Here is a 112,484-nt window from a genome sequence, read left to right on the forward strand (position 1 = left end):
GGATCGAGGCATGGCGGAGCCATGGTGAGTGACGACAACGCCGCGAGGTGCGTGCCCCAGCCCCGCGACGCCGCCCCCCATTCGCCGGTCGGTCTAAGTCTCCTCGTAAAGGACTTCGGTCCCATCCTGCCGCGTGAGCACATCGAACGGCACTCCTCGCGACGCGGCGCCCGCGCTGAAGGGAAAGACCTGGACAGTGATGTGCGGAGATTCGGACGCGTCTACCAGGTGCTGAAGCTGTCCCCGCATGGCACTTGGGCCACCCACGCCGGACCAGAGAACCGCCTCGTGCAGGATCACCCACAGTGATGGCGGGTTCGGAATGTCGAACACCTCCCGCCGCCGCATCCGGTCTTCCACCAACTTCTTGGTCTCGACTGCCGAGTCGTGCGGGCGGGCGGATCGGAAGACGGCTTCTGCGTATTCCGGGGTTTGCAGTATGCCCATGACGCGGGTGGCGGAGTAGTCGCAGATGCTCACCGCCTCGCGCTCCAACTGGAGGTAGGGGATGAACCAGAGAGGGTTGCCCGCGTCAGCCGCTCGCTGCCGCATCCGGGCGTAAGTGCCAGGCGCGCCAAACACCTTGTCGCACTGCTCCGCGAACTGCGCCGACGGGAGTTGCCCGTTCTCCGTCTTGCTCGCATAGGGCTGTTTGCAGAACAGCTTGTCGGCCAACTCCGCCTGCGGCCATCCCCGAGCTTCCCGGGCGTACTTGATCTCTTTGCCGAACTGCACTGCCGGTGTCTCCGGCTCATCGTTCATGCGTTCAACTCCCCAGTATTCGCATCCCGCTTGGAATCGCTTTGCCTCTTTTGAGACTACGCACCGACGCCGAATCTGTAGTCGGGCAAGCACAATACGTAGGCGCTGGAGGCGCGGAACATGGATCACCGGACGGCCCCACCGACGGGCGAAGACGCGGACGAGCCGCACACCGTGACAGCGGCCAGTGGTCCTTGGCGACCGGCCCCGGTGCCTGGTTGCGACCTGTGCGACTGGTGGGACAGGCGTCGGGAGAACGCCCTTCGCGGGATCGACACGCTCACCACGGCGGAGTGCGCCCGTCAGATCGCGGCGCACCCGCACCCCCGGGCCGGTGACGCTGGATGATCCCCGAACCGCACGTTCCGCCCCGCTGCCCGCCGCGACGCCTGCCCGTACGTTCCGCGACGGAGCCTGGTCTGCCCGATCTGCGGGTCGGTATGGCGGTGTTCGACCGGAGAGTGGACATGCCGGGTGTCATCCGCTCCTTCGCCGGATCGGCGGTCTGTCTCGTCCGCCCCTCCGGACACACCTGGCAGGCCGCGCTGATCGCGGTCCGCCCGGCGACGGAACGGGAACGGACCCAACTCGCCGCCCTCGCGAAACTCCATCGGCAGCAGCGGCCCCCCGCCAGGCGGCGAGCGTGAGCACCACCCGGTTCTACAACGTGACCGTGGTCTGCGAGGGGCCGGTCAACGGCACGTGGGTACGGGTCGTCCTCGCCGCCCGGCAGGCGGTGTCGCCGGACTCCGCGCTGTCCTTCCTCCGCCAGCAGGCCCGACGTATCGCCGACGGCCTGGATCCCGCCCCGGGCGCCGGGTGGGTTCCGCCGGCCATACTCGTCCCCGTACCGGCCCCTGAGCCGGACGTACCCACCGCACTCCGGTCCTGGTGCCACGCCCCCCAGGCGCGGAAAGCGGCGCGGGACCGGCTCCTCGCGGGCGCGGAATTCGCCCTCGGCGCCGATGACTTCACCGGGCGGTACACCCTCAGGGCACTGCCCGTACCCGTACCCGCGTACGTACTACCGCGTCACGCGCCACGCCCCGCCCGCCGCAGGCACCGCAAGCCCCGATGGTTCGACCGGTTCCGCCTCCGGCTCCGGCTCCCGGGCTCGTTCCCGTTCCGGCGACGGGCCCGGCAACGACATGCGCGCCGGTGAAACGGCGACCCGCGCCGCGCGCCGGTGCCTGACCCCGATAGCTCGATACATTGATGACCATGTCACGCAGGGTTCGACGCATCACCATCAGCGGCTACAAGTCAATCGAACAGGTCGAGCTGGCCCTGAGTCCGGTCACCGTGCTCGTCGGCCCCAACGGCGCGGGCAAGACCAACTTCATCGAGGCCGTCGAGCTGCTCGGGCGCATCGCCGACGGTGAGCTGGGTATGGAGGTCGGGCTGCGCGGTGGAGCAGTGGCCATGCTGCACGACGTGGCCAAAGGATCCGCGGGGATCGGTCTGCGGGTGGAGGCCGACGGCAGCGGTCTCGTGAACGCCTACGAGGCAAGGTTGGTTCCCTCGCATCGAGGAGAGCTGGTCTTCGGCCGTGAGGTGGTGGAGTTCCACGACAGGTCACGTTATGAGCAGCCGCTGAAGCAGGAGATCGGCCGGGGCCATGGCGAGTCGAAACTCGCCGAGGTCGCGGAAATGGGACGGCTCGGAGCTAGCGGCGTGGCCCGTCACACGCTGGAGATACTGCGGGGGTGCCGCGTCTACCACTTCCATGACACGACCCCAGGTGCCCCGGTGAAGCAGCCGGGCTACGCCTCCGACACAGAGGTCCTGCACCCGGACGCGCGCAATCTCGCCGCGTTCCTGCGGCGCATGGGCGAGGAGCATCCCGCGGCGTACAAGCAGATCGTGCGGACGGTCCGTTCCGTCGCACCCTTCTTCCGTGAGTTCGTCCTCACCGAGGACGCGGCGGGGCGCGTGCTGCTCCGGTGGAAGCAGTCCGGGTCCGACACCGTGTTCCCGGCCGACGCACTGTCCGACGGCACGCTGCGCTTCATCTGCCTTGTCGTCCTCCTGCTCCAGCCGCGACCGCCCGCGCTGCTCGTGCTCGACGAACCTGAGCTGGGGCTGCACCCCTTCGCCCTCACCGTTCTGGCGGAGCTGTTCCGGTCGGCCTCTGGCCACAGCCAGATTCTCGCCGCCACCCAGTCCGTCACCCTGGTCGACCAGTTCGGGCTCGACGAACTCGTCGTCGCGGAGCGCGTGGACGGCTCGACGAAGCTGCATCGGCCCGATCCCGCGGCACTCGCAGCCTGGCTCGACAGCTACTCGCTCGGTGACCTGTGGCTGAAGAATCTGCTGGGTGGTCGGCCCCGGCCCGAGCGGGAACGGTGAGGTCGAGGGCAGTGCGTCAGGTTCACGTACTGGTGGAGGGTGCGACGGAGGAGCGCCTGGTGCAGCAGGTCCTTCAGCCGGAGCTGATCGTGCGGGACATCTGGGTCACCCCGGTCGCACTCAAGACCCGGCGGGCCGCAGGTCGGCCGCACGACAGAGGCGGGGTGAGCAGGTGGACCAAGATCGAGCACGACATCCGGGCACTGCTGCGGAACTCGGCCGTCGACACGGTGACCACGATGCTCGACCTGTACGGGTTGCCCTCCGACACGCCCGGGCTCTCCAGCGCCCCGGCCGGTGACGCGTACGCTCGCGTCGACCATGTCGAGGAGGCGATGGCACGGGTCATCGACGACCCGCGATTCCTGCCGTTCCTCGTCCTCCACGAGACGGAGGCATGGGTGCTCGCCGCCGCGAACGAGCTTGCCGAGTTGATCGAGTCACCTGGGCTGGCCGACGTACTGTGGTCCCATGTCGCTGCCGCGGGCGGCCCCGAACTGGTCAACGACGGTCCCGACACGGCACCGTCGAAGCGGATCCTGAGGGCTCACCCCGCCTACCGGAAGGTCGTCGACGGCCCGGACGCGATCGAGCTTCTCGGTGTGGACGCCTTGCGCACCGCCTGTCCTCACCTCGACGCCTGGATGAAGCGCCTGGAATCCGGATCCGCAGCCGAGACCGCTCCTCCTGACACAACAAACACCGACTGACCGCGCTTTCGCTCCGCTCCGGCAGGTGCTTCGGGCCTGGACCACCCGGGCCCGGACCGGTATGTCGCCCCGGATGGCGGCCAGATCCCGGCCTTGGACCTGGCCGCCGACGCGGCCGCCGACGCGGACGGCGACGCGGACGGCGACGGTGTACGTGCGTCGGTCAGGGCTGCCCGGCGACGATCATGTTTGCCCATGGACCTCCTCACGTCACAGGTGTTTCAAGGTCAATCTGTGCTCAGATATCGAGCCACTTCCAACCCGAGCTACTGGTAGGTGGGTTGGACCGCTGTACGACACGCAGAGGCTCCTGGTGGACGGGGGCTCGACCAAGATCCCCCGTGGCTGCCAGGAGCCTCGGTGCCTCTTCACCCGTCGTGGGTCGCACGGTCCGACCGCATCCCGCGGTGGGTGCGGCCGGGCAGCCGCACGGAAACGGGGCCCGGTCTCCTCGACCGGGCCCCGCTCCCGTATGCCGTACGTATGCCGCGTACGCCGCCGGTGCCCGCCCCTCAGGAGGGCGACGGTGTCACCGGAGGAGTCATCGGCCGCGTCATCGGCGGTGTCGTCGTCGGCGTGCCGGACGGCTGCGCCGCCCCCGACGTCGGCCGCACCATCTCCGGGGATTGCGGTGTCGACCCCGCGCCCTCGATGTCCTGCGGGCCGCCCTCCGCCGGCTCCCCGAGCGACTCCAGCGCCTCCAGCGCCCGCGGCGCCAGCAGCGGCGAGAAGTACGGGTTGATCCGGAGCGCCTCGTCGAGGTGGCGGCGGGCCGGGCCGTCCAACTCCAGCGACCGCTCGATCTCGCCCCGGTGGTACGAGAACAGCGCGCTCCGCCGCCCCTGCTCCGTCGCCTTCTTCGCGTACGTCAGCGCCTCCTGGCCCTTGCCCGCCCGGTACAGCGCCCACCCCAGCGCGTCCGCGACCTCCATGCTCCGGTGGTGGCGCGCCCACTCCGAGCGCAGCCGGGCCACCGCGGCCGCCGGGTCGCCGTGGTCGGCCTCGAAGCGGGCGAGGACCAGCTCCTCGTTGACTCCGTGGTCCTGCGCCCGCGCGGCCCGCGCGCGCAGTGTCGCGTACTGGGTGCGGGCGTCGCCGTCCAGGCCGTTCGCGTCGTACAGCTCGCCCAGTTCCAGCGCGTACTCCGGGGCGGGCAGCTTCGCCAGCGCCGCCTGGTAGGCGCGGTACGCCTCGTCCGTCCTGCTCAGCGCGGCCAGTACGCGGGCCCGGCCGGCCAGCGCCGCGGGGTGGTCGCGGGCCGCGGTGAGCGCCGCGTCGTAGAGGCCCATCGCCTCGGTCGGCTCGCCGCGCTCCCAGGCCAGCTCGCCCAGCGTGTACAGCGCCTCCGCCTTCTGCGTGGGGGAGTCGGCGCGGGCCGAGGCCTCGACCGCCTTCGCCTCCGCGTCCTCGCGCCAGCCGCGGTCGCGGTAGACCGACACCGCGCGCTCCAGCACGGCGGGGGTGCCGGGGCGCAGCTCCTTCAGCTTGTCGAGCGCCTTGCCCGCCGCCGCGTAGTCACCCAGACCGGTGTACGCGTCGATCAGCACCGGATACGCCGTCCACGCCCCGGGCCGGCGGGCGCGGAGCGTCTCGCCCCACTTCTTGGCGGTGGTGAAGTCGTGGCGGGCGTTGGCGAGTGAGCCGAGCCCGGCCAGGGCCCGGGTGCGGGCGGGCGCGCCGATCCCGCCCTGTTTGTTGTCGTCCGCCCCGTCCCCGTCGTCCGTACCGTCGCCGTCGCCGTCGCCGTTGCCTTCCGCGGCGGCGCGGGCTCCGTGGTCCTCCGGCCCCGCCGCCCCCACCGGCTGCCCCTTCAGCGAGCGCTGGAGCGCCTGGTCGGCTTTGGAGAAGTACGTCGAGTCGCCCCGCTGCTCCCCGCGCTCCACGTACGCCGCGCCCAGCACCGCCCACGCCGTGCTGTCCTCCGGATGCGTACGCAGCCACTTCTCCCGGTCCAGGATGAGCGCGTCCAGGTCGGGCAGCGAGGCGGGCGCGCCCGCGCTCACCGCCGCCAGGGCCCGCTCGACCGGGGTCGCCGGCCGTGACCCCTCCCCCCTGTCGGGTACGAACAGCAGGACGCCCCCGACCAGCGCCGCACCCACCCCGGCCGCCAGCGCCGCCCTTCTGACCTGCCAGACCTGCCTAACCTGCTCCTTCTTCATGGCGTTCATGCCGATTACTGTGCGTCAATATGAAGAGCACACACGGTCTTGAGTTGTGGATTGCACACGGGTTCACACCGATGGCCCCGGGTGCGAGCCTGAGGGCATGGACGATCTCCTCGTACGGCTCCGGACCGGCCTTCCCGCCGATGCCCTGATCACCGATCCCGACATCACGGTCTCCTACGCCAACGACATGGCCAGCTTCTGCCCGGCCGGAACGCCCGCCGTCGTGGTGCTGCCGCGCACCGTCGAACAGGTCCAGCACGTCATGCGCACGGCCACCGCGCTCCGTGTCCCCGTCGTCCCGCAGGGGGCCCGTACGGGGCTGTCGGGCGCCGCCAACGCCTCGGACGGGTGCATCGTCCTCTCCCTGATCAAAATGGACCGGATCCTGGAGATCAACCCGGTCGACCGGATCGCCGTCGTCGAGCCGGGCGTCATCAACGCCACGCTCTCCCGCGCCGTCGCCGAGGTGGGCCTCGCCTATCCGCCCGACCCGTCGAGCTGGGAGATGTGCACCATCGGCGGGAACATCGGCACCGCCTCCGGCGGGCTGTGCTGCGTCAAGTACGGGGTGACGGCGGAGTACGTCCTCGGCCTGGACGTCGTCCTCGCCGACGGCCGGCTCCTCACCACCGGACGCCGCACCGCCAAGGGCGTCGCCGGGTACGACCTGACCCGTCTCTTCGTCGGCTCCGAGGGCAGCCTCGGCATCATCGTCAAGGCTGTCCTCGCGCTGAAGCCCGAACCGCCCCAGCAGCTCGCCCTGGCCGCCGAGTTCGGCTCGGCCGCCGCCGCGTGCGACGCCGTCTGCCGGATCATGGAGGGCGGGCACACCCCGTCGCTGCTGGAGATCATGGACCGTACGACCGTCCGCGCCGTCAACGCGATGGCCAACATGGGGCTCCCCGAGTCCACCGAGGCGCTGCTGCTCGCCGCCTTCGACACCCCGGACCCGGCCGCCGACCTCGCCGCGGTCGGCGCGCTCTGCGCGGCGGCGGGCGCCACGGAGGTGGTCCCCGCCGAGAACGCCGCCGAGTCGGAGCTGCTGCTCCAGGCCCGCCGCCTCGCGCTCCCCGCGCTGGAGGCCGTCAGGACGGCCACGATGATCGACGACGTGTGCGTACCGCGCTCGCGGCTCGCCGCGCTGATCGACGGCACGGCCGCCATCGCGGAGAAGTACGACCTGACCATCGGCGTCTGCGCCCACGCGGGCGACGGCAACACGCACCCCGTCGTCTGCTTCGACCAGGCGGACCCGGACGAGTCCCGGCGGGCCCGGGAGTCCTTCGACGAGATCATGGGGCTCGGCCTGGAGCTGGGCGGCACGATCACGGGTGAGCACGGCGTCGGCGTACTGAAGAAGGAGTGGCTGTCGCGCGAGCTGGGACCGGTGGGGCTGGAGTTGCAGCGCGGGATCAAGCAGACTTTCGACCCGCTGGGCTTGCTCAACCCGGGCAAGCTGTTCTGAGGCCGAGGGTGCGGCGGTACGGGTGAGGTACGTGTGAGCAAGCTGACCGAGTACGACACGACGGCCGGCAGAGCAGGCCTGGGCGACCGGCGCTCCGTGCACCGGGTGTACCGCCGGCTGCCGTGGATCCAGATCCTGGCCGTCCCCGCGGGCATGGTCTCCGTGGTCGCCTACCTCACCCTCAAGTCCCCCTTCCTGTACGTCCCCGTGGTGGCCGGCCTCCTCTGCGCGGGCTTCGCCGGCCTGCGCCGCATCCCGCCCGCCGAGGGCGTGCGCGTGGCCGTCGTCTACGAGGGCGGCGTGCTGCTCGCGAGCCCGCGCGCCGCCCCGGTCACGTACGCCTGGCAGGACATCGACGCCACCGGCCACGACCTGGGCAGCAGCGAGATCGACGTCAGCCCCGGCGGCTTCCGCACCACGGAACGGGCGGCGGCCACCACGATCTGGCCCTGTGGCGGGCAGCCGGTCGTCCTCACACACGTCGTACGGCAGAACAAGCTGGCCGAGGCCCTGGAGGCGGGTATACGCCCCCGGCTGCTCGACCGGCTGCGCGCGGCCCTGGACACCGACGGCACGGTCCGCCTCGGCGACCTGGACGTCACCGACGAGGGCATCACCCTGCGGAGCGGGCTGCCGGGCGGGACCGCCGCGTCGGCCGGGCCGGCCGGGATCGACTGGTCGGAGCTGGCGGAGACGCGGACGTTCGGCCCCTCCGTGCTCCGCGTGCTGACCAGCACCGGGCGGTGCGACGTGCCCGTACGGAACGCGGCGGTCGTCCGCGAGTTCATCGAGGAGACCCGCGAACTGAACGTCTGACCCGGGCGTTCACGCGTCGTCCGCGGACCCGTCCGACGGCCAGGGGTCCCGCAGCCACAACTCGTCGGCCGCGGCCGGGGCGAGCAGTGCGGTCAGCGCGCCGTCGAGCCCGAGCCGCCCGGCCTCCGTACCGGGCGGCACCACCCGCAGCGTCCGCTCCACCCATGCCGACAGTGCCGCGGACGGCCCCTCCAGCAGCGCGTCCCCGTCGGGCGACGAGAGCGCGAGACACAGCACCTGACGCCCCTCGACCTTCGTCGGCCAGATCCTGACATCCCCGTGCCCGCACGGCCGGAAGATCCCTTCCACCAGCAGCTCCCGGGCGAAGGTCCAGTGCACGGGGGCGTCCGAACCGATGTGGAAGGCGATGTGCACGGCGTACGGATCGTCCGTCCGGTACGTCAGCCGGGCCGGTACGGGGATGCTGTGCTCGGGCGACAGCACCAGATTCAGTTCCAGCTCGCGTTCGACCACAGAGTGCATGGCGGGCACTTCCTTTCCTGGCAAGGGGCCCAGTTGCGGGGCCATACCGGGAGAGAGGCGCCACCTCTTGGTTTATGACGCGACTTTCGACAACAACTTCGTACGGGGGTTTCCGCCGCCCGCGTTCTGGGATGTGTTGATCCAGAGGGTCGCGGACGCGGTCGGCACTTCTTACTCCGGGGTGAACTCGTAGCGCAGTTCGTACAGATGACCCGCCTTGGCCATGACCGCGGCCTCGATGGGGCGTTCGTCGTCTCCGTACACCACGCGCAGTGTCCGCAGCACCGGGAGATCGCTGGGCAGCCGGAGGGCCTCGTACTGTTCCTGGGTGGGGACGCGCGCGGAGACATGATCGACGCTGATCCGGGCCGGGGCACGATCATCATCCGATCCTGATCTGGTGGCGCAGCCGTTGGCGGCGCGCGGGCATGGTCATGGTGTCGACCTGGAAGGGCCGGTCCTCGCCGTCGAACGTGACCCGCGTCAGGCGGATTACCGGCTCACCCGGTCCCATGGACAAGGCTTCGCGCTCGTCCTCGTCGGGCATCGCGGCGGTCACATCCTCCTGCACCCGTACGCCGACGTGTCCCAGCTCCGCGAGCAGGGTGACCGCCCCGGCGGGGATCTTCGCTGTCCCGGCGAGACGCGTGCCGCGCGCGATGGACACGGGGTAGGTAGGTGTCCGTGAGTTCACCGGGGCGGTCGTCCAGATACATCACCCGCCGTACGACGACGGTTTCGCCGGTGCCGACCCCGAGCAGCCCGGCCACTTCGGGCGGCGCCGCGACCTCGCCCGCGTCGGCGATCCAAGGTCGTATCAACTCAGCTGGGCCCATGCCTTCAGGACTACGAAGCAGGGGACTCAACTGCCGATTGTGTCGAGTTCCGCGACCGCGTCCGCCGGCAGCGTCAGGTCGGCGGCGGCGATGTTCTGGCGCAGGTGGGCGCGCGAGGAGGTGCCCGGAATGAGGGCGGTGGTGGCAGAGCGCTGCAGCAGCCAGGCCAGGGCGACCTGCTGCGGCGAGGCGTCCAGACGCGCGGCGACGTCGGTCAGGGTCTGCGACTGCAGCGGGGAGAAGCCGCCCAAGGGGAAGAACGGGGTGAAGGCGATGTTCTGTGCCGCGCACCGCTCCACGAGGGCGTCGTCCTGGCGGTTGGCCAGGTTGTAGAGGTTCTGCATCGTGACGACCGGGGCGATGGCCTGCGCCTCGGTGAGCTGGGCATCGGAGGCGGCACTGAGTCCGAGGTGGCGGATCAGACCTTCCTTCCGCAGCTCGGCCAGCGCGCCGAACATGTCGCCGATCGGCTCATCATCCGTCTGCCCCTCGTTGGTGCCCAAGCGCAGGTTCACCACGTCGAGCGCGTCCACGCCGAGGTGCTGGAGGTTCTCGTGGACCTGGGCTTTGAGGTCCTGGGGGTCCCGCGAGACTTTCCAGCTGCCGTCGTCGCCGCGACGGCTGCCGACCTTGGTCACGATGCGCAGATCCGCGGGGTAGGGGTGCAGGGCCTCCTTGATGATCTCGTTGACGACGGCGGGCCCGTAGTAGTCGCTGGTGTCGATGTGCGTGATGCCCCGCTCGACAGCCTCCCGCAGCACCGCGACGGCCTCGTCCCGGTCCTTGGGCGGCCCGAACACGTTGGGTCCCGCCAGCTGCATGGCTCCGTATCCCATGCGGCTGATGGTCAGGTCGTCGGCGAGGGTGAGAGTTCCGCCGGGGGTGGTGCCGGTCATGGTGCGCCCTTTCGTCGTGCGGCTATGGACAGCTTGTCCCGTATCGACTGTGCGCGCTTCCGGGCGGACGTGGCAGTGCCCCGCTGTTCCTGGGGGTGACAGGGACAGGCACCCGCGCCGGTACGGACCTAGGGTTGGGGCATGGACGGCACCAACGCGCTCGGCGAGTTTCTACGCGCCCGCCGGGCACTGGTCAGGCCCGAGGACGCCGGAATCCGCGGCGGCGGGCTCCGGCGCGTGCCGGGGCTGCGCCGCGAGGAGGTCGCGATGCTCGCCGGGATCAGCGCCGACTACTATCTGCGCCTGGAACAGGGCCGCGACCGCAATCCGTCGCTTCAGGTCCTCGAAGCCCTGGCCGAGGTCCTGAACCTGGACGCGGACGCCACCGCTCACCTCATCGGCCTGACCCAGACGCGTCCCTCCCGAGCCCACCGGGCACCCCGCTCCGCAGGCCGTGCACGGGCTGCACGCAAACCCGAGACCGTGCCGCCCGGCATCCTCCAGCTCATGGAGGGCTGGACCACCAATCCCGCCTACGTCGAGAACAAGTTCACCGACGTGCTCGCCGCCAACGCGCTGGCCACGGCCGTCTCCCCGAACTACTCCGCCGGCGTCAACCTCCTGCGCGCCGTCCTCCTCGACGACAGCGAACGCGAACTGCTGCGGGACTGGGAGGAACTGGCCGAGGCACTGATCGCCTCCCTGCGGGCCAACGTCGGGCCCGACGTCGACGACCCGCGCCTGACCGAGCTCGTGGGCGAACTGTCCGTGCGCAGCGAGTACTTCCGCCGTCTCTGGGGCCGCCACGACGTACACCCCAAGCGGCCACGGGTCAACCGACTGCACCACCCACAGGTCGGCGATCTCGAACTGCACGCCAGCAAGCTGGCCATCGTCGGCACCGACGGCCTCGTCCTCAAGGTCTTCCACGCCGAACCCGGCAGCCGCAGCGCCGAACTGCTCGCGATCCTGGGAAGCCTGGCGGCCTCCGGCAAGGGCCGGAACCCGACCGGCCCCGACCGCCACCAGGCCATCGACGAGCAATGAAGGACCGGATATCCCGCTTCGGGACCGGCCAGGCGTAGCCGCACCCAAATGCCGTCAGAAGGCGTAACGCGCCCGCTGCGCGAAGCCGTAACGAAACCAGCTCCGACCCCTCCGTGTTACGGATCCCGGACACCCCCTTCCGGGCCGCTGGCCGGCCGTCGCGCCGAGGACGCCGCATACGCGGCCTCCGACCGCGCCGGTCACCCGGACGACGAACCGGCCTGCGTGTACTGGCTCAGCCAGGCCGAGCTGCACAGCTGGGCCGCGAGCAACGCATCCGATCTCAACGACCCCCGCCGGGCGCTGACCCACTACGCCGCCGTCGCCACCTCTCACCACGACGAGACGTACGATGACGACGCCTGCCCCCGCTCGCGCGCCCTGCGCCTGAGCCGCGAAGCCGACGCCCACCTCTCACTTCGTGACGTGGACGCGGCGGTCAACACGGCCGACCAGGCCGTGGGCGGCGTCACTTCCGCGCGAGGCACGACTGTCCTCACCGATCTGCGGACCAAGCTCCGAGCCCACCAACAGCTCCCAGAAGTCCGCGAATTCCTCGACCGCACCGTTTGACCCGTCCATGGCCTGAGGCCGCTGTGCTCCGGCTTGTCCGGGTGGCGTCATGAAACAGGGCTGCTTACGACCGTGAGGACCCCGTGGTCAGGTAGGCCATCCGGCTGAACGCCGGGGTGGCGCGTCAGCTTCCGGGCCGTCCGTCCTTACCCGTCCGGGTGGTGGGCGCCCCGGGGGCGCGGTTCCCGTCCTCCGCCGGGTGGTCACGCGCTTCCGTTCGAACCGATGTGCTGAATTCGTGCAGGTCGGCGTACAGATCCCACCCCGCAGCTTTACGCTTCGGAGCAGCACTGCCGGGCGGCTGCCCGAACGCGGTCGTTTCTGGCGGGCACCATCTTCCGGGTCCCCGGTTCTTCGTTAATGTCTTCCTGGACGCGCGGGAGTACGAACCCGGCCGCCGATCCGGCGCCGGGCGACCCTGTCAGGTCAAATCATGGTGTGAGCGAACGGAGTTGGGGTCAGTGGCTACTCCTCCTGGTGACGGCGGGAACGTACCCCGGGAAGGCTTCTACCCGGACCCTTCCATTCCTGGATATGTCCGGTACTGGAACGGTGCCGCCTGGGTGCCCGGCACCTCGCGGCCCGCGCCCCGTGAGGGTGAGGGCGCGCCCGCCGCGCTGCCCGCCGCCGCGCCGCCCGCCGTCGACGAGACGGGGCCGGTCTTCCTCGACGAGGACCCGCCCGAGCGGCCCCGGCAGGAGCCCGCCTCCGTGTGGCAGGCCGACGCCTCCCGCCAGTCCGGCTTCGGGGGCGAGCGTGACGCCCGGGTCTCCTGGGGTGCGGGTGCGGGACAGGATCCCCGGGTTCCCGCCCCGGCCCCCTCGCCCGCACCGCCCGCCGACCCGACCGGGGGCGCGCTGCCCGGCGTACGGGCCCTGGGGCCCGGGGACGGGGACGGCGGCGGAAGCGGCATCGACGCGGACGAGAACGCGCCGGTCACCGACGGTACGGTCGCGATCCGCCCCCAGCGGCGCGGCGGCGCCGGTCCCGGACGCGCTCCGGGGCCCCGCGAGGGCGGCAAGCCGCCCGCCGACTCGACGATGACCATCCGCGCCCTGCGCGCCGCGCGCCGCGCGAAGGACGAGGAGGCCGCCGCCGGCCGCCCCGACCAGGGCACGATGGCGATCCGCGCGCTCGACGCCGGACCCAGGCCGCAGCTCCCCGCCCGGCAGCCGGCCCACCAGCAGCCACCGGCCCAGCCGTCCGCCCAGCCCCCTCAGTCCTACGCGCCCGCTCCCGCGTCCGAGCCCGAGCCCGACCCCGGGCCCATCAGCCCCGGCGACGGCGGCGGTGCCACCTCCTGGGCCCAGCAGGTGCACCGGCTCGCCCAGGGGGACGGGACGGACCAGCCCGTGGTGCCCTGGAAGCCGCCGGTCGAGGACCCGTTCCTCCAGGCCGCGCGCGCCCAGGCCGCCTCCCGCCCCGCCGGTCTCGGCAAGCGGGTCGTGGCCCGGCTGATCGACACGGTGGTGCTGGGGGCGGTCGTCACCGCCATCGCCGTACCGCTCATCACCCGGGCCCTGGCCCATATCGACGACAAGGTCGAGGCGGCCAGGCAGACAGGGGAGACCGTCACGGTCTGGCTGCTCGACGCCACCACGGCCGGCTACCTCGGTGGTGTCCTCGCCGCCCTGCTGGTCGTCGGCGTGCTCTACGAGGCCGTGCCGACCGCCAAGTGGGGGCGCACACTGGGCAAGAAGCTCTGCGGAATCGACGTTCGGGACATCGAGACCCACGAGGCCCCGGCCTTCGGCGCCGCGCTGCGCCGCTGGCTGGTCTACAGCGTGCTCGGCGTGCTCGTCGTGGGGCTCGGCAACGTGCTGTGGTGCCTGTTCGACCGGCCCTGGCGGCAGTGCTGGCACGACAAGATCGCCCACACTTTCGTCGCCCGCTGACGGGGCGTGAGGCGTCGGCGGGGCTGTTCGTCCGAACGGCGGGTCAGCCGTTGCGGGCCCCTCCGGGCCGGGGTGCACTGCCCCCATGAGCAATGACCAGCCGCCGTCCGGCCCACCCCCCGAGGACGACCCCTTCCTCAAGAAGCCGCAGGAGCCGCGGGAACCACAGGGGCCGCGGGAGTCGCAGGGGCCCCCTGGGCCACAGGAACCGCAGGAACCGCACGGGCCGCAGGGACCGCAAGAGCCGCCACCGGCCCATGAGCCTCCGCCGTCCTCCGGAGGATCCCCGTACGGCGCTCCCTACGGCGGCGAGCACGGTCCGCCCAAGGCCCCGCCGTACGATCCGAACGCCCCCGGTGGCGGTGCGTACGGCGGCTCTCCCTACGGGCAGGACCCCTACGGGCAGGACCCCTACGGGGGAAGCGGCTCGCCCTACGGCGGGGATCCGCTCGCCGGGATGCCGCCCCTCGCGCCGTTCGCCACGCGCCTCGCGGCCCGGGTCATCGACGCGCTGATCATCTTCATTCCGCTGGCGATCATCTCGCTGCTCGTCGGTGGCTGGCGCAACACGCCGAACAACACCGGAAGCTGGGACGAGGTCACCAACCAGGTCAACACCGGTACGCAGTGGGTCTGGTCGCTGATCTCGATCATCGCGTACGTCGGCTACGACACCCTGATGACGAAGAAGTACGGGCAGACCCTCGGCAAGCGGTGGCTCAAGCTGCGGGTCGCGATGCTCAACGACGGCTCCGTACCGGAGGGCAACGCCTCGCTGGTGCGTGCCGCCGTGCTCTGGGTGCCCGCGCTGCTCTGCTGCCTCTTCCTCTGGTGGCTCATCATCATCGTGACGATCCTGGCCAGCCGGCCGTACAAGCAGGGGCTGCACGACAAGGCGGCCAGGACCGTCGTGGTGACGGCGACTCAGTGACGGGCGGTCTCACCGACCGGCGACGTCGCTCGCGCCCCGGACACCTCACCGCGCGTCGCGGTGTCACTGGTGGTCCGGTGGCGGCGCGGGGTGGCCGCCCGCGTGGCCCGTGCCTTGCGGGGCAGCGGCACGGTCATGGCGACCAGCAGCCCCAGACCGAGCGCGGCGACGCCGATCACCGCGACGCCGATCCCCGTGCTCGTACCGGAGAGCAGGAGCATGGCGAGCGTCGAACAGACGATGGTGGCGGAGCCGTAGGCGAGCTGTGCGGCAGTCGGACGCGGCATGGCGGAATCCGTCCCTCGGGGGCATCTGTATCTGTGTGGTTCTGGGGGGCTTGGGGGACTCTCTGGTTCTGGGGATGTTTGGTGCGTCTCGCGTATCTCGTACAGAGGACAAGTGGTACCAGGGCGCCGCAAGGCGGTCGCACTCCATAGCGACTCTAGACGGTGGATGCCCGGACGGAACGGGTAGTAAGCGTGAGCTGTCATATGGCTCCGGTGCATGGGGGGCGCATCGAGTCACGCCCCCCTTCAACAGGCCTGATGTATGCGCCCGTTGGCCGGTTCACCACCCTGTTCGGATAGTGGGACCGGAAGGCCGCATAGTGCAATTGACGGGTTCAAGTCAAGATCTGTTTTTTCTTCCCCAACTCCGGTCCAATGTCGTCACTTATGACGCGCAGACGCGCGCGGATCCCACACTCCCGGTCCGCGGATCGCGTGCGCCGGGGAGGAACACCACCAAGTGATCAGAAACCGACGGGCGAGACGAGTCTCCGCCGTGGTCGTGGCTCTGGCCGCGACCGCCGCGACGGCCTCGGCCTTCACCACGGCTCAGGCCCAGGAGCAGCCCGCGTCCGCTTCCAGCGCCCCGTCCGGCGCGGAGCGCCGTGACCCGGCGCCCCAGAAGGGCCAGGTCGACCACGACCTCGACGGCCCGTTCAGCAAGCAGCAGTCCAAGCAGCGCGAGGCGGCGCTCCAGCAGGTCATATCCGGCGACGCCAAGGTCGAGAAGCGCGGCGGCTCCCAGGTCGTCAAGCTCGACAGCAAGAAGTACGTGGAGCTCGGCCGCGAGAAGACCGACAAGATCTTCACCATTCTCGTGGAGTTCGGCGACGACGTCGACAACACGACGATGTACGACCCGGACGGCGCCGACGGCCCCCTGCCGCCCGTCGTCAAGTACGGCGGCGACCCGGGCCCGCTGCACAACGAGATCGCCGAGCCCGACCGGAAGGTGGACAACTCCACCGCCTGGCAGGCCGACTACAGCCAGGAGCACTTCCAGGACCTGTACTTCGGCACCGGCAAGGACGCCAAGGGACAGCAGAAGGAGTCCCTGAAGACGTACTACGAGAAGACGTCCTCCGGGCGCTACTCGGTCGACGGCGCGGTCTCCGACTGGGTCAAGGTGCCGTGGAACGAGGCCCGTTACGGCTCCAACTACTGCGGCTCCACCAACTGCGCCAACGTCTGGGACCTGGTCCGCGACGGCCTCACCGCCTGGACCGCCGGCCAGAAGGCCCAGGGGAAGACCGACGCCGAGATCAAGGCCTACCTGTCCGAGTACGACCAGTGGGACCGGTACGACTTCGACAACGACGGCGACTTCAACGAGCCCGACGGCTACATCGACCACTTCCAGATCGTCCACGCGGGCGAGGACGAGTCGGCGGGCGGCGGCGTCCAGGGCACCGACGCCCTGTGGGCGCACCGCTGGTACGCGTACGGCACCAACGCGGGCTCCACGGGCCCCGCGGGCAACAAGGCCGGCGGCGCGCCCGTCGGTGACACCGGCATCTGGGTCGGCGACTACACCATGCAGCCGGAGAACGGCGGCCTCGGCGTCTTCGCCCACGAGTACGGCCACGACCTGGGCCTGCCCGACCTGTACGACACCGCGGGCGGCGAGAACTCCACCGCCTTCTGGACGCTGATGTCGTCCGGCTCGTGGCTCGGCACCGGCAAGGACGCGATCGGCGACCTGCCCGGGGACATGACCGCCTGGGACAAGCTCCAGCTCGGGTGGCTGAACTACGCCGAGGCCAAGGCGGCCACCAACTCCACCCACAAGCTGGGCGTCTCCGCGTACAACACGAAGAACCCGCAGGCGCTCGTCGTCGAACTCCCCATGAAGGAGAAGACGACGACGGTCGTGAAGCCCGCGGAAGGCTCCAAGCAGTGGTGGAGCGACATGGGTGACGACCTCAAGAACACCCTCACCCGTTCGGTGGATCTGACCGGCAAGTCCGCCGCGTCGCTCGACCTGACCGGCTGGTGGGACATCGAGGCCGACTACGACTACCTCTACACCGAGGTCTCCACGGACGGCGGCGCCAACTGGACGCCGCTGGAGGGCACGGCGGACGGCAAGTCCCTGCCCCGCGACGCCGCCGACAAGCCGGCCCTGACCGGTGTCTCGGGCACGGCGAAGAAGCTCAGCTTCCCGCTGGACGCCTACGCGGGCCAGAAGTTCGACCTGCGCTTCCGCTACCAGACGGACGGCGGCGTGGCCGGCAAGGGCTTCACCGCCGACGCCATCACCCTCACGGCCGACGGCGCGCCGCTCTTCACCGACAACGCCGAGGGCGACGACGCGGGCTGGACCGCGAAGGGCTTCTCGCGCATCGGCGAGTCCTTCACCCAGGAGTACGAGCAGTACTACATCGCGGAGAACCGCCAGTACGTCTCGTACGACAAGACCCTCAAGGTCGGCCCGTACAACTTCGGCTTCTCCGCGCCGAACGACGGCAAGGTCGAGCACTTCGCCTACCAGAACGGCCTGTTGATCTGGCTGTGGGACACCTCACAGAAGGACAACAACACCAGCCAGCACCCGGGTGAGGGCCTGATCCTGCCGATCGACGCCCACGCCAAGCCGCTGAAGTGGTCGGACGGCACGCTGATGCGCAACCGGATCCAGTCGTACGACTCCACCTTCAGCTGGTGGCCGACGAGCGGTCTGTCGCTCCACCGCGCCGACCGGCTGACGCGGATCTCCCCGTCCCTGGGCGCCCCGGTCTTCGACGACCGCAAGGGCACCTACTGGAGCGAGGAGAACAAGGGCGGAAGCGTGAAGGTTCCTGACACCAACACCAAGATCAGCATCATCAACCAGCCGCTCGACGGCTCGACGATGACGGTCAAGGTCGGCAAGTCTGGTAAGTAACCTGGAGTAACCGCAGGTCAAACGCATGATCGGCCGTCGCCCCCTAGCGGGCGGCGGCCGATCGTGTTTAGGTGCGTCCTACGGATTCCTTATTGACACGACGTCTCACGGGGGAGATGAAGACATGGCAAGCGGAGGCTTCAGCAAGCTCCCGAACGGCACCGTGGTGGTGGCACTGAACCTGCCGAGACCGGCGGCGGAGGGCGGCACCGTACGCGTCCTGGTGCACGCCGCGAACCGGGCCCGCGCCCTGACCAGGCTGCGGAACCTGGGGCTGCGAGCGGTCTACCTGCGGGGCAACGCGGAGCCGCCGACACCGGACGAGATCACGGCCGTACTGCACCACCCGGACGGCCTGCTCTGGCGTACGACACCGGACGCGCCGGGGACGGCCGACCAGCTGTGGCGGCCGATCCGGGCGCTGCTGAGACCCGCGGTCATGGGGTACTGACCCGGGCGCGCGCAGGACCCCTACGGGCTCCCTGTACGGACCGCCCCGCTCCCGGCCCTCCGGCGGTCAGCCGCGGGCCGCCACCACCGGCGTGCCCGTCAGCGCCACGCCCGCCTCCCGCAGCTCCGCCAGGGCCCGCTCCGTGGTCTCCTCGGCCACGCCCGCCGTCAGGTCCAGCAGCACATGCGCGGTGAGGCCCGCGCGGACCGCGTCCAGCGCGGTCGCCTTCACGCAGTGGTCCACGGCGATGCCGACCACGTCGACCTCGGTCACCTCGCGCGCCTTCAGCCAGTCCGCCAGCCGGACGCCGTTCTCGTCGAAGCCCTCGAAGCCGCTGTACGCGGCCGAGTACGCGCCCTTGTCGAAGACCGCGGCGATCGAGCCGGAGGCGACCGCCGGGGCGAAGTTCGGGTGGAAGCCCACGCCCTCCGTGCCGGCCACGCAGTGCGCCGGCCAGGTGGTGACGTAGTCCGGTACGGCCGGGGGCACCGCGAAGTGGTCGCCCGGGTCGATGTGGTGGTCGCGGGTGGCGACCACGTGCCGGTAACCGGCGGTCGCCTGGCCTATCAGTTCGGTGATGGCGGCGGCGACATCGGCGCCCCCGGCCACGGCGAGGCTGCCGCCCTCGCAGAAGTCGTTCTGTACGTCCACGACGATCAGTGCGCGGTGCATAGCGGGTCCTTCACTGAGGAAGCGGGAAAGCGATGAGCCTGCTGAGCTGAGGGGCTGACGAGCACGAGTGGGTGAGTGACGGTCGGCGGGTGACGGAGCCGTACGGGAAGCAGCGGGGCGCCGGCCGGGGGAGGGGCGGCCGGGTTGCGAGCGTAGAGACTCCGGCCGCCGCGCGGGAGGGGGCGCGCACCGCTCTCGTACGGCGCATCCGCTGTCCCTCCAGTCTCACCCGCACCCACGGCCCACGCACCCGGCGCGCGGCCGTCCGGCCCGCCCGCCGCGGGCCCGTCCGGCCCCGTCCCGTTACCGGGCCCGTACCGGCCCGAGCCCCGCTCGTACCTTCCCCGTACCCTCTCCGTACCCCGTTCGTCCCCGCGTGCCCCGGGACCCGGCCGCTCACGCGTACTCGGTCGGGATGACCGGCTCCCCCCGCGACAGCTGCGTCGCCGACATCGGCAGCGCCGCCAGCGCCGCCCGGTGCCGCTCGCGCGCCACGTCCAGCGGCTCGCGCGCCACGATCTCGCCGCCCTTGACCAGCTCCACCAGCAGCTGCCGGTCCAGCAGCTCCTGCGGCACCGCCCCGGTGCCGAGCACCTCGGCCTCGGCGTACCCCTGCGCGTCCGCCCGGCGCGCCGCCCACTTGCGCCCGCCGACCGAGGTCTTCCCGCCCAGCGACTTCTTCGCCACCGGCCGGAGCGGGGCCTTCGGGTCCGCCGACGCGGCCCGCGCGACGATCTTGTAGACCATGGAGCAGGTCGGGTGACCGCTGCCCGTGACGAGCTGCGTACCGACGCCGTACGCGTCCACCGGCGCCGCCGCCAGCGAGGCGATCGCGTACTCGTCCAGGTCCGAGGTGACGACGATCCTGGTGCCGGCCGCGCCCAGCTCGTCGAGCTGCTGCCGCACCCGGTGCGCGACCAGCAGCAGGTCGCCCGAGTCGATCCGTACGGCGCCCAGCTCGGGCCCCGCGATCTCCACGGCGGTCCGTACGGCCTCGGCCACGTCGTACGTGTCGACCAGCAGCGTGGTGGACCGGCCGAGCGAGTCGATCTGCGCCCGGAACGCGTCGCGCTCGCTGTCGTGCAGCAGGGTGAAGGCGTGCGCGCTCGTGCCGACCGTCGGAATGCCGTACCGGAACCCGGCGGCCAGGTCGGAGGTGGCGTCGAAGCCGCCCACGTACGCGGCGCGCGCGGCGGCCACCGCGGCCAGCTCGTGCGTGCGGCGCGCCCCCATCTCGATCAGCCGGCGCCCGCCCGCGGCCGTCGCCATCCGGGAGGCCGCGGCGGCGATCGCCGAGTCGTGGTTGAGGACCGAGAGGATCACGGTCTCCAGCAGCACGCACTCCGCGAAGGAGCCCTCGACCCGCAGGATCGGCGAGCCGGGGAAGTACACCTCGCCCTCCGGGTACCCCCAGATGTCGCCACGGAAGCGGTACGCGGCGAGCCAGGCGAGCGTCTGCTCGTCGACGACCTCGTTGTCGCGCAGGAAGCCCAGCAGAGCGGGGTCGAAGCGGAAGTTCTCCACGGCGTCCAGGACCCGGCCGGTACCCGCCACGACCCCGAACCTGCGGCCCTCGGGCAGCCGCCGGGTGAAGACCTCGAAGACGGAGCGCCGGTCGGCCGTACCGGCCCGCAGCGCCGCCTGGAGCATCGTCAGCTCGTACTGATCGGTGAAGAGCGCGGTCGACGGAATGTCCACCGGCAGCCCAAGGTCCGCAGTGTTCATAGGACGATGCTACCCCGAATACTCGTCACTCTGACGATTTCTCGGTGGCCGTTTGTGCGACACCGCTCACGTGGTGGCAGCATGGGACGCGTGAGGCCGCGGCATGCCGGCGCCCCCCGCAGAGAAGAAGGTCGTCCCGAACCGTGAGTGTTGCTCCGACTGAGATCGAACGCCCCGAATCGGCCGAGGAGACCTTCGCGGTCCCTGAGCCCGACGTGCCATGGGTGACGATCGTCCACAACGACCCGGTCAACCTCATGAGTTACGTGGCGTACGTCTTCCAGACCTATTTCGGCTATTCGAAGGACAAGGCGCACAAGCTGATGCTCGACGTCCACCACAAGGGCCGCGCGGTCGTCTCCAGCGGCAGCCGCGAGGAGATGGAGCGCGATGTGCAGGCGATGCACGGATTCGGGCTCTGGGCGACCCTCTCGCAGGACCGCACCTGATGGCCGGCCGCTTCGAGGCGATCCCGGGCGGCGGCGCGGCCGTCGCGCTCGACGAGGTCGAGATCTCGATCCTGCGCTCGCTGGCCGTGCAGCTGCTGGAGCTGATCGGCCCCGCCGACGAACCCGCCCAGGGGGAGGACCCGCTCGCCGCGCTCTTCACCCCGGGCCCCAGCGAACCCCCGGCCGACCCGGCGCTGGCCCGCCTCTTCCCGGACGCGTACGGCGACCCGGAGGGGCCGGACTCCGGCGCCGACGAGGAGGAGCTGAAGGAGTACTCCTCGGAGTTCCGGCGGTTCACCGAGAACGACCTGCGGGACCGCAAGCGCGAGGACGGCATGGCGCTCGTCCGGACGCTGGACTCGCTCACCGCCACGGGCGAGGGCGGCGCCGTACTGAAGCTGACGCCCGACGACTGCCGGCACTGGCTCGGCGCCCTCAACGACCTGCGCCTGACGATCGGTACGCGGCTGGAGGTCACCGATGAGGACGAGGGCGGTGAGCTGTACCGGCTGCCGGACTCCGACCCGCGCAAGCCGATGGTGATGGCGTACCTCTGGCTCGGCGCCCTCCAGGAGTCACTCGTCGAGACGCTGATGCCTTGAGGTCCCGCCGCCCGCGACGCATCCGCCATTCGCTCAAATGATGCTCAATTCGGCATAACGATCCCGTCACCACCGCGGCCTTCTTTGCGGTTCGCGGTGCGATTTGTCCCCTTTTTCCTGTGGGCTGTGCCACAGCCGCGGGCGCCGGCCGCCCGACCTCCCGTGATAGATCTGCCAGACCCCCCGGGGACGCCACCCCTGTCCCCGGGGGTGTTTTCCGACCGGCCGAACGCCGGCGGCACTCCATCCACTTCCGGGGGGGATCACGAACTGATCCGCGACCGAGCACGGTCTCGGATCCGCATGGAGAAAGGGCGCACGACCATGACCTCTGCGCAGGTCGACAAGGAGTACGGCGGCGAAGGGTCCGCCGGCGGTCCCGCCGGGCACGGCCCGGGCGAAGAGGGGTACGAGCGCGGACTCGGCAGTCGCCAGGTCCAGATGATCGCCATCGGCGGCGCGATCGGCGTCGGCCTCTTCATGGGCGCCGGGGCGAACATCGCCAAGGCCGGTCCCAGCATCATCCTCATGTACGCCCTCGCCGGCGTCGTGATCTTCTTCATCATGCGGGCGCTGGGCGAACTGCTCCTCTACCGGCCCGTCTCGGGATCCTTCGCGGAGTACGCCCGCGAGTTCCTCGGCCCCTTCTTCGGCTTCGCCACCGGCTGGACGTACTGGCTGATGTGGGTCGTCACCGGCATGGCGGAACTCACCGCCGCCGCGATCTACATCCACTTCTGGTTCCCGCAGATCCCCCAGTGGGTCAGCGCGCTCGTCTTCCTCGTGGTCCTCTTCGGGGTGAACCTGATCTCGGTGAAGATCTTCGGCGAGGTCGAGTTCTGGTTCTCGATGATCAAGGTCACCGCCATCATCGGCATGATCGTCATCGGTCTCGGCGTGCTCACCCTCGGCTTCTCGGACGCCGGTGACACCGCCACCGCCGCCAACCTCTGGGAGCACAAGGGCGTCTTCCCTAACGGCATCGGCTCCAGCCTGATGACCCTCCAGGGCGTCATGTTCGCCTACCTCGCCGTCGAACTGGTCGGTGTCACGGCGGGCGAGTCCGAGAACCCCGAGAAGACCCTCCCCAAGGCCATCAACACGCTGCCCTGGCGCATCATCGTCTTCTACGTCGGCGCGCTCCTCGTGATCCTCTCCGTCGTCAAGTGGACGGAGTTCTCCGCGGGCACCAGCCCCTTCGTCCACGCCTTCGAGACGATGGGCATCCCGCTCGCCGCGGGCATCGTCAACTTCGTCGTGCTGACCGCCGCGCTCTCCTCCTGCAACTCCGGCATGTACTCCACCGGCCGGATGCTGCGCGACCTCGCCGCCAACAGCGAGGCGCCGAGCGCCTTCGGCCGGCTCAACGCCCGCCGGACCCCGGCCGTCGGCATCACCGTCTCCGTGGCCCTGATGGGCATCGGTGTGGTCCTCAACTACATCGTCCCGGAGAAGGCGTTCGGCTATGTGACCTCGGTCGCCACCGCCGCCGGTATCTGGACCTGGATGATGATCCTGATCAGTCACATCCGCTACCGGCGCGCGGTGGAGGCGGGCCGGCTGCCCGCCTCGTCCTTCCCGGCACCCGGCGGATCGCTCTTCAGCTGGGTCGCGGCCGGCTTCCTCGCCCTGGTCACCTGCCTCATCGCGTACGACAGCGACGCGCGGATCTCCCTCTACGTGGGGGCGGTCTGGGCCGTCTTCCTCGCGATCGGCTGGCGGTACGTGAAGAACCGCACCCCGCAGCGGTCGAAGCCCTCCGGCACCCCGGACGCGCCGCAGTACGCCCCCGCCGAGTGACCCGTACGGGCAGCCCCTGACGCCTGCCCGTTCCCGCCCCGCCTCGCCTCGCCTCGCCCCCGGATCCTGGCCCACCCCCTGATCCGGGGGCGCGCGTGCCGGTCCCTCTATATTTTCTTCATGCTCACCATCACCCAGGCCCTGCACGACCAGATCGTCGCGCACGCGCGAGCCGACCACCCCGACGAGGCGTGCGGCGTCGTCGCCGGCCCCGAGGGCACCGGCCGGGCCGAGCGCTTCATCCCCATGCTGAACGCCGCCCGTTCGCCCACCTTCTACGAGTTCGACTCGGTGGACCTCCTCAAGCTGTACCGCGAGATGGACGACCGCGACGAGGAACCGGTGATCATCTACCACTCGCACACCGCGACCGAGGCGTACCCCTCCCGTACGGACATCACCTACGCCAACGAGCCCGGCGCCCACTACGTCCTGGTCTCCACCGCCGACACCGACGGCTCCGGCCCCTTCCAGTTCCGCTCGTACCGCATCGTGGACGGCACGGTGGAGGAAGAGCCCGTGGAGATCGTCTGACCGGCCCCGCGCCGCGGGTCCTGTGCCCTCTCCGCCCGGCTGTCCACTCCGTGGACGTCAGGCGTCCACCCAATGGGAAGGCATTCCCGGGCGCCAAACGGGAATCGATACGATGAGCGCATGGTTTCCATCGACGTGAGCGACAAGACGCCGAGCACACCGCTGCTCGTGGCGCGGCTGCACGTCGATCTGTGCCGCCTCGCCAGCGCCATCTGTCCCGGCCGCGCCGCCGGCTGAGCGACGGCCTGCCCGGAGCGCGGTCTTCCGTACCCGCACGTCGTCGCATCTCCGCAAGCCGCACCACCCCCTCGCGCGGGGGGCCCGAGCCGCGCGCCCGTCACGCAGTCTCCCGCCCGTCACGAAGTCTCCCGACAGGAGCCCATGCCATGGCCATCGAGGTCCGCATCCCGACCATCCTCCGCACCTACACCGACGGCGCCAAGGCGGTCGAGGGCACCGGCGACACGCTCTCCGAGCTCTTCGCCGACCTCGACACCCGGCACGCCGGCATCCGGGAGCGGCTGATCGACCCCGCCAAGGACAACCAGCTCCGCCGCTTCGTCAACGTCTACCTCAACGACGAGGACGTCCGCTTCCTGGACGGCGTCTCCACCAAGCTCGCCGACGGCGACAGCGTCACCATCCTCCCGGCCGTGGCCGGCGGCGCGCCCGACCCGAAGCGCTCCGTCTGATGCGGTACGACTCCCCGCTGGCGGCGGTCGGCAATACGCCCCTGGTCCGTCTCGTCCGGCTCTCCCCGTCGGACGACGTACGGATCTGGGCCAAGCTGGAGGACCGCAACCCGACCGGCTCCGTGAAGGACCGGCCCGCGCTCCACATGGTGGAGCAGGCCGAGAAGGACGGCCGGCTCACTCCCGGCTGCACGATCCTGGAGCCCACCAGCGGCAACACCGGCATCTCGCTCGCCATGGCGGCCCGGCTCAAGGGCTACCGCATCGTCTGCGTCATGCCGGAGAACACCTCGCAGGAACGGCGCGACCTGCTCGCGATGTGGGGGGCGGAGATCGTCTCGTCCCCCGCCGCGGGCGGCTCCAACACCGCCGTACGGGTGGCGAAGGAACTGGCGGCGGAGAACCCCTCCTGGGTGATGCTCTACCAGTACGGCAACCCCGACAACGCGGGCGCCCACTACGCCACGACGGGCCCGGAGATCCTGGCCGACCTGCCGTCCATCACCCACTTCGTGGCGGGCCTGGGCACCACGGGCACGCTCATGGGTGTCGGCCGCTATCTGCGCGAGCACGTCGACTCCGTCCAGATCGTCGCGGCGGAGCCCCGCTACGACGACCTCGTCTACGGGCTGCGCAACCTCGATGAGGGCTTCGTCCCCGAGCTCTACGACGCCTCGGTCCTCACCACCCGCTTCTCCGTCGGCTCGGCGGACGCGGTCACCCGTACCCGCGAACTCCTCCAGCAGGAAGGCATCTTCGCGGGCGTCTCCACCGGCGCGGCGCTGCACGCGGCGATCGGCGTGGGCCGGAAGGCGGTCAAGGCGGGGGAGAGCGCCGACATCGTGTTCGTCGTGGCGGACGGCGGCTGGAAGTACCTGTCGACGGGCGTCTACACCGCGGCGACGACCGAAGAGGCGATCGAGAGGCTGCACGGCCAGCTCTGGGCGTAGTGCCCGCGGCCGGGGCGGCGACGGGCGGCGGGCGGTAGGGCGGCACGGGGGCCGTGGTCCCCGGGGAGCACGGCCCCCGCGCCCCTCGCCGCCCCGCCCGCTCGTGCTCCACGCCACAAGCCCGAGCGGGACACGGCGCCGACCGGCTCTCCTGACCCGCCGTAGGGGAGCGAGAAGGGGCGTGAAGGCGCGCGAAGGAGTGTGAAAGGGCGCGCAGGCGGCCGGGAAACACGGCGCGGGGAGCGGGCCCACCCGTACGGACCATCCGAACCAGTGACGTCCTGGGTGAGTTCCCCCACAACGGACCACTGTGAAGGAGCGACCAGCCCTTTCGCGCTTTACGCTCGGTAAGAGGTCGCGCGGACAGGTGAGGCGGAGGAAGGAGCGGGGCGAGGGGCAAGTCCGGCAAGGCGGAGGAGAGAGGCGACGCGGAGCGTCGTCGGCTGACGACAACGCCGCCAGGCGCCGCCCATCGGCACGCGACGCCGCCTCACCTGTCCGCGCGACCTCTACCTCGCACGACCCCCGTCGCCCCGCCGTCCACGCCACGGAGGTTCCCGCTCCATGAAGCTCACCGTCGTCGGCTGTTCGGGCTCGTTCCCCTCCGCGGGATCGGCCTGCTCCAGCTACCTCGTAGAGGCCGACGACTTCCGGCTGCTCCTCGACCTGGGTAATGGCGCCCTCGGAGAGTTGCAGCGCCACTGTGGTCTCTACGACCTCGACGCCATCTTCCTCAGCCACCTCCACGCCGACCACTGCATCGACATGTGCGGCTACTTCGTCGCGCGCTACTACCGCTTCGACGGCGGACGCTGCGACGCGATCCCCGTCTACGGCCCCGAAGGCACCGAACAGCGCCTCACCACGGCGTACGCGGACACCCCTTCGGACAAGGCGATGAGCGAGGTCTTCGACTTCCACACCCTCAAGCCGGGCTCCGGCTCGTTCGACATCGGCCCGTTCTCCGTCCGTACGGAGAAGGTCGCGCACCCCGTCGACACCTTCGCGATCCGCGTCGAGCACGACGGCAGGTCCCTCACGTACTCCGGGGACACCGGCGTCTGCGACCCGCTGGTCGAGCTGGCCGAGGACACGGACCTCTTCCTCTGCGAGGCGGCCTTCACCTACGGCAAGGAGGACGTGGAGGGCCTGCACCTCAACGGCCGCGAGGCCGGCGCCCACGCCGCCCGCGCCCGCGCCCGCAGGCTCGTCCTCACGCATGTGCCGCCGTGGACGGACGGCGACCGGAACCTGGCCGACGCGCGCGACGTGTACGCGGGCCCGGCGGAACTGGCCGTCCCGGGCGCGGTCTACGAGATCTGACGCGGCGCACGGGACCCGGCGCCCGAGACTCGGCGCACGGGATCCGGCGCCCGGGATCCGGCGCCCGGCGTACGCGACCGTGGGCCCGGCCGGTCCTGACATCGGCCGGGCCCACGGGGCCCTGGGGGAGCGGGAGAGCCGTCTACTTGGCCTCGGCCTTGCGGAGTTCGGCGAGCTCCTCGTCCGACTCCCGGCCCGGCGTCGGCAGATTGAACCGTACGATCGCGAAGCGGAAGATCGCGTAGTAGAGGGCCGCGAAACAGAGCCCGACCAACGCAAGCCCCCACGGGTTGGTCGCGATGCCCAGGTTGAGGAAGAAGTCGACCGCGCCCGCCGAGAATCCGAAGCCGTCCTTCATGCCGAGTGCCCAGGTCAGCGCCATGGAAACACCGGTCAGCACCGCGTGGATCGCGTACAGCACGGGCGCGATGAACATGAACGTGAACTCGATCGGCTCCGTGACGCCCGTCACGAACGCGGTCAGCGCGAGCGAGAGCATCATGCCGCCGACGGCCTTGCGGCGCTCGGGGCGCGCGCAGTGCGTGATGGCCAGACAGGCCGCGGGGAGCGCGAACATCATGATGGGGAAGAAGCCGGTCATGAACTGCCCCGCCGTCGGGTCGCCCGCCAGGAAGCGGTTGATGTCGCCGCTCTTCCCGTCGAACGTGCCGGCCTGGAACCACGGGAACGAGTTGAGGAGGTGGTGCATGCCCACCGGGATCAGCGCACGGTTGGCGACACCGAAGATGCCCGCGCCGACCGCGCCCGAACCCACCAGCCACTCACCGAAGTTGTGCAGACCGGCGCCCAGAACCGGCCAAATGTAGCCGAAGGCGATGCCGATCACGAGTCCGGCGAAGGCGGAGAGGATCGGGACGAGACGCCGGCCGCCGAAGAAGCCCGCCCAGTCCGGCAGCTTCGTCCGGTAGAACCTCTGGTACAGCAGGGCGACCACGATGCCCATCACCACACCGCCCAGCACCTTCGCGTCGACGGGCGCGTCCGTCATCACGACCTTGCCGTCCACCACCTGCGCCACCTTGGGCAGGTTGGAGTCGGTGAAGGTGGCCAGCACGTTCTTGAAGACCAGATAGCCGGTGACGGCGGCGAGCGCGGTCGAGCCGTCCGACTTCTTCGCGAAGCCGATCGCGATACCCACGGCGAACAGCAGCGGCATGTTGTCCAGGATCGCGTTGCCGCCCGCGGCCATGAAGCTCGCGATCTTCGTGACGAACGCGGGGAACGAGTCACGGCCGAGCATGTCCGCGTTCCCGAGCCGGACGAGCAGCGCCCCGGCGGGCAGGACGGCGACGGGCAGCATCAGGCTGCGCCCGATACGCTGCATCACGGACATGACACCGCTGCCCCTTTTCGGCTTCTCCGCAGCGGGCTTGTTCTCCGCCGCGGGGGCGGCGCTGGCCGTGGACATCAACTTCCTCCAGGGGGAACGCGGCGCACGGCCGCGTGGTCTACACCACTATTGGTTTAGACCAGTTGTACACGGTGAGGAAGGGATAAGGAACCGCCGTAATTCGGCGAAAAATGTGACGTGGATTACGCGTCGCCGGGCCCGCCGGGCCGTCACGCCCTGGTGTTCTGCTGCTCGCCCTCCCGCTCCAGCTCCTCGGGCTCCCGCCCCGGTGTGGGAATGTCGAACACGGTGATCGCGAAGCGGAAGACCACGTAATAGATCACCGCGAAGCACAGGCCGATCGGGATGATCAGCCAGGGCTTGGTGTCCAGGTGCCAGTTGACGACGTAGTCGATCAGCCCCGCCGAGAAGCTGAACCCCGCGTGCACCCCCAGCGCCCAGGTGATCGCCATCGAGGCGCCCGTCAGCAGCGCGTGCGCCCCGTACAGCAGCGGCGCCGCGAACATGAAGGAGAACTCCAGCGGCTCGGTCACGCCCGTGACGAACGAGGTCAGGGCGACGGAGAGCATCAGCCCCGCGATCCGCTTGCGGTGCTCCGGGCGCGCGCAGTGCGTCATGGCCAGCGCGGCGGCCGGCAGGCCGAACATCATGATCGGGAAGAACCCCGACATGAACTGTCCCGCCGACGGGTCCCCCGCGAAGAAGCGGGTCAGATCGCCCTGGACCGTCGTCCCGTCCGGCTTGGTGAACGAACCCGCCTGGAACCAGAAGAACGTGTTCAGGAACTGATGCATACCGATCGGGATGAGCAGCCGGTTGGCCACCCCGAAGATCCCCGCACCCCAGGCGCCGAGCCCGATGAGCTGCTTGGCGAACGCCGTCAGCGCGTCACCCACCGGCTGCCACAGCAGCCCGAAGGCCACGCCGAGCACCACGCCGATGAACGCCATCAGGATCGGCACCAGCCGCCGCCCGTTGAAGAAGCCCAGCCAGTCCACCAGCCGCGTCCGGTGGAACCGCTGCCACACCACCGCGGTGAGCAGCCCGATCAGGATCCCCCCGAGCACCCCGGGGTTCTGCGGAACGCCTTCGGGGGCCGCCTTCGTCACCGAGCCGCCGACCGGGAACGCCGCCAGCACGTTGTGGTAGACGAGGAAACCGGCGACCGCGGCGAGCGCCGTCGAGCCGTCCGCCTTCTTCGCGAAGCCGATCGCCACGCCGATGCAGAAGAGCAGCGGCAGCCCGAACGCCCCGTCGAGGATCGCCGTACCGCCCTGCGTGAACACCTTCGCCGTCCTGTCCCAGAACGGCCCGTGCAGATACGCCGAGAAGAGATTGCCCAGGCTGACCAGCAGACCGGCGGCGGGCAGCACCGCCACCGGGAGCTGCAGACTCCGGCCGACCTTCTGAAGCCCCTGGAACAGCCCGCTCCAGCGCCGCTGCCGCGGCTCCGCCGGCTGCCCGGGCGCGGCGGTGCTGTCGGCGCTCATCGGCGTTCTCCCGTCCCCGGGCCCTGTCGGGGCCCTGTCCGGCAGGGCCCGGCCCGCCCCTCTGTCATCCCGCCACGACTGGTGTAGACCAGTTGGGCTAGGCTTCTCCCCGCCATCATTCGGTACGGCGTGACCGCACGCCCGCGAAGATGGGCCAACCGTGCGTTACGGTGACGAAACGGTCTGTGTTCGAACGTCAGGGAGTAAAGACATGGCCACCAAGGCTGAGAAGATCGTCGCCGGGCTCGGCGGGCTCGACAACATCGAGGAGATCGAGGGCTGCATCACCCGCCTCCGCACCGAAGTCGTCGACCCCGACCTCGTCGACGAGACCGCGCTCAAGGCCGCCGGAGCCCACGGCGTGGTCAAGATGGGCACCGCGGTCCAGGTGGTCATCGGCACGGACGCCGACCCCATCGCGGCGGACATCGAAGACATGATGTAGATCCGCCGAAGCCGCGGCGCGGGCAGCCGCGGCGCAGAACGGGCGCGGCCCGGCGCGGGCCCGGCCCGCCCCCGACGCCGCGCGGCACGGACGGGGCCTGAATCCGACCACGGTCACGACCACCGGATCAGGCTCCTCCCCGCCTCCGGATAGGCTCACGGCCATGTCTCGAATCGACGGCCGCACCCCCGAACAGCTCCGTCCCGTCACCATCGAACGGGGATGGAGCAAGCATGCCGAGGGCTCCGTCCTCATCTCCTTCGGCGACACCAAGGTCTTCTGCACCGCCTCCGTCACCGAAGGCGTCCCGCGCTGGCGCAAGGGCAGCGGCGAAGGCTGGGTCACCGCCGAATACTCCATGCTGCCCCGCGCCACCAACACCCGCGGCGACCGCGAAGCCGTACGCGGCAAGATCGGCGGACGCACCCACGAGATCAGCCGCCTCATCGGCCGGTCCCTGCGCGCCGTCATCGACTACAAGGCGCTCGGTGAGAACACCATCGTCCTCGACTGCGACGTCCTCCAGGCCGACGGCGGCACCCGCACCGCCGCCATCACCGGCGCCTACGTCGCCCTCGCCGACGCCGTCGCCTGGGCCCAGGGCAAGAAGATCGTCAAGGCCGGCCGCCGCCCCCTCACCGGCACCGTCGCCGCCGTCAGCGTCGGCATCGTCGACGGCGCGCCGCTCCTCGACCTCTGCTACGCGGAGGACGTCCGCGCCGAGACCGACATGAACGTCGTCTGCACCGGTGACGGCCGCTTCGTCGAGGTCCAGGGCACCGCGGAGGCCGAGCCCTTCGACCGCAAGGAGCTGAACGCGCTGCTGGACCTGGCGACGGCCGGCTGCGTCGACCTCGCCGCCATCCAGAACGAGGCCCTGGCCCGGACGGCCTGACCGGCCCCGTAGCGCCCGCCCCGTACCGTACGGGCGCCCGCCGGGCGCGTCCGTACGGTACGGATACTGGTGGGCATGACCCGCCTGATCCTCGCCACCCGCAACGCCGGGAAAATCACCGAACTCAAGGCCATCCTCGCCGACGCCGGCCTCCCGCACGACCTGGTCGGGGCGGAGGCGTACCCCGACATCCCCGACGTCAAGGAGACCGGCGTCACCTTCGCCGAGAACGCCCTCCTCAAGGCCCACGCCCTCGCCACCGCCACCGGCCTCCCCGCCGTGGCCGACGACTCCGGCCTCTGCGTCGACGTCCTGGGCGGCGCCCCCGGCATCTTCTCCGCCCGCTGGGCGGGCACCCACGGCGACGACCGGGCCAACCTGGACCTGCTCCTCGCCCAACTCGCCGACATCGCCCCGCCCCACCGCACGGCCCACTTCGCCTGCGCCGCGGCCCTCGCCCTCCCGGACGGCACGGAACGCGTCGTCGAAGGCCGCCTCCGGGGCACACTCCGCGCCGCCCCGGCCGGCACGGGCGGCTTCGGCTACGACCCGATCCTCCAGCCGGACGGCGAGAGGCGCACCTGCGCGGAACTGACGGCAGCGGAGAAGAACGCGATCAGCCACCGCGGCAAGGCATTCCGGGCGCTGGTACCGGTGGTGCGGGAGCTGTTGGGCTGAGCCGCGCGGATGGGCCCCGCCCACTCGGACGGGGCCCATCGGCTGCTGTGCGGCCGGTGGGATTCGAACCCACACGGGATTTCTCCCACTGGGACCTAAACCCAGCTTGGCTGCCAGTTACAACACGGCCGCATGCTGCTCTTCATGCTATCGGGCCGAAGTCCCTTCCGGTGAGCGGGAGGCGACCTCTCCGCCGGGCTCCTGTACGGTCGCGCCGACCCCCGGGTGCGCCGGGTGAAACGACCCGTATCGAGGCCGCGAGCCGTCGCCAGGAGGGGCGGGTCGTGGCGGGGTCAGAATTTCGGTTCCGGGGTCTGGGACTGGACCAGTTCCACCGCTTCCTCCTTCGTCTCCACCGACGGGGGTGAGCCCGTGAGCGGTTTGCGGGCCGTTTCCTTCATGCAGGCCACCGCGATCACGCCCACCAGTGCCGCCGCCATCGCGTAGTACGCCGGCATCAGGTCGTCGTCGGTCAGGCTGATGAGGGCGGTGATGACCAGGGGGGTCGTGCCGCCGAAGAGGGAGGCGGCGAGGTTGTAGCCGACCGCCAGGGAGCCGTACCTGACGTGGGTGGGGAAGAGCGCGGGGAGCGCGGCCGACATGGTGCCCAGGAGGCAGACCAGGGAGAGGCCGAGCATCAGCATGCCCGCCGTGATCGGGAGGACGCCGCCCTGTTTGATCAGCAGGAAGGCCGGCAGGGAGAGGAAGAAGAAGCCGAGCATGCCGCTCATCAGGAGGGGTTTGCGGCCGTAGCGGTCGTTGAGCCTGCCGACCTGACTGATGATCAGCATCAGCGCGACCATCACGCCGAGCAGGATCAGCAGTCCGTGTGTCTCGCTGTAGCCGAGCTGGTCCGAGAGGTACGTCGGCATGTACGAGAGCAGCATGTAGTCGGTGATGTTGTACGCGCCGACGAGCGCGATGCACAGGATCAGCGCCGGCCAGTACCGGCGGAAGATGTCGACCAGGTCGTCCTTCGTCGTCGTCTCCACCTGGTCCGCCGCCTCCGAGGCGTGGGCGCTGTCCGCCTCCAGTTTCCGGAAGGCGGGCGTCTCGTCGAGGCGCAGTCGCAGGTAGAGGCCGACCAGGCCGAGCGGGCCGCCGATGAGGAACGGTACGCGCCAGCCCCAGGCCTCCATCGTGTCGGAGCCGAGCGCCGCGGTGAGCGCGGTGACGAGGCCCGCCGCGCCGACGTACCCGGCGAGGGTGCCGAATTCGAGGAAGCTGCCGTAGTACCCGCGGCGCTTGTCGGGCGCGTACTCGGCGATGAAGGTGGACGCCCCGCCGTACTCGCCGCCCGTGGAGAAGCCCTGGACCAGCCGGAAGAGGATCAGGAGCGCCGGGGCCCAGAAGCCGATCGTGGTGTACGAGGGGATCAGGCCGATGGCGAAGGTGCCGAGCGCCATCAGCATCATCGTCAGCGCGAGGACCTTCTTGCGGCCGAGCCTGTCACCCATGGGGCCGAAGAACATTCCCCCGAGTGGCCGTACGAGGAAGGCGACCGCGAACGTCGCGAAGGAGGAGAGCAGCTCGATCGTGGGGTTCCCCGAAGGGAAGAAGACATGACCGATGGTGACCGCGAGATAGCTGTAGATGCCGAAGTCGAACCACTCCATGGCGTTGCCCAGGGAGGCCGCCTTCACCGCGCGCTTGACCGCTCGTTCATCGGTGACGGTGATGTCCGACCGGCGCAGCTTGGGGTTTTTCCGCTGCCTGATCGTGCGGAAGAGGGTGGGGTGACGTTTGACCGCCGCGGGGTCGGCGGCCTCGTCGTGCTCCTGGCCGGCCATGGCGCGGGTCCTTTCCTCGGAGTGAAGCAGTCCAAGGGAACCTTCTGTACGGCGGTGGCGGATGCAAACCGAAGTCCCGCGGAAGTGGGACTTCGGTCACAGCGTCGTCGGTGGGCCGTCCTCGGGGGGTCAGATGCCGAGGTCCTTGATGATCTTCGCTACGTGGCCCGTGGCCCGTACGTTGTAGAACGCGTGCTCGACCTTGCCCTGTTCGTCGACGACGATCGTGGAGCGGATCACGCCGGTCACGGTCTTGCCGTACATCTTCTTCTCGCCGAAGGCGCCGTAGCTCTCCAGGACCTGCTTGGACGGGTCGCCGACCAGGGTGACCTTCAGGCTCTCCTGGTCGCGGAACTTCGCGAGCTTCTCCGGCTTGTCCGGTGACACGCCGATGACGTCGTAGCCGGCGCCCGCGAGCAGGTCGAGGTTGTCCGTGAAGTCGCACGCCTGCTTGGTGCAGCCCGGGGTGAGCGCGGCGGGGTAGAAGTAGACGATGACCTTGCGGCCCTTGTGGTCGGCGAGCGAGACGTCCTTGCCGTCCGCGTCGGGCAGGGTGAAGGAGGGGGCGGTGTCGCCGGGGGTGAGTCGCTCGCTCATGGTTCTCCGTAGGTCGTGAGGCCGTGGGATCGTGAGGCCGTGGGGCAGGCTCGCGGTCGTACGTGCCGAGCGTAATCGGGGGTGCCGTCGGGTGCGGTCGGGGTGGAGCTGACAGACTGTCGCCCAAGGACTACCGGACACGACGACGGAGGCAGCGCGGTGTCGGATTCCAGGACCCCGGCGCAGATCGAGGCGGACATCGTCCGCAGGCGCGGGCAGCTCGCCGAGACGCTGGACGAGATCGGGGTGCGGGTGCACCCGAAGACGATCGTCGGCGACGCGAAGGCCAGGGTGGCCTCCCGGGTGGACCAGACGGCGGGGCGGGCGTTCGTCGCCGTGAACAGGACGGTCGCGGGGGTGCGCGCGCCGTTCGTCGGGCACGACGGCGCACCCAGGCTGGAGCGGGTGGTGCCGGTGGCGCTGCTCGCGGTCGGGCTGGTGGGGCTGCTCGTGATGGCGGGCAGGCCGGCGAAGCGCCGGAAGGGATGAGCCGTTCCCGTGGCGGTCCGTGTCACCCCTCTGGCGCACGGACGCGCCGCGGGCAGGTAGGTTCTGGGGCGTGAGCGAGAACTCCCCCAGCCAACACGACAAGCTGCCCATCCGGATGCTGCACGACCGCGTGCTGGTCAGGACCGACATCCCGGAGGGCGAGCGGCGCTCGTCCGGCGGCATCCTCATCCCGGCGACGGCGGAGGTCGGCCGTCGGCTGGCCTGGGCCGAGGTGGTGGCCGTGGGGCAGAACGTCCGTACGGTGACGCCGGGGGACCGGGTGCTGTACGACCCGGAGGACCGGGCCGAGGTCGAGGTGCGCGGGGTGGCGTACGTACTGATGCGGGAGCGTGATCTGCACGCGGTCGCCGCCGACCGGTTCGAGGGGTCCCAGGACTCGACCGGGCTCTATCTGTAGGACGCCGCTCTCTCCGTACCCGTCCCCGCGGGCTGTTTGCTACGTTGGGGGAAACCCGACGAGACGCGCCGTACCGGGTCAATCGAAAGACGACGCACCTGTTGTCCGTGCTTTCTGTGCCGGAGGTGCCGTCATGGCGTGGGTTCTGTTGGTCGTCGCGGGTCTGGTCGAGGTCGCCTGGTCGATCGGGATGAAGTACACCGAGGGGTTCACGCGGCTGTGGCCGAGCGTGTTCACGGGTGCCGGGATCGTGGTCAGTATGGTGCTGCTCGCGCAGGCGGCGAAGACGCTGCCGATCGGTACGGCGTACGGCGTGTGGGTCGGGATCGGCGCGGCCGGTGCGGCGGTGCTCGGCATGGTCGTGCTGGGGGAGCCGGCGTCCGCCGCCCGGATCTTCTTCGTCTCGCTGCTGGTGGTGGCCGTGGTGGGGCTGAAGGTCACGTCCGGGCACTGAGCGCGCCGGGGTCCTGGTGCTGCGGGGCCACGGGCGGGCCCTGTCCGGGCGCCCCGGCGGCGTCGGGCGCGCCCCGCGGGGGCCCCTGGTCCCCCGCGGCTCCCGCACCGTCGCCGCCCGCGGTGTCTCCCCGGCCGCCCTGGCCGGCGGCGGGCGGTCCCTGGCCGCCGGCGGGCGGTCCCTGGCCGGCGCCGCCGCCCGTGGTTGTCGTACCGCCGCCCGTGCCACCCGGCGACGGGGGGTGGTGGCCCGGGTGCGGGCTCTGGCCTCTGCCGGCGCCGCCGGTGGTGGCACCGCCCGCGCCGTCCGCGCCACCCGTTCGGCCCTGTGACTGCCCCTGAGACTGACCCTGGCTCTGCCCCTGTGCCCGGCCCGGGGTGCTGGGCCGGGGCGAGGCGCTGCCGGGCATGCCGGACTCCAGTGACTGCTGCGGGTCCGGCGAGGCGCTCTCCTCGGCGCCGGCCGCCACCTGGAGGTCGAAGTCCTGTACGGGGGTGGCGCGCAGCGCGGCCCCGGTGTATTCGCCCCAGATGGCGGCCGGCGCGCCGCCGCCGTTGATCCGGGCCTGGCCGAGCGCCCCGTACAGCGGCTTCTGCTGGGCCGTCTTCGGGTCGGCGCCCATGACGGCGACGACGGTGGCCAGGTTCGGGGTGTATCCCGCGAACCAGGCCGCCCGGTCCTCCTCGGCCGTGCCGGTCTTGCCCGCCGCGGGACGGCCCGCGGACAGGGCGGCGGTGCCGGTCCCGCCGTCGACGACGCCGCGCAGCACGGCGGTGGTGGTGTCGGCGGCCTCCCGGCTGATGGCCTGGGTGGTGGCCCGATGCGGCAGTGCCACGTCCGTGCCGTTCTTGGTGACCTTGGTGACGAGCGTGTACGGGACGCGCTCGCCGTGGTGGGCGAGGGTCGCGTACGCCTGGGCCATGTCGAGGGCGCTCGCGGTGGCCGGGCCGAGGGCGATGGAGGGGGAGGCGGTGAGGTCGGGGGTGTTCGCAGGGATGCCGAGGGCGACGGCCGTCCTCCTGACGGTTTCGGGGCCGACGTCCTGGGCGAGCTGTGCGTAGACCGCGTTGACGGACTTGTCGGTGGCGGTCCTGATGGTGATGGGGCCGTAGTCCCTGTCGTCCTCGTTGTCCGGGGCGTAGCCGGTCGGTCCGGCGGGGCCCTCGACCATGTGGCCGGTGTCGCCGTCGTAGACGGTGTTGGGGGTGATGGTCCGGCCGTCCTGGGTCTCGGAGCCGTTCTGGACGGCGGAGGCGAGGACGAACGGCTTGAAGGTGGAGCCGACCTGGTAGTCGCGGCGGGTGGCGTTGTTGACGTACTGCTTCGTGTAGTCGATGCCGCCGTACATGGCGACCACCCGGCCGGTCGCGGGGTCGATGGAGGTGGCGCCGACGCGGACGTTGCGGTCGGCGGCGCGGCCGCTGGCGAGTTGCGAGGTGACCTGGTTGCCGACCGCCTTGACCAGCGCGTTCTGCTTCTTGTGGTCGATGGTGGTGGTGATCCGGTAGCCGCCGGTGGCCAGCGTGTCGGCGCCGATGACGTGGTGGCCGGTGAGGTACTCCTCGACGGCCTGGACGAGGTAGCCGCGCTGCCCGGAGAGGCCGGTGGCCGCGGGCCGGATCGGGCCGGGCGCGGGGAACTTCAGGGTGGCTCGGGTGCCGGCGTCGAGCCACTTCTCCTTGACCATGCCGTCGAGGACGTAGTTCCAGCGGGCGACGGCGGCGGGCTTGTTCTCGGGGTGGACGACGACGTCGAACTCGCTCGGGGCGTTGAGCAGCGACGCGAGGTAGGCGCCCTCCGCCGTGGTGATGTCCTCGATGTCCTTGCCGTAGTACGCCTGCGCCGCGGCCTGGATGCCGTACGCGTTCCGGCCGAAGAAGCTGGTGTTCAGATAGCCCTGGAGGATCTCTTCCTTGGACTGTTCGCGGTTGAGTTTGATCGCGATGAAGAACTCCTTGGCCTTGCGGGCGATCGTCTGCTCCTGGCCGAGGTAGTAGTTCTTGACGTACTGCTGGGTGATCGTGGAGCCGCCCTGGGTGCCCTTGCCGGTGGCGGTGTTCCAGGCGGCGCGGACCATGCCCTGCGGGTCGACGGCGGGCTCGCTGTAGAAGCCGCGGTCCTCGGCGGCGAGCACGGCCCGCTGCACGGTTCTGGGCACCTGCGCGAGCTGGATGTTCTCGCGGTTGACGGCGCCGTCGCGGGCGATCTCCGTACCGTCCGCGTACAGGTACACGTTCGACTGGGCGGTGGCCGCGGCGTTGGCGGCCGGGATGCCGACGAGTTTGTAGCCGAGGGCGAAGCCCCCGATCGCGAGGAGCGCGCACACCAGGAACGCGCCGAGCACCATGCGCCGGGACGGGAGGAAACGGCGCCGACGCCGACCGGTCGGCTGCTGTGGCTCGTCGTTCATGTGTCTGGAGACCCCTCGGCCGTGGCCGAAGGCTGACTCTCCGGCATAACGGTGTCGTATCAGTCCATTCGTAACGCAGGCATAAGAAACGCTGCGCAGCCCTATGAAACACGGCCAGAACGGCCCGGAGGGCCGGACGCGATGGGCCGGAGCGGTGGTACCCGGATATTCGGCCGGATGTCCGTCTCGATGTGCGGGCCGTGATGTCCGGGCCGCGATGTCCGGGCCGTGATGTCCGGTCCCGATATTCGGTCGCGGTGGCCTGTCCGTCCGGACTAGGGTCGTGCGCTTTGGTGCCTGCGGCCGGGCGGCCCGGGCGGGAGGAGCCCCGCGGCCGGGCGGCCCGGGACGGAAGAGAAAGGGGCCCTTCGTGCGGCTCTACTTAGCGGTGGCCGCGGGAGGGTTCCGGCGTCACGCGACGTACCGGGTGGCCACCGTGGCCGGTGTGTTCACCAACACGGTGTTCGGCTTCATCATCGCGTACACCTACACCGCCCTCTGGGACGAACGGCCCCAGCTCGGTGGTTACGACCTCTCCCAGGCCGTCACCTTCGTCTGGCTCGGCCAGGGGCTGCTGATGACCTGCGCCATGATGGGCGGCGGCTTCGAGGACGAGCTGATGGAGCGCATCCGTACCGGCGACATCGCCGTCGACCTCTACCGCCCCGCCGACCTCCAGCTCTGGTGGCTCGCCGGGGACCTGGGCCGCGCGGCCTTCCATCTGCTGGGGCGCGGCATCGCGCCGATGGTGTTCGGCTCGTTCGTCTTCGACCTGGCGATGCCGGGCTCGGCGCTGGTCTGGCCGGCGTTCCTGCTCGCCGTGTTCCTCGGGGTCGTCGTGAGCTTCGCGATCCGCTATCTCGTCGCGCTCTCCGCGTTCTGGCTGCTGGACGGCGCGGGCGTGGCGCAGATCTCGTTCCTGGCGGGGACGTTCTTCTCCGGGCTGCTGCTGCCGCTCACCCTCTTCCCCGGGGCGCTGGGCGAGATCGCGCGGGCGCTGCCCTGGTCGTCGCTGCTCCAGGTCCCCGCCGATGTCTTCCTCGGCCGGCGGGCCGGGTGGGACCTGGCGGGGGCGTACGCGTTCCAGGCCGGCTGGGCGGCGGCGCTGCTGGTGGCCGGGCGGCTGCTCCAGGGCGTGGCGACGCGCAGGGTGGTGGTCCAGGGTGGCTGACGAGACGCTGTCGGACGCCTCCGGCACCTCCGGCACTTCCGGCACTTCCGGCACCTCCCGCATCTCCGTGTGGATTCCGCGGGCCTCGCGTGCGGCGGCGCTGCGGGACGGGCTGCGGGCGTACGGACTGATCGTCGCCATGTGGATGCGCTCCACGATGACCTACCGCGCCTCCTTCGCGATGACGGCCCTCGGGAACTTCGCGGTGACCGTCCTCGACTTCGTGGCGATCCTCGTGATGTTCACGCACGTCGACGCCCTGGGCGGCTTCTCGCTGCCCGAGGTGGCCTTCCTGTACGGGACGTCCGCCACCGCCTTCGGCCTCGCCGACCTGCTCCTCGGCTCGATGGACCGGCTGGGGCGCCGGGTGCGCGACGGCACGCTCGACACGCTGCTGGTGCGGCCCGTCCCCGTACTGGCGCAGGTCGCGGCGGACCGGTTCGCGCTGCGCCGGGTGGGCCGGGTCGTCCAGGGGCTGCTGGTGCTGGGGTACGCGCTGCTCGTCGTGGACATCGACTGGACGCCCGTACGGGTGCTGATGGTGCCGGTGATGGTGCTCTGCGGGGCGGCGATCTTCGCCTCCGTGTTCGTGGCGGGCGCGGCGTTCCAGTTCTGGGCGCAGGACGCGGCCGAGGTGCAGAGCTCGTTCACGTACGGCGGGACGACGCTGCTCCAGTACCCGCCGACGGTCTTCGCGAAGGACCTGGTGCGTGGGGTGACGTTCCTGGTGCCGCTGGCCTTCGTCAACTGGATCCCGGCGCTCTACGTGCTGGGCCGGGAGAACCCGCTGGGGCTGCCCGCCGCGCTCGCGTTCCTGCCGCCGGTGGTGGCGTGCGGGTGCTGCGCGCTGGCGATGGCGGCGTGGCGGGCGGGGCTCCGGGCGTACCGCAGCACGGGGAGCTGAGCCGGGTGCGGAGGAACGGGGCTGGGACAGGAACAGGAACAAGGCAACGGAAGAGAGAGGGCACGCGGATGACGACGGACGACGGGGCGGGATTCATCGAGCTGGACGGCGTCGAGAAGGTCTTCGACGTGCGCCGGAAGACCGGCCCGCTGCGCCGCGAGAAGCACCGGGTGCGGGCCGTCGACGGCATCAGCTTCCGGGTGGAGCGCGGCGAGATGGTCGGCTACATCGGCCCGAACGGCGCCGGGAAGTCCACCACCATCAAGATGCTCACGGGCATCCTCACTCCCAGCGGTGGCCGGCTGCGGGTCGCGGGCATCGACCCGTCGCGCGAGCGTACGCGGCTGGCGCACCGCATCGGCGTGGTCTTCGGGCAGCGCACCACGCTCTGGTGGGACCTGCCGCTGATCGACTCGTACCGGCTGATGCACCGGATGTACCGGATCCCCGACGCCCGGTTCCGGACCAATCTGGAGCGGTGCGTGGAACTGCTCGACCTGGGGGAGCTGCTGGACGTACCGGTACGGCAGCTCTCGCTGGGCCAGCGGATGCGCGGCGACATCGCGGCGGCGCTGCTGCACGACCCGGAGGTGCTGTACCTGGACGAGCCGACGATCGGGCTCGACGTGGTCTCCAAGGCGAAGGTGCGGGAGTTCCTGCGTGACCTGAACGCCGAGCGCGCGACGACGGTGCTGCTGACCACCCACGACCTGACCGACATCGAGCAGCTCTGCCGCCGGGTGATGGTCATCGACCACGGGCGGCTGCTGTACGACGGGGCCCTGGCCGGGCTGCACGAGGTGGGGGAGAGCGAACGGACGCTCGTCGTCGACCTGGAGCGCGAACTGCCGCCGGTCGACGTGGCGGGCGCGGCGGCGCGGGTGGTGAAGGTGGAGGGGCCGCGGCAGTGGCTGGCGTTCCCGGCGACGGAGTCGGCGGCGCCGCTGGTCGCACGGATCGCGGCGGAGTATCCGCTGGTGGATCTCTCGGTACGGGAGCCGGACATCGAGTCGGTCATCGCCAAGATGTACGCGGATCGATCAGCTGTGTGACGTGGGCCTCAGGGGGTGGCTAGTCTGCTCCTATGACGAGTGAACGGCCTGAGACGCGTGCCTCCGACGCCGAGCGTGAGCAGGTGGCGGAGCGGCTCCGTGAGGCGATGGCCGAGGGCCGGCTCACGATGGAGGAGTTCGACGAGCGGCTCGGGGTGGCCTACAAGGCGCGTACGCACGGCGAGTTGGTTCCGCTGGTACGGGACCTTCCCGCGCCCGGGACGACGACGGACGTGGCGCGGATCGCGGACGGCGCCGTGGCCCGGGACGGGGACGGGGAGAGCGCCCCGACCTCCTGGGCCGACCGCATCGGCCGCGAACCGGCCACGTCCAAGGGCGCGTTCGCGTTCTGGGGCGGGTTCGGCCGCAGGGGGACGTGGACGGTGGGCCGGAAGTTCACGGCGGTCGTCTTGCAGGCGGGCGGCGAGATCGATCTGCGCGAGGCCCGGTTCGAGGACCGCGACGTGGTGATCCGCTGCTACACCATTATGGGTGGTGTCCATGTCACGGTTCCGCCGGACATGGACGTCGAGGTCAGGGGCTTCGGCCTGATGGGCGGCTTCGGCGAGGCGCCGCACGACGGATCGGCGGTGAGCCCCGGCTCGCCGCGGGTGATCGTCACCGGGTTCGCGCTGATGGGCGGGGTCGGGGTGGAGCGCAAGCTCCGGGACGCGGAGAAGCGCAGGCTCAAGGAGGAGCGCAAGCGCCAGAAGCTGGAGAAGAAGGCGGAGCGGAAGGAACTGGACTGACCGTCCCGTCTCCGCCCGCTTCCGGTCATGGTCGCGCTTTTATTTCCGCCTCCGGCTCCGCCTCCGTCTCCGCCGCCGACTACAGCTCGGCGGGGGCCTTCGCCTCCAGCAGTTCGAGGCTGAGCGAGCGGCCCATCGCCCGGTATCCGGCGTCGCTCGGGTGCAGGCCGTCGCCCGAGTCGTACAGCGGCCTGATCCGCTGCGGGGCGTACGGGTCACGCACCACCCGGTCGAAGTCCACGACGTCGTCGAAGACCCCGCCCGCCCTGATCTCCGCGTTCACCCGCTCCCGTACGGACTCGGCGGCCGGGCTGTACCCGCGATGGGCGCCGAACGGCGTCAGCGTCGAGCCGATGACACGCAGCCCGCGCGCGTGCGCCTGCCGGGTCAGCTCCCTGAGCCCGGCGGTGATCCTGGCCGGGTCGCGCTCGCCGCCGCGCAGGATGTCGTTGACGCCGAGGTCGATGACGACGGTCCGGGCCCCGGCGCGTTCGAGGACGTCGCGGGAGAAGCGGGAGACACCGCTCGCGCCCTTCCGGTCCCGTACGGAGTCCGCCAGGACCCGGTTGCCGCCGATGCCCTCGTTGAGCACGGCGATGTCCCGGTCGCGCAGCCGGGCCGCGAGGATGTCCGGCCAGCGGTGGTTCGCGTCGAGGCGGGAGCCCACACCGTCGGTGATCGAGTCGCCGAAGGCGACCACGGCCCCCCGCGCGTCGCGGTTCTGGACGTCGACGGCGGTCAGGTACCGCCAGGCCGTGCTCGGCTCGGTGTACGGGACCCCGGTGGTGTCCCGCGTGTGGTCGCCGTCGGCGAGGTACGAGGTCTGGAGCGCGTACGGGTGGTACGTGACGGGCCCGCTCGCGACCGGTGTGTGGAGCGTGACCAGCAGATCGCCGTCGTAGGGCACGCGCATCACCACCGGGTCGCTGATGATCTGCCCGCCCGCCGGTATGGTCACCGCGGCCCGCCCGCCGAAGGAGAGCTGCCGCAGGGTCCCTTCGGCCGCGCGCGGGCCGCCCGCGCCGACCGCGACGGAGGCGTGGCCGACCAGGAGGGCGCTGGGGCTGTAGAGGTTGGAGAGGGTGACCCGGACGCCGGTACCGCCGATGGTGGTGTGCACGACGTTACGGATGGAACGCCCGGGATAGCCGTACGGGACGCCCTTCTCGGCCCCGGCCGGGGCGGTGGCCCACGTTCCCGTCCAGGCGTCGGCGGAGGCGGGCGCGGCCCGGCCGCCGGTGGACGGGGCCTGGGCCCGCGCCTCTCCCGTACCGCCGCCGCCCGTCGCCGCGCCGTTCGAGCCATCCGTGGGGCCGGAGGGGAGCTCCGGCCCGACGGTCAGCAGGCCGAACCCGCCGAATATGGCGGCGCACACCAGCGCCACCACCCCTATCAGCCCCCCGAGCAGGGCAAATCCGCGCTGTCTGGTCATGTCCCCCGTATCCCCTCACCCCTGCGTTCACCACCATCATCCGGCATCGCCCGGGGAACTCGACGCGCGCCCCGGGAGTACGTCAGGAAGGGACAATGTGTACGAGTGGGTCCGGTCACGAGGCCCATGAGTGTGTACGCGGACGGGTGGAGCGGATGGAACGTACGGATCCGGACAAGTCGGCTCCGCGTAAAGAGCTGACGCCGGGAGCGGCAGGGACGACAGGCACGACAGGCGAGGCGGGGACGGCAGGCACGGCAGGCGAGGCGGGGACGGCAGGCGAGGCGGGGACGGCAGGCGAGGCGGGGGCCGCCGGGCCGGCCGGGGTGCCCGGGACGGCGGCCTCCGGCGGGCCGGGCGCCAGGCGGCCGACGACCCTGCCCGGCTTCTCCTACACGGCCGCCGACGAGGAGAAGCGGCGCGGCGTGCGCCGGATGAAGGCCACCGCCACCGGCCTGCTCCTGTTCGTCGCGCTGGTCTTCGTCCTCGCCACCTGGGCGAAGAACTCCGGCGCGGGCCCCTGGGCCGGTTATGTCGCCGCGGCGGCCGAGGCGGGCATGGTCGGCGCGCTGGCCGACTGGTTCGCGGTGACGGCGCTCTTCCGGCATCCGCTGGGCCTGCCCATCCCGCACACCGCGATCATCCCGCACAAGAAGGACCAGCTCGGCGCCTCGCTGGGCTCCTTCGTCGGGGAGAACTTCCTCTCCGCCGACGTCGTACGCGGCAGGCTGCGCGCCCTCGGCATCGGCGGCCGGCTCGGTACCTGGCTCGCCGAGCCCGACCACGCCGACCGCGTCACCGCCGAGCTGGCGACGGCGCTGCGCGGCGCCCTCACCGTCCTGCGGGACGCGGATGTCCAGGCCGTCGTCGGCGAGGCGATCACCCGCCGCGCGGACGCCGCCGAGATCGCGCCGGGCATCGGGAAGACGCTGGACAAGGTCGTCGCCGACGGCGCCCACCACCGGGCCGTCGACCTGATCTGCGCGCGGGCGCACGACTGGCTGGTGGAGCACGGCGACTCGGTCATGGACGCGGTCCAGGGCGGCGCTCCGGGGTGGACGCCGCGCTTCGTGGACCGCAGGATCGGGGACCGCGTCTACAAGGAGCTGGTGCGCTTCGTCACCGAGATGCGCGACATGCCGACGCACCCGGCGCGCGGCGCGATCGACCGCTTCCTGCGCGACTTCGCCGCCGACCTCCAGTCGGACACGGAGACCCGGGCGCGGGTCGAGCGGCTGAAGTCGGAGCTGCTGGCGCGGCCCGAGGTGCAGGACATCATCGCCTCGGCCTGGGCATCCGTACGCACCATGATCATCTCGGCGGCCGAGGACGACCGCAGCGAGCTGCGCCTGCGGGCGCGCGCCTCGCTGCTCTCGCTGGGCAGCCGGCTGGCGACGGACGACCGGCTCCAGGGGAAGGTGGACGGATGGGTCGAGGACGCGGCGGCGTATCTCGTCTCCACGTACCGGGGCGAGATCACCTCGCTGATCTCGGAGACCGTCGCGAGCTGGGACGCCGCCGACACGTCGAAGAAGATCGAGGCCAACATCGGCCGGGACCTCCAGTTCATCCGGATCAACGGCACGGTGGTCGGGGCGCTGGCCGGGCTGCTGATCTACACGGTGTCGCACGCGCTGGGCGGCTGACGAACCGGGCCCCTGCCCGATCGTAAAAAAGTGCTGGGCGCGTGTACCGGACCCTGTCGTCCGTTCACGCGCCCAGCCACCATGGGGGAGTTGCCATGGAGTACGCGGCCCGGCCCCGGGGTGTTCAACGCGTACGAAAAAACTTTTCTGCGGCTCGCCTCGGGACGTCGGGACGAGGGATGGCGCGCCGCTACGGGACGATCCGGCCGTCGCTCAGCTCGACCACCCGGTCGGCCAGTTCGAGCAACTGAGGGTCGTGCGTGGCGACCAGCGCGGTCGCGCCCTCGCTCCGTACGACCGTACGCAGCAGCTCCATCACCGCGAGCCCGGTGTGCGCGTCCAGTTGGGCGGTCGGCTCGTCGGCGATCAGCAGGGCCGGCCGGTTGGCGAGGGCGCGGGCGATGGCCACCCGCTGCTGCTGACCGCCGGAGAGTTCGCCCGGGCGCTGCGCCGCGTGGTCGGTGAGGCCGACGAGGGCCAGCAGCAGCGCCACCCGCTCCTCGCGCTCGCGCGCCTCCGCCTTGCGCAGCCGCAGCGGCACGCCCACGTTCTCCGCCGCGGTGAGGATGGGGATCAGGCCGAACGACTGGAAGACGAATCCGACGCGGTCGCGGCGGAGTTCCAGGAGTTCGTTCCCGCCGAGTGACGAGAGGTCGGTGCCGTCGACGACGACCCGGCCCCGGTCCGGCGCGTCCAGGCCGCCGATCAGATTGAGCAGTGTGGTCTTGCCGGCCCCGGACCGCCCTTTGAGGGCGACCAGTTCACCCCGCGGGATGTCGAGGGAGGCGCCGCGCAGCGCGTGGACGGCGGTGGGACCGGTGCCGTACGAGCGGTGCAGATCCTGGACGCTGACCATCGGGCCGGTGGTGCCGGGGGGTGGGGTGGTGTTCCGCCCGGCGCTGGTGTCGTGCGTGCTGGTGTGTTCCGTCATGGGCGCATCCCCCGCGCGTCGTGGCCTGTGGTTGTCGCCCGGCCACAGTATGTGCGGGCACCGCAGGGTAGGCAATGGGCTGGTTTTCTGTTTGGCTGGGCGTGGATCAACAGGGGAGACCCGGGATCAACGGGGAGATCCGGAGAGGGAGCCGTTCTGCCGGACGGCGCACGGGGTGTCGGGGGAAGTGTGACGGGGTTCGTCTTTCTGCGCGCGGCGGGGCATCGGCTGCTGCTGGCCGCCGCGCTGCTCGCGGTGGTGCTGACCACCTGTGTGCTCGCCTCCCTCACCGCGTTCTCCACCTCGGTCGGGGACACCGCCCTGCGCGAGACGCTGCGCGGCCGGGACGCCGCCTCCGCCGTGCTCGTCATCAGCGCGGACGTCCCGGAGCGGGAGCGGGACGCGGCGCAGCGTGCCGTGGTCCGGGGCGCGCAAGAGTCGTTCGACGGGCTGCCCGTGACCGTACGGAAGCTGGAGCGCTCGGGACCGTACGCGCTGCCCGGGACGCGGCGGGCGTCCTCCGCGCCCGCGGCCGGGGAGAAGCCGGACCTGACCCACTTCGCCGCCCTGGACCGCTCCCGGATCACCCTGGTGGCGGGCGAGCTGCCGGGCACGGGTGCGAACGCGGGCACGGACGTTGGCACGGGTACGGGCGCGGACGCCGGTACGGGCGCCGGTGCGACCATCCCCGTGGCCCTGCCCGAAGAGGTCGCCCGGCGGCTGGAGTTGGCCCCGGGCGCGCGGATCGCGCTCACCGACCGGCTCACCGACGACCGGCTGACCGTCCGGATCACCGGTGTGTACCGCGCCACCGACCCCACCGACCCGTACTGGCGGCTGGACGCGCTCGGCGGACGCGGCATCCGCGAGGTCGACTTCACCACCTACGGCCCGCTCCTCACGGACGCGTCCGTCCTCGCCGCCGGGCAGGTCTCGCGCGCCGCCACCGGCTGGCTGGCCGCCGCCGACTACCGGGGCATCACCACCGACCGGCTCGCCGCCCTGCGCACCGCCGCCACCCAGGTCCCCGAGCGGCTGCGGGAGGAACCGGCGCTCGGCGGCGCCGCGACGGTGACCACCGCGCTGCCGGCCCTCCTCGACCGGACCGAGCGGGCACTGCTGGTGTCCCGGTCCACCCTGGTCATCGTCGCGCTCCAGCTGCTGCTGCTCGCCGCCTACACCCTGCTCCTGGTGGCCCGGTCGCTCGGCGCGGAACGGGCGGGCGAGACCGGCCTGTTGCGGGCGCGCGGTGCCTCGCGCGCCCGGCTGGCCGCGCTCGCCGCCACCGAGGCGCTGCTCCTGGCGCTCCCGGCGGCCCTCTGCGCCCCGCTCCTCGCGGCCCCGCTGACCGGCCTGTTCGCCCGCTCGTCCGCGCCCGCCGACGGCGCGGCGAGCGCGGGGACCGGCCCCGGTGACCTGCCGCCCTGGCCGGTGTGGCTGGTCGCGGCGGCGGTCGCCCTCGGCTGCGCGGCGGTCGTCGTCCTGCCCGCCCTCGCCGGGAACGCCGGGGCACCCGGGACCGCCGAGGCGACCGGCGGCGGGCGCGGCCGGGCCGCCGCCCTGCCCGCACCCGTACGGGCGGGCGCCGACCTCGCGCTGCTGGTGGTCGCGGCCCTGGCCTACTGGCAGTTGGACCGGGGGACCGGCACCGGGACGGGAGCCCTCGGCAGCGACCGCGAGGGCCGCCTCGGCATCGACCCGCTGCTCGTCGCCGCGCCCGCGCTGGCACTGCTCGCCGGTACGGTGCTCACCCTGCGCCTGCTGCCGCCCCTGGCCCGGCTCGCCGAGCGCCGCGCCGCGCGCAGCCGTGCGCTGCCCGGCGCGCTGGCCGCCCACCGCCTCGCCCGCCGGTCGCTGCTCGGCGCCGGGCCCGCCCTGCTGCTGGTCCTCGCGGTGGCGACGGGCATGCTCGCCCTCGGGCAGAGCGCGTCGTGGGACCGTTCGCAGCGCGACCAGGCGGACTTCGCCACGGGCGCGTCGGTACGCGTCCTGGACGGCCGGCCCGCCGACCCCGGCCAGGCCGCTCGCTACGCCGCGCTGCCGGGCGTACGGCAGGCAGCCGCCGCCCACCGTACGGACACGAGCCTCTCCGGCGGCCTGTCGGCGACCGTGATCGCGCTGGACACGGCACACGCCGAGGAACGCATGCTGCTGCGCGCCGATCTCGCCGACGAGCCCGCGGAAAGCCTGCTGAGCGGCGTTTCGGGCCCCGCCGCCGCCCCGGAGCGGATCGCCGCCGTCGCCACCGACGCCTTCCTCCGCGCCACCGGGGCCGGCCGCGGCGACGGCGTCGACCTGACGCTGGCGGGCCGTCAGGTGCGGGTGACCATCGTGAAGACGGTACGGGAGCTGCCCACCACCGGGACCACGGCGAACGCCGGGACGAGCCAGGCCCAGGACCCGGCCCAGGACCCGGCCCAGGACACGGACGCGAACACCACCAGCGGCGGCGCCGTCCTCGTCGACCTGCGCGCTGTCAACACCGCCCTCGCCGCCCGCACCGACCGCCCCCTCGCCCCCAACGAGTGGTGGCTGAGCACCGCCCCGGGCGCCGCCGCGCAGGTCGCCGCCGCGCTCCGGGACCGCTCCGACGGCACCGAGCCCGCCCGGGTGCTCGTACGCGACGAGACGGCGGCCGGACTGCTCGGCGACCCGCTCGGCGACGGGCCGCGCTCCGCGCTGATCGCCGTCGCGCTGGCCGCCGCCGCGCTCTCCGCCGTGGGCTTCGCGGTCGGCGCCGCCGCCTCCCTGCGCGAGCGGACCGCCGAACTCGCCGTCCTGCGCGCCCTCGGAGCGCCCCGCCGGGGACTCGCCCGGCTGGTCGTGACGGAACAGGGCGTGCTGATCGGCATCGGCCTGGCCGTCGGGGCGGCGCTCGGCGTCCTGCTGACGCGGGCGCTCGTCCCGCTGACCGTGCTGACCTCCGGCGCGGCCCGGCCCGTCCCCCAGGTGCTCGTGGAACTCCCGCTGCCCCAGGTGACCCTGTTCCTCGCGGGCGTCGCGGCCGTGCCCCTGCTGATCACCGCCGTCCTCGCCGCCCGGCGCGGCGCCGGCCTCGCGGCCGCGCTCCGCCACCAGAGGGACCACTGACATGACCCGTACGCACGGACCCACCACCCCCGAGCCCACCACCCCCGGCCCTGTCGCCTCCAAACCCACCCCCGCACCGCCCCGGAAGGCGGGCGGTACGCGCCCCGTCGCCCCCTGGGTCCGCACCCGGCTGCGGACCGCGCCCGGGGTCGCCGCCGCCTTCGGGGCGCTCGTCCTGCTCACGGCCTTCCTCGCCGCCGCGTTCCCCCGGGCCGTCGACGCGTACGAGACCGACGGGCTGCGCCGCGAGATCGCCGGCACGCCCGCCACCAACACCATGGTGCAACTGACCGCTCCCCAGGCGGGCCTGGAGATCCCCGAGCCCCAGCGGGTGGCCGCGATGCTCCCCGACGCGCTCGAAGCCGTGCACCGGCAGGCGGCGCGGAGCCTGCCGAGCCCGCTGCGGGTGGACCTCGGCCAGTCCGCCTACGGGGTACGCACCGGCGAACCCCTGACCGGCATGGACCGCTGGCTGCCGCGTCCCGAGGGGTATCCGCCCCGCTTCACCCTCGCCACGCAGTCGGACGTGGCCGCGCACGCCACCGTACGGAGCGGACGCCTGCCCTCCGCCGGGCCGGACGTCGGCCCGCGCACGACGGAGCTGGAGGCCGCCGTGACCACGGCGACCGCCCGCGAACTGCGGTTGCGCGTCGGCTCCGTACTCAACCTGAGTGACCGTCACGGGACGCAGGCCCTCACGGTACGGATCACCGGCCTGGTCGAACCCCGCGCCCCCGGGGGAAGCTACTGGTCCGCCGAACCGCTCCTGCGCACCCCGGGGCTGAACGCCCTGCCGACCCTGCCGCCCGCGCTCCGCTGGGAGGCCGGGCTGCTGCTGGCGCCCGAGGCCGCGCCCGCGCTCCTCGGCACCCGTACGGAGGCGGAGAAGTACTGGCGCTTCGCCCCCGTCACCGGCGGACTGACCGCCGCGGACGCGGTGGAGCTGGAGCGGCGGACCGCGTCCCTGGAAAGCGGCCCCGACCTGCTGCGGATGCGGGAGCTCGCGGGCGGGAACGCGGTCGTGCGGACCGGCCTCGGCACGGTCGTCGGCTCCCATCTCGCGACGCGCGAGGAGATCGCGCGCGTGGTCGTCGTCGCGGCCTTCGGGATCGGCACCGTCGCCGCCGTCGTCCTCGCCATGGCGGGCGGTCTGATCGCCGCGGGCCGCACCGCCGAACTCGCCCTGCTGCGCTCGCGCGGCGGCTCCCTGCTCGGCATCGGCGGCCGGCTGCTCGCCGAGAGCGCCGTGATCGCGCTGCCCGCCGCCGGGGCCGGGCTGCTGCTCGCGGTGCTCCTGGTTGACGGGACCGGAACCGGGGCCGAGGCTGGCGGCGCGACCGGGGTACGCCTGCTGCCCGCCGTGTTCGCCGCGTCCGCCGTCGCGCTGCTGGCCTGCGTGGTGCTCCCGCTGCGCGCCGTTCCACCACTGCGCGGGGCGCGCGCGTACGGGGGCCGCGAGGACCTGGCGGCGGCCCGCCCGAGCCGCCGCCGTACCGTGGCCGAACTGACCCTGCTCCTGCTGGCCGTGGCCTCGGTGGCGGCGCTGCGCCGCCGGGGCACGTCGGACTCCGCGGGCACGGCCGGCTCGTCCGGCTCATCCGGTGGCGCGGGCGACCTGCTGGTGAGCGCGGCCCCCGTCCTGGTGGCGCTGATCGCCGCGTTCGTCCTCGTACGGCTCTACCCGCTGCCCCTGCGCTTCGCGGCCCGTCCGGCGGCGCGGCTGCGCGGGGCGATCGGTTTCCTGGCGCTGGCGCGCGCGGGCCGCTCCCCGGCGTCGTCGACCGCGCTGCCGCTGCTGGCCCTGCTCATCGCGCTGACGACGGCGGCGTTCGGCGGCTCCGTACTGTCCGGGATCACCGAGGCCCGCGACCGGGCCGCCCTGCTGGGCGTCGGCGCGGACGCGCGGATCTCCACCCCGCGCGACGCCCTGCCGCTGCCCGCGGGCGCGGAACGGGCGGCGCGCCAGGTGGACGGCGTACGGGACGTGGCGCCGGTACGGATCGACACGCTCGCGGAACCGAAACCGTCCACGGAGACCGGAACCGGGACCGGGACCGGAGACGGGACCGCCACCGGGACGGAGGCCGCGGCCGAGCTGCAGAAGCCCGTCACCCTGATCGGCGTCGAACCCGGCACCTACGCCCGGCTGGCCCGGCATCAGGACCTCGGGGCGTTCCCCGCCGACGCGCTGACGGCGCGCGGCCGGGACGGCGTGGTGAACGCGGTGGCGTCCCCCGGCACCGCCGAGCGGCTGGGCACGGAGCCGCGCCGGATCGTCTCGTCGGCGGGTGAGATCACCGTACGGATCACCACGGTCCGGCCCCACACCCCGGCCGCCCCGCGCTCCGAGTTCCTGCTGGTGGACAGCGCGGCCCTGACGGCGGCGGCACCGACGACCCTGCTGGTCACGGGAGACCGGCTGGACGGAGGAGAGCTGCGGGCGGCGGCGAGGGACGCCCAGTCCGGGGAGGAAGCCGGGGCCGGGGCCGCCGCCTCCCCGAACCGGTTCCAGGCCCCGGAGGTGAGCCTGCTGAGCGAGGAGCGGGCGGGGTTCACCGCGTCGTCGCTCCAGTCGGGCGCCGAGCTGATCTACACCGTCGCCGTCCTGGCCGGCGCGGCCTACGCGGTCATCGCCCTCCTCCTCTCCCTCCTGCACACCGCGCCCGAACGCCGCGCCCTGCTCGCCCGGCTGCGCACCATGGGCCTCACCACCCGCCAGGGCCGCCAACTGCTGGGCCTGGAAGCCCTGCCGCAGGCGCTGCTGGCCGCCGGGGGCGGCATCCTCGTCGGCTGGTCCACCATCCGGCTGCTGGCCCCCGGCATCGACCTGGCCCAGCTCGCCGTGGCCTCCGCGTCCTCGGTGGGCGGCGTGACGCTCCGTACGGACATCTGGTCCCTGGGGCTCCCGGCGGCCGGGGTGCTGCTCCTCGCGGGAGCGGTCGCCGCCGGTCAGGCATGGTGGGCGGGCAGACGCGGATCGATCACAGAACTGAGAGTGGGAGACGCGCGATGACGAAACCGACCCGGACCCCCCGCCCCGACCCCTCCGAGCCCACACCCACCTCCACACCCACCTCGACGCCCACCCTCAGTGAGCTGGAACGGCAGGCGACGGCGCACCGCGACCGCCCCTCCTACGGGCACGACGCGCTGATCACCTGCGACCGGCTGGTCCGGGTCTTCACCACCGACGGCGTGGAGGTCCAGGCGCTCCAGGGGCTCGATCTCACCGTCCAGGAGGGCGAGTTGATGGCCCTGGTGGGGGCGTCCGGCAGCGGCAAGTCCACGCTGATGAACATCCTCGCGGGCCTGGACGTCCCCACGGCCGGCGCGGCCCGGGTCGCGGGCCGCGATCTGCTCGCGATGGACGCGAAGGTCCGCCTGGGCTACCGCCGCGAGGTGGTCGGCTTCGTCTGGCAGCAGACGGCGCGCAATCTCCTCCCGTACCTGACCGCGGTCCAGAACATCGCCCTGCCGATGCAGCTACGGGGCCGCCGCGGCCCGCGGGGCGCCGAACGGCCGCGCGCCGCCCGCACGTCGAGGGCGAAGGGCGAGCGGGCGAGGGAACTCCTCGCGATGCTGGATGTGACCGACTGCGCGGACCGCCGCCCGCACCAGCTCTCCGGCGGCCAGCAGCAGCGCGTGGCGATCGCCGTGGCCCTGGCCAACTCCCCGTCCGTACTCCTCGCCGACGAACCGACCGGCGAGCTGGACTCGGCGTCGGGCGAGCAGGTCTTCGCGGCGTTCCGCCGGGCCAACGAGGAACTGGGGACGACGATCGTGATCGTCACGCACGACCAGGCGGTCGAGGACGAGGTCCGCCGTACGGTCGCGATCCGTGACGGCCGTACGTCGTCCGAGGTCCTGCGGCGTACGGAGATCGACGCGGAGGGCCAGGAGTCGGTGGTGGCCCGGGAGTACGCGATGCTGGACCGGGCCGGCCGGCTCCAGCTGCCCGCGGAGTACACGGCGGCGCTCGGCATGGAGCAGCGGGTGCTGCTGGAGCTGGAGCAGGATCACATCCAGGTGTGGCCGGACGGCCCCGCCTCCGCATAGAGGTGTGTGCGAGAAGTCCCACGAGGCTGAGAGGCCCAGGATGGGTGCGGGATCTGTGTAGGGGTGACCAATAGGGCTTGCATAATGGGAGTTCGACGCTCATCGGCGCCAAAAAGCTCATATCGTCTGAGCCTTCGACGGGGGAGGGCAATGTGGCAGGCGCATCCGGTGAACATTCCGCTGCCAAGTTATGGGCACTGCTCGGGGGAATCGCATCCGTGCTGTCGATCCTGGCTTGGCTGGGCGTGAGCGACGCGTCGGAGTTGAAAGACCTGTTGTCCGATACGCCCCCATCCAGCTCCAGCCCGGCCTCGGACACGCCGAGGCCGGCCGGCCACGCCCCCGACCCCCCTGACCCCGGTGAGGGAAGCACTGACGAGCCTGACCCCGATGACCCTGACACCGGTGCGGGGAGCACCGACGAGCCCGCCCCCGAGCCGTCGACACCCACTCCGGATCCCACCGAACAGGCGTTCAAAGCCATCTCGGCCGGCGACTGCCTGGCGGTCTACGACACGGGCCGCGGCGGCACTCGCATCGACTGGAGCGTCGATGTTCCGCCGAGCCCCGTGTCCTGCGCCGACGATCAGGCGCTGGTCCGGGTGTCCGCCACCGACACGGTCTGCCCCACCAGCTACGGGAAGTCGTACTGGAGCTACCGGTCCGCCACCACCGGCAACACCACGAAGCTCTGCCTCACCCGCGTCTACCACGTCAACTACTGCATGCTGGGCCAGCAGTCCGGCGACACGATCACCCTCGGCATGATGACGGCCACGGCCTGCCGCCGCGAGCCGGTGCCCGTCCCGTTCAACCAGATCATGAGCATCACGGGCGTCTACCGCGCCCCGGCGGGCGCGAACGCGAACAACTGCCTCCGGGTGGCAGGCGACCGGACGCGCTACTGGGCCTGGCTGGTGGACGATGGCGCCACGCTGTTGTGCACCACGATCTACCAGGGTGGCTGACCACCTTGGACGAGTCCTTCCCGGATGTCGTTCTCACGTCACGGCCCGCCCCAGCGCGGCGGCCCTGACCTCGGCGACCCGCGTCCGGACCCGCTCGGGCGGCAGCACCCCGGTCGACCGTACGGGCGCGGCCTCACCCCGGCAGACTCCGCACTCCCCGTCCCGCAGCGCCCCCGGCCGCACCGGCGCCCGGCAGGAGGAACACTCGGCGACGGCCGGGGGAGTGTCCTCCACGGGCTCCGCCGCGAGTTCGGGCGGCAGCTTGGCCACGAGCCGCGACCGGACCAACCCGGCCGGATGATGAACGGGCACGGGCAGCCCACCGGTGAGGGCCCGCAGCACATCCTCCTCACCGGCTCCCCGTACGAACCACTCGGCGGCCAGCGGCTCCAACTCGGCGCAGTCGGCGGCGGACAGCGACAGGGCGGGACACCGCCGCCCGACGGAGGCGAGCACGGCATAAGCCCGGGACCGCCCCGGCAGCCGCCCCGGCAACCGGGCCGGACGGCCGGCCGGGACCGCCGGGCCGCGCGTCGTGCCCGGCGCCGCGCCCGGGTCCGACGCGACGCCCGGCAGCGGTTCCGAGGCATCACCGGCGGGCTGCGCCGCCCAGGAGTCACCGTCGCGGGCGGCCCGGGAGAACCACGTACGGGTGCCCCACCGCCCGCCACTCGTTCCCACCAGAAACTCGCGCCGCTACGCCTTCCTGCTCACGGTGGCACCCCCGCGCATCCACGGGCTGACCGGCGTACCGGTCAATCCGCCGGCGATCTTCTGACCGGAGGCGGGGCGCCGGGATAGAGTCCGGGGGATGAGCTTCCGGCTGGCGGCGTACGCCGTGTGCGTCGAGGACGGGCGGGTCCTGCTCGCCCGTCACGTACCGCCGAAGGGCGAGAGCACCTGGACCCTTCCGGGCGGCCGGGTCGAGCACGCGGAGGATCCGTTCGACGCGGTGATCCGGGAGGTCGCCGAGGAGACCGGCCGCGACGCGGTGGTGGATCGCCTGCTGGGAGTGGACTCACGGGTGATCCCCGCGGCCGCCGCGCGTGCGGGAGTCGAGCACCAGAATGTCGGCGTCTTCTACCGGGTCCGTCTCACCGGTGGCCGGCTCCGGCCCGAGCCGAACGGCGACATCGCAGAGTCGGTCTGGACCCCGATCCCCGACGTGGCGTCCCTGCGCCGGTCGTCCCTGGTCGACATCGGCCTCGCCCTGGCCCGGACGCTTCCGGCAACGGGCCACACCGCTCCCGTCCCGGTGGGCGGCCTGATCCAGCACTGAGCCGGGCCCGCCACTGAGCCGCCATCCCGCGCGGTGTGATGAACTGCCCTCCGAACACTGCTGATCAACAGGGGGAAACATGACTGCCGGCGCTCCGGTCCCGCAAAAACCCGCGTACTTGACTGCCGAACGGGACCGTGCCGAACAGGAGCATGCCGAACAGGAACGTCGGCGCGCACGCCGTATCGACATGTGGTCGATCGCGTGGATGCTCCTGGCCCTGGTGATCTGGGGGCTGTTCGCTGTCCTGATGATCGCCGACTACGGTCCCGAGCGCAGCGGCAGGCCCATATGCCGGGGCCCGCTGATCGAGCTGCCGTCCGACAGCTTCCGGTGCCACGACGCGTGGCGTGAGTGGCCCGCGCTGCTGGGCATCCTCGCACTGGCGGTGCTGGCGACCGTTGTCGCGGCGGCGACAACGGTGTACGCCAGGCTCCTCTCCCGCCTCGCACGCCAGGACAACCCCGCCGCGCGTGCGCAGAACTGAGCCCCTGACGGCGCGACGCCGCAGCCGCGAAAGAGGCCGAAGCGGGGCACGAGGCGGGTGGACCGGACTGGTCGCACCCGTCGGCCCCGGCGGCATCAGCGGGCCTGCCGCACACGTTCCGGACAGCCGGCCAACGAGGCCATCCGCCCGGCGGTCCACGGCATCCGCGCCGGCCTCGCCACATGGTTCCCCCGAATCATCGACGCCGCCGCCCGCGCAGACGGCATCGACCCCGACACGGCGACCTGGCACTCGGAGACCGCCCGGATGCCGCGCACAGGTCAGGGGTTCGAGAAGACATCGGCGTACACGCGGTCGAAGCGCCGCGCGGCCAGGTCCGTGCGCTGGATCACCCAGTGGACGGTGGCGCTTTCGTGATCTCTGACGTCGCAGTACCAGTCGGCGAGGAGCACCCAGTCCTCGATGTCACCCGAAACCGGTCCCTCCCATCGACCCGCTTCCACCGCCTTCACGGCGCGGTCCACGGCATGCGCGACCGGGTCGGTGTAGACGGCCTCCTCATCGGCGTATCCACCGATCTGGAAATCCTTCCCGATGGGGTACGAGGCGGACTCGACGCTCTCCCACACGTCGACCAGTTCCTCGGCACGGGGATGTCCGGGCAGCGGAACGCACCCTCCGGAGGCATCGACCGCCTTGTGGTGAGGCAGCGACACATCGGCCGTCATCCGCAGCGGCCCCTGCGGAAAGTCCTCGAACATCTCGCGGTATTCGTCCTCGTCGTCCTCGTTCCAGGCATACCTGTCCCGCTCCTCGACGGCCGTACCGGCGGGGACGTGGACCACGCTGCCCATGGATTCGTATTCGTCGGCGTGGTCAGGGAAGGCGAACAGCAGCAGTTGGCCGTCGGGAGGCAGGGCGAGGTCCGTCACGTCGGCGGGCAGCGCCGCGAGCTCGATGGAGGCGACGAAGGGGAACAAGGGATCCGCGGCGCCGGCGGGAAGCAGGAGCGGCCCGCCGCCCCGGCCCACGACCGGCCCGTCCCCGCGCCCCATCAGCGTCGCGCACGGCCGCCCGGTGGCCACCCACCGCTCCACGTCGTCGGCGGGGATGCCCTTCGCGAGCGCCGCCTCACGGAAGGAACGTAACCGGTACCGCATCTCAGGAGTCATGGCAGAACCCTAGAAGGAGGGTCTGACACACCGCCTCCGAAGCCGCCTGTCCGGTCCCATGGAACCCGCGACGGAGCTCCTCGTACAAGGCGGCCGGACCATTGACGAAGTCGCCCGCGGCGTGGGACACGGGTCGGCAAGCACTTTCGGCAACGCCTTCCGTCCCCTCTCCGGCTCCCCACCCGGGCGCTACGCCGCCCAGCGCTGAATGCTTCGGCGCCGCCGCGTCAGCTGTGCGGCCATGGTGGATCGATGAGTCAACCGAACGCGGCCAGGGAGACCGGCTGCCACTGGCGCCAAGTGTTCAGACGCTCCTGGTAGAGGCCGGCGACGTCGGTGAACGACTTGCCCAGGAAGATCCTCAGCGGGGGCTTTTCCGCGTCGACGATCCGAAGGATCGCGTCGCGGGTCGCGCGGGGGTCGCCGACCTCGAATTCCTGCGCGGCGGCCGCATGGGCTTCGGCGTACTCCGGGTGCGGCTCACTGTGCTGTGCCCCGCGAGCGAGCCAGTCGGTGGCGTAGGGTCCGGGCTCGACGTTGGTGATGTGGATGCCGAACGCTGTCACTTCTTGCGCCAGGGACTCCGAGAGCCCTTCAAGGGCCCATTTGGAGGCGTGGTAGGCGCCGATGCCGGGGAAAGCGCGTACACCGCCCTCGCTGGTCACCTGCAGGATCCTTCCCGATCGTTGCAACCGCATGAGGGGCAGTACGGCCTGGGTGACCCACACCGCACCGAAGAAGTTGGTCTCCATCTGAGCCCGGAGTTCGGCCTCGTCCAACTCCTCGACCATGCCGAAATGCCCATAGCCGGCGTTGTTCACGACGATGTCCAGCGACCCGAAACGCGCGTGGGCCTGTCGCACTGCCGCATGCACCGCGACACGGTCGGTGACATCGAGCCGAACCGGGAGTACCGCATCCCCGTACCGCTCGACCAAAGAGGTCAGCATGGTGACGTCCCGAGCCGTCGCCACCACGTGATCTCCTCGTTCGAGGGCGGTGTCCGCCCATTCGAAGCCGAAGCCCCTGGAACTGCCGGTAATGAACCACGCCTTCGCCACGGTGAGTGTCCCTCTACGGATGGATCGCTTGGTGTTTCCATTCCAGCGTGCCGCCGGTGCAGGTATTCCACCAGCGAGGGTCTTGCATAGAAGACATGCAAGTATGGAATGTGTCAGGGTGGCGGCATGGCTGACTTCACCCTCACCGGCCTCCGCGTCGTCCAGGCCGTCGTCGACACCGGATCGTTCACCGCCGCGGCCGACGCACTCGGATACACGCAGTCAGCGGTGTCCCGCCAGGTGGCGGCGATGGAAGCCGCCGCGGGCGCACCACTCTTCGTCAGAGGCGCCCGCGGGGTAGCCCCCTCTCCCGCAGGCATGATGCTCGCCCGCCGAGCCGCGACGGTCCTCAACGAGATCGACGCCGTCAGCACGGACCTCGCCGGGCTGCACGACCACCTCACCGGACGAGTCGCCATCGCGGCGTTCCCTTCGGCCGCCGCCGTGCTCGTACCCAGGACATTGGCCCGCCTCCGCAACGACCACCCGGCCCTGATCGTCGAGTTCGGCGAGGCGTCCTCGCCCACGCAGCTCCGCCAACTGCGAACTCACCGCATCGACGTCGCGGTCATCGGCGTGGGACCGGACCTGCCCGCCTACGACTTCGAGGGACTGCGCCGAGACCTGCTCCTCGACGGCGGCCTCCTGCTCGCCGTCCCCGCGAACCACCGGTTCGCCGGCCGCGGAACCATCCCGGTGACCGAGCTGAAGGACGAACCCTGGATCGTCGGCAAGGGCCTTCGCGACGACCCCCAGTTCGGCGCCTGGCCGACCCTTGACCACCCGCGGATCGCCTACGCCGCCCGCGAATGGCCCACTCGCCTCGGCCTGGTCGCCACCGGTCTCGGCATCGCCGTACTCCCCGAACTGGCCGCCGCCGCGGTCCCCGCCGACGTCCGCACCGTCCAGGTCGACGACCCCGCTTGGCTCGGCCGCACCACGGTCGCCGTCACGTGCCGCGACCGCCCTCCCGAGGTAACAGCCACCGTGGAGGCGCTCCGCCAGGAGGCCGCACAACTTCGCGCGGCCACGTAGCGCCGCGCCCGAACGAACTGGCCCGGATATCCCAACTACCGAGGTGGCCCGCGCGGGCTGGATGTACTCGCCGGTCGCGAGATCGAGTGCTCACCGAACCGCGGATTTGCACGGACTTGAGCCCCGGGCCCACCACCGCCCCCGAACTCCCAGCGCAGTCAGTGAGCCCTTTCCAACCTCAGGTTGAGGCGTGGTGAAGGACGACGACGGCCTTCACGGTGTTGGTGGTCCGGTTGGTGCTGCAGCGGAGCTTGCGTAGCAGGCGCCAGCCCTTCAGGACGGCCATGGCCTGCTCGCCGAGGCACCGGATTTTGACGTGGGTGCTGTTGTGCCGTCGCTTCCAGCGCTTGAGTCGACGGCCCCGGAAGGTACGCGGACATGGCGGCCGGCCCCTTGGTACGCCTTGTCCGCCCAGCACTTCAGCCCTTCCGTTGCGAGCGCGTCGGTGATCCGATGTTCGCGCGTGGCGGTCAGGTCGTGGGTGGAGCTGGGCAGGGCCGCGGAAGCCCACAGCAGTCGGCCGAAGGGATCTGCGATGACCTGGACGTTCATGCTGTGGCGCTTGTGTTTTTGGGCGGCCGCCACTTCGACGGCCTCGCGCATGTAGCGGTGGACGGTCGCGATGCCGATCTCGAACCCTACGGCGAGCTGGGCGTACGTGTCGCCGCATCGCAGGTGGGCCAGGGCGGGCAGGGCCTGACGGCCGACGGGTGGATAGCCGCCATCGCATGCCGATCTCCCGCCGGTGAGACGGCCAGTTGCCTCGTCAGGTGCCGCAGCGTGCGGCTGGACAGATCGATCGACGACGGGTGGACAAGCGCGCGAAGCTCCCGGCGGACACAGGTGATCTTGGTCGAGAACTCGTCTACCAGGAGCTTCGTCGTTCCGTACAACCCATGCCCACCAACACCCCGACGCCACAGCCAGTCTGGAAAGTGCTCACTGACAGAGGCAGCTTTCAAAGAACGGCGCTGTGGGCTGCGGAATTTGCAGGCCGCCGCCGTGCAACTGGTCGGAAATAGCCTGCGGCAAGGCCCCGAACCTGGCCAATGCAGCGCTTCTACTACGTCGTCACGGGTCGACTCGGGGCCAGCCGTATCCTGCCGGGCTATCTCAGGTGGTGATGGTGAGGATCGCCGAACGGGTGAGCTGGTGCGCCGCGTTCTCGGCACACAGTATGAAGTAATGCGTCCGGCCCGCGGTCATGCGAAACGTGAACGAACTGCCGGTCAGCGGTGCCTGCGACACTCGGACGAAGCAAGGCCCGTCGCTGGACGAAAGCCCGGCGCAAGACCCCTCGCGGTAGCCGGTCGTCACGGTGTCCGCCGGGTCCTTCGGGTCCCAGCTGACGGTCACCTGCTCGGTGGCCGCGTCATAGCTGTACGTCAGGCCGGTCGGCGCCGGTGCCGGCGCGGTTTGGGTGATACCGGCTGGCGCTGCCACCGCCGGGACGATGGTCGCTCCCCCCGCTGCCGCCAGCGCGATGGCCACCGCGGCTGCGCGGCAGGCGATCCGTACGCGGTCTCGCATGTCCCCTCCAGGATGCTGATCAACTCGAATGGCGGAAGGGTACGAGCTCGACCCGCTGCTTGGATGGCGAGCGGCGGGCGGTGGGATGGCGAACACCTGAAGTCTTGCCGCGGTGGGCCGGGACGCGGCCGTGTTCCCCGGTCCGATCCCTCCGGCGCGGCGCGTGCGCATCCACGTCTTCCTCGCATGAGCATCCTTCCTTCGCCAAGACCTCGACGCTGTCATCGCCGGATTGACCTTCCCGTGGAGTTCCGGGGTCGTCGAAGGGCGCGTGAACCGGGTGAAAACGCTTGAGCGAGCCATGAGCACTTTCCCACCAGCACCCCCGAACCCCCAGCTCAACACCCCTCTTCCGCCCCCCGACCCTCGAAGCTCAAGCGCCGAGAAGCCCCCGAGCCGTAGATGCCGTAACGCGCTCAAAAACCCCGGCCCAACTGCCCTGCCGGGAAAACGGGCTGAGGCCCCTCAGCGGCACCCCGTTCTCAACTCAGGCAGGCAGCGACGCTTCGCAGGACGGCGGCGCTGTCGGCGTCCGCCGGATAGTAGGACTCGATCGAGATCTCGTCGAGCATGATGTCCTGAGGGGTTCCGAACGTCGTGATGGTCGAGAACAACCTCAACTCGCGACCTCGGAAGCGGAAGATCATCGGAGTCGCCACCTCCGACTCCAGCCGGGGGACTGATACGTCGGACTCGTCCTCCGCGAAGAACTCGTCGTACAAGGCCGCGACCACGGGGTCACCGGTCTTGGCGACCTGGCGCGACAACCGGGCGCGAAAGAGCGATCGAACCTCTGCCAGGTTGACGATCAGAGAGGCGAGACCCCGTGGATCAAGCCCGAGCCGCACCATGTTGACCGGAGCGCCGAGCAGATCGGGATCGACCTCCGCGAGGAAGTGCTCGATCGGTGCGTTGACCATCACGATGTTCCAACACCGGTCCACGACCAACGCCGGATAGGGCTCGTGCGCACGCAGCACCCTGACCACGGCGTCCCGAACGGCCGACATGTCCGGCTCGTCGAGGGGCCGCTCGCGATACCGCGGCGCGAACCCGGCCGCCACCAGCAGACGATTGCGCTGCCGCAGCGGCACCTCAAGCCGAGCCGCGAGCCGAAGCACCATGTCGGCGCTCGGCCGGGACCGGCCCGTCTCGATGAGACTGACATACCGCGGCGAAACGCCGGCCGTCAGCGCGAGATCGAGCTGGCTCAGCCGTCGGCTGTGCCGCCACTCGCGTAACAGGCCCCCTACCGTCTCCACGGCGTCGACCCTAGCCACACGAGCCGACCACCGTCCATGAACTCCGAGTTCATCGACAGTCCTCGACCGCGCGGCCACACTCCTGGACATGAGCACTCACAACAAGAACCTGGTCCTCACCTGCCTGGAGCTGTACGGCAAGGGCGACCTCGACGCCGTCGCACCACTCCTGCGCGACGACTACGAGGACCACGGGCTGCCGTTCCGGACCACCACGAAAGCGGACTGGATCGCGGCAGCGCGCGAACTGCCCCTCGCCGAGATGCGGATGGACATCCGCCGTCTCGTGGCAGAAGGCGACTACATGACGATGTTCTCCCGGCGCTGGCTGCCCGGAGCCGCGCTCGACATCGCGGTGGCCGACATGTTCCGCATCCAGGACGGCCTGATCGCCGAGCGCTGGGAGATCGTCGAACAGATCCCGGCGGACGCCCCGAACCCGGTGGCGACGCTATGAACCAACGGATCGTATTCCCAACGTCCGTGGCCTCACCCCCTCACCACCCGCAGATTCAGAATAGCCATCTCGACACACTCGGTCCCGCTTCCGCCGCTGTAGGACGACTTGAACCAGGGCTCGTTGTCGCGATCCATGACAGCTGCAGCTCCTCACAGGCTCGTTCCTGTGTGCGGCGGGGGCAGTGATCGCCGAGAAGCTCAAGCTCCGGTGCGTCTCCCAAGCCCCTGCTGCCGCAGGGTGCCCACGAACCCCGCCCAACTGGCCGGCCCGAACACGAGACGAGGCCCGTCGACGTTCTTCGAGTCACGAATGACGACGTCGGTCGATCCGGTGGATGCCACTTCCACGCACTCACCACCGGCACCGTTGCTGTAGCTGCTCTTTCGCCACTGGTCCTCTATGAGGGGCCGAGTCATCGAGCGTGATCCTCCATGGCCGAGCGGATCAGCGAAGCTGATCTCTGCGGGCTCAGGGCGAGGGCCCTGAGGTGGTCGAACGCCTTGGTATAGATGTCGACGTCCGTGGGAAGTTCAAGATAGACCGAGTCGGTCAGGCCCTCCCGGTACACCATGTCGGGATCCTCCTGCTCCGGGAAGCCGAGCACACTGTAGGCGCCGGTACTCGGATAGGCGCCCGCATCGTAGGGCAGTACCTGCACCGTCACATTCCGCAGCTCCATCATTTCCAGCATACGTTCGAGCTGGCGGACCATCACCTGTCGGTTCCCGATGACCTGCATGACCACGCTCTGATGCACCACGGCCCAGAAATCAGGCGGGTTCGCCGCAGTGAGCAGTTCCTGGCGTCGCATGCGGACGTCGACGAGGCGTGGGATGTCATCGTGCGACAGGCCCGGTGTGACCCGACTCAGTTCAGAGGCGTACTCGGCTGTCTGCAACAAGCCAGGGACGAACTCGCCCTGGTAAGTACGCAGGCTGCTCACGGCCTGTTCGAGTCCTACGTACACGGAAAACCAAGAGGGGACAGCGTCACCGTGCGCATGCCACCACCCCTTGGTCTTCGACTGCTTGGCAAGCGACTTCAGCAGCTCACGCAGTTCGTCCGAGGTCCCGTAGAAGCGGCACAGCGCCTCGACATCGGACGGTTGCACCCGCCCCTGTCCCGTCTCCAGCCGGTTGACCTTGGAACCGCTCCAGTCAAGCTCCTTGCCCACTTGATTGCAGGTCAGGGCGTGCTCGTCACGCAACTTCTTCAGCTCGATCGCCAGTCGGCGACGGCGTGCGGTAGGTGATCCGGCCACTTCAACTCCTCGGGAGACGGGGGAGGTTCCATCCCATCCGAAAGGCAAGAGCCCGCCAATCACTCGTTGGAGGGAATCCTTCTGTGCACATTGCATATCGGGATGCGTGACTGTCATCCTCACATCACGCGTAACTGTGCGTACACAGAAGGGCGGAAGGTGAGGCTCATGTCCACTGACCAACGCAGCTGCATGCAGAGGAAGCCTTGGGAGGTCCCATTTCTCGCGGAACCGAGAGAGGTGGCCGGCCTACGACGGGTACTCCAGATGCACCTGGACTTCTGGGGGTTGCCGGAAGTCATCGCACCGGCACAGATCTGCGTCAGCGAGATGGTCACCAACGTCATCAGACACGTGGGAGACGGGACGCCGACAACCCTCGCGGTCTCGATACAGGGCACCCATGTACGCCTCGAACTCCGCGACCCGGACATCCGGGCCCTGCCCACCCTGCTCGCTCCTCCCCCAGACGCGGAATCCGGACGGGGCATGCTGCTGGTGGACGAACTGGCGGACCGATGGGGAGTGACTCTCCGGCCGGAGGCGAAGGTCGTCTGGTGCGAACTCGCCACGACCCTGACCTCACCGTCCGGCCACACGGGGGGTCCCCGGGTAACCCGAAGCGAAGCCCTGCTGACCTCCTACGCCGCAAGACGCCCACTGGGTGCCGAGACGAACAGCCCGCTCTCGGTAGCCGTGGCGGAGGAGGTGGCGATCGACCTGATCGCCGACCTCCTCCACTGGCTACGAGCCCACGGCTGCGACCCGGACGAAGCCCTCGACCGCGCGCAGACGCACTACGAGGCGGAGCTTGACGCGGCAAGCTGAATCGGTTGTTTCGAGTTGGCGATCAATCGGAGTGTCGGAACAGCAATGAATCTGGGACGCTCGAAAGGATGGGAGGCTCTTGCGGGCCCCGGTAAGCGAAGTAAAGGTCTTCTCGGGCACGAGTGCACAGCATGAAGAATCGAAGGCGCGCCTCCACGCTGGTCGGGTCCTCGGTGTACGCGTCCAGGTCGGGGACGAAGACGCTGTCGAATTCCAAACCTTTCACGCTGGCGGTGTTCACGACCAGGATCGAACGCGTCGAGAAGTCGATGGTGTCCCGGTATCGGTCGCCGGACGCATATGCCTGGGTGTGCTTGGCGAGCTTGAGTCTCGTGAGTGAGCTCTGGATTTCCCGCAGGACAAGCTTCGATCTGCAGACGATTCCGATACTTCGCTGGGGATGCGCGATGAAATATTGGTTCACTCCGCTGAGGAGATACTCCAGCGAGGGGACTCGTAGAATCGTCGGGGTTCGACCTTCGCGCGTCGGTGAGCAACTCTCCTTCCCGGTGTCCGTGCGAAACTCCGATGCCAGCGTCGCTATCTCCCGTGTGTTCCGGTGGTTCTCCCTCAGGGCGAGTGGAGCGGTGCCCACGGCGAGGGCTCGGCGGATTTCGGACAGGGTGCTGTGATCGTCGTCGATCCGCTGGTTCTCGTCGGCGTACACAGTGACATCGACGCCGACGATCCGACACCACTGGTAGAAAGCGACGGGAAGTTTCTGTCCCTCGTCGATCACAAGGTGTGCGTTCGACTTAAAGCCCCGCATGATGCAGTGTCGTTGCATCTCGATCCAGTCGTAGCTGAATCCCTCCTCGTCGGTGCTCGGCGGATTGGTTTCGAAGTGTCGGTTCCAGAAGCATCTGACCCACCGATGGTAGGTGCTGACCTTAACCGCTTCCGTGAGGTCCGGTGCGACTTGGGCGTGGTACTGATGGAGTGGATTGGAGTGCGTGAAGAGGAACACGTCGCGACCGGTCACCGTCAATGCCCAGGCACGGTAGATCGCCAACACGGTCTTTCCGGAACCCGCCGAGCCGGTGACGACATGATTTCCGTGGAAGGGGAGATCGATCGTGGCCTGTTGCTCGATTTTCAGATCCAGCAGGGAGGGAATTCTCATGACAGCTCGACGACGCCGGCCGATTCCTCGAGGGCGGCCTGGATGACCCCCTGGAAGAATCCTGGGACCTGGCCGTCACCGATCAACAGGGTTCGGTCCAGAAGGGAGTTGTCGACCTCGCAGCAGGTCTCGGGAAGGAGCGTGCACGCGTGGCAGGCGGCGCGGTTGAGGTTCGCCAGCGACCTGCCCGTCGAGTCGGCGCACAGAGGGTCCTGCGAGCACCACTGAGCGGATTCGAGCAACCTGATCAGAGTCTCGGCGAGGTTGGGGGGCTGCCCTTGACGGACGAGCCCGCCCAGCGTCCCTTCCGCGTCCCCCGCGGCCGTGTAGACGAACACCCCGGCCTGGGGCGGCAACTCGCTGCCCGGGGCGTGGCTCCGGGCGTAGACGCGCTCCCGTAGCGAGGCCGCGTTGTATCCACTGTCGTATGAGAGCTGGCGGATGAAGTGATGGGCCAGGGTGTGAAGCATCACGAAGCGGGGGAGGAGTTTCGGCCCCGTTTTCTCCCTGAGGCGATCGGCCTTGTACGAGGCACCCAGGTTGCGTTCGATGCGTTCCGTCCAGTTGCGTACCGTTGGAAGCCCCTCCCAGGCGCTCAGACGTGTCTCGTCGACGGCGATGAAGATTCCTTCGCCGTAGGTCTCCACGGCAGGCAGCCATTGAGGGCGGGCATGCGTGTTGACCGATACGACGCGTCCGCCCTCGGGCCCGTCGCCGTCGCCGGAGCCGGGCTCGTACCGGGTGAACCCTTCGAGCGCGCGCACCTCGCGCACTCGGTCCGCGACGACCACCGTGGAGATGTCCGTGGCCAGTTTCCGCATCGATTCAGGGGCGTCCTCGTCGATTCCGAGACGGGTTCGACGTACGGAGAAGGTATTTGAGTTGGCGACGGATCCTGGTACGGAAAGGGCCGTCCATTCGGCGATGCTCAGGTCGTCCTCCGAATGATCCGGGTGCGATGTCGCGGCGATCTCTTCGGTGTGGCGGCGTCGTACAGATTCCACGAATTGCTCCGGGACCTCGCATTCCTGGGCGATGGTCTCCCTGATGCGATCGCCGATCGGGCTGTCGCCTTCTTCGATGTAGAGCGGCCAGAAGCGATGGTCGGCGATGTTCTGGGTCGCTTCGTCATCCTCGGCGAGACTTGAGGGTTCGGGAATGTCGAGCGCCGAGTGCGTGATCGGGAAATAGACGTTCGAGGCGCCGCGCTGTACCGCCTGCGGTGTCTCCTCGCAGGAATCCGCCTCATCGGTCTCGGAGTTCCAAGGGTGGGTCCCCGGGCAGGAGAGGCCCATCTTCTGCAGGATGTTCTTCTGGCTGATTCCCGCCAGATTGCGCCCGGCGCGACAGACGGAGCAGTCGACGCGCAGGGCGTCGAGCCCGGAGGATTGAGGTGTGGCGACGAACCGCAGCCGATTCGCCTGGCATTGGCGCTGCGCATGCCCTTCACTCGTGGAGTGGGCCCATCGGTGCCAGTCGATGTCGGCCATGTGGCCGGCCCTGCACACCTGGATGAAACGCATCGGGGCCAGCGCCGAAATTCCCGTGCACCGCCCGCAGGCCGGCTGTCTGTCCCTCACCTCGCGATTCGTGGTCCAGAGCTTCATTTCCCTGCATTTCGGGCAGAAGAGCCACTTGGGGAATCGCACATACGAGGGACCGACGCGGGACGTGTAGGCAGCCTTGCCGGAGGGGATGACGGGGGCCGAGCGGAACTGCGTGACCCTCAGTTTCTTCGCCAGGCGAGGAGACTCCACCAGGTCCGCATGTCTCGACCAGCTTCTGATGTCTCCGGCGACGAACGATTCGCCTCGGAGGTCGAGGATTCCGCCGACGCCGAACGGGACGATTGTCTGCGCCCTGCGGACCTTCCGTCGAAGATTTCTCATCGCGCTCACGCTCCCTTCACGGCGACGAGGCACTCGCGATCGACATTGCGCATTGACTGGGCCGTCTCCCATACGCCGTCCCGCGTGCCGAAGTCCCGGAGGAGCGCGGAGTGCGAGCGCCCCTGGGACTGGTAGTGGAGATGGCTGCCGTCGCCACGCGCGATCTCGGCTTCCTGCCACCACTCCTCGATCAGCGAGTCCAACTGCTCCGCCGCGGCGTCGGCCTCCTCCGGGTCGGCTCGCCGTACGTGGTTCACCACGAGGTCGCGGACCCGCGCGACCTCGGACTCGTGGTGGACGATGTCCCCGGCCTTGTCCTCCGCGTCCAGGCCGATCCCGTGTCGTACCAGGATGGTGAGCACCGCGTGGAGTGCTCGGTTGCGAGAGGGCATGGACCATGGTGTGACGCTGGTCGGTTCGACGTGCCGATAGAGCGAGCGGTGGTAGACGCCGAACGACTCGTAGTGGGAGCGGTCGCGGGGTTTGGTCGAACGGAAGAGTGTGACGATCAGGCCCGGCACGTGTCGACGGCCGACGCGACTGGTGGCCTGAATGTATTCCGACGTCGTCTTGGGCTGCCCGTTCATGAGCATGAGACCGAGTCGCGGGACGTCGACACCCACGGAGAGCATGTTCGTGGTAGCGAGGAAGGATACGCTGTCGCGACTCTTGAAGTGCTTGCCCAGACGTTCGAGGAGCCGGGGCTGAGCGGCACGGGGGATGTTGCTGGTCAGCTCCACAACCGACTCGTCGTTCAGCTCGCGCCGTAGTGTGTCGTCCTTCGTCAGATGTTCAAGACGAGCAGGGATGTCGTCCCTCGCGATCGTGACGGTGCGTCCGAGCTCCCGCAGGCTGTTGTGATAGGCGACCGCGGTCCAGTACGCATCGCGGAGCGTGTCGTCCTCGCAGATTTCCTTCGGGGCCTGCAACGCGGCGGCTCCCACATGGACGGTCGAGGTCGAGGCGGTGTGTCCCTGTGCCATCACGCCCACATACAGCCTGCCGGGCCTGTCCTCGTCGGGCGAGGCGAAGTAGGACCTGCCGGCTTTGATTCCCGCCGGGGGAAAGAGCTGTGCCGGCCGACCGTAGAGGCTGCGCACCTGGTCCTGTGAGCGTCGGATGGTCGCCGTCGACGCGATGACCTTCGGAGTGGTGCCGCCCCAGGCGCACAGTTCGAGGATGGCCGACTCGTAGAGACCGACCGTTGTCCCCAGCGGGCCCGCCAACAGGTGCAACTCGTCCTGGATCACCAGCGAGGGTGCGCGCTTGCCGCCCTTGCCGAAGAGGTTCCCCGCCTCCCGCTCCCACGCGAGGCGGGCGAACTTGTCCACCGTGCCCAGCACGAACGTCGGAGGTTCCCGGTAGATCTGTTCGTCCACGACGGACACGGGGAGCAGATCGTGGAAGTCGCACGTGTCGCGCGGGCAGAAGAACGACGTGGTGACGCCATCGGCGCGGATGCCGAAATCCTTCTCCTGCCCCGCTCGTACCGGGACGATTTCGGTGCCGCACCAGGGACAACGTTCCAGTAGGAAGCGGTCATCGGGTTCGTTCATCTGCTTCAGGGCCCCGAGTTCGTCCTGCGCGACGGAGATCTTGTTGGGAGTCGTCTCCTGGCCGACCCAGAGCCCGATGGAGATGGGCTCCTCTCCGAGGTCATGGAGGAGCGGCCCGTCCTTTCCCCTTCTGATGTATTCCAGTGCGCACACGGCCGTCGCCGTGCGCTGGAACTGCTGTGTGGTGAGCAGGCTCAGGGTGTACCGGCTCAGCACGGCGGTCCCGCCTCCAAGGGCACCGAACCGCAGACGGCGCCAGAGGATTTCGAAGCAGGCGGTGAGGAGATACGCCTCGGTCTTGCCTCCGCCGGTGGGAAACCAGATGAGGTCGACCGTCTTGCGATCGTCGTGCTCGGGGTACATCAACCCCTCGACCACGAGAAGAAAGTAGGCGAGTTGGAACGGGTGCCACGCGTAGTCGCCCCCGGGTTCGGACAGCTCGACCACGTCACTGTTCCTGCGGCGACGGCTGCCCGCGAGTTCCGGGCGGCTGTGGAGCATCTGGAGTGCCATGGCCCGGTTGGACAGACGAAACGCTTCGCGTGCTTTCTCTCCCGAGGATGTCGCCGAGGTGAGGGCGGCCACCCCCGACGCCATACGGTCAAGTGCGGTTTCGATGCGGCCGAGGATGCGTGCGGTGGGTTTGGCGGCCCATTGCTGCACATTCTCGGCCTGCGCCTGCTGGGTCTCGAACCATGTGCGATACCCCTGGACGAAGCCCTGAAGTTCGGTCCGTAGGTCCTCCATCGCAAGATCGGTCCGGGACAGACGCGCGAGGTTGAGCACCGGCAGGTCCTTGGGACCGTCGGGTTTGATGTGCTCGACCACCTGCTGGGGCATGACCTGCGCCCGTACGGTGGTGACCGGGGCGGATTCGGTGTCCCACTCGACGGCGCATCCGTGCCCCACTGCCCTTGTGACGATGTGCCGGTACTGGACCCGAAGCTCCTGCTCCTCCTCGTCCCGGCTGTTGAGACGGGTGCTCGGATACTCCAACACCTGTCCGCCGAGCGTCGTCGCCCGCAGTTCGGCCTGGAAGAGCATGAGATCGCGGTCCTTGTGGGTGCTCTCCTCCTCGTCGTGCGCGTTGGCGAGGACACACGTGACAAGATGCCCGGCGCCGAAGGGGCGCCACCGCACGTGGAGACGACCGTGTTCCTCCAGAACGGGGATCGGGGCCGTGTCATCCGCCGTGACGGTCTTCGTGGTGGAGAGTCGCGGCTGCCTCTGCCAATGACGACGCCCGCCCTCGCGGGACGTCAGGTAGCGCGACGCCGCGCAGGTCACCTCCAGTTGGGGCGCGTTGGTGAAGAACGAGAAGCCGAGCGACGACGGAAGCCACGCGTTCGCCTCGGCCACGGGGTCGTCGGCGAAGCTGTCCTCCTCGCCGTTTCCCGCTGCTGATTCGCCGAAGTCCTGTTCGCCTTCCTGCTGCGAGTGCTCCAACAGCGAGGCTCCACGCGGATGCAACGTCCCCATCAGATAGCGGCGGTCCGGAGGGTCGCTGAGGGACTCGTCCTCGGCGACAGCCGGACCGACCAACTGCCGGTGCAGATAGGCAACGAAGTCGTTGCGGTGCTCGGAGAGCCGTGATTCCGCTTCGTTCACCGGAGGCCCTCCTCCCGCATCAGGACAGCCATGCCGAGATCCTTGAGCATGTGGCGGGTGTCGGGGCCGCAGGCGATCCAGAGTTGCGCACGGGCCCTGGTCCAGGCGACGTAGAGGGTGTCGAGCCGGCCCTTGAGATGGTCGGGGTCGAGGTCGATCAGGCAGACGACACGGTTCTCGTGACCCTTGAAATCGGAGACGGACGACCAGGTGAGCCGGTGCTTCGTCCGGTCCGTTCCGACCACGTCGGCGAATCGCTCGATCTTGCCGGCACGCTGGGAGAACCGGGCCGAACTTGTCTCCCACTTCCCGGAGGCGGAGAGTACGGTGATGTCCCGCAGAGAGACACCCTCCCGCACCAACTCGCTCACGTAGGAGTCGAGAGCGGTGGCCTCCTCCTGGGGTGTGCGCGCGTCGTCGAAGCGGACCGGTTCTCCCTCGCCGGCGGAGGCGACACCCAGATCCGCCCCGGTGTAGCGATGGACCTGTTTGACGATCTGCACGGTGTTGCGGCAGTTGCGCCTCATAGGGCCGTACGGCATGCCGAGCGGGCGCAGATACTCCCATGCCTCGGGGTCGTAGGCATCGGGAGTCAGGACCTGGTTGTTCTGGTCGAGCATGAAGATCCATCGGCCTTCGTCGAGGCCGCCCGAGACCAGGTTCTCCAGGACTCCGAGACGGTCGAGGGTCATCAGATCCTGCGCCTCGTCGACGATCAGGTAGTCGAAGGTGCGGTTTCCGACCTCGTCCAGTCGCTCGAAGGGCAGGACGGTGACGGCGTGGTCGGCGAGGACTTGGCGCATGTGGGTGGCGAGCGTGGTGCTCGCGCAGGTGAACAGGACACTGCCGGTCGTGGACTTTCGGCGAGCGGCCTCGGCGGCAAGGAACGTTTTTCCGGTACCGGCGCCGCCGGTCCAGATGAGGCGTGCGTTGGACTCCAAATCGTCCAGCCTGGCGAGCTGTTCGTCGGTGAGACGTTCGAAGGCCGCCTCGAGATGCGTCAGTCGGGAGTGCAGGTTGGGTACGAGGTCGAAGTCGGGGCGGACCGCTTCGAGCATCCTCTTGCGCAGGGCGGCGGAGACGGGGGTCCGGGCCCAACGGTTCTGGGCCGACCAGAACCGGGTCGCCCGCTCGATGCCCTGCGCAAGACCGCGTCCACCGTCGTAGGCGGTGGCGCTCAGATACTGCTGGGGCTCGAACTCCGTCGTGCGGGGGATATCGACATCCGGAGTGATCACCAAGTAGCCGCTGGGGACGCCATGGTCCCTCAAGTTGCCGACCAGCACGCCGATCTCGCGGTCGAACTCGTGCATCCCTCCGTTGGCCTGGGCGAAAGGGCTCTCCTTGGGCCCGTCTTCGCGACCGGGCGGGCCGTAGTACCACTTCCCGTCGCGCTGTTGGACCTGACCGCCCTTGACCTCGATGAAGAGCAGGAGGTCCGGCATGATGACAACGAAATCAATCTCGCCGACACGTTTCCTGCGGTGCCGCGGAAGATGAACCGAGTGCAGCGCGACGCTCTCGTCGTCCGGAATCGCCTTGAGGGCTGCGAACACACTGCGCTCGGCCTGGCTTCTGGTGTTGTTCGAGATCTCGCTCGGAATGATCCGCATCCACTCTCCCCATGGTCACACCCTCGGCTCTTTAAGATACCGGTGATGGATCTCGCGGTACGAAACTCGTGAGGAAGTGCTGGCCGCGACTCCTCGATGAGTGATGGACTACGGGGCGGGGGCTACGGCGAGTGGTGCGTGGGGGGCGGAAGTGTGATGGCCAGGGAGTCTGACGACCGGGCTGGCAGACCGATGAACGAAGCCGGGTGGGACCTGCTCGTCCGTCTCGTACGTCGATTCACGGCCGAGGGAGTCGACCGTCGAACGGCTCTGGAACAGGTGATGAAGGCCGCGCGCCTCGACGCGCAGGAGACCTCGACCTTGTACCGGGCGGTGACCGCGGCAGAGGTGGAAGTCGAAATGGCCGAAGACGAGCCGGACGAGCCGGACTCTTCGCAGAGTGTGACTGTCGGCCATCGGGCGGACACCGACGAGTACGTCGATGGCCTGAATGTCCCCGATGACGATGACGATGACGATGACGGGGAAGGGGAAGAAGAGGGCCCCGACCCGGAATCGTTCCGAGGGACCGTGCGCGTCGCCGACCTGGGAGCGGCCCGGCGTGCCGCGCTCAAGGTGCTCGAAGTCGACCGCAGAAGAGCGGATCCGCACCGACGCCTGCTGAGCGCGGAGGAGGAGGTGGGACTTTGCCTCCTGTTCCGGGGAGCCGGAGAGCCGTCGAAGCCCCTGCCCGACGGCTATCTGGCGGCGCTTCCACGTGACGGCGAGGCGTACAGAGCCGTGTCCGCCATGGTCGCGCACAATCAGCTTCTCGTTCATAAGATTCTCCGCGGTTTGGGACGCGGGCCGGAAAACCCGATGTACGACGATCTTCTGCAGCACGGCATGATAGGTCTCATCCGTGCTGTGGAGAAGTTCGATATTTCTCTGGGATGCAAGTTCTCCACCTACGCCACCTGGTGGGTTCGGCAGCGAATCACCCGGGCTGTGGTCAACGAAGAGGCGGCGATCCGTCTTCCGGTCCACATCTGGAACCATGTCGAAAAAGTGCGGAAAGCGGAGAGGGCTTTTCTCGACCAGGGTCGGATACCCAATGTGGACGATCTTGCATTGGCCTGCAAACTCGATCCCGAAAAGGTGATGACGTATCGGGACCTGAGTCGGCGTATGGTTCTTTCGCTCGAACGGCCCGTCGGCGAGAACGTGACCCTCGGGGATCTGGTCGTCGACACGTGCCGTCCGGTGCCGGGTCCGGAACAAATGCTTCGGGCCGCATTCGAGCGCCAGGAGCTGATACAGACCTTCGACGCCTGTGTGTTCACGAAGAGAACGCGTGAAATTCTTCTGCTGCGATTTGGATTCGTCGACGGGACACCCTGGACACTGGATGGAATCGGTAAGCGGATCGGGGTCACACGCGAACGCATCCGGCAGATCGAGAAGCGTGCGCTCAAGGATCTGAGGATCCAGATGGGCCTTGAGCCCGACGACGAGGACGCGGAACGCCGTCGGCGGAACGCAGCCCGACAGGTGGCGCGGGAGGCCGCCGGCGAGTCGCTGCCGAACGGCCGCACCGACGTACCGGGGGCAGAGAGCGGTTCAGAGGGGAAAGAGGGAACGGTGGCCGTGAACGGCACGGAGTTCGATCGATGGTTGGCCGAGCGAATGAGGGGGAACGGGATCGACGAAAGCGAACTGGCGCACCGTCTGGAGGTGCCCCGGGCGCTGGTCGAGGCCTGGCTCCAAGGTCGCTCCGTTCCGAGTCCGGACCATGTGACCAAGGTGCGGGAGATCCTTGGGGACTGGGGCGGAAACGGGCAGGAGCCGGCGGTCGGTCCGGTACGGCGGAGGGAACCCGTGGAGACACCGGCCGTCTGGTATCACCGTCCCGGACACGACGACGGTGGGCGGGAGTTCGGTAATGCGGCGGCCTTCGCCTTCGAGGCCGATTTGGAGGTTCTCGCCCGTGAAGCCACCCAGAACAGCCTGGACGAGCGAGACCGGAGGAGTGACCGTCCGGTCGAAGTCCGTTACACACTGCATGAACTGTCCGGTGACGCGCTGGCACGATTCCGTGCCGCGATCCATTGGGACGGTTTGCACCCCCACTATGAGTCCGCCGCCGCCCAGGACCAGAAGGTCGGACGCGTCATCAGCGCCGGTCTGCGAGAAATGACCGAGCGAGATCGACTGGTTCTTCTGCGTGTCGACGATTACAACGCCAATGGGCTGACCGGCGACGATTATGAGGACGGCCGGTTCGCGGCCGTCGTGCGGCGGCAACTCGACAGCCACAAGTCGAATGCCGCAGCGGGCGGTTCATACGGGCTCGGTAAGGCGACGCTCTGGTCGACCAGCCGTCTGGGGCTCGTCCTCATGAATTCCACGCTCTCCGAACCGCACGAGGGACACACGCGCCGGCGGTTGATCGGGCGCCTCGACCTTCCCTGGCGCGAGGTGGAAGGAAAGAGGTTCGCCGGTCCCGCTTGGCTGGGGCTGCCGGACACGGAGTCCGACAATGCGGAGGTCGTCCGCTCTTGGTGGGCCGACGAGGACACGGTCGAGAACCTGTATCTCACCCGCGCGAGCGATGAGCCCGGCACGTCCTTCCTGATCGTCGGAGCCCACGACGTTGCCGGCCTCGCAGGGGAAGGACGGGATCAGGAAGGGGACATGGACGACGACGACAGCCTGGAGCGCATGCACCGGAGGCTGGTTCACGCGCTCGGGCGGAACTTCTGGGCCGCCATGACAGCGGGCGGCGACCGCAGGCCACTGCTGGAGGCGTCGGTTCGGACGCTGCGCAACGGTGTGGAGGTTCTCGCGGAGGAGCAGGTCGATCCCCACGTACATCAGCCCGCGCGCTCGCGCGCTCTGCGCGCCTTCCTGAGCGGCACCACAGTGGACCGTCTCACGGAGGCGGGCCAAGTGGCCTTGGTCAAGGTGCCGTTGAAGGTTCCCGAAAAGGACAGGATCGCCGGTACGGCCGGCGAGCACCAGGCGGTACTGCTCGTCACCGAGGCCACCGACCAGGACGGCAGGATCAACCAGGTAACCGCGATGCGTGGCAATCGCATGACGGTCAAGACCAGTTCGGTGCCCGATATCCCCGTGGGGACCAACCCGTTCCAGGCCGTTCTGCTCGTGGGACTTGCGGCGGGGGACGACGCGCCGTTCGGCGCCGAGGCCGAGGAGTTCCTCCGCTCGTCCGAGCCACCGGAGCACAACAAGTGGGGGCAGAACGAGGAGTTGCGGATGCGCTATTCGCCCTCGGCCCATCGGCGGATCGCGGCGCTGACCACCGAGACCAACAAAGCCGTGCGCGGACTCGTAGCGATTCCCCAGGAGAGGAAGCGGAGCGGCACGAGCAGGTCGAGCAAGCGGTTCAATCTCTCGGGCAGGCCCGCCGCCAAGGCCAGGGGGACGGTGACGCCGCCGAAACTGGACGAGCTGAAGGCCGTCGTCGATGTCTCCGGCGCGTGGCAGGTCACCGCTGAGGTCAAGGTGTCGCCGGGGGGAGATCGCTGGCGTATGAGCCCCGTCGCCAAGCTGGACGTGCGCTCCGGCACCCGCCCTGTGGTCAAGTGGGCCGAACTCGTGGCCGTGAGCAACTGCGAGGTCTCCGACGGCATGCTGTATTTCCCTCCGGGGGTCCGCCGCGCCAGTTTTCGGGGCGTCACGGATGCGTCCACGCACCCGGTGCGAGCCGCGCTGACGGGGCTCGTCGTCGAACTGCAGGAGAGCAAGGGAGATGTCGAGTGAGGGCCTATCCCTACGAGCGGCCGACCGGCCCGGTGACGTCGCGCGTCACGGCCGTCCGGCTGAGCGGCCCCGGCGACCATCGGGAGCAGATGGACACCAGGGGGTATTCGGTCGTCGAGCAGGTGGTGGCGCTCGGCAGGGCCGAGCGCGACGACTGGCAGACCGCACGGCTCACCCTGACCGCGACCGTACCGGCGCGTGAGATCGAGACGAAGGGCCACTGGTCCGATGTCACGGTCGTCGCCGTTCTGACGGAGGGCGCCACCAACACGCGTACGGTCGCACGGTTGACGCCCGATGTGGTGGGCGGGCGGGAGTGGTCGGGGGAGATCGAACTCGACCGGGACGACCACCTGGACCGTGCGTCCCTCGTCGTGCACGTGGTGGCGACCGTGGGCGGTGTCGAAGGGCGGGTCATCGCCTCCACTGACAAGGAGTGGCTGGTCGACATGACGGCCGACGCCCCGCTCAGGCATCGCCAGATCGACCTGAGCGCGGTCAGTTTCGCCCGCAGCGCCGAGTGGTTGCGCAGCTTCCGGGACGCCCCCTGGATCCTGGACACCGCGGGCCGGATGCCCGTCGTCCGGCTGAACTCGGATTTCGAGGGCCTCGTGGCGCTGGTGGACGGCCAAGGCTCGAAGGTGGAGGGCGTCGTACGAGAGATACTGCTGGCCCAGATGGGCACCGATGTGTGGACCGCGGTCTTTCACACCGCCATCGGCGACTTGGAGATCGAGGACGACGGGACGCCGCTCCTCCCGCCGGACTGGCGCGGCGAGGTGCTCCGCGAAATGCTGCCGGACATCGTTCCCGGGCGATCGGTGGAGGACGCTCTCCGTGAGGTCCACATCCGACGTACGGGTGATGGGAGTTGGGCGGACCTGCAACCGCGCATCCAATACGCGGCCTCCCGCCGTGCCGAGGTCCCCAGGGCCCTGGCCGATACTGTCCGTGACATCGAACGACTCGACCAGGAGACCCGCGCGTGACTTCCCGCCCCGAGTACCTCCCGGAGCGATTTGCTCTGCTCTCCGATGTACAGGCCGCGGAGTACATTTCCGCGGGGCTGCTGGAGGGACGCGACGACGTTCCTTCCATCGCGTTGAACAAGGTTGCCGAGCCGCTGTCCGACGGCGAAGCACGACTGGGCCTGCAACGGATACGAGATCTGATCGACCACGCCCTGGCGAAGTTCCAGGGCGAGCGTCCCACGGCGGCCGACGCCTGGCTGGCCCCGCGGTTGCACGAGACTCTGCGATTGACCCGCCGGGAGGCGGCCGAGAAGGGAATCTGGACGTATCTGGCCCTCGGGGTGGCTCCGGACTATGTCGTCTGGCGGCATCTGTCCGAGCCGAAGGCCGACGGCACGCCCGGACGAGTGGCCCGGGACAAGTTCGCCGGCCCGCATTACAAGCAGGCGTTCGCACGCCTCTGGTGGGCGGCCGAGCTCTTCCGTGACGGCTCGGACTACCGCCCCGCCGTCGTGGCCTGCGGTAGTCAGGACATGCTCAACTCGGCTCTACGGCTGGACATCATCGATCACCGCCCCACCGCTCTCGCCCTCGTCAGGCTCATCGAGAAAGGGGTCGTGCGCACCGGTCGCGAGGTCAACGCACTGACGCCCGCGGTCAATGCCGCTGCGGCCACTCTGATGTACGACGTCATCGCCCCGGACCTGGAGCACGACGGTGACTCCCTGCGGGACTGGATCGCGGGGGCCGAGTCCGCCGGTCCGTCTCCCCGTAACAGCCTTCCTGAGGGACCGGAGGAGGAGCGCGTCCCGGAAGAGGTGATACAGCGGCTGGTCGCCCTCTTCGAGGACCTTTTCGCGGACGCACCGGTCAGGGGGCGGGCTCCTGATGAGAACGAGTGACCTTGTGTGAGTCCGGTGGGCATCGGCCCTGATCGCCGCAACCGATGGCGCGCAGCTCGGCCGTGGTGGCCGGGGGCACATCGGGCCAGGTGACGGAGGCAGCCAACTCCCCGTCCGAGGGAGCGTTCCCGCGTAGCGCCCGGCTGAGCACGTGCATGCCCAGCCGGGGTGGCACCGCATTGCCCACTTGCTGCGCCTGGTCCTTGCCCGACCACGGGAAGTTGTGCGGGAAGGTCTGCAGAACCCCCGACTCGGGGATGGTGAACCGGTCGGACCTGGCCGCCTCGTACTCCTCCGCGGACCTGTACACCTTGTTCCGGGAGATCTTCCCGGTGACCGTGAAGGCGGGCTCGGACGACAGACGCCGGCCTCGATTCTTCGGGTCGCCCCCGGAGCCGTAGTTCGAGACGACGAAGAACTTCATCCTGCCTCCCGCCCGGAGCCGGGACACGTCCACCGGCGAACCCTTCAGCTTGCTCGCCGCGTCGAGAGCCTCCGCCATGGAGACCCAGGGCCGCGTGCCCTCGGAGACGTCGGAATCGGCCGAGAACAGGTCCGGCTGAGAGGCATCGCGCTTCCCACGAAGCAGGTCGAAGGGAAGATGGGTGGTTTCAAGCGGTTCGATGGCTCCATGCCCCGGGCGTCGGGCGACGAGTACGGCTCGTGTACGTGTCTGCGGGACCCCGAACTGCTCTGTCTTCAACTGTCGGCATTCCGCCTCGTACTTGACTCCGTTGAGCCGTCCTTCGCCGCTGCGCAGAAGCTTCGCGTAGACCTCCCAGAGGGGCAGGGCCGCGGGCACCTGCTCCAGAACGATCACCTTGTACGGATCACGTCCGTCTGTTTCGATCGCTTTGAGGAGCCAGCGAAGGGGCTCCAGCACCAAGGCGGTGCGCGAGTCGTCGAGGGCGCGCAGGTCCTCGTCGATCTTCGCCTCGTCTTCCCCGTCCACAAGACGGTGGATGAACTCCTGCACCTCGTTCAGCGCTCGCCGTCCCTTGCCCTTGCCCGCGATGGAGAAGGACTGACAGGGTGGCCCACCGGCCAGGACGTCGACCGATTGCGGGATCTCGTCGAAGCGACTCGTGCGCATAACGCTCACATCGGCGTGAATCGTCGGCAGGCCCGCGGCATAGCGGGTCTCGCACGCGTTCCGGTCCCACTCGATCCCGATGCTCTTGAAGCCCAGAAAATGCGCGGCCACATCGAGTCCACCGGGACCTGCGAAAAGGTCCAGAATCCGGATTTCGTCGAGGTGGTGAACCTTTGGTTCCGGGCTGTTCATGGGGTTTGAGTGTAACGGGAGACGGGGGTTACGGGTGACGCCAATGCCGCTCGGATCGCCAGCCCGAGCGCCTTGGCCACGGGGGGTGGGGAGGCATGCCCGACCTGACGGTAACGTGCCGTCTTCCTCCCGGCGAACCTCCAATCGGACGGGAACCCCTGCAGGAGCGCGGCCTGATCCGTCGTGATCCGCACCATTCCGCGCCGCCCGGCTTCAGGTGCCCAGGTGAAGTCCGCGCCGGGAACGTTGTCGGCCACGCTGCTCCCGTCCACCCCCATCCGGGCCCAGGCCTTCCTTGTTCCGGTCGGTCCGAGGTCCGCGCCACCTCGCCGGTCCGACCCGCCCACCAAGGTCGGCGCCACACTGAGTGCCTGGGCCGCCCACCGGTCGACGTCCCGCCAACCGCCCGCGGCCATGGAGCGGCGGAGGGCTCGACCTACGGACAGATGCTCGTGCACCGTTGGCTCCGGTGGGCGGAACGCGTCGAAATACTGTTTCCTGAGCGCCACGAGCACTCCTTGTTTTCGGCTCTGGGGGACCCCGAAGTCGGCCGCGTTCAGAAGGAACCACCGGAACCGGTAGCCGAGATGACTCAGCTCGTTGCCGATGAGGTCGCGTATCGACGCGAAGCCGGGTGCGCTCAGCAGCCCCGGTACGTTCTCGATGACCAGAGCGCGAGGCTGGACGGCGTGCGCCAGGTAGACCGTTGCTTCCAGCAAGCGCAGTTCGGCCTCGGTCTCGGTGCGCGTGACGGTCGCGCTCGACCTCACCCGGGGCGGTCCGGCCGACAGGAGATCCACGTCGTAGATCTCCTGATACCTCGAAGGGGAGAAGTCCAGCAGGTCCGTCTCCAGAACCTGCCAAGCCGGGCGGTTCCCGCGCAGGGTGGCGCAGGCCGCAGGGTTCTTGTCCAGGAGCAGTACGGGTTCGAAGCCCGCGTGCTCCAGCCCCAAAGCCAATCCCCCCGCGCCCGCGCACACGTCGACGAATCGCAGTCCGCTCACCGGCCCCGCCCTCCGTGGATCATTTCCGCCTGTTTGCCTTCTCCTGTTCGACAGCCGCGGCCACCTGACGCATCACGGCCTCCGGTGACTCGTGTTCCCAAAAGCGCAGAACCGTCCACCCCTCCGACCGCAACTGCGCGTTTGTCTCCTGGTCCCGCTCGATGTTGCGATCGAGCTTCCTCCGCCACCACTCCGCGTTCGCTTTGGGGCTGGTGGCATGCTCCGGGCAGCCGTGCCAGAAGCAGCCGTCGATGAGGATCGCCAACCTGGCACGGGTGAACGCGATGTCGATCTTGCGTCTGCGCATGCCCGGCACTGGATAGTGGGTCCGGTAGCGGTATCCGGAGGCATGGAGAAGTTGCCGCACTGCCCGTTCGGCACCGGTGTCCTGGTTGGTCTGCCTGCTCATCCGGACCGAGACGCCAGGGCTGGACGGGAGTGCGGCGCGCATATAGCTCAGTGTCCCATTTTCGGCGTTGTTTCGGTCCATGATGAGAGAGTCACGTTGAGTGACGTTCGGTGTCGGCGTCGGTCGTTACATCCCGGAGACTCAAGATGCTCCGCGTGCCCTTCGGGCGTGGTTACGCGCCGCCGTGGCAGTCCCGGTAAGCCTTCGTCGAGCCGCACCAGCAGGCCGCGTTGCGGGACGGGGGCCACGGGGTGGCTCGGCCTCGGGCGGCGAGGGTGGTGGCGTACAGGGGGAGCAGGGTGGGCTGGGTGGGGGAGGACTGTTCCGAGGCCGCGAAGGCTTCGTACGAGGGGACCGTGGCCGTGACGATGCCCAGGTTGGGGGTGCCCGTGGCGGCGAGGTCGCGGAGGGCGGATTCCACGTGGGCCAGGTGTGCCTCGTGCGAGGGGTACTCGGTGGTGAGGGTGGGGTACGCGGCCAGGAGTTCGGCCAGTTCCCCGGCCGGCCAGTGCAGGAGCGCCACCGGGAAGGGGCGGGACAGTGCGGTGCGGTAGGAGCCCAGTTCGGCGCGGAGGCGGGTGATCTCGGCCTGGAGCTCGGCGGGGTTGTCGGAGCCCAGGGACCAGAGGCGTTTCGGGTCGTGGAGTTCGTCCAGGGGGACCGCCGCCGGGTTGACGCGGTCGGCCAGGGCGTCCCAGGTGTCGTGGTCCAGGCCCAGCAGGCGGCGTACGCGGTGGCGGCCGATCAGGAGGGAGTGGGTGGGGTACGGGACGTCCTCGCCCGGGGCGAGGAGGAGGTTCAGGGCGCTGGTGAACGAGTCGTGGGCCGCCTCCAGCTCGTCGTGGGACTCCAGGGTCTCCGCGACGATCTCCCAGGGCGCCGGGTCCAGCGGGGCCGCGGTGCGCACTCCTTCGATGATCGCGCGGGCCTCCGCCTCGTGGCCGTACTCCCACAGGTTGGCGGCCTGGAGCGCCTTGACGAGGTGGAGGTGTTCCGGGGACGCCGCGAGGAGGGTGTCGTAGAGGCCGGTGGCGCGTTCGCGGTCGCCGGCGAGTTCCAGGTGGGCCGCCGCCCGGAGGAGCAGGGGCTCGTGGTCCTCGGGGTACCGCTCGGCGGTGCGGAGCAGGCGCTCGGCTTCCGCGGTGTGGTCGGCAGGCAGCATGTCGGGGCGCATGGTCCACACCGTACTGCCGTACCGGGCGGGGGTGGAGGGCAAGGGGACAGGGCGCGGGGGGCGGGTCGGACGGGCGGGGGCGCGGAGTCCCGCGGAGCGGGTTCCCGGGGCTCTCCCCGCCGTCCCTCCGGCCGTCGCCGGGTGCCTCAGGGGCATCGTCCTTCTTCTGTACGACTCGGTGCCGACAGGGCATCGTGTATAACGAAGAGGACGTGGTGGACGGAGCGGAAAACGGAGGAGGCAGGTATATGGTCCGCAGCGCGCTGCGCCTGCTGCGCCCCGCCGTGCTCCTGATCTTCCTCCTCGCCGAGTTCCTGCTCCTCGACGCGGGCGGTCTCTCCGCCGCCGTCGCGCTCGCCGCGACCGCCACCGCCACCGCGGGCTCCGCGCTCGTCGTCTGCGCCCTGATCAGCGCGCGCTCCGTGCCCGCCCAGCCCCGGCACCGGGTACGGACGGCCATCCGCGACCGCGAGCAACGTACCGCCTTCCTGCCCCAGCGCGATCCCGACGCCGCCGGCCGCACCCGGCCCCGAGCCCCCGGGCGGGCGCTGCCGGCGGCCTTCGCGTAGGGATCTCTCGCTCCTCAAGCCCCCCGGGCGGTTCCGCCCCCGGGTCTCCCCGCGCGGGTCGTCATGCCTCGCTGCCGCCGCCATGCCGCAGCGTTCTTCGTCCGGCACGACGAGACCCCCGGAGGGCTCCCCCTTGTCCGCGTTCATGTCCGTATTCGCCCACCTGGTCGGCCAGCTCGCCGAGCTGCTCCAGCCGCTGTTCCACGCGGGCGCCGCCGCCGCGGCGATCGTCCTGTTCACCGCGTGCGTACGGCTCGCGATCCACCCCCTGTCACGGGCCGCCGCCCGCGGGCAGAAGGCGCGTACGAAGCTGGCGCCACAGATCGCCGAGCTGCGCGAGAAGCACGGCAAGAACCCCGAGCGCATGCAGAAGGCGCTCATGGAACTGCACACCAAGGAGAAGGTCTCGCCGCTCTCCGGCTGCCTGCCGAGCCTGGCGCAGATGCCCGCGTTCTTCCTGATGTACCACCTCTTCTCCAGCCGCGAGATCGGCGGCGAGGCCAACGAACTCCTCGGCCACTCCCTCTTTGCCGCGCCCCTCGGCGGCCGCTGGACGCACGCGCTCGCCGACGGAGGCGTCCTCGGCGGCGCCGGGCTGGTGTACCTGGCGCTGTTCGCGATCGTCGCCGGTGTCGCGACCTTCAACTACCGGCGTACGAAGGCGCAGATGGCGAACGCGCCCGCGACGCCGGCCGGCCCGGACGGACAGGCGGTGCCCGGGCTCGGCGCGATGACCAAGGTCATGCCGCTGATGTCCTTCGCGACGCTCTTCACCGTCGCCGTCGTGCCGCTCGCCGCCGCGCTGTACGTGGTGACCAGTACGACCTGGACGGCCGCCGAGCGGTACTTCCTCTACCGGGACATGCCCGTCGCGGGCGCCCTCGCCCCCGGCGCCGCGATCTGAGGGGGCGGGGCGGGCGTCCACGGGGTGGCCGGGCGTCCACGGGGTGGTCGGGGGCTTGCCCTCGACCCCGCCTAATGATCGGATGTATCGCAGATCCGGCCGAGGAGAAGGAGACCAGGGACCATGAAGCTGCTGCGTGTCGGTACGCCGGGGGCCGAGCGCCCGGCGCTGCTCGACCAGGACGGGACGACGCTCCGGGACCTGTCCGGGTTCGTCGGCGACATCGACGGGGCGCTGCTCGCCGACGCCGCCGCGCTGGACCGGATACGGCAGGCCGCCGCCGGTGGCGAGCTGCCGGTGATCGACGGCGCGGGGACGCGTGTCGGGCCGCCGCTCGGCCGGATCGGCAAGATCGTGTGCATCGGGCTGAACTACCACGACCACGCCGCCGAGACCGGCGCCGAGATCCCGGCCGAGCCGATCATCTTCTTCAAGGCGCCGGACACAGTGATCGGACCTGATGACACCGTTCTCGTCCCCCGGGGCAGCCTGAAGACCGACTGGGAGGTCGAGCTCGCCGTCGTCATCGGGCGCACCGCGCGCTACCTCGACTCGGCGGCGGACGGCCTCGCGCACGTCGGCGGCTACGCCGTCGCGCACGACGTGTCCGAGCGCGCGTTCCAGATCGAGCGCGGCGGCACATGGGACAAGGGCAAGAACTGCGAGACGTTCAACCCGCTGGGGCCCTGGCTGGTGACCGCCGACGAGGTGGGCGACCCGCAGGCGCTGGGGCTCAGGCTCTGGGTCAACGGGGAGCTGAAGCAGGACGGGACGACCGCCGAGCAGATCTTCGGCGTCGGGGAGGTCGTACGGTACGTCAGCCAGTTCATGACCCTGTATCCCGGCGATGTGATCAACACCGGGACCCCGGCGGGCGTGGCGATGGGCCGGCCGGAGCCGAAGCCGTATCTGCGGGCGGGCGACGTGGTGGAGCTGGAGATCGACGGGCTGGGGCGGCAGCGGCAGGAGTTCAAGGACGCCTGACGCGCCGACGCACCCACGCGCCGACGTGGGGCAAGGGGGTACGGGGGTACGGGGGATACGGGGGTACGGCGACAGCTTGCCGTGCCCTCGAACCCGTACCCCGACCCGTACGGAGCCTCAGTCGCGGCGCAGCTTCTCCAGCGCCTCCACCACCAGCGCGTGGTCCTCGACCTGCGGCAGGCCCGAGACCGTCACCGTACCGATGACCCCCGCGCCCTCCACGGTGATCGGGAACGAGCCGCCGTGCGCCGCGTACCGGTCCGGGTCCAGGCGTGAGGACTCCTCGAACGTGGTGCCCTTGGCGCGGTGGCGGGCGCCGACCAGGAGCGAGGCCGCTCCGTACCGCTCCACGACCCGGCGCTTCCGGTCGATCCACGCGTCGTTGTCCGCCGTCGAGCCGGGCAGCGCGCAGTGGAAGAGCTGCTGCGTGCCCCGGCGGATGTCGATCGCCACCGGCGCGTTCCTGGCCCGTGCCAGCTCGACCAGCAGGGTGCCCAGCTCCCAGGCGGTCTCGTGGGTGAAGTGGCGGAACGTCAGGCGGACTTCCTGGCTCTCCAACTCGGCGACGGTGGGGGCCGTGACGGAAGTGGGGGCCGTGGGGGTGGCGTTCATGAGTGGGGGGCCTCCTGGGTCTGGGCGGTCCCCGGGGCGGTCCCGGGAGTGGTGGGCTTCGGAGCGGTCTCCGTGGTGGTCTCCACGGGGTGTTCCAAGGTGACGGTGACGCCCTCCTGCGCCGAACGCACCGCCGCCTCCAGGACATCGAGCGTCGCCGCCGCCTCGTACGCGGTCACCGGCGGCGGCGTGCCGTCGCGCAGCGCCGCCGCGATCGCCGCGTAGTACGCCGGATAGTCGCCCGGCTCGGTCTCCACCGGGTGGCCCCCGCCGGTCAGCGGCGAGTCGCCCGCGCCGAGCCGCCCCCAGAGCGACTCCGGCTCCAGGCCCCAGCCCGCCGCCCGGCCGCCGCCGGGGCGCCGGCCGTCGCGCAGGTCCGCCTCCTGGGGGTCGAGGCCGTACTTCACGAACCCCGCCTTCGAGCCCAGCACCCGGAAGCGCGGGCCGAGCTGGGCCGTGGTGGCGCTGGCGTACAGGTGCGAGCGGACACCGTTCGCGTGCGTGAGCGCGATGAAGGTGTCGTCGTCGGTCTGGGCACCGGGGCGCCGTACGTCCGCCTCCGCGTAGACCCGTACCGCCGGACCGAAGAGCACCAGCGCCTGGTCGACCACATGGCTGCCCAGGTCGTACAGCAGCCCGCCGATCTCCTCCGGCGCGCCCGACTCGCGCCAGCCGCCCTTGAGCTGCGGGCGCCAGCGCTCGAAGCGGGACTCGAAGCGCTGTACGTCGCCGAGCCGGCCCGTGCCCAGCAGGCGGGTGAGGGTGAGGAAGTCGTTGTCCCAGCGGCGGTTCTGGAAGACGGAGAGCAGCAGCCCGCGCTCCTCGGCCAGCGCCGCGAGTCCGCGCGCCTCGGCGGCGGTGCCCGCGAGGGGCTTGTCCACGACGACCGGCAGTCCGGCCTTGAGCGCGGCCGTCGCGATCGGGACATGCGTCCTGTTGGGGGAGGCGATGACGATCAGGTCCAGCTCGTCCGCCCGCTGCCACAGCTCTTCCGGCGTCGCCGCGAACCGTACGTCCGGGAACTCGGCCCGCGCCTGCGCCCGGCGCTCCTGAGCGGCGGTCACGACCGTGTCGAGGACGAGTCCTTCGGTGGCGGCGATCAGCGGAGCGTGGAAGACGGAACCCGCGAGGCCGTAGCCCACGAGTCCGACGCGCGGAGGGGTGCCGGTACCAGTCATGCAACCACTTAAGCAACGGCGTTTCCAAAGTGCAAGAGCGGTGGACAATGGTGCGTGTGAGCAGAAGAACGGGGGACGGTGCGGGTATGGGCGGGGACATGGGGTGCGTATGAGCGTGGGTGTGGGCGAGGGCATGCGTGATGCGGGTGGTGTGGGTGGCGCGGGTGGTGTGATTGGTACGGGCAGTGCGGGTGGTACGGGCGGTACGGGTGGTGCGGGTGGCTCCGGGGCCAATCTGCCGGCGCTGCGCGGGTACAACTCCGCGCTCGTGCTCGATCTGCTCCGCGCGGCGGGCGAGGGCGGCATCAGCCGGCTCGAACTCGCCGAGCGCACCGGGCTCACCCCGCAGGCCGTCAGCAAGATCACGGCGCGGCTGCGGGCGGAGGGCCTCGCGGCCGAGGCGGGACGCCGCGCCTCCACGGGCGGCAAGCCCAGGACCGTGCTGCGGCTGGTGCCCTCGGCCGCGTACGCCGTGGGGCTGCACCTCGACCGGGACGAGCTGACGGCGGTACTGGTGGACCTGGCCGGGACGCCGGTCGCCGTCCGCCGGGTCCCGTTCGACCTGGGCGCGGGCGCGGAGCGGGTCGTCGAGGCGGCGGCGGCACAGGTCGAGGCCGTACGGGGCGGGCCGGGCGGGACGGCTGGGGCGAGCGGTTCGGGCGGGTCCGGTGGGTCCGGTGGGGGTGCCGGGCCGCTGGGGGGCGGGCCGCCCGGTGCCGGGCCGCTCGGGGTCGGGGTCGCGATGCCGGGGCCGCTCGACCACGCGACCGGTGTGCCCCGTCGCGTCACCGGCTTCCCGCAGTGGCAGGGCTTTCCGCTGCGCGACGCCCTGGCCGCCCGGCTCCGGCTGCCCGTCGTCCTCGACAAGGACACCCACGCCGCCGCGCTCGGACTCGCCCTGCGCGGGCGCGCCGAAGCCGGCGGTCCGGCGGTTGCCGGGGGCGCCACGGGGGCCGGGGAGTCGTTCGCGTACCTCCATCTCGGTACGGGGCTGGGCGCCGGGCTCGTACTCGGTGGCGTGCTGCACCGGGGCGCGCGCACCGGCGCGGGGGAGTTCGGGCACCAGGTCATCCAGCTCGACGGGCCGCTCTGCGACTGCGGCAACCGGGGCTGCGTCGAGGCGCTCTGCCTGGCCGCCGTCGCGCGCGGCGACCTGGCGGAGGCGGCCCGGGTCCTCGGCGCGGGCGCCGCGAACCTCGTCGCCCTGCTCGACATCGATCGCGTGCTGCTCGGCGGCCGGACGATCGCCGCGCACGAGGAGCGTTTCGTACGGGGCGTACGCGCCGTGATCGCCGAGCGCGCCGGGGGCGCGGGCATCCCGGTGGAGCTCGCCGGGGGAGGCGCGCACGCGGTCGCGGAGGGCGCGGCGCAGCTGGTGCTCGGGCCGGTGTTCGGCCGCTGACGGGCCGCGCTGGCCCAATGAGGTGCATTGGTATGACTTTCTGACTGGTGTGTGGGGTGGCGTGGCCGGTCGGAACCCGGGCCCGTGGCACGGTCGGGGCGCCCCGACCGCCCCGCGACCAGCGAAGGCCGTTCTGCCATGCGTCCCGTGCGACCGCTTCACCTCCTCGCCGCCGTCGCCGTGTTCGTCGTGTGTGCCGTGTTCGTCACCTTCGCCGCGCTCGCCGTGGCCACCACGGAGGCCCCGGTCACCACGGACGCGCTGGCCGGCCCGGCCGGCAGCGACCCGGGCCAGACCTGCGGCCGGGTGGCCGACCCCGACTTCCCGATCAGGGCCGAGTTGCGCGGCGGCCCGGGTGCGTACCGGGCCGGCGGCGCGGCCGGGGAGTGGTCGCTCGACCTGACCAACACCACCGGCGCGGAGTGCCGCAACATCCACCCCGTCGTGGTCCTCTACGACCGCGACCGGGTGCTCGACGTCTCCCAGGTGAGGCTGGAGATGGCCGACGACCGGGGGCGCCTGCGCGTACTGCCGCTGGAGCGGACCGACCAGGACGAGATCGTCGCCGTACGGGACGACGGGTCACCCGGTTTCACCGTCGCGGCGCACCGGACCGTCACCGTCCGGGCGCGGCTGGCCTTCACCGCGAGCGCGCGCCCGAACCGGATCTCCGCCACCGTCGCGACAGTGCAGCGCCGGGGAAACGACGGTGACTGGGTCGGCGCGTCCCACACCTACCGCTTCGCCATCGCCGCCCCGGCCGGAGCCCCCGCCGCCTCGGCCCCGGCCTCCGCCCCGGCCACCGCGAAGGCTTCCGTGCCGGCTTCCTCTTATGCCTCCGCGCTGCCTTCCGCTCCGGTCTCCGCTCCTGCTTCCGACTCCGACTCCGACTCCGACTCCGACTCCCCCTCCGACTCCGCTCCCTTCGCGCACCGCCCGGCCGACTTCCGTGCGCCGGGCGGCCCGTGGACCGGGGCCGTGCCGGTGCCGCGCCGCGAGGCCGCGCCCGGTCTCCTCGGCTTCCCGGCACTCGCCGCCACCGGAACCCGCGCCGATCTCGCCGGCCGGGTCGTCGCCGCCCTGGCGCTGGGCACCGCCGGCGTCGTGCTCGCCCTCGGGATCCGCCGCGTCGGGCCCGGCCGGCGGCCCTGACCTTGACGGGTCTGACCGAGACCTCGACCAGCCGCACTACGTCATCCTCGGCGGGACCCACCCGGGCAGGTGGCTGAATGTGTCAGGACCGGTTTCTTCCATGGTGCTCCGGGTGGCTCCGGCCCGGCGGCGGTGCGGGTGGCGTGCTCTTGTCGTGGTAGCCGAATGCCTGAGCGATGACGGGAACCGGGACCTGGAGGGCGAGTTGGCGGATCGCGGAAGTGCGGCCTTTTCGAACTCTCTACCGAATGAGGTCAACCAAGTCCGCGATCGAGTTCACGACCTTCGAAGGGCGGTACGGGTAGCGGTCCACTTCGTCCGGCTGGGTGACCCCGGTCAGGACGAGGAAGGTCCTCATTCCAGCCTCCAGCCCCGCCAGCACATCCGTATCCATCCGGTCGCCGATCATGGCTGAGGTCTCCGAGTGCGCGCCGATCGCGTTCAGCCCGGCGCGCATCATGAGCGGGTTCGGCTTGCCGACGAAGTACGGCTTTTTGCCGGTAGCTGCGGTGATCAGCGCGGCAACGGCCCCAGTGGCGGGAAGCGCACCCTCGGCAGAGGGGCCCGTCTCGTCGGGGTTCGTGGCGATGAACCGGGCACCGCTGTTGATCAGCCGGACAGCCTTTGTCATGGCCTCGAATGAGTAAGTTCGAGTCTCGCCCAGGATCACGAAGTCGGGCTCGTGGTCGGTCAGGGTGTAGCCGATGTCGTGCAGCGCGGTGGTCAGCCCGGCCTCGCCGATGACGAAGGCGGTGCCCCCGGGGCGCTGGTCGTCGAGGAACTGCGCCGTTGCCAGGGCGGAAGTCCAGATGTTCTCTTCGGGTACGTCCAGACCCATCCGGGCCAGCCTGGCGCGCAGGTCGCGTGGCGTGTAGATCGAGTTGTTGGTCAGGACCAGGAAGGGCTTTCCCGACTCTTTCAGCCGCTTCAGGAAGTCGCCGGCGCCGGGGATCGGGATGCCCTCGTGGATCAGCACCCCGTCCATGTCGGTAAGCCAGGATTCGATCGGCCTGCGCTCTGTCATGGGTGCGGACTCCTGCCATGCGGGCTTATGAGATGGGGCATCGCCCTCATCCTATTCGCTCATACAGATACGGTGACGACGAAGCCCAGCGGCTGAAGTCCTTCGACTGCCAGGGCGGGCCAGAGGCGCCGTCGGTCTCGGGCCGGTCACTTCCACACCATCTCAAGCAGCTCAGGTCGGAACCGGCCCCGCTGGGCGCCGCCTTTGCCGGCCCTGCTGATGACCACGGCCTCAAGGCTCCGCGTGATCTCTGCTCGTTTCATGTCAACGGTGTATGTGTCCCACTCCCGGACAACGCGGGCAGCTGTGGAGCCGGTCCGGATCGGAGTGCCGAAGAGAGCGGACGCACTCTCCTTCAACTCCTGTTCCTTGACCTCGAGGCGCCGGATCTCGCGGGCGAACTCGGCGAGGGACAGTTCGTCATCGGCGCGGAGCTGCCGGGCCTCGACCTTGTCCGAGTCGATCTGCTTGAGCTTGGCCTTGGCCGCTTCCAGCTCAGGGTCTTCCTTGACGGTCGACGTCATGTCCCGAGTCTGCTTCCTGAGGTGGTCCAAGAGGACTCGTTCCACGTGGTCATCAACCGGGGGGCCGCTACGAGACAGCTTCCCGCAGCCTCCGGTGGCGACCTTGCACAGGTAGTAGTACCCGTGTTTCTCGTAGCTCGGCGTACCGTGCTGGTACATCGCCGAGACCAGACCTGCACCGCAGTTGCCGCAGCGAGCGATGCCGGTCAGCAGCCGCTTTGTGACCGTCGTTCCGGACTTCCGGCCCTTGCCCGTGTTCTTCCGGGAGTCGAGCACGTTCACCAGCTCCCGCCACTCCTCGGGCGTGAAGATCGTCTCCCACTTGCCGACGACGGGCGTACCGTCCGTACGTTCCACCAGGTATTCGACGGGGTCCACCCGCCCGGATCGCTCGCGGAGTTCCTGGGGGATACAGGCACGGTATCCGCAGAGGCGGGGGTTACGGAGGATGTACTTGACGCTGCTGTAGCTGATGCTCTTTTCTGCGGGCGTCTGCGGGCGTCTGCGGAGTACGGACCTTTGCTTTCGTCCATTCCCGATGAACAGTGGCGACCAGTTTGCCGTTCAGGATGTCCTTCCGAGCCTGTCGGAGGATCTCGGCTTCCTTCTCGTCCACGTGTTCGGCGTCCTTCCACCCGAAGGCGCGCTGTCCCTTGTGGGGCTTGCCGTCTGCTGCATCGGCGAGCTTCTGCCGGGCGCCCCTCGAAGGTCGTTGACTCGATCGCCGATCTCGTCGACCGCGTCTGAGCACGTCAGAGGGGTGTACGGGGTGACGCCGCGCCGTTGAGGATGCGAAAACCCCGCGCACGGGTGAGCCTTGCCAGTATCAGGAGGTTCACGATGCGTACTGCTCTGCTCGCTCTCCGTGCCACGGGTGTGGTCACCGTCCTGGTGGCCGCACCCGTCCTCGGCACCGCCACCACCGCCCACGCCCATGACGGCGTCCGGGTCACCGTCATCCCGTCCACCGCCGCCCCGGGCGAAGAGGTGGAGGTCGACGCCGAAGGATGCAGGAGCCTTGAGGCCGTGGCGGTCTCCCGGGTCTTCGTCGGCGACGCGAATCTGGCCCGCCGCGCCTTCGGCGACGAGTTCGTCCAGGACCAGATCGAGACGGCCAGGAACCCGGGCAAACCCCTGCCGCTCAGGGGCCACGCGCGGGTGAAGGCGTCCGCCACCGAGGGCCGGTACGAGATCGACATCCGGTGCGACGGCCACAACCACCCCGGCTCGGGCAGCTTCGACGTCGTCGCCCGCAACCGGCCCGAGCCGGCGCGATCCGAGCCGGCCCGTCCTGATCCGGCCCGCCCTGATCCCGGCCGACCCGATCCGGGCCGGGCGGACCACCAGCGTCCCGGCCAGGACCGCGGCGACGAAGGCCGCCGGGACCGCGAGCGCGGTGAGCACAACCGCGACCACGACCGCCGCGACCACGACCGCCGGGAGCCCTGGGGCCCGGTCCGGGCCGGCGGCGGCGGTACGGCCCAACTCGCCGCGGACGCACAGCCCGCCGCGGACACCCGGCCCGCGGACGCACGGCCCGTCGGCCGGTCGGAGGAGCACGAGCCCGCCGGAACGGCCGGACCCGGCACCTCGCACGCCGTGATCGGCCTGGTCCTGACCGGTATCGCGGCGGTCGCCGTGGCCTTCAGGAGTGTACGGCGGCAGCGCACGGCGGCCGGGCGGGACGCGAACTGACATGTTCTCAGCACACCGGCCCCCAGGGCACGGCTGGTCGGGACGGCGTTCCATAGACCCCTGCTCCTCCGCGTTCTGTTCGACGGGGCACTGTTCCGCGGACCACTGCTCCTGGCGTAGCCGCCACGGCTGGCACCGCGGCGGCTACGCGTACGGTTCGGGGCGGCTGATGACCGGCGTCGCCTGGGCCGTACTCCTGCTCGGCCTCTGGCTCTGGGGGCGGGACGGCCAGGTCCCGGGCGCCGTGTCGGGCCCCTCCACCGGGGACGTCGCCGCCGTCGGCCGCTCGCTGGGCGCCACGCTGCCGCCGTCCCGTACCCCGCTGGAGTCCACGCCCGGGGCGGGGACCCCGCGGCGCGTCGAGATCCCGTCCCTCGGCATCGAGGCACCCGTCGTGCCGCGCGGGCTCGACGCCGCCGGGGCGGTCGACCCGCCGCCGTACTCGGCGCCGGACACGGTCGGCTGGTACGGCGCGGGCGTCCGGCCGGGCGCGGAGGGCGCCGCGATCCTCGTCGGCCATGTCGACACGCAGACGGAACCGGCCGTTTTCTACGGGCTCAGCTCGGCCAAGCAGGGCGAGAAGGTCCACGTCACGCGGACCGACGGGAAGACCGCCGAGTTCACCATCGACGACGTACAGGTCGTCGACCGGGACCGGTTCGACGCGAAGAAGGTCTACGGGGCCCACGAGAAGTCCCGCGCCGAGCTGCGCCTCATCACCTGCGGCGGCACCTTCGACCGTACGGAGCAGGCCTATACGGCGAACGTGGTGGTGTCGGCCTATCTGACCGGCGTGCGCTGATCGCGCGCCGGGACGGGCCGACGGCGTAACGGGCCGGGCGCGGGACCCGGTATGCCAGGATTGGTGGCTCCGGGCGGCATTCGAAGGGGAGTGGATGTACGGCAGCTATTCCCGTGGCGGACGTGGGGGCGTCCGCACGGGACCGAGGGTCAGGACGGCCGGGGCGGCCGTCGCGGGGGCGGCGCTGCTGCTGGCGGGCTGTACGTCCGGCGGCGACGGTGACGACGACGGTGACCGGAAGGCGGCGCCGGTGAGCCAGCGCCCCAAGGCGGAGGACCCGTACTGGGTCAACCCCGACGGCGGCGCGGCCCGCCAGGTTGCCGCGTACACCGGCAAGGGGGAGACCGAGAACGCCGCACTGATCAGGAAGATCGCGGAACAGCCGGCCGCCGAGTGGATCACTCCCGACAACGCGGAGGCGCAGGCCAAAGGGTTCACGGAAGCGGCGACCAAGGCCGACCGCGACGCCCTGCTGGTCCTCTACAACATCCCGCACCGCGACTGCGGCCAGTTCTCCAAGGGCGGCGCCGCGGACGGCGACACGTACCGGACGTGGGTCGACCAGGTCGCGCGGGGCATCGGCGAGCGCCGGGCGACGGTGGTGCTGGAGCCCGACGCCGTACTGCACCTGGTGGACGGCTGCACACCGCAGGAGTTCCACGAGGAGCGGTACGCCCTGCTGAAGGGCGCGGTCGAGCGGCTCAAGCAGCAGCCCGCCACGACCGTCTACCTGGACGCGGGCAACGCGGGGTGGCAGACCCCCGACGCGCTCTTCGAACCGCTCCGGCGGGCGGGCGTCGACGCCGCCGACGGCTTCTCGGTCAACGTCTCCAACTTCTACGCGACCGACGCGAGCAAGGACTTCGGCAAGCGGCTCTCCGCGAAGGTCGGCGGCAAACCCTTCGTGATCGATACCAGCCGCAACGGCAACGGCCCCTATACCAAGGGCGATCCGAGCGAGAACTGGTGCAACCCGCCGGGCCGTGCCCTCGGCGAGGACCCGACGACGCAGACCGGTGACCCGCTGGTAAAGGCGTACCTGTGGATCAAACGCCCCGGCGAGTCGGACGGGGACTGCAAGGGCGGGCCCAAGGCCGGGGACTGGTACGAGAAGTACGCCCTGGACCTGGCGCGCAACACGAAGTAGCCAGGTACCGAAGGCCCTGACCAGCTCATCGGCCAGGGCCTTCGCCGTGCCGCCCCACCGCGCCGCCCTGCCCGTCGGCCGGCCGACGAACTGTACGACCGACCGAGGTGGGCTACTGCACGTCCACCCACACCGCCTTCGACGGTGTGCCCTCCCCGTCCGTCACGAAGAGCATGTACCACCCCGACGGCACCAGCGCGCTGTTCTTCGGCACCGTGACCTCGATGCCGTCCGCCGTCTTCTCGAAGTCCAGGGCCACCGTGCGCTGTTCGACGTCCGTGACATGTGTGACCGCGCTCGGACGCATCAGCTTCGCCGTCTTGACCGCGCCCGGGTCCTTCACCTTGAAGGTCGCCTTCGCGCCGCGCTCGGCCTCCTTCGGCCCGTCCGTGATCTCGGGACGCGTGTCGCGGAAACCGTACGGCGGTGTGTAGATCTCGATGCGCTGCTCGAAGACGCCCGGCTTGGTGTTGGCCTTGTCCGCGTAGAGCGAGTCCGAGCCGAAGATCATGACCCGGCCGTCGGGCAGCAGCACCGAGCCCGAGTGGTAGTTGCGGCCGACCGCCGGGTCGGCCACGCGGGTGTACGAGTCCGACGCCGGGTCGTACATCCGCGCCTGGAGTACGTTCGAGCCGCCGCGCCCGCGGTAGTCCTTCGAGCCGCCGGTGACCAGCACGCTGTCGTCGGGCAGCAGGGAGGCGCTCGGGTAGCGGGTGCCCTGCTCCAGGGTCGGGCCGTCCTTGAAGCGCGGGTCGTCCTCCTTCAGGTCGACCAGCCGGGACTTGTCGCTGGACTCCTTCGACTCGCCGACCCCGCCGCCGCCGATCACCATGAATTTCTGGTCCTGGGCGGGCGGCAGCATCACCGTCGCCGAGGTCTCCATCAGGTCGGGGTCGCTCAGTCCGGGGATCTTGTCGAACTTGTTGGTCTCCAGGTCCCAGATCCCCGGGTCACGCCCGACATCGGCCGGTCCGTACCCCGCGTTGGAGCCGCTGTAGAAGAGCTTCCCGTTGTCCATGAGGAAGACCGCGGGGTACGTGGGGAACTTCCGGATGATCCCGGTGTACTTCCACGTCCGGGTCTCCGGGTCGTAGATCTCGTCCTTGCCGGGGACGATCTGGCCGATCTCGTCGAGCCCCGACATCGCCAGGACCTTGCCGTCCTGGAGCGTGGTCAGCGTCGGGTACCAGCGGGCCTCGTTCATCGGGTCGACCTTGATGTACTTCTCCGCGGTCGGGTCGAACTCGTAGGCCTCCTTGATCCCCTGGAAGTCCTTCTTGTCGAGGGCCAGCTTCTGCGCGATGCCGTAGACGTTGCGGGCGTCGGAGCCCTTCATGCCCTGCACCCGGTAGTTGTCCTCGGTGCCGGTCTCGTACTGGGCGCCGGACTCGCGGGCCTCGACGTAGATACGGCCGAGTCCGGGGTCGTTGCGCAGGAACGCGCCGGTCTGCTTGTCGAAGACCTTGGTGGCCTTCTCGACCAGGACCGGGTCCTTGGAGACGAATGTCTTGCCGTTCTCCTTGCCGGTGAACACCGTGCCCGCGGGCAGCGTCATCGGCTTGTCCGGGTCCTCGTTGTGGACGATCATCAGGCCGCCCGCCTTGGTGACATCGCCCTTGAGCTTCTCGTACCGCTTCGTGCCGCCGGCGATGAGCAGGTTCCCGTCGGGCAGTTGGGTGTGCCCGGAGCAGAACATGTCCTTGGGGGTGGGGATCATCTTGTACTTGTTGGTCTCCGGGTCCCAGAGCACCGACTCGAACTTGCCCGCGTCGAAGTTCTTCTGGTTGTTCCCGGAGCCGGCTATCAGCAGCACCTTGCCGGTGTGCAGCAGCGAGGCGTGGATTGAGTTGATCTTGAAATTGGCCGGGACGTCCAGGAACTCCCAGTAGCCGTTCGCCGCCTTGTAGTCCGGGCGGTTGATCTTGTACTCGTGGTACTGCTCCGAGCCGAAGCGGTAGAGCGCGGGTCCGTTGAAGCCGGCCACCGCGACGACGACGGCCGCGCCGATCGCGATGCGCCGGGCCCGGTTCTTGCGGTGATTCTGCCGGACGGGAATCGCGCTCATTTCTTACGTCCCCCAAGAGGAATCCGTGCTGTCTGTGCTGTCTGCCCTGTGGGTGCTGCCTGGTTCTGCTGCTGGTGCGGCTGCTGCGGCTGTTGAGCCTGGTACTGCTGCTGCGGGATCTGCGGCAGTGGCGCCGTACGGTCCAGCGACGGTACGGCCTGTTCCGCCACACCAGCCGCACTCGCCGCACCTGCACTGCCCGCCGTGCCCGCGCCACCCGCGCCGCCGCGGTGCGCCCCGCGCCGGCGCTTCGTACGCCGCTCCTGGCGCATGGACCACCGCCAGATGAAGATCGGGGCCGCCGTGATCAGCATCGCCAGCGTCGCCCATGTCAGCATCGCCGGGTGGTCGTGCCCGAGGATCAGCGACGCGACCATCGAACCGCCGAAGATCAGGATGAAGAAGAAGTGCACCCGGAACGTGCCGAAGAGCGTGTCCGGGCTGGACGAGTCGCCCTTCGGCGTCACCACGAAGCTGCTCTTGCGGCGCAGTACGGCGTCCATCAGCGAACGGGCGTACAGCGGCGCCGACATCGCCGACATCGCCATCCCGGCGAGCCCGCCGGAGCCCTCCGGCTCGTGCGGGGAGACGTTGTGGCGGCGGTTCCAGATGTAGAGGCCGATCTGGAGGGCCGAGGCGTTCCCGTACAGCATCATCCAGATCGTCGGGTCGATCTGCACCCCGGAGGCGCCCATACCCAGGAAGAGCGCGCAGCTCAGCGCCGCCAGGATCCAGTTGAGCGCCGACATCGGGTAGAAGATGATCATCATCGTGTAGTTGAAGAGCTTGCCCGGAGGCAGCGAGGAGAAGCCCTTCCAGTACTGCTTGAGGATCGTCTCGTACGTACCGCGCGACCAGCGCAGCTGCTGGGTGAAGAAGTCCGTCCAGGCGGACGGGCCCTCGCCCACGGCGAGCACGTCGGGGGTGTAGACCGAGCGCCACTTGTTGCCGGACACGGGGTTGCGGTGGCGGTGCATCTCGAAGCCGGTCGCCATGTCCTCCGTGATGGAGTCGTAGAGACCGCCGATCTGCTTGAGCGCCTTGATCCGGACCGCGTTGCTCGTCCCGACGAACATGGGGGCGCCGTACCGGTTGCCCGCGCGCTGGATCAGCGCGTGGAAGAGGAACTGCTGCGACTCGGCGGCCTTCGTCACGAACGAGTCGTAGTTCCCGTACACCTGCGGGCCGATGACGAAGCCGACGTCCGGGTCGCGGAAGTAACCGAGCATCCGCTCCAGGTAGTTGGGCATCGGTACGTGGTCGGTGTCGACGGAGGCGAAGTAGTCGTAGTCGTCGCCGTGCGCGTCCAGCCAGGCGTTGTAGTTGCCGTGCTTCGTCTTGGCGCGGTGCGCGCCCTTCGGCTGGTTCCACTTCGCGATGCCCTTGCGGGAGAAGTGGTGCACGCCGAGCCGGGCGCAGACCTCCTTGACCGCCGCGTCGTCGCCCTCGTCCAGCAGCCACACGTGCATGACGCCGCGGTGCCGGATCCGGACCGCCGCCTCCAGCGTCTTCGTCACCATCTCCAGGGGCTCCTTGCCCGGCACGAAGGAGGTGAGGAAGGCCACACGCGTACCGCTCTCGGGTATGACGGGGACCGGGTCACGCGCCACCAGCGTGGCGTGCGCGTTGGAGATCACGTTCATCGTGCGGAACAGCTCGATCAGTCCGATCGAGACGAGCATCACGATGTCGAGGATGAGGAGGGTGTCGTTCTTGAGGTTGGGGTCGCGCTCGGTCCAGTGCTGCGGCTGCATCAGCCAGACGAAGAGCCCGATGGAGAGGAGCGGCGCCGCGCCGAGCAGCAGGGCGGCCCGGATGCGGTGCGTCTCCTGGGAGAGGAGTGAGCGGTACTGCACCTTGTACGGCTTGTCCGCGTCGGGCCTGGTCAGCGGCCCGGCGAGCCGGCTGTAGTGCTCGTAGTCGTACTTGGGCAGGGCGGCCTTGGCCTGCCGCCGCTGCGCTCCGGCCCTTCTCAGGTGCGCGGGTATGCGGAGTTGGGTGGTCCGGGACGCGTCGGGCTCCCGCCGGTCCCCGGCCGGTCCGGCCGGTCCGTCTGGCGTCGACGTCATGAGTCATCCCCCCGCACGCATACGTACTGCGTGATTGATCGAGTGTTCTGCCCGGATGTTCGCGTCCGGAGTGGCGCCCCTCGTCCGTCACTCCGGGCGCGTGAAGTGCGGCCGCTGTCTCCCTAGGACAGGAGAAGCGGCCGGTCCGGTTGCGCGATGTCGCCGACGGCACCGCACAAGCCGCGTCCGTACGGGCCCCCGCCCCGCCGCATCACCACCGTTGGAACAAATGGGCGCGCCGCGCACAACTGTGCGGATCGCGTGCTCCTTTGGTGGTGATGAGTTGAGGATAGGTTGTCCGACCCTCGCCGGGATCGCAAGGGAGAGAAGAGCCGATTAGCGCGCATCTGGGCGATTTGTGTGTTCGGTGTGACGGATGCGATGGCGAACAGGCGCCAAGTTTGGCGTGATTCCGCGAGTCGTCGACCGATGCGGGCATGAGTGAAGCCCCTTCACAAGCTGTGAAGGGGCTTCCACTCTGCGTGCGCCGCCAGGGACTCGAACCCCGGACCCGCTGATTAAGAGTCAGCTGCTCTAACCAACTGAGCTAGCGGCGCCTGCTGACCTGGAGAACTCTACCCGACCGCGGGGGGTGGCTCCGACCAATTGATGGCCGTTACGGCCTGTCGGATTGTCCTTTCTTACCGTTGATCCGTCAAAATGCGATTTGTCCGCACAGTTGACGCACCCGTGCCTGTGTCGCCGGGTCGAAAGATCTTGAACGAAGAGATTCGTGATGAGGATGAGTGTGGAGGGGATCGCATGATCGTCCCGGCCTTCGAGGAGTACGAGCCCGCTCCCGACTGTCCCTGCGCCGGGTGCGCCGAGCGGCGGCGTGATCTGGCCAAAGGCGTGCCCGTACGGTCCGGCGGCCACCCGGCGGCGGGCGCCGCCCGGCGGGCGCTGGTCCTGATGACCGCCGCCGGGGTCGCCCTGGGCGCGACGGGGGCCGAACCGGCGCGCGCGGCGGGCGCGGCGTCCGCCGTGGCCTTCGACCCCGACCCGGAGAGCCCGCAGGGCGGCAGCGGGCCCCTCCACGGGCGCCCCCTGCCGGGCCCGGGCGCCAGCCGGCCGCCGGCGGAGCCGCGCGCGTCCACCCGCGCCGAGATCATCAACCGCGCCAAGCTGTGGGTGGCCACCGAGGTGCCGTACAGCATGGAGAAGTACTGGTCGGACGGGTATCGCCAGGACTGCTCCGGCTATGTCTCGATGGCCTGGAACCTCGCGGGCAACGAATGGACCGGCAGCCTCGCCAAGTTCGGCGTACGGATCGACCGGGAGGAGCTGCAACCCGGCGACATGCTGCTCTTCCACAACCCTGCCGACCCGAACAAGGGGTCGCACGTCACGCTCTTCGGCGGCTGGAGCGACTACACGCACACCTATTACCGGGCGTACGAGCAGACCAAGCCGAACGCCCGTGCGCAGTCCACGCCCATGGCGTACTGGGAGAACAACAGCCGCTACATCCCGTACCGCTACAAGGGCCTCGTCGAAGCGCCCGACGGCAAGGGCCCGGGGGCCGGTACGGGGGCGGCGAGCGGCGTGTCCGCGACCTTCCCCGGGGCGGGCGCCTTCCGCCCCGGCGCCCGCAACACGTACGTCACCCAGCTCGGCCGGATGCTGGTGGAGCGCGGCGGCAAGCGTTTCTACTCCCAGGGGCCGGGACCGGGGTGGGGCGACGCCGACCGGCGGGCCACCCGGGCGTTCCAGCTCGCGCAGGGCTGGCGCGGCGCGGCGGCGGACGGCACCCCCGGCCCGGGGACCTGGCGGCTCCTGGTGAAGGGCCTCGGGAAGAACATCCCGCCGCGCCACCAGGGTGGCACCTCCGGCGGTGGCCACGGACGGCCGCCCGGCGGCGGAACGACCACCGCGCCGGCGTTCCCCGGGAGCGCGTACTTCCGGCCCGGCCGCTCCAGCCCGTACGTCGCCCAGCTCGGCCGGCAGCTCGTGAAGCGGGGCTTCGGCCGGCATTACGCCACGGGGCCGGGCCCGCGGTGGACGGAGGCCGACCGGCGCAATGTCGAGGCGTTCCAGCGGGCCCAGGGCTGGCGCGGCGCGGCGGCCGACGGCTACCCCGGCCCGGGGACCTGGCGGCGACTCTTCGCATGACGGACACGAGGATGACGGTGACGATGACGACGACCACCCCGACCGGCGACGACCCGACCACCCCGACCACCCCGACCACCCCGAGCGGCCCGAGGGGCCCGCGCGCGCAGGGCGACGAGGACGGCCTGCGCGGGCTGTTCACGGTACGCCCCGAGCCCGCGCCACTGCCGGAGCCCGCGCCCGCTCCCTCGCAGGAGTCGGCGCCCTGCCCGGCGAGCGAACCCGAACCCGGGCCCGGGCCCGGGCCTGTGGCCGTACAGGAGACGGAGACGGAGGGGCCGGGTGAGCCGGGGGAGGGCCTCCCTGTGAGGACCACCGGCCCGGACAGCGTGAAGGCGGACGCCGAGGACCCGGTGGGTGCCGAAGGCCCGGTGGACGCCGAGGACCCGGTGGGCGCCGAAGGTCCGGCGCGCACCGCGGACCCGGCCGGTCCCGCCGGCCCGGCGGTCACGCCGGACGTCGCGCCCACGCCGGACGTCACGGAGGTCACGGCCCCGGCGTCCCCGCCCCGGGCCGCCGACGAGACGTGGCTCGCCCCGCCCCGGGCCGCGCGCCCGGTGTTCGAGCTGGAGCCCGGGGCCTTCGGCCGGGGCAACGGGGTCTCCGTACGGTCCGCGCGTCCCGCGCACCCCGGCGACCGGCCCCGCTGGAGCCCGCTCATCGTCGGCGAGGCCACCCACGAGATCCCCGTCCACCTCCTCTTCCGCGACGAGCCCGGTACGCACCCGCAGGCGCGGCCGGTCGCCGGAGGGCCTGCCCGGCCCACCGTCGTCGGGCGGCGGCGCGGGACCGGCGAACAGCCCCGGATCCGGCACGTTCCCGCGCCCGCGCCGGCGACCGCCGTCCCCGCGCGCGCCGCGCCGCCCGGCGACGCGCACCTCACCGAGCGCCCGGGGCCCGCGCTGCCCGGCTCGGCCGCCGCGCTCGTCGGCCTCGCCGCGCTGCTCGGGTGCGCGGCCGTGGTCTGGTGGGCCGGGGCCCTGCCGGGCGCGGTGACGGAGGCGCTGCGGCTGCCCTCGTTCCCGTACGACGGCATCGGCCTCGGCGAATGGGCGCTGCTGGCGCTCGGTGTGACGGTCGCGCTCTTCGCCTTCGGCGGGCTCGGCCGCGGCCAGGTCGGCCGGGCGTGGGTGCTGACGCTCTTCGGCGACTACCGGGGGAGCGTGCGCCGTACGGGACTGCTCTGGGTGAGCCCGCTGCTGCTGCGCCGCCGGGTGGACGTACGGCTGCGGCACTGGCGCAGCGAGCCGATGCCCGCGGTCGACGCGAACGGTACGGCGCTGCGCGTCGTCGTCCTCGTCGTCTGGCGGGTGCGGGACACCGTACGGGCGGCCCTCGGTGTCCAGGACCACGAGGAGTACCTCCGCGAGCAGGTCGAGGCGGCGATGGCGCGGGTGCTCTCGCAACTGCCCGCCGACGCGTTCCACCACGAGGCGCCGACCCTGCGCAACGCGGAGGCGGTCGGGGACGCGCTGACCCGGATGCTGTCGGCGGAGTGCCGGCCCGTCGGCGTCGAGGTCTTCTCCGCGCAGCCGACGCGGATCGAGTACGCGCCGGAGATCGCGGCGGCGATGCAGCGCAGCCGGATCGCGGCGATCGACGCCCGGCAGCGGGATTCCGTACTGACGTCGGTGGTGGACGCGGTGGACGACACGGTGCACCGGCTGACGTCGCGCGGCCTGGTCGAGCTGGACGACTACGAGCGCAAGGCGTTGGTGAAGGACCTCACCGTCGCGTTCTACACGGGCCGGCAGGGGGCGGCGGAGCAGATCTGAGCCCGGCCACGAGGGTGGGAGACGGCGGGGAGACGGCTGAGCGATGATCGGTCGATTGGTCTGGACCGCGTTGTGTACTTGTTATGGACACGACCAAAAATCCTCCATACTCTGGGATTTGGTCCAGACCAACAGTCGTTCTCCTTCTGCGCGCGCGTGCGGTACGGCTCACCGAACTCCCCCACGTTCTCTGGAGCGAAGCATGCGAAAGAAGATGGGCGCGGCCGTCGTCGGCCTCGCCGTCACCGCCGTCTCCCTGCTCGCCACCGGCAGCGCCAGCAGCCATGGCTACACCGACTCCCCGATCAGCCGGCAGAAGCTCTGCCAAAACGGCACCGTCGCCGACTGCGGCAACATCCAGTGGGAACCGCAGAGCGTCGAGGGGCCCAAGGGCTTCCCGGCGGCCGGTCCCGCCGACGGCTCCATCTGTTCCGGCGGCAACGGCCAGTTCGCGCAGCTCGACGACCCGCGCGGCGGCGCGTGGCCCACCACCAAGCTGACGAGCGGCCAGAGCCACACCTTCCGCTGGCAGTTCACCGCCCGGCACGCGACGACCGACTTCCGGTACTACATCACCAAGAACGGCTGGAACCCGTCGCAGAAGCTCACCAGGGCGGCCCTGGAGACCCAGCCGTTCCTGACGGTTCCGTACAACAATCAGCAGCCGCCCGCCACGCTCTCGCACTCGGGCACCCTCCCGTCGAAGTCGGGGCGCCACGTCATCCTGGCGGTCTGGACGATCGCGGACACGTCGAACGCCTTCTACGCCTGCTCCGACGTCCAGTTCTGACGGTTCTGACGGTTCTGACAGGTCTGGCAGGTCTGGCAGGTCTGGCAGGTCTGGCGGTTCTGATCCACGCGTGACCTGACCCGCCGCTCGGTCCGGCCTTCTGGCCCGGTCCGACGGCGGGTCAGTTCGTGAAGACTTCGGGAGTGCGGCGCGGGTCGCCGGGGAGCCAATCGGGCAAGTGCGGACGGACCGTCAACAGGCGCCGCTCCCAAGGGGCGTGGGAACGCCAGAGGGGTTTTCATGTGGCTGGAATTGGGGCACCATTCCCGCGTCGGTCATCGCGCGTAGACCCGTGCGACAGCCGTGGAGTTCACGCTGTGGGCGCTCCGTGCCAACCCAGTCATGGAGCGTCTCCCCCCATATGCCCGGAGGTTTTCCGTCATGCGCAGACGTCTGGCACTTCCTCTCGCAGCAGCCGTACTCGCCCTCCCCCTCACGCTCCTGACGGCCGCTCAGGCCACCGCCGCACCGGCCGACAAGCCGCAGGTGCTCAGCAGTTGGACCCAGGAGAGCGCCGCGAGCTACAACTCCTGGGTCGCGGCCCGTGGCAACCAGGGTGCCTGGTCCGCCTACGGCTTCGACTGGTCCACGGACTACTGCTCCTCCTCGCCCGACAACCCGTTCGGCTTCCCGTTCGCCACCTCCTGCGCGCGCCACGACTTCGGCTACCGCAACTACAAGGCGGCCGGGCAGTTCGACGCCAACAAGGCCCGGCTCGACTCCGCGTTCTACGCGGACCTGAAGCGGGTGTGCTCGGCCTACTCGGGTGCGACGAAGACGTCCTGCGACGCGACGGCGTGGACGTACTACCACGCGGTGGACATCTTCGGCGTGGACGGACAGAAGGGCGGCGGCGCGAAGGGCGCGGCCTGAGCCTCGGCCGGTCCGACCTGATGTGATCTGACATGAGCATGAGGAAGGCCCCCCGCTCGCGCGAGGGGCCTTCCCGTGTCGGTGCGCCGCCAGGGACTCGAACCCCGGACCCGCTGATTAAGAGTCAGCTGCTCTAACCAACTGAGCTAGCGGCGCCTGCTGACTCGAAAATAATACCCGGTGTCCGAGGGTGCTCGGCACCAGCGCTTCCGCCCTTCCCGGGGCTCAGATCGTCAGGGCCAGCGCCACCGGGGCCGCCCTGCGGTTCAGCGTCTCGGCCGCCGCGCGCAGCCGGTGGGCGTGTTCCAGCGGGAGGGAGAGGGCGAGGCAGCCGACGGCGGAGCCCGCCGTCAGCGGGACGGCGGCGCAGACCGTGCCGACCGCGTACTCCTGGAGGTCCAGTACGGGGACGGTGGGCGGGTGGCCGTCCAGCCGGGAGAGCAGCAGCCGCTCGCTGGTGATCGTGCGGGAGGTGAACCGCGCGATCTTGTGGCGGGCGAGGTGTTCCTTGCGGCTGCCGTGGTCGAGCTGGGTCATCAGGCACTTGCCGATCGCGCTCGCGTGCGCCGTCGTGCGGAAGTCCACGTACTCGTTGACGGCGGGGGTGAGGGGGCCTTCGGAGACCTGGGTGATCCTGATCTCGCCGTCGACGTACCGGCTGACGTAGATGGCCGCGCCGATCGCGTCGCGCAGCTCGGCGAGGGTGTCCTGGAGCCGGGTTTCGAGGACCTGCGCCCGGTCGGCGCCCGAACCGAGCAGGGTCAGCGAGTCGCCGATCACATACGCCCCGTCCGCCGCCTGCTCCACGTATCCCTCGCGGCGCAACATGGCGAGCAGCGGCGCGAGATGTCCGGCCGGCAGCCCGCTCTCGCTGGCGATCCTGGCGGCGGTCACCCCGCCGCTGTGCCGGGACACCGTCTCCAGCACGCGCAGGACGTACCGCACCGAATGGAACGGGGCGGTCGGCTCCGGCTTCAGCACCACGGTCCCCCCTTGGCAGGTTGTTACCGCAAGCTCACCACCACGATAGCCGTCAAGGGTGGGAAAGAGGGGCGCTGTTGACCACCGAATTCGGCGCGGCCCAGGTCGCTGTACTGGGCCGCGCCACTCTGGCATATGCCAGAGGCATACTTCTTCAACAGAGTGTGAGACCGGGCGCAGGTCAGCGAGGCGCTCCGGCGGGCGCTCAGAGCACCGCGCCGAGGAACTCGCGCGTACGTTCGTGCTCCGGGTCCGTGAAGATCTTCTCCGGCGGCCCCGACTCGATGACCTTCCCGGCGTCGAACATCATCACGTCGTCCGAGATGTCCCGGGCGAAGTTCATCTCGTGGGTCACGCAGAGCATGGTGATGTCCGTGGTGCGGGCGATGTCCCGCAGGACGTCCAGGACCCCGGCGACCAGCTCCGGGTCGAGCGCCGAGGTGACCTCGTCGAGCAGCAGGATCTGCGGCCGCATCGCCAGCGCGCGGGCGATGGCCACGCGCTGCTGCTGCCCGCCGGAGAGCTGGGTCGGCTTCGCCGCGCAGCGGTCGCCGAGCCCGACGAGGTCGAGCAGTTCCCGGCCGCGCTCCTCCGCCTCGTCCTTGTCGAGCCCGAGCACCCGGACCGGTGCCTCGGTGACATTGCGCAGGACATTCATGTTGGGGAAGAGATTGAACTGCTGGAAGACCATTCCGATGTTCTTCCGCACTTCGCGCACATGCTTCTCGGAGGCGGGGAACAGTTGGTCGCCGTTGATGGTGATGACGCCCTCGTCGGGTTTGACCAGCGTCATCAGCAGCCGCAGGATCGTGGTCTTGCCCGATCCCGAGGGGCCGACCAGTGTGACGTGCTTTCCCGGCCGTACGGAGAAACAGAGGTCGTCCAGCACGGTGTTCGCGCCGAATCTCTTCGTGACGTTCTTGAAGCGGATCAACTCGGTGTCGGAGGCGGTCTGCGGGGGGATTCGGTCAGCGGACAAGACGACGCTCCAGGGCTCGCATGAGAAGGGAAGCCGGATAGGCGATGAGGATGAAGGCGACACCGACCACGGTCAGCGGCTCGGTGTACTGGAAGGTGGCCGCGCTCTCCAGCCGGGACTGCTGGAGCATTTCCAGCACGCTGATCCCGGCGAGCAGCGGGGTGTCCTTCAGCATCGAGATGACGTAATTGCCCAGCGCCGGCACGATGCGCCGGATCGCCTGCGGCAGGATCACCGCGATCCAGGTCCGCCCGACGGGCAGACTGAGCGCGGTGGCCGCCTCCCACTGACCGACGGGCACCGCGTCGATTCCGGCCCGGTAGACCTGTGCGGTGTACGTCGAATAATGCAGCCCGATCGCGATCGTCCCGGTGGTCAGCCCGGAGAACTGCACCCCCCACTCGGGCAGGACGAAGAAGAAGAAAAAGAGCTGGACGAGCAGCGGCGTGTTCCGGATGAACTCGGTGACGACATTGACCGGCCACCGGATGAAACGCGTCGGCGCCCGGAATCCGATCGCCCAGACCAGCCCGAGAGTGAAGGAGAGGAGCGAGCCGAGGACGAGCACCTGAAGGGTGAGGAGCAGCCCGTCCCAGAAACGTGGCATGAAGTCCGCGACGGCGGACCAGTCCCAGCTGTTCATCGGGCGCCTCCCGCAGTCCCCGGCGTACCCGGTGTCATGGTGATGCCGATGCCGGCTTTCGTCTTCCGCTCAAGCGCCTTCATGCCGCGCGTGAGGACGAACGCGAGCACGAAATAGATGACCAGCGTGATCGAGTAGATCTGCGCGCTGTCCTGGGTGGCCAGCCGCACCAGATAGGCGGCGAACGACACGTCGGCCACCCCGAGCAGGGAGACCAGCGCCGTGCCCTTCAGCAGTTCGACGAGGAGATTGCAGAACGTCGGGATCATCTCCGGTATCGCCTGCGGCAGCAGGATCAGCCGCATGCGCTGCCACGGCGTGAAATTCAGGGCGATGCCCGCCTCGCGCTGCGCCGGGGCGACGGAGTTCAGGGCGCCGCGCACGACCTCGGCGCCGTACGCCCCGTACGACAGGCCGAGGGCCAGCACGGCGGCCCACATCGGGACGAGGGCCCAGCCGAAGAGGCTCGGCATGACGAAGAACAGCCAGAACATCAGCACCAGTGCCGATGTGCCGCGGAAGACCTCTGTGTAGAAGCCCGCGAGAAAACGGACGGTGCGCGAACGGTGCGTACGGGCGATTCCCACGGCGAATGCCACGAAGGTGGCGAGCGCCGCGCTGTACAGGGTGAGCTGAACGGTGATCCAGACACCCGGCAGCACCCAGTGGGTCCAGAGGCCGGCGGTCATGCGCACAGCTCCTCTGCCGTCAGGGTGGTCATCTCCGACTCGGTGAATCCGAACGGCTTGAGAATGCGGAGCAGTTCGCCGCTCTTCTTCATCTTGTGGATCTCGACGTTGAAGGCGTCCCGCAGAGCGGTGTCGGTGGGACGGAACGCGAAACCGCCGCCGTCGACCTTCTTCTCGCCGTCCACGAGCGGCGCGAACGGCTCGGTCGCCTCGGCCCTGCGGCTGTTCTTCACCACTTCGCGCCCGGTCAGCGCCGTACCGGCGAAGACGTCGACCCGTCCCGACTCGACGGCGTTCAGCCCGGCGACCGGGTCCTGGAGAATGACGATCTCCTTCTCGGGTATCCCGGCGGATATCGCGTAATCGATCTCCGCGTAGCCGGTACCCGTGGCGAGTTTCGCCTTCGTGCGCACCACGTCCTGATAGGAGAGCAGCTTCTTCGGGTTTCCCTTGCGGACGATGAACGAGTCCAGCATCTGGTACTCGGGGTCGGCGAAAACGACCTGGCCGCACCGCTCGGCATTGATGTACATCCCGGCCGAGACGACATCGAACTGCTGCGAGTTGAGCCCCGGTATCAGGGAGGAGAAGTCCGTCGCGACGGGCTGCACCGAGCCGATCCCGAGCCGCTTGAAGATGACCTTCGCCAGCTCCACCGCCTCGCCGGTGAAATCGCCCTGGTCGTTGATGTACCCGTACGGTGCCTCGCCCGCGATGCCGAGCCGTACGGTGCGCTGCGATTTCAGCCGGGCAAGGGTGTCACCCGTCGGAACCCTGCCGCATCCGGCGGCGCCGAGCGCCCCCGCCGCGCCCAGCACCGCTGTACCCAGAAGCAGGGAACGTCGGCGTATGTTCCGATTTGGCGGTCTTTCCATGGTGTTCTCAGGTGGTGAAGCCATGGGCGCGCGGCTACCCGACTCCATACGGGTTATGCATATGGATTTGAGCCGATCTCGTGCGGCCCTCGTGCCCTTGACTCGGCGGACCGGACGAGGACGATGAGGACATGACCGATCGATTTGTCACCGTGTCGTTGGACAAGCGCGGCGTGCACTGCACCGCGAAACTCCTGGACGACCGCGCCCCGGTCACCTGCGCCGCGGTGTGGGAGGCACTGCCGCTGGGCTCGGACGTGTACCACGCGAAGTACGCGCGCAACGAGATCTACGCGCTGTTTCCGGCCTTCGCCGCCGAGGAGCCACCCCTCGAAAATCCGACCGTGACCCCGATCCCCGGGGATCTGTGCTATTTCACCTTCTCCGACACGGAGCTGGGCACGGCGTCGTACGGCTACGACGAGAAGGCCACCGCGGGCCGCCGCACGGTCGTGGACCTCGCCCTCTTCTACGAGCGCAACAATCTGCTGATCAACGGCGACATGGGGTGGATCCCCGGCATCGTCTGGGGCAGCGTCGTCGACGGCCTCGACCGGATGGCCGACGCCTGCCAGGACCTCTGGCGGGCGGGGGCCATCGGCGAGACGCTCAGCTTCCGGCGCGCGTAGGGGACCGGCCTGTGGGCGGGCGGACCGGCGGGCGGGCCGCCGGTCCGGTGGCTCAGGCGCTCAGCCGGCCGCGGGGGCCGGGATCCGGGCCGCCCCCGACTCGTACAGCGCGTGCGCCGCGCGCAGCACCAGCTCGTCCGCGTGACGCGCGGCGACGATCTGCACCCCGATGGGCAGCCCGTCCCCGTCCACCCCGCACGGCACCGTCGCCGCGGGCTGCTGCGTCAGGTTGAACGGGTACGTGAACGGCGTCCACGCCGTCCAGCGCCGCTGCCCCGAACCCTTCGGGGTCTCCACGCCCGCCTCGAACGCGGTGATCGGCAGCGTCGGCGTGACCAGCAGGTCGTACGAGGTGTGGAACCGGCCGAGCCGCCGCCCCAGCTCCATCCGCGCGTCCACCGCCGCCAGATAGTCCAGCGCGCTCCGCCGCTCGCCGTCCGCGACGATCTCCCGCAGCCCCGGGTCGAGCTCCTTGCGCTGCTCCCTCCCGAACGGCGCCACCAGCCGCGCCGCCCCCGTGAACCACAGCGTGTGGAACGCCTCCACCGGGTCGCTGATGTTCGGGTCGGTCTCCTCGATGTACGCGCCCAGCTCGGCGAGCCGGCTCACCGCCGCGCGTACCGCCGAGGCCACCTCGGGGCGCACCGCGACCTGACCGCCGAAGGACGCGGAGTACGCCACCCGCAGCCCCTTCACCCCCTTCACCCCGTCCGCCAGGGTGTCCCGCGCGGGCCGCGCCGGGGCGAGCTGCGACCAGTCCCGCCAGTCGGCGCCGCTGATCACGTCGAGGAGCAGCGCCGCGTCCGCCGCGTCCCGGGTCATCGGCCCGGCGTGCGCCAGCGTGCCGAAGGGGCTCGACGGATAGAGCGGTACGCGCCCGTACGTCGGTTTGAGGCCGAAGATCCCGCAGAAGGACGCCGGGATACGGACCGAGCCGCCGCCGTCCGTGCCGAGGGAGAGCGGCGCCGCGCCCAGCGCCACGGCCGCCGCGCTGCCGCCGCTGGACCCGCCCGAGGTGCGGGAGACGTCGTACGGGTTGCGCGTCACCCCGTTCAGCGGCGAGTCCGTGACGCCCTTCCAGCCGAACTCGGGGGTGGTCGTCTTCCCGACGAGGACCGCGCCGTGCTCCCGCAGCCGCGCGACCGCCGGCGCGTCCTCGTCCCACGCGCCCCCCGGCCGGACGGCCCGGGAGCCGCGCAGGGTGGGGCCGCCGCGCTGGAGGAAGAGGTCCTTCACCGAGACCGGTACCCCGTCGAGCAGCCCCCGCGGCTCCTGCCTGCGCCAGCGCTCCGCGGACTCCGCCGCCTGCGCCAGCGCCGCCTCGGAGTCCACCCGTACGAACGCGTTGACCAGCGGCTGCACCTCCGCGATCCGGTCCAGTACGGCACGGGTCGCGTCGACGGGGGAGAAGTCGCCCCGCGCGTAGCCCGCGAGCAGCGCGCGTGCGGTGAGGTCGGTGAGGCGGTTGGGGCCGTCCGTGGCCGGCCGGTCCGTGGCCGGCCGGTCCGTGGTCGCTGGGTCCGTGGTCGTCCGGTCCGTAGCTGTGTGATCCCTGGTGCCGCCGTTCGTCATGTGGCCTCCGATGCGATCAGTCCTGCATGGGGACGTACCCACGTTTCTTGTCCACCACGTTGGGAAGCGGCTTTCCGGCCACCCACAGCTCGTACAGATCGACGAACTGCGCGCCGAGACGGTCGCGCCAGCCGACCGTGTCACCGCTCATGTGCGGGGAGACGATCAGCCCGGGGACGTCCCACAGCGGGCTCAGCGGATCCAGCGGCTCCTGGTCGAAGACGTCGAGCGCCGCGCCCGCGATCCACCGCTTGGAGACCGCGGCGACCAGATCGTCCTCGACGACGAGCTGGCCGCGCCCGACGTTGACGAACCGCGCCGACGGCTGCATCAGCCCGAACAGCCGGGCGTCGAACATGCCGCGCGTCGCGTCGGTCAGCGGGGCCGCGCAGATCACCCAGTCCGCCCGGGTCAGCAGCCGGTCGAGCTGGTCGGCGGCGTACACACCGGGGCGCGCGGTGCGGCCCGTGACGGCCACCGTGACGCCCAGCGCCCGCAGCGTACGGGCCACGGCCCGGCCGATCGGTCCCGCGCCGACCACGACGGCCCGGCTCTCCGCGACACGCAGCCCCTCCCGGTGCTGCCAGCGGCGCCGGCCCTGGAGCTCCAGCGTGCCGGGCAGGTCCTTGGCCATGGCCAGGACGAGCCCCGCCACGTACTCGGCGATCGGCTCCTCGAAGATGCCCCGCGCGTTGGTGACGACGGTCTCGGAGGCGACCAGTTCGGGGCAGAGCAGCCGGTCCACCCCCGCGCTCGCGGTGTGCACCCAGCGGGGCCGCGCGCCCGCGCCCGGCCAGGCGTCCCGTACCGCGTCCGAGGTGAAGTCCCAGACGAGCAGGGCGTCCGCGAACGGAAGCCGCTCGGCGAGGCCGTCCGCGTCGACCGAGGTGATCCTGGCCCGTCCCGTGAGCCGGCCGAGGCGCGGCGGCGGGTCCGCCCGCAGGACGAGGAGGGTGGGTGGTGGCATGGGGAGCAGCCCTTCTGCCGGGGCCGTTGCACCAGGTGGGAGCGGTGCGCGGGCCGAGCGGGATTTCCCGTTGGAAAATTCCGTGCAACGTCTGAGATGTACTGATTGACCACGCTTGCATCTCGCTCCTACCGTCGTCAACAAGAGCACGTGCCCTGTCATGACGAGCGAGAGCGAGGGGGGCCGGCAATGGATGTCTCCTTTCTGGGCGGACCGCAGCCACAACGTGGTGTGGGTGTGGTCGCCCCGTTCGACTTCGCACTTGATCGCGAACTGTGGCGATGGGTGCCCGACGACATCTCGTTGCGCCTGACCAGGACGCCCTACGTGCCGGTCGAGGTCTCCCTCGACCTGGCCAGGCTGGTCAGTGAGCACGAGACGCTGGGGGAGGCCGTCCGGGCCCTCGGCGTCTCCGAACCCGAGGTCGTCGCGTACGCCTGCGCCTCGGGCAGTTTCGTCGGCGGCCCGGCCGGCGAGAAGGCCATGTGCGAGGCGATGACCAGGGCCGGGGAGGTTCCGTCGCTCACCACCTCCGGGGCCCTCGTCGAGGCGCTGGAGGAACTGGGTGTGAGCAGGATCGCGCTGGTCACGCCCTATACGGAGTCCGTCACGCGGGCGCTGGAGGAGTATCTGGCGGAGGTGGGGGCAGCCGTTACGGGACGCGCTTTCCTCGGGCTGACCCGGGACATCTGGAAGGTCCCGTACCGGTCGGTCATGGACATGGCGCGACAGGCAGTCGTCGGGGCCGCCGACGCGCTGTTCATCAGTTGCACGAATCTGCCGACGTACGACGTGATTCCGCAATTGGAGGCCGAACTGGGCATGCCGGTGCTCTCCGCCAACCAGGTCACGATGTGGGCCGCGCTGCGCCGGCTCGGCGCGCACGCGGTCGGCCCGTACCAGGCGCTGCTGCTCGACCGGCCGTCGCCGCAGGAGCCGACGGCGCCGACGGTGCCCGCGGTCGTCCCGGTCATCCAGATCACTCCGATCTCGCCGACCGTGCCGGTCCCGCCGCCCCTGGAGAGCGAGCCGCCGGCCGAGTCCGTGCCTACGGTGGAATCGGTGGCACCGGCGTCACCCGTCGCACCGGCCGGCCCCGGCGGGCCCGTCCCGCCGTCCCTGCCGCTGCCGGACGATACGGAAGGATGGACATGACCACCGTCGGATTCCTCTACCCCGGCCACTCCGCCGAGGACGACTACCCGCGCATCGAGATGCTGCTCGCGAGCGACGTCAGACTGCAGGTCGTCCACACCGACATCGGGGAGGACGCCCACCGCGTCGACGCGCTGCTGGAGATGGGCGCGGGGGAGCGGCTGGCGGCCGGGGTGGAGGAGCTGCGGCTGGCCGGTGCCGAGGCCGTGGTCTGGGCCTGCACCAGCGGCAGCTTCGTCTACGGGTGGGACGGCGCGCACGACCAGACGCGCGCCCTCGCCCGGGCCGCGGGGCTGCCGGCGTCGAGCACGTCGTTCGCGTTCGCCCACGCCGTACGGGCGCTGGGCGCGGAACGGGTCGCCGTCGCCGCGACCTACCCGGACGACG

At 70.4% G+C, this 112,484-nt stretch carries 101 protein-coding genes, 3 tRNA genes, 4 pseudogenes and 1 riboswitch (1 of these 109 running past the window's edge); of the genes and pseudogenes, 59 read left to right on the forward strand and 49 right to left on the reverse strand.

Going from position 1 to position 112,484, the window contains the following annotated elements; translation table 11 throughout:
• Positions 1-93: 93 nt before the first annotated feature.
• The gene (locus AB0P17_RS20695) at positions 94-762 is read right to left on the reverse strand and encodes a helix-turn-helix transcriptional regulator (RefSeq protein ID WP_365812953.1); all 669 of its coding nucleotides are present in this window, start codon (positions 760-762) and stop codon (positions 94-96) included.
• A gap of 344 nt (positions 763-1,106) precedes the next feature.
• On the opposite strand from AB0P17_RS20695, the gene AB0P17_RS20700 reads away from it, so the two are divergent.
• The 4 genes from AB0P17_RS20700 to AB0P17_RS20715 are packed head-to-tail and all read left to right on the forward strand — an operon-like array spanning position 1,107 to position 3,821.
• Entirely contained in the window at positions 1,107-1,409 is a 303-nt protein-coding gene (locus AB0P17_RS20700; protein WP_365812954.1) for a hypothetical protein, read from the forward strand.
• On the forward strand, positions 1,406-1,924 hold the full coding sequence (locus AB0P17_RS20705) for a hypothetical protein (protein ID WP_365812956.1): 519 nt from the start codon (positions 1,406-1,408) through the stop codon (positions 1,922-1,924). Before AB0P17_RS20700 ends, AB0P17_RS20705 begins: the two co-directional genes overlap by 4 nt.
• Positions 1,925-1,983: 59 nt before the next feature.
• Complete coding sequence (locus tag AB0P17_RS20710; RefSeq protein WP_365812957.1) at positions 1,984-3,111, forward strand: AAA family ATPase; 1,128 nt, start codon at positions 1,984-1,986, stop codon at positions 3,109-3,111.
• 11 nt (positions 3,112-3,122) lie between these two features.
• Positions 3,123-3,821, forward strand: a complete 699-nt coding sequence (locus AB0P17_RS20715; RefSeq protein WP_365812958.1) for a DUF4276 family protein — start codon at positions 3,123-3,125, stop codon at positions 3,819-3,821.
• Positions 3,822-4,333: 512 nt separating this feature from the next.
• On the opposite strand, the gene AB0P17_RS20720 is transcribed toward AB0P17_RS20715, so the two are convergent.
• Positions 4,334-5,989 carry a tetratricopeptide repeat protein gene (locus AB0P17_RS20720; RefSeq protein WP_365812960.1) on the reverse strand — a complete coding sequence of 552 codons (1,656 nt, stop codon included), beginning with the start codon at positions 5,987-5,989 and terminating at the stop codon, positions 4,334-4,336.
• A 97-nt stretch (positions 5,990-6,086) separates the two neighbouring features.
• On the opposite strand from AB0P17_RS20720, the gene AB0P17_RS20725 reads away from it, so the two are divergent.
• Both AB0P17_RS20725 and AB0P17_RS20730 read left to right on the forward strand, forming a co-directional pair.
• Positions 6,087-7,454, forward strand: a complete 1,368-nt coding sequence (locus AB0P17_RS20725; RefSeq protein WP_365812962.1) for an FAD-linked oxidase C-terminal domain-containing protein — start codon at positions 6,087-6,089, stop codon at positions 7,452-7,454.
• A 33-nt stretch (positions 7,455-7,487) separates the two neighbouring features.
• Positions 7,488-8,270 carry a hypothetical protein gene (locus AB0P17_RS20730; RefSeq protein WP_365812964.1) on the forward strand — a complete coding sequence of 261 codons (783 nt, stop codon included), beginning with the start codon at positions 7,488-7,490 and terminating at the stop codon, positions 8,268-8,270.
• A 9-nt stretch (positions 8,271-8,279) separates the two neighbouring features.
• Here the strand turns inward: AB0P17_RS20730 and AB0P17_RS20735 are convergent, their stop codons facing one another.
• From AB0P17_RS20735 to AB0P17_RS20750, 4 genes and pseudogenes are all read right to left on the reverse strand, one after another.
• Positions 8,280-8,753, reverse strand: coding sequence for an SsgA family sporulation/cell division regulator (locus tag AB0P17_RS20735; protein WP_365812965.1), 474 nt, complete (start codon positions 8,751-8,753; stop codon positions 8,280-8,282).
• A gap of 171 nt (positions 8,754-8,924) precedes the next feature.
• Positions 8,925-9,125: pseudogene (locus AB0P17_RS20740) on the reverse strand (UTRA domain-containing protein); the annotation flags it as partial.
• Positions 9,126-9,135: 10 nt separating this feature from the next.
• A pseudogene (locus AB0P17_RS20745) lies at positions 9,136-9,589 on the reverse strand (UTRA domain-containing protein).
• A 26-nt stretch (positions 9,590-9,615) separates the two neighbouring features.
• Positions 9,616-10,485, reverse strand: a complete 870-nt coding sequence (locus tag AB0P17_RS20750; RefSeq protein ID WP_365812966.1) for an oxidoreductase — start codon at positions 10,483-10,485, stop codon at positions 9,616-9,618.
• Positions 10,486-10,626: 141 nt separating this feature from the next.
• Between AB0P17_RS20750 and AB0P17_RS20755 the strand changes: the two genes are divergently transcribed.
• From AB0P17_RS20755 to AB0P17_RS20770, 4 genes are all read left to right on the forward strand, one after another.
• Positions 10,627-11,532, forward strand: coding sequence for a helix-turn-helix transcriptional regulator (locus AB0P17_RS20755; protein ID WP_365812968.1), 906 nt, complete (start codon positions 10,627-10,629; stop codon positions 11,530-11,532).
• Between the two features lie 225 nt (positions 11,533-11,757).
• Positions 11,758-12,105 carry a hypothetical protein gene (locus tag AB0P17_RS20760; protein WP_365812970.1) on the forward strand — a complete coding sequence of 116 codons (348 nt, stop codon included), beginning with the start codon at positions 11,758-11,760 and terminating at the stop codon, positions 12,103-12,105.
• Positions 12,106-12,566: 461 nt separating this feature from the next.
• Complete coding sequence (locus AB0P17_RS20765) at positions 12,567-14,000, forward strand: RDD family protein (RefSeq protein ID WP_365812972.1); 1,434 nt, start codon at positions 12,567-12,569, stop codon at positions 13,998-14,000.
• Positions 14,001-14,085: 85 nt separating this feature from the next.
• A complete protein-coding gene (locus AB0P17_RS20770; RefSeq protein ID WP_365812974.1) occupies positions 14,086-14,931 on the forward strand; it encodes an RDD family protein in 846 nt (281 codons plus the stop codon).
• On the opposite strand, the gene AB0P17_RS20775 is transcribed toward AB0P17_RS20770, so the two are convergent.
• Positions 14,925-15,218, reverse strand: coding sequence for a hypothetical protein (locus tag AB0P17_RS20775; RefSeq protein ID WP_365812976.1), 294 nt, complete (start codon positions 15,216-15,218; stop codon positions 14,925-14,927). The two genes, AB0P17_RS20770 and AB0P17_RS20775, sit on opposite strands and share 7 nt — an antisense overlap.
• A gap of 460 nt (positions 15,219-15,678) precedes the next feature.
• Between AB0P17_RS20775 and AB0P17_RS20780 the strand changes: the two genes are divergently transcribed.
• Together AB0P17_RS20780 and AB0P17_RS20785 are read left to right on the forward strand one after the other, a co-directional pair.
• Entirely contained in the window at positions 15,679-18,102 is a 2,424-nt protein-coding gene (locus tag AB0P17_RS20780; RefSeq protein WP_365812978.1) for an immune inhibitor A domain-containing protein, read from the forward strand.
• 124 nt (positions 18,103-18,226) lie between these two features.
• Positions 18,227-18,553, forward strand: coding sequence for a hypothetical protein (locus AB0P17_RS20785; RefSeq protein WP_365812980.1), 327 nt, complete (start codon positions 18,227-18,229; stop codon positions 18,551-18,553).
• A gap of 66 nt (positions 18,554-18,619) precedes the next feature.
• Here the strand turns inward: AB0P17_RS20785 and AB0P17_RS20790 are convergent, their stop codons facing one another.
• Together AB0P17_RS20790 and AB0P17_RS20795 are read right to left on the reverse strand one after the other, a co-directional pair.
• Positions 18,620-19,225: an isochorismatase family protein gene (locus AB0P17_RS20790; RefSeq protein ID WP_365812982.1), complete on the reverse strand. Its 606-nt coding sequence runs from the start codon at positions 19,223-19,225 to the stop codon at positions 18,620-18,622.
• A gap of 396 nt (positions 19,226-19,621) precedes the next feature.
• A complete protein-coding gene (locus AB0P17_RS20795; RefSeq protein ID WP_365812984.1) occupies positions 19,622-20,950 on the reverse strand; it encodes a nicotinate phosphoribosyltransferase in 1,329 nt (442 codons plus the stop codon).
• Between the two features lie 143 nt (positions 20,951-21,093).
• Between AB0P17_RS20795 and clpS the strand changes: the two genes are divergently transcribed.
• The 8 genes from clpS (at position 21,094) to AB0P17_RS20835 (ending at position 27,300) form a co-directional block, all read left to right on the forward strand.
• Positions 21,094-21,399, forward strand: coding sequence for an ATP-dependent Clp protease adapter ClpS (clpS, locus tag AB0P17_RS20800; RefSeq protein WP_329826863.1), 306 nt, complete (start codon positions 21,094-21,096; stop codon positions 21,397-21,399).
• Positions 21,399-22,001 (forward strand): DUF2017 domain-containing protein, encoded by a 603-nt coding sequence (locus AB0P17_RS20805; RefSeq protein ID WP_365812987.1) that lies wholly within the window; start codon positions 21,399-21,401, stop codon positions 21,999-22,001. The genes clpS and AB0P17_RS20805 overlap by 1 nt, the downstream gene beginning before the upstream one ends.
• Positions 22,002-22,442: 441 nt before the next feature.
• Entirely contained in the window at positions 22,443-23,801 is a 1,359-nt protein-coding gene (locus tag AB0P17_RS20810; RefSeq protein ID WP_365813164.1) for an amino acid permease, read from the forward strand.
• Positions 23,802-23,921: 120 nt separating this feature from the next.
• Positions 23,922-24,335, forward strand: a complete 414-nt coding sequence (locus tag AB0P17_RS20815) for a M67 family metallopeptidase (protein ID WP_365812989.1) — start codon at positions 23,922-23,924, stop codon at positions 24,333-24,335.
• A gap of 120 nt (positions 24,336-24,455) precedes the next feature.
• Positions 24,456-24,572, forward strand: a complete 117-nt coding sequence (locus tag AB0P17_RS20820; RefSeq protein ID WP_365812991.1) for a putative leader peptide — start codon at positions 24,456-24,458, stop codon at positions 24,570-24,572.
• Between the two features lie 149 nt (positions 24,573-24,721).
• Complete coding sequence (locus tag AB0P17_RS20825) at positions 24,722-25,027, forward strand: MoaD/ThiS family protein (protein ID WP_365812993.1); 306 nt, start codon at positions 24,722-24,724, stop codon at positions 25,025-25,027.
• On the forward strand, positions 25,027-25,977 hold the full coding sequence (locus tag AB0P17_RS20830; RefSeq protein ID WP_365812995.1) for a cysteine synthase: 951 nt from the start codon (positions 25,027-25,029) through the stop codon (positions 25,975-25,977). The genes AB0P17_RS20825 and AB0P17_RS20830 overlap by 1 nt, the downstream gene beginning before the upstream one ends.
• Positions 25,978-26,541: 564 nt before the next feature.
• Positions 26,542-27,300, forward strand: coding sequence for an MBL fold metallo-hydrolase (locus AB0P17_RS20835; protein WP_365812997.1), 759 nt, complete (start codon positions 26,542-26,544; stop codon positions 27,298-27,300).
• A gap of 142 nt (positions 27,301-27,442) precedes the next feature.
• On the opposite strand, the gene AB0P17_RS20840 is transcribed toward AB0P17_RS20835, so the two are convergent.
• Both AB0P17_RS20840 and AB0P17_RS20845 read right to left on the reverse strand, forming a co-directional pair.
• Positions 27,443-28,729 carry a PTS transporter subunit EIIC gene (locus AB0P17_RS20840; RefSeq protein WP_365812999.1) on the reverse strand — a complete coding sequence of 429 codons (1,287 nt, stop codon included), beginning with the start codon at positions 28,727-28,729 and terminating at the stop codon, positions 27,443-27,445.
• A 152-nt stretch (positions 28,730-28,881) separates the two neighbouring features.
• The gene (locus tag AB0P17_RS20845) at positions 28,882-30,162 is read right to left on the reverse strand and encodes a PTS transporter subunit EIIC (protein WP_365813000.1); all 1,281 of its coding nucleotides are present in this window, start codon (positions 30,160-30,162) and stop codon (positions 28,882-28,884) included.
• A gap of 211 nt (positions 30,163-30,373) precedes the next feature.
• Between AB0P17_RS20845 and AB0P17_RS20850 the strand changes: the two genes are divergently transcribed.
• From AB0P17_RS20850 to rdgB, 3 genes are all read left to right on the forward strand, one after another.
• Positions 30,374-30,607: a PTS glucose/sucrose transporter subunit IIB gene (locus tag AB0P17_RS20850; protein WP_365813002.1), complete on the forward strand. Its 234-nt coding sequence runs from the start codon at positions 30,374-30,376 to the stop codon at positions 30,605-30,607.
• A 163-nt stretch (positions 30,608-30,770) separates the two neighbouring features.
• Positions 30,771-31,502 (forward strand): ribonuclease PH, encoded by a 732-nt coding sequence (gene rph / locus AB0P17_RS20855; RefSeq protein ID WP_365813004.1) that lies wholly within the window; start codon positions 30,771-30,773, stop codon positions 31,500-31,502.
• A gap of 75 nt (positions 31,503-31,577) precedes the next feature.
• Complete coding sequence (rdgB, locus tag AB0P17_RS20860; protein ID WP_365813006.1) at positions 31,578-32,180, forward strand: RdgB/HAM1 family non-canonical purine NTP pyrophosphatase; 603 nt, start codon at positions 31,578-31,580, stop codon at positions 32,178-32,180.
• Positions 32,181-32,228: 48 nt separating this feature from the next.
• On the opposite strand, the gene AB0P17_RS20865 is transcribed toward rdgB, so the two are convergent.
• From AB0P17_RS20865 to bcp, 3 genes are all read right to left on the reverse strand, one after another.
• Positions 32,229-32,312 (reverse strand) — tRNA-Leu (locus tag AB0P17_RS20865).
• A gap of 161 nt (positions 32,313-32,473) precedes the next feature.
• Positions 32,474-33,970: a glycine betaine/L-proline transporter ProP gene (proP, locus tag AB0P17_RS20870; RefSeq protein ID WP_365813008.1), complete on the reverse strand. Its 1,497-nt coding sequence runs from the start codon at positions 33,968-33,970 to the stop codon at positions 32,474-32,476.
• Positions 33,971-34,099: 129 nt separating this feature from the next.
• A complete protein-coding gene (bcp, locus tag AB0P17_RS20875; RefSeq protein WP_365813010.1) occupies positions 34,100-34,567 on the reverse strand; it encodes a thioredoxin-dependent thiol peroxidase in 468 nt (155 codons plus the stop codon).
• A gap of 159 nt (positions 34,568-34,726) precedes the next feature.
• Between bcp and AB0P17_RS20880 the strand changes: the two genes are divergently transcribed.
• The 3 genes from AB0P17_RS20880 to sugE all read left to right on the forward strand — a co-directional run bounded on the left by AB0P17_RS20880 (position 34,727) and on the right by sugE (position 35,928).
• Entirely contained in the window at positions 34,727-35,056 is a 330-nt protein-coding gene (locus tag AB0P17_RS20880; RefSeq protein WP_365813012.1) for a DUF3618 domain-containing protein, read from the forward strand.
• Between the two features lie 115 nt (positions 35,057-35,171).
• Positions 35,172-35,474, forward strand: coding sequence for a co-chaperone GroES (locus AB0P17_RS20885; protein ID WP_329827408.1), 303 nt, complete (start codon positions 35,172-35,174; stop codon positions 35,472-35,474).
• A 30-nt stretch (positions 35,475-35,504) separates the two neighbouring features.
• Positions 35,505-35,573, forward strand: a riboswitch (guanidine-III (ykkC-III) riboswitch).
• A gap of 34 nt (positions 35,574-35,607) precedes the next feature.
• Positions 35,608-35,928, forward strand: a complete 321-nt coding sequence (gene sugE, locus AB0P17_RS20890) for a quaternary ammonium compound efflux SMR transporter SugE (protein ID WP_365813014.1) — start codon at positions 35,608-35,610, stop codon at positions 35,926-35,928.
• Here the strand turns inward: sugE and AB0P17_RS20895 are convergent.
• Positions 35,912-38,338, reverse strand: a complete 2,427-nt coding sequence (locus AB0P17_RS20895; RefSeq protein ID WP_365813016.1) for a transglycosylase domain-containing protein — start codon at positions 38,336-38,338, stop codon at positions 35,912-35,914. The two genes, sugE and AB0P17_RS20895, sit on opposite strands and share 17 nt — an antisense overlap.
• 370 nt (positions 38,339-38,708) lie before the next feature.
• On the opposite strand from AB0P17_RS20895, the gene AB0P17_RS20900 reads away from it, so the two are divergent.
• The 4 genes from AB0P17_RS20900 (at position 38,709) to AB0P17_RS20915 (ending at position 42,214) form a co-directional block, all read left to right on the forward strand.
• Entirely contained in the window at positions 38,709-39,509 is an 801-nt protein-coding gene (locus AB0P17_RS20900; protein WP_365813018.1) for an ABC-2 family transporter protein, read from the forward strand.
• Positions 39,502-40,413 carry an ABC transporter permease gene (locus AB0P17_RS20905; RefSeq protein ID WP_365813020.1) on the forward strand — a complete coding sequence of 304 codons (912 nt, stop codon included), beginning with the start codon at positions 39,502-39,504 and terminating at the stop codon, positions 40,411-40,413. Before AB0P17_RS20900 ends, AB0P17_RS20905 begins: the two co-directional genes overlap by 8 nt.
• Positions 40,414-40,481: 68 nt before the next feature.
• Entirely contained in the window at positions 40,482-41,465 is a 984-nt protein-coding gene (locus tag AB0P17_RS20910) for an ATP-binding cassette domain-containing protein (RefSeq protein ID WP_365813022.1), read from the forward strand.
• A gap of 32 nt (positions 41,466-41,497) precedes the next feature.
• Positions 41,498-42,214, forward strand: a complete 717-nt coding sequence (locus tag AB0P17_RS20915; RefSeq protein WP_365813023.1) for a DUF1707 domain-containing protein — start codon at positions 41,498-41,500, stop codon at positions 42,212-42,214.
• 79 nt (positions 42,215-42,293) lie between these two features.
• Here the strand turns inward: AB0P17_RS20915 and AB0P17_RS20920 are convergent, their stop codons facing one another.
• Positions 42,294-43,646: a GDSL-type esterase/lipase family protein gene (locus tag AB0P17_RS20920; protein ID WP_365813025.1), complete on the reverse strand. Its 1,353-nt coding sequence runs from the start codon at positions 43,644-43,646 to the stop codon at positions 42,294-42,296.
• 155 nt (positions 43,647-43,801) lie between these two features.
• On the opposite strand from AB0P17_RS20920, the gene AB0P17_RS20925 reads away from it, so the two are divergent.
• On the forward strand, positions 43,802-45,292 hold the full coding sequence (locus AB0P17_RS20925; RefSeq protein ID WP_365813027.1) for a DUF445 domain-containing protein: 1,491 nt from the start codon (positions 43,802-43,804) through the stop codon (positions 45,290-45,292).
• A gap of 190 nt (positions 45,293-45,482) precedes the next feature.
• Here the strand turns inward: AB0P17_RS20925 and AB0P17_RS20930 are convergent, their stop codons facing one another.
• Positions 45,483-46,148: an ABC transporter ATP-binding protein gene (locus tag AB0P17_RS20930; RefSeq protein ID WP_365813167.1), complete on the reverse strand. Its 666-nt coding sequence runs from the start codon at positions 46,146-46,148 to the stop codon at positions 45,483-45,485.
• 264 nt (positions 46,149-46,412) lie between these two features.
• Here AB0P17_RS20930 and AB0P17_RS20935 point away from each other — a divergent pair, with 264 nt between their 5' ends.
• The 4 genes from AB0P17_RS20935 (at position 46,413) to AB0P17_RS20950 (ending at position 54,337) form a co-directional block, all read left to right on the forward strand.
• Positions 46,413-49,313 carry an ABC transporter permease gene (locus AB0P17_RS20935; protein WP_365813029.1) on the forward strand — a complete coding sequence of 967 codons (2,901 nt, stop codon included), beginning with the start codon at positions 46,413-46,415 and terminating at the stop codon, positions 49,311-49,313.
• A gap of 1 nt (position 49,314) precedes the next feature.
• Positions 49,315-52,326 (forward strand): ABC transporter permease, encoded by a 3,012-nt coding sequence (locus tag AB0P17_RS20940; RefSeq protein WP_365813031.1) that lies wholly within the window; start codon positions 49,315-49,317, stop codon positions 52,324-52,326.
• Positions 52,323-53,369, forward strand: coding sequence for an ABC transporter ATP-binding protein (locus AB0P17_RS20945; protein WP_365813033.1), 1,047 nt, complete (start codon positions 52,323-52,325; stop codon positions 53,367-53,369). Before AB0P17_RS20940 ends, AB0P17_RS20945 begins: the two co-directional genes overlap by 4 nt.
• Positions 53,370-53,587: 218 nt before the next feature.
• Positions 53,588-54,337, forward strand: a complete 750-nt coding sequence (locus AB0P17_RS20950; RefSeq protein WP_365813035.1) for a hypothetical protein — start codon at positions 53,588-53,590, stop codon at positions 54,335-54,337.
• A 33-nt stretch (positions 54,338-54,370) separates the two neighbouring features.
• On the opposite strand, the gene AB0P17_RS20955 is transcribed toward AB0P17_RS20950, so the two are convergent.
• Positions 54,371-55,018 (reverse strand): hypothetical protein, encoded by a 648-nt coding sequence (locus tag AB0P17_RS20955; RefSeq protein ID WP_365813037.1) that lies wholly within the window; start codon positions 55,016-55,018, stop codon positions 54,371-54,373.
• Positions 55,019-55,148: 130 nt separating this feature from the next.
• On the opposite strand from AB0P17_RS20955, the gene AB0P17_RS20960 reads away from it, so the two are divergent.
• From AB0P17_RS20960 to AB0P17_RS20970, 3 genes and pseudogenes are all read left to right on the forward strand, one after another.
• Positions 55,149-55,616, forward strand: coding sequence for an NUDIX hydrolase (locus AB0P17_RS20960; RefSeq protein WP_365813039.1), 468 nt, complete (start codon positions 55,149-55,151; stop codon positions 55,614-55,616).
• Between the two features lie 118 nt (positions 55,617-55,734).
• Positions 55,735-56,103 carry a hypothetical protein gene (locus tag AB0P17_RS20965; protein WP_365813041.1) on the forward strand — a complete coding sequence of 123 codons (369 nt, stop codon included), beginning with the start codon at positions 55,735-55,737 and terminating at the stop codon, positions 56,101-56,103.
• Positions 56,104-56,265: 162 nt separating this feature from the next.
• Positions 56,266-56,352 (forward strand): annotated as a pseudogene (locus AB0P17_RS20970) (MerR family transcriptional regulator); the annotation flags it as partial.
• Between the two features lie 32 nt (positions 56,353-56,384).
• Here the strand turns inward: AB0P17_RS20970 and AB0P17_RS20975 are convergent.
• Positions 56,385-57,236, reverse strand: a complete 852-nt coding sequence (locus tag AB0P17_RS20975; RefSeq protein ID WP_365813043.1) for a DUF1963 domain-containing protein — start codon at positions 57,234-57,236, stop codon at positions 56,385-56,387.
• Positions 57,237-57,493: 257 nt separating this feature from the next.
• Positions 57,494-58,297 (reverse strand): SDR family NAD(P)-dependent oxidoreductase, encoded by an 804-nt coding sequence (locus AB0P17_RS20980; protein ID WP_365813045.1) that lies wholly within the window; start codon positions 58,295-58,297, stop codon positions 57,494-57,496.
• Positions 58,298-58,423: 126 nt separating this feature from the next.
• Here AB0P17_RS20980 and AB0P17_RS20985 point away from each other — a divergent pair, with 126 nt between their 5' ends.
• A complete protein-coding gene (locus AB0P17_RS20985) occupies positions 58,424-59,332 on the forward strand; it encodes a LysR family transcriptional regulator (RefSeq protein WP_365813046.1) in 909 nt (302 codons plus the stop codon).
• Positions 59,333-59,510: 178 nt separating this feature from the next.
• Here AB0P17_RS20985 and AB0P17_RS20990 read toward each other — a convergent pair.
• The 3 genes and pseudogenes from AB0P17_RS20990 to AB0P17_RS21000 form a co-directional block, all read right to left on the reverse strand.
• Positions 59,511-60,180, reverse strand: a pseudogene (locus AB0P17_RS20990) (transposase family protein).
• Positions 60,181-60,445: 265 nt separating this feature from the next.
• Positions 60,446-60,862 (reverse strand): hypothetical protein, encoded by a 417-nt coding sequence (locus tag AB0P17_RS20995; protein WP_365813047.1) that lies wholly within the window; start codon positions 60,860-60,862, stop codon positions 60,446-60,448.
• A 482-nt stretch (positions 60,863-61,344) separates the two neighbouring features.
• Positions 61,345-62,124: a helix-turn-helix transcriptional regulator gene (locus tag AB0P17_RS21000; RefSeq protein ID WP_365813049.1), complete on the reverse strand. Its 780-nt coding sequence runs from the start codon at positions 62,122-62,124 to the stop codon at positions 61,345-61,347.
• 88 nt (positions 62,125-62,212) lie between these two features.
• On the opposite strand from AB0P17_RS21000, the gene AB0P17_RS21005 reads away from it, so the two are divergent.
• The gene (locus AB0P17_RS21005; protein ID WP_365813050.1) at positions 62,213-62,581 is read left to right on the forward strand and encodes a nuclear transport factor 2 family protein; all 369 of its coding nucleotides are present in this window, start codon (positions 62,213-62,215) and stop codon (positions 62,579-62,581) included.
• 32 nt (positions 62,582-62,613) lie between these two features.
• Here AB0P17_RS21005 and AB0P17_RS21010 read toward each other — a convergent pair whose 3' ends face one another.
• The 3 genes from AB0P17_RS21010 to AB0P17_RS21020 form a co-directional block, all read right to left on the reverse strand.
• Positions 62,614-62,718 carry a DUF397 domain-containing protein gene (locus AB0P17_RS21010; RefSeq protein WP_365813052.1) on the reverse strand — a complete coding sequence of 35 codons (105 nt, stop codon included), beginning with the start codon at positions 62,716-62,718 and terminating at the stop codon, positions 62,614-62,616.
• A 63-nt stretch (positions 62,719-62,781) separates the two neighbouring features.
• Positions 62,782-63,000 (reverse strand): DUF397 domain-containing protein, encoded by a 219-nt coding sequence (locus tag AB0P17_RS21015; RefSeq protein ID WP_365813054.1) that lies wholly within the window; start codon positions 62,998-63,000, stop codon positions 62,782-62,784.
• Complete coding sequence (locus AB0P17_RS21020) at positions 62,997-63,845, reverse strand: helix-turn-helix transcriptional regulator (RefSeq protein ID WP_365813056.1); 849 nt, start codon at positions 63,843-63,845, stop codon at positions 62,997-62,999. The genes AB0P17_RS21015 and AB0P17_RS21020 overlap by 4 nt, the downstream gene beginning before the upstream one ends.
• 168 nt (positions 63,846-64,013) lie before the next feature.
• Between AB0P17_RS21020 and AB0P17_RS21025 the strand changes: the two genes are divergently transcribed.
• Positions 64,014-64,673, forward strand: coding sequence for an ATP-binding protein (locus AB0P17_RS21025; protein WP_365813058.1), 660 nt, complete (start codon positions 64,014-64,016; stop codon positions 64,671-64,673).
• 22 nt (positions 64,674-64,695) lie between these two features.
• Here AB0P17_RS21025 and AB0P17_RS21030 read toward each other — a convergent pair whose 3' ends face one another.
• The 4 genes from AB0P17_RS21030 to AB0P17_RS21045 are packed head-to-tail and all read right to left on the reverse strand — an operon-like array spanning position 64,696 to position 72,462.
• On the reverse strand, positions 64,696-65,796 hold the full coding sequence (locus tag AB0P17_RS21030; RefSeq protein ID WP_365813060.1) for a hypothetical protein: 1,101 nt from the start codon (positions 65,794-65,796) through the stop codon (positions 64,696-64,698).
• Positions 65,793-67,757 (reverse strand): DrmB family protein, encoded by a 1,965-nt coding sequence (gene drmB, locus AB0P17_RS21035; protein ID WP_365813062.1) that lies wholly within the window; start codon positions 67,755-67,757, stop codon positions 65,793-65,795. Before drmB ends, AB0P17_RS21030 begins: the two co-directional genes overlap by 4 nt.
• A complete protein-coding gene (locus AB0P17_RS21040; RefSeq protein ID WP_365813064.1) occupies positions 67,691-70,849 on the reverse strand; it encodes a helicase-related protein in 3,159 nt (1,052 codons plus the stop codon). Before AB0P17_RS21040 ends, drmB begins: the two co-directional genes overlap by 67 nt.
• Positions 70,846-72,462 carry an NERD domain-containing protein gene (locus AB0P17_RS21045; RefSeq protein WP_365813066.1) on the reverse strand — a complete coding sequence of 539 codons (1,617 nt, stop codon included), beginning with the start codon at positions 72,460-72,462 and terminating at the stop codon, positions 70,846-70,848. The genes AB0P17_RS21040 and AB0P17_RS21045 overlap by 4 nt, the downstream gene beginning before the upstream one ends.
• 156 nt (positions 72,463-72,618) lie before the next feature.
• Here AB0P17_RS21045 and AB0P17_RS21050 point away from each other — a divergent pair, with 156 nt between their 5' ends.
• Genes AB0P17_RS21050 through AB0P17_RS21060 form a run of 3 tightly spaced genes read left to right on the forward strand, consistent with a single transcriptional unit; the run spans position 72,619 to position 78,058 of the window.
• Positions 72,619-76,185, forward strand: a complete 3,567-nt coding sequence (locus tag AB0P17_RS21050; RefSeq protein WP_365813068.1) for a sigma-70 family RNA polymerase sigma factor — start codon at positions 72,619-72,621, stop codon at positions 76,183-76,185.
• Positions 76,182-77,174 (forward strand): hypothetical protein, encoded by a 993-nt coding sequence (locus tag AB0P17_RS21055; protein WP_365813070.1) that lies wholly within the window; start codon positions 76,182-76,184, stop codon positions 77,172-77,174. The genes AB0P17_RS21050 and AB0P17_RS21055 overlap by 4 nt, the downstream gene beginning before the upstream one ends.
• The gene (locus tag AB0P17_RS21060; RefSeq protein ID WP_365813072.1) at positions 77,171-78,058 is read left to right on the forward strand and encodes a DUF6339 family protein; all 888 of its coding nucleotides are present in this window, start codon (positions 77,171-77,173) and stop codon (positions 78,056-78,058) included. The genes AB0P17_RS21055 and AB0P17_RS21060 overlap by 4 nt, the downstream gene beginning before the upstream one ends.
• Here the strand turns inward: AB0P17_RS21060 and AB0P17_RS21065 are convergent.
• From AB0P17_RS21065 to AB0P17_RS21080, 4 genes are all read right to left on the reverse strand, one after another.
• Positions 78,027-79,343, reverse strand: coding sequence for a DNA cytosine methyltransferase (locus tag AB0P17_RS21065; protein WP_365813074.1), 1,317 nt, complete (start codon positions 79,341-79,343; stop codon positions 78,027-78,029). The two genes, AB0P17_RS21060 and AB0P17_RS21065, sit on opposite strands and share 32 nt — an antisense overlap.
• The gene (locus tag AB0P17_RS21070; RefSeq protein WP_365813076.1) at positions 79,340-80,347 is read right to left on the reverse strand and encodes a DNA cytosine methyltransferase; all 1,008 of its coding nucleotides are present in this window, start codon (positions 80,345-80,347) and stop codon (positions 79,340-79,342) included. Before AB0P17_RS21070 ends, AB0P17_RS21065 begins: the two co-directional genes overlap by 4 nt.
• A gap of 19 nt (positions 80,348-80,366) precedes the next feature.
• Positions 80,367-80,798: a very short patch repair endonuclease gene (locus AB0P17_RS21075; protein ID WP_365813169.1), complete on the reverse strand. Its 432-nt coding sequence runs from the start codon at positions 80,796-80,798 to the stop codon at positions 80,367-80,369.
• 130 nt (positions 80,799-80,928) lie between these two features.
• On the reverse strand, positions 80,929-81,930 hold the full coding sequence (locus tag AB0P17_RS21080; RefSeq protein ID WP_365813078.1) for an SEC-C metal-binding domain-containing protein: 1,002 nt from the start codon (positions 81,928-81,930) through the stop codon (positions 80,929-80,931).
• A 248-nt stretch (positions 81,931-82,178) separates the two neighbouring features.
• Between AB0P17_RS21080 and AB0P17_RS21085 the strand changes: the two genes are divergently transcribed.
• From AB0P17_RS21085 to AB0P17_RS21095, 3 genes are all read left to right on the forward strand, one after another.
• The gene (locus AB0P17_RS21085) at positions 82,179-82,499 is read left to right on the forward strand and encodes a DUF6412 domain-containing protein (protein ID WP_365813080.1); all 321 of its coding nucleotides are present in this window, start codon (positions 82,179-82,181) and stop codon (positions 82,497-82,499) included.
• 133 nt (positions 82,500-82,632) lie between these two features.
• Positions 82,633-83,403 (forward strand): YidC/Oxa1 family membrane protein insertase, encoded by a 771-nt coding sequence (locus AB0P17_RS21090; RefSeq protein ID WP_365813082.1) that lies wholly within the window; start codon positions 82,633-82,635, stop codon positions 83,401-83,403.
• A gap of 123 nt (positions 83,404-83,526) precedes the next feature.
• Positions 83,527-84,387 carry a fumarylacetoacetate hydrolase family protein gene (locus AB0P17_RS21095; RefSeq protein WP_365813084.1) on the forward strand — a complete coding sequence of 287 codons (861 nt, stop codon included), beginning with the start codon at positions 83,527-83,529 and terminating at the stop codon, positions 84,385-84,387.
• Positions 84,388-84,504: 117 nt separating this feature from the next.
• Here AB0P17_RS21095 and AB0P17_RS21100 read toward each other — a convergent pair whose 3' ends face one another.
• Positions 84,505-84,999, reverse strand: a complete 495-nt coding sequence (locus tag AB0P17_RS21100; RefSeq protein WP_365813086.1) for a heme-degrading domain-containing protein — start codon at positions 84,997-84,999, stop codon at positions 84,505-84,507.
• Positions 84,996-86,177, reverse strand: coding sequence for a Gfo/Idh/MocA family oxidoreductase (locus tag AB0P17_RS21105; RefSeq protein WP_365813087.1), 1,182 nt, complete (start codon positions 86,175-86,177; stop codon positions 84,996-84,998). Before AB0P17_RS21105 ends, AB0P17_RS21100 begins: the two co-directional genes overlap by 4 nt.
• 109 nt (positions 86,178-86,286) lie before the next feature.
• Between AB0P17_RS21105 and AB0P17_RS21110 the strand changes: the two genes are divergently transcribed.
• A complete protein-coding gene (locus tag AB0P17_RS21110; RefSeq protein WP_365813089.1) occupies positions 86,287-87,579 on the forward strand; it encodes an ROK family transcriptional regulator in 1,293 nt (430 codons plus the stop codon).
• Positions 87,580-87,726: 147 nt separating this feature from the next.
• Positions 87,727-88,731, forward strand: coding sequence for a hypothetical protein (locus AB0P17_RS21115; RefSeq protein ID WP_365813091.1), 1,005 nt, complete (start codon positions 87,727-87,729; stop codon positions 88,729-88,731).
• A 241-nt stretch (positions 88,732-88,972) separates the two neighbouring features.
• Here AB0P17_RS21115 and AB0P17_RS21120 read toward each other — a convergent pair whose 3' ends face one another.
• Both AB0P17_RS21120 and AB0P17_RS21125 read right to left on the reverse strand, forming a co-directional pair.
• Positions 88,973-89,755 (reverse strand): HAD-IIA family hydrolase, encoded by a 783-nt coding sequence (locus AB0P17_RS21120; RefSeq protein ID WP_365813092.1) that lies wholly within the window; start codon positions 89,753-89,755, stop codon positions 88,973-88,975.
• Positions 89,756-89,901: 146 nt separating this feature from the next.
• Positions 89,902-90,825: a recombinase zinc beta ribbon domain-containing protein gene (locus tag AB0P17_RS21125; RefSeq protein ID WP_365813170.1), complete on the reverse strand. Its 924-nt coding sequence runs from the start codon at positions 90,823-90,825 to the stop codon at positions 89,902-89,904.
• Between the two features lie 294 nt (positions 90,826-91,119).
• Here AB0P17_RS21125 and AB0P17_RS21130 point away from each other — a divergent pair, with 294 nt between their 5' ends.
• The 3 genes from AB0P17_RS21130 to AB0P17_RS21140 all read left to right on the forward strand — a co-directional run bounded on the left by AB0P17_RS21130 (position 91,120) and on the right by AB0P17_RS21140 (position 93,923).
• On the forward strand, positions 91,120-91,974 hold the full coding sequence (locus tag AB0P17_RS21130) for a hypothetical protein (protein WP_365813094.1): 855 nt from the start codon (positions 91,120-91,122) through the stop codon (positions 91,972-91,974).
• Positions 91,975-92,143: 169 nt separating this feature from the next.
• The gene (locus AB0P17_RS21135; RefSeq protein ID WP_365813172.1) at positions 92,144-92,776 is read left to right on the forward strand and encodes a class F sortase; all 633 of its coding nucleotides are present in this window, start codon (positions 92,144-92,146) and stop codon (positions 92,774-92,776) included.
• 94 nt (positions 92,777-92,870) lie between these two features.
• Complete coding sequence (locus AB0P17_RS21140; protein ID WP_365813096.1) at positions 92,871-93,923, forward strand: glycoside hydrolase family 6 protein; 1,053 nt, start codon at positions 92,871-92,873, stop codon at positions 93,921-93,923.
• A 112-nt stretch (positions 93,924-94,035) separates the two neighbouring features.
• On the opposite strand, the gene AB0P17_RS21145 is transcribed toward AB0P17_RS21140, so the two are convergent.
• From AB0P17_RS21145 to AB0P17_RS21155, 3 genes are all read right to left on the reverse strand, one after another.
• Positions 94,036-95,988, reverse strand: a complete 1,953-nt coding sequence (locus AB0P17_RS21145) for a galactose oxidase-like domain-containing protein (protein WP_365813098.1) — start codon at positions 95,986-95,988, stop codon at positions 94,036-94,038.
• A complete protein-coding gene (locus AB0P17_RS21150; RefSeq protein ID WP_365813100.1) occupies positions 95,985-98,057 on the reverse strand; it encodes a glycosyltransferase family 2 protein in 2,073 nt (690 codons plus the stop codon). Before AB0P17_RS21150 ends, AB0P17_RS21145 begins: the two co-directional genes overlap by 4 nt.
• Positions 98,058-98,540: 483 nt before the next feature.
• A tRNA-Lys gene (locus tag AB0P17_RS21155) sits at positions 98,541-98,614 on the reverse strand.
• Positions 98,615-98,819: 205 nt separating this feature from the next.
• Between AB0P17_RS21155 and AB0P17_RS21160 the strand changes: the two genes are divergently transcribed.
• The 4 genes from AB0P17_RS21160 to AB0P17_RS21175 all read left to right on the forward strand — a co-directional run bounded on the left by AB0P17_RS21160 (position 98,820) and on the right by AB0P17_RS21175 (position 103,607).
• Positions 98,820-100,169 carry a peptidoglycan-binding protein gene (locus AB0P17_RS21160; RefSeq protein WP_365813102.1) on the forward strand — a complete coding sequence of 450 codons (1,350 nt, stop codon included), beginning with the start codon at positions 98,820-98,822 and terminating at the stop codon, positions 100,167-100,169.
• A 23-nt stretch (positions 100,170-100,192) separates the two neighbouring features.
• Positions 100,193-101,944, forward strand: a complete 1,752-nt coding sequence (locus AB0P17_RS21165; RefSeq protein ID WP_365813104.1) for an SPFH domain-containing protein — start codon at positions 100,193-100,195, stop codon at positions 101,942-101,944.
• Positions 101,945-102,146: 202 nt separating this feature from the next.
• The gene (locus AB0P17_RS21170) at positions 102,147-102,734 is read left to right on the forward strand and encodes a lytic polysaccharide monooxygenase (protein ID WP_365813106.1); all 588 of its coding nucleotides are present in this window, start codon (positions 102,147-102,149) and stop codon (positions 102,732-102,734) included.
• 381 nt (positions 102,735-103,115) lie between these two features.
• Complete coding sequence (locus AB0P17_RS21175) at positions 103,116-103,607, forward strand: phospholipase (protein ID WP_365813107.1); 492 nt, start codon at positions 103,116-103,118, stop codon at positions 103,605-103,607.
• Between the two features lie 82 nt (positions 103,608-103,689).
• Here the strand turns inward: AB0P17_RS21175 and AB0P17_RS21180 are convergent.
• The 6 genes from AB0P17_RS21180 to ehuB form a co-directional block, all read right to left on the reverse strand.
• A tRNA-Lys gene (locus tag AB0P17_RS21180) sits at positions 103,690-103,763 on the reverse strand.
• Between the two features lie 69 nt (positions 103,764-103,832).
• Positions 103,833-104,591, reverse strand: a complete 759-nt coding sequence (locus AB0P17_RS21185) for an IclR family transcriptional regulator C-terminal domain-containing protein (RefSeq protein ID WP_365813108.1) — start codon at positions 104,589-104,591, stop codon at positions 103,833-103,835.
• Positions 104,592-104,793: 202 nt separating this feature from the next.
• Complete coding sequence (gene ehuA / locus AB0P17_RS21190) at positions 104,794-105,567, reverse strand: ectoine/hydroxyectoine ABC transporter ATP-binding protein EhuA (RefSeq protein ID WP_365813110.1); 774 nt, start codon at positions 105,565-105,567, stop codon at positions 104,794-104,796.
• Positions 105,557-106,210 carry an ectoine/hydroxyectoine ABC transporter permease subunit EhuD gene (ehuD, locus tag AB0P17_RS21195; RefSeq protein WP_365813112.1) on the reverse strand — a complete coding sequence of 218 codons (654 nt, stop codon included), beginning with the start codon at positions 106,208-106,210 and terminating at the stop codon, positions 105,557-105,559. Before ehuD ends, ehuA begins: the two co-directional genes overlap by 11 nt.
• Positions 106,207-106,899 (reverse strand): ectoine/hydroxyectoine ABC transporter permease subunit EhuC, encoded by a 693-nt coding sequence (ehuC, locus tag AB0P17_RS21200; protein WP_365813113.1) that lies wholly within the window; start codon positions 106,897-106,899, stop codon positions 106,207-106,209. Before ehuC ends, ehuD begins: the two co-directional genes overlap by 4 nt.
• Positions 106,896-107,774, reverse strand: a complete 879-nt coding sequence (gene ehuB, locus AB0P17_RS21205) for an ectoine/hydroxyectoine ABC transporter substrate-binding protein EhuB (protein ID WP_365813174.1) — start codon at positions 107,772-107,774, stop codon at positions 106,896-106,898. Before ehuB ends, ehuC begins: the two co-directional genes overlap by 4 nt.
• 131 nt (positions 107,775-107,905) lie before the next feature.
• Between ehuB and AB0P17_RS21210 the strand changes: the two genes are divergently transcribed.
• Positions 107,906-108,403, forward strand: a complete 498-nt coding sequence (locus AB0P17_RS21210; protein ID WP_365813115.1) for a DUF3830 family protein — start codon at positions 107,906-107,908, stop codon at positions 108,401-108,403.
• A 60-nt stretch (positions 108,404-108,463) separates the two neighbouring features.
• On the opposite strand, the gene AB0P17_RS21215 is transcribed toward AB0P17_RS21210, so the two are convergent.
• On the reverse strand, positions 108,464-109,975 hold the full coding sequence (locus AB0P17_RS21215) for an amidase (RefSeq protein ID WP_365813117.1): 1,512 nt from the start codon (positions 109,973-109,975) through the stop codon (positions 108,464-108,466).
• Positions 109,976-109,991: 16 nt separating this feature from the next.
• A complete protein-coding gene (locus tag AB0P17_RS21220; RefSeq protein ID WP_365813119.1) occupies positions 109,992-110,942 on the reverse strand; it encodes a D-2-hydroxyacid dehydrogenase in 951 nt (316 codons plus the stop codon).
• A gap of 189 nt (positions 110,943-111,131) precedes the next feature.
• Between AB0P17_RS21220 and AB0P17_RS21225 the strand changes: the two genes are divergently transcribed.
• Entirely contained in the window at positions 111,132-112,097 is a 966-nt protein-coding gene (locus AB0P17_RS21225; RefSeq protein ID WP_365813121.1) for a decarboxylase, read from the forward strand.
• Positions 112,094-112,484, forward strand: the 5' portion of a protein-coding gene (locus AB0P17_RS21230) for a decarboxylase (protein ID WP_365813123.1). The gene runs 338 nt beyond the window's last position; only the first 391 of its 729 coding nucleotides appear in the window; it begins with the start codon at positions 112,094-112,096; its stop codon lies beyond the right edge, outside the window. Before AB0P17_RS21225 ends, AB0P17_RS21230 begins: the two co-directional genes overlap by 4 nt.

This window comes from Streptomyces sp. NPDC088124, from assembly GCF_040685895.1.
Classification (GTDB): Bacteria; Actinomycetota; Actinomycetes; order Streptomycetales; family Streptomycetaceae; genus Streptomyces.

Bases quoted from the DNA above. Each gene is read 5' to 3' on its own strand.
- AB0P17_RS20695 (WP_365812953.1), bottom strand. From the start codon at position 762: ATGAACGATGAGCCGGAGACACCGGCAGTGCAGTTCGGCAAAGAGATC.
- AB0P17_RS20700 (WP_365812954.1), top strand. From the start codon at position 1,107: ATGATCCCCGAACCGCACGTTCCGCCCCGCTGCCCGCCGCGACGCCTG.
- AB0P17_RS20710 (WP_365812957.1), top strand. From the start codon at position 1,984: ATGTCACGCAGGGTTCGACGCATCACCATCAGCGGCTACAAGTCAATC.
- AB0P17_RS20720 (WP_365812960.1), bottom strand. From the start codon at position 5,989: ATGAACGCCATGAAGAAGGAGCAGGTTAGGCAGGTCTGGCAGGTCAGA.
- AB0P17_RS20725 (WP_365812962.1), top strand. From the start codon at position 6,087: ATGGACGATCTCCTCGTACGGCTCCGGACCGGCCTTCCCGCCGATGCC.
- AB0P17_RS20735 (WP_365812965.1), bottom strand. From the start codon at position 8,753: ATGCACTCTGTGGTCGAACGCGAGCTGGAACTGAATCTGGTGCTGTCG.
- AB0P17_RS20750 (WP_365812966.1), bottom strand. From the start codon at position 10,485: ATGACCGGCACCACCCCCGGCGGAACTCTCACCCTCGCCGACGACCTG.
- AB0P17_RS20755 (WP_365812968.1), top strand. From the start codon at position 10,627: ATGGACGGCACCAACGCGCTCGGCGAGTTTCTACGCGCCCGCCGGGCA.
- AB0P17_RS20770 (WP_365812974.1), top strand. From the start codon at position 14,086: ATGAGCAATGACCAGCCGCCGTCCGGCCCACCCCCCGAGGACGACCCC.
- AB0P17_RS20775 (WP_365812976.1), bottom strand. From the start codon at position 15,218: ATGCCGCGTCCGACTGCCGCACAGCTCGCCTACGGCTCCGCCACCATC.
- AB0P17_RS20785 (WP_365812980.1), top strand. From the start codon at position 18,227: ATGGCAAGCGGAGGCTTCAGCAAGCTCCCGAACGGCACCGTGGTGGTG.
- AB0P17_RS20790 (WP_365812982.1), bottom strand. From the start codon at position 19,225: ATGCACCGCGCACTGATCGTCGTGGACGTACAGAACGACTTCTGCGAG.
- AB0P17_RS20795 (WP_365812984.1), bottom strand. From the start codon at position 20,950: ATGAACACTGCGGACCTTGGGCTGCCGGTGGACATTCCGTCGACCGCG.
- AB0P17_RS20805 (WP_365812987.1), top strand. From the start codon at position 21,399: ATGGCCGGCCGCTTCGAGGCGATCCCGGGCGGCGGCGCGGCCGTCGCG.
- AB0P17_RS20810 (WP_365813164.1), top strand. From the start codon at position 22,443: ATGATCGCCATCGGCGGCGCGATCGGCGTCGGCCTCTTCATGGGCGCC.
- AB0P17_RS20815 (WP_365812989.1), top strand. From the start codon at position 23,922: ATGCTCACCATCACCCAGGCCCTGCACGACCAGATCGTCGCGCACGCG.
- AB0P17_RS20820 (WP_365812991.1), top strand. From the start codon at position 24,456: ATGGTTTCCATCGACGTGAGCGACAAGACGCCGAGCACACCGCTGCTC.
- AB0P17_RS20825 (WP_365812993.1), top strand. From the start codon at position 24,722: ATGGCCATCGAGGTCCGCATCCCGACCATCCTCCGCACCTACACCGAC.
- AB0P17_RS20830 (WP_365812995.1), top strand. From the start codon at position 25,027: ATGCGGTACGACTCCCCGCTGGCGGCGGTCGGCAATACGCCCCTGGTC.
- AB0P17_RS20835 (WP_365812997.1), top strand. From the start codon at position 26,542: ATGAAGCTCACCGTCGTCGGCTGTTCGGGCTCGTTCCCCTCCGCGGGA.
- AB0P17_RS20840 (WP_365812999.1), bottom strand. From the start codon at position 28,729: ATGTCCACGGCCAGCGCCGCCCCCGCGGCGGAGAACAAGCCCGCTGCG.
- AB0P17_RS20845 (WP_365813000.1), bottom strand. From the start codon at position 30,162: ATGAGCGCCGACAGCACCGCCGCGCCCGGGCAGCCGGCGGAGCCGCGG.
- AB0P17_RS20850 (WP_365813002.1), top strand. From the start codon at position 30,374: ATGGCCACCAAGGCTGAGAAGATCGTCGCCGGGCTCGGCGGGCTCGAC.
- rph (WP_365813004.1), top strand. From the start codon at position 30,771: ATGTCTCGAATCGACGGCCGCACCCCCGAACAGCTCCGTCCCGTCACC.
- rdgB (WP_365813006.1), top strand. From the start codon at position 31,578: ATGACCCGCCTGATCCTCGCCACCCGCAACGCCGGGAAAATCACCGAA.
- proP (WP_365813008.1), bottom strand. From the start codon at position 33,970: ATGGCCGGCCAGGAGCACGACGAGGCCGCCGACCCCGCGGCGGTCAAA.
- bcp (WP_365813010.1), bottom strand. From the start codon at position 34,567: ATGAGCGAGCGACTCACCCCCGGCGACACCGCCCCCTCCTTCACCCTG.
- AB0P17_RS20885 (WP_329827408.1), top strand. From the start codon at position 35,172: ATGCTGCACGACCGCGTGCTGGTCAGGACCGACATCCCGGAGGGCGAG.
- sugE (WP_365813014.1), top strand. From the start codon at position 35,608: ATGGCGTGGGTTCTGTTGGTCGTCGCGGGTCTGGTCGAGGTCGCCTGG.
- AB0P17_RS20895 (WP_365813016.1), bottom strand. From the start codon at position 38,338: ATGAACGACGAGCCACAGCAGCCGACCGGTCGGCGTCGGCGCCGTTTC.
- AB0P17_RS20910 (WP_365813022.1), top strand. From the start codon at position 40,482: ATGACGACGGACGACGGGGCGGGATTCATCGAGCTGGACGGCGTCGAG.
- AB0P17_RS20915 (WP_365813023.1), top strand. From the start codon at position 41,498: ATGACGAGTGAACGGCCTGAGACGCGTGCCTCCGACGCCGAGCGTGAG.
- AB0P17_RS20920 (WP_365813025.1), bottom strand. From the start codon at position 43,646: ATGACCAGACAGCGCGGATTTGCCCTGCTCGGGGGGCTGATAGGGGTG.
- AB0P17_RS20925 (WP_365813027.1), top strand. From the start codon at position 43,802: ATGGAACGTACGGATCCGGACAAGTCGGCTCCGCGTAAAGAGCTGACG.
- AB0P17_RS20930 (WP_365813167.1), bottom strand. From the start codon at position 46,148: ATGGTCAGCGTCCAGGATCTGCACCGCTCGTACGGCACCGGTCCCACC.
- AB0P17_RS20940 (WP_365813031.1), top strand. From the start codon at position 49,315: ATGACCCGTACGCACGGACCCACCACCCCCGAGCCCACCACCCCCGGC.
- AB0P17_RS20945 (WP_365813033.1), top strand. From the start codon at position 52,323: ATGACGAAACCGACCCGGACCCCCCGCCCCGACCCCTCCGAGCCCACA.
- AB0P17_RS20960 (WP_365813039.1), top strand. From the start codon at position 55,149: ATGAGCTTCCGGCTGGCGGCGTACGCCGTGTGCGTCGAGGACGGGCGG.
- AB0P17_RS20975 (WP_365813043.1), bottom strand. From the start codon at position 57,236: ATGACTCCTGAGATGCGGTACCGGTTACGTTCCTTCCGTGAGGCGGCG.
- AB0P17_RS20985 (WP_365813046.1), top strand. From the start codon at position 58,424: ATGGCTGACTTCACCCTCACCGGCCTCCGCGTCGTCCAGGCCGTCGTC.
- AB0P17_RS20995 (WP_365813047.1), bottom strand. From the start codon at position 60,862: ATGCGAGACCGCGTACGGATCGCCTGCCGCGCAGCCGCGGTGGCCATC.
- AB0P17_RS21005 (WP_365813050.1), top strand. From the start codon at position 62,213: ATGAGCACTCACAACAAGAACCTGGTCCTCACCTGCCTGGAGCTGTAC.
- AB0P17_RS21010 (WP_365813052.1), bottom strand. From the start codon at position 62,718: ATGGATCGCGACAACGAGCCCTGGTTCAAGTCGTCCTACAGCGGCGGA.
- AB0P17_RS21015 (WP_365813054.1), bottom strand. From the start codon at position 63,000: ATGACTCGGCCCCTCATAGAGGACCAGTGGCGAAAGAGCAGCTACAGC.
- AB0P17_RS21025 (WP_365813058.1), top strand. From the start codon at position 64,014: ATGTCCACTGACCAACGCAGCTGCATGCAGAGGAAGCCTTGGGAGGTC.
- AB0P17_RS21030 (WP_365813060.1), bottom strand. From the start codon at position 65,796: ATGAGAATTCCCTCCCTGCTGGATCTGAAAATCGAGCAACAGGCCACG.
- drmB (WP_365813062.1), bottom strand. From the start codon at position 67,757: ATGGGAGACGGCCCAGTCAATGCGCAATGTCGATCGCGAGTGCCTCGT.
- AB0P17_RS21045 (WP_365813066.1), bottom strand. From the start codon at position 72,462: ATGCGGATCATTCCGAGCGAGATCTCGAACAACACCAGAAGCCAGGCC.
- AB0P17_RS21050 (WP_365813068.1), top strand. From the start codon at position 72,619: ATGGCCAGGGAGTCTGACGACCGGGCTGGCAGACCGATGAACGAAGCC.
- AB0P17_RS21065 (WP_365813074.1), bottom strand. From the start codon at position 79,343: ATGAACAGCCCGGAACCAAAGGTTCACCACCTCGACGAAATCCGGATT.
- AB0P17_RS21075 (WP_365813169.1), bottom strand. From the start codon at position 80,798: ATGCGCGCCGCACTCCCGTCCAGCCCTGGCGTCTCGGTCCGGATGAGC.
- AB0P17_RS21080 (WP_365813078.1), bottom strand. From the start codon at position 81,930: ATGCGCCCCGACATGCTGCCTGCCGACCACACCGCGGAAGCCGAGCGC.
- AB0P17_RS21085 (WP_365813080.1), top strand. From the start codon at position 82,179: ATGGTCCGCAGCGCGCTGCGCCTGCTGCGCCCCGCCGTGCTCCTGATC.
- AB0P17_RS21095 (WP_365813084.1), top strand. From the start codon at position 83,527: ATGAAGCTGCTGCGTGTCGGTACGCCGGGGGCCGAGCGCCCGGCGCTG.
- AB0P17_RS21100 (WP_365813086.1), bottom strand. From the start codon at position 84,999: ATGAACGCCACCCCCACGGCCCCCACTTCCGTCACGGCCCCCACCGTC.
- AB0P17_RS21105 (WP_365813087.1), bottom strand. From the start codon at position 86,177: ATGACTGGTACCGGCACCCCTCCGCGCGTCGGACTCGTGGGCTACGGC.
- AB0P17_RS21110 (WP_365813089.1), top strand. From the start codon at position 86,287: ATGAGCGTGGGTGTGGGCGAGGGCATGCGTGATGCGGGTGGTGTGGGT.
- AB0P17_RS21120 (WP_365813092.1), bottom strand. From the start codon at position 89,755: ATGACAGAGCGCAGGCCGATCGAATCCTGGCTTACCGACATGGACGGG.
- AB0P17_RS21130 (WP_365813094.1), top strand. From the start codon at position 91,120: ATGCGTACTGCTCTGCTCGCTCTCCGTGCCACGGGTGTGGTCACCGTC.
- AB0P17_RS21135 (WP_365813172.1), top strand. From the start codon at position 92,144: ATGACCGGCGTCGCCTGGGCCGTACTCCTGCTCGGCCTCTGGCTCTGG.
- AB0P17_RS21140 (WP_365813096.1), top strand. From the start codon at position 92,871: ATGTACGGCAGCTATTCCCGTGGCGGACGTGGGGGCGTCCGCACGGGA.
- AB0P17_RS21145 (WP_365813098.1), bottom strand. From the start codon at position 95,988: ATGAGCGCGATTCCCGTCCGGCAGAATCACCGCAAGAACCGGGCCCGG.
- AB0P17_RS21150 (WP_365813100.1), bottom strand. From the start codon at position 98,057: ATGACGTCGACGCCAGACGGACCGGCCGGACCGGCCGGGGACCGGCGG.
- AB0P17_RS21160 (WP_365813102.1), top strand. From the start codon at position 98,820: ATGATCGTCCCGGCCTTCGAGGAGTACGAGCCCGCTCCCGACTGTCCC.
- AB0P17_RS21165 (WP_365813104.1), top strand. From the start codon at position 100,193: ATGACGACGACCACCCCGACCGGCGACGACCCGACCACCCCGACCACC.
- AB0P17_RS21170 (WP_365813106.1), top strand. From the start codon at position 102,147: ATGCGAAAGAAGATGGGCGCGGCCGTCGTCGGCCTCGCCGTCACCGCC.
- AB0P17_RS21175 (WP_365813107.1), top strand. From the start codon at position 103,116: ATGCGCAGACGTCTGGCACTTCCTCTCGCAGCAGCCGTACTCGCCCTC.
- ehuD (WP_365813112.1), bottom strand. From the start codon at position 106,210: ATGAACAGCTGGGACTGGTCCGCCGTCGCGGACTTCATGCCACGTTTC.
- ehuC (WP_365813113.1), bottom strand. From the start codon at position 106,899: ATGACCGCCGGCCTCTGGACCCACTGGGTGCTGCCGGGTGTCTGGATC.
- ehuB (WP_365813174.1), bottom strand. From the start codon at position 107,774: ATGGAAAGACCGCCAAATCGGAACATACGCCGACGTTCCCTGCTTCTG.
- AB0P17_RS21210 (WP_365813115.1), top strand. From the start codon at position 107,906: ATGACCGATCGATTTGTCACCGTGTCGTTGGACAAGCGCGGCGTGCAC.
- AB0P17_RS21215 (WP_365813117.1), bottom strand. From the start codon at position 109,975: ATGACGAACGGCGGCACCAGGGATCACACAGCTACGGACCGGACGACC.
- AB0P17_RS21220 (WP_365813119.1), bottom strand. From the start codon at position 110,942: ATGCCACCACCCACCCTCCTCGTCCTGCGGGCGGACCCGCCGCCGCGC.
- AB0P17_RS21225 (WP_365813121.1), top strand. From the start codon at position 111,132: ATGGATGTCTCCTTTCTGGGCGGACCGCAGCCACAACGTGGTGTGGGT.